Genomic DNA, 115,343 nt, shown 5'->3' on the forward strand with positions numbered 1-115,343 from the left:
CGGCCATCCCGCCGATCACCTGGTTGGTGACCGATCGTGTTACGTCCCGCGCAATGACCTGTCCGGCCGACAAGCGGCCCCGCTTGAGGTTGGTGCCGAAGATGGTGCCGACGATCGAGCCGATCTGGCCCAGGATACCGCCGCCGCTTGCGCCAGCAGGGCCGTCCGCTGTGGCCGCCGTGCCGGCGATGCGCTTCTGAATGATCTCGTAGGCGGACTCGGCATCGACCGCGGTGTCGTATTTTCCCTTCAGCGGGCTTGCAGCCATGATCGCCTTACGCTCATCCGGCGTGATCGGTCCGATGCGGGCTGATGGCGGCCGGATCATCACCCGCTCCACCATCGCGGGCGTGCCGTTGCCCTCCAGGAAGGACACCAGCGCCTCGCCCTTGCCGAGCTCCATGATCACCTTGGCCGTGTCGAGCTTCGGGTTGGGCCGGAAGGTCTGGGCCGCAGCGGCGACCGCCTTCTGGTCGCGCGGGGTGAAGGCGCGCAGCGCGTGCTGCACCCGGTTGCCCAGCTGTCCGAGCACGCGGTCGGGCACGTCGACCGGGTTTTGCGTCACGAAGTAGACGCCGACCCCCTTGGAACGGATCAGGCGGACCACCTGCTCGATCTTGTCCATCAGCGCCTTGGGCGCGTCGTTGAACAACAGATGCGCCTCGTCGAAGAAGAACACGAGCTTTGGCTTCGGCAGATCGCCGGCTTCGGGCAGCTCCTCGAACAGCTCCGACAACATCCACAGCAGGAATGTCGCGTAAAGCCTGGGGCTCTGAAGCAATTTGTCGGCAACCAGGATGTTGACCATTCCGCGGCCCTCGCGGTCGGTCTTCATGAAGTCCTTCAGCGTCAGCGCTGGCTCGCCGAAGAATTTGGTGCCGCCCTGGTTCTCCAGCACCAGCAGCTGGCGCTGGATGGTGCCGACCGTGGCCCTGGTGACGTTGCCGAACCCCTGCGCCGCCTTCTTGACGTCGGCCAGCGGGCTCTCTTGGGCATCCGCGCCCTTCTTGCCTGTATCCGGCACGATGGCGTCGAGCAGCGCGCGCAGGTCCTTCATATCGATCAGGGTGAGGCCGGCATCATCGGCGACACGGAAGGCAACGTTGAGCACGCCTTCCTGCACATCGTTGAGGTCCAGCATGCGCGCGAGCAGAAGCGGCCCCATTTCCGTGACAGTGGCGCGCACCGGGTGGCCCTGCTCGCCGAACACGTCCCAGAACACCGTCGAGAACTGGTCGGGCTGGAACGTCAATCCCATCTCGGAAGCGCGCTTGAGAATGAAGTCCGCGGGCACGCCGATCTCGCAGATGCCGGAGAGGTCGCCCTTGATGTCGGACGCGAAGACCGGAACGCCGGCACGCGCAAATCCTTCTGCCATCACTTGCAGCGTCACCGTCTTGCCGGTTCCGGTTGCACCCGTGACGAGACCATGGCGATTGGCGAGCGCCAGCGTCAGCCATGCCTGCTCGTCTCCCTTGCCGACGAAGATCTTGTCGTCGGTATCGCCGAGCTTGCTGTCCTGTGCGGTCATTATTCTCACTGATATCTCTGCCGGGTTTCGCGTATTGAAACTCAATGCGGCAGTTCCGTAGTTTAACGCATGTCGCACGTCGATTGAAGCCGTTCAACGCGCCCGAGATGCGACATTGTCGGATAGGTGGACGACATCAGCCGAAAGTAGGAACGAGGTGTTCGCAACGCGGCAATTTTTCGCCGATTCCATCTCCGCTCTTGCACCGCTGCAACACTTTCCGCGCGTTCGAAGATGAATCGCGACGACGGCTGCGTTCATCGCTTGTATTTCACATCACACCGGCTCAAGATCATTTTCGAAAGCAATACTCCGGCAAGCAAACCGGCTGAGGGGCGGGCCTTATGGACGAGCTGATCGGGCGGCTGGCGACAAACGCCAGCATAGATGGTGCTGTCGCTGAAAAGACCGTCGGTATCATCCTGGGCTTCCTCCGCAGCGAGGGTCCTTCCGATAGCGTGCAGGCCCTGATCGATCAGATCCCCGGAGCGGAAGCCGCGATCGAGGCGTCCAGGAGCGGCGGCGGACTGTCGCGGCTGATGGGTGGCGGCTTGATGGCAGTGGGCACGCGCCTGATGGGCCTCGGACTTGGCATGTCCGAGATTCAAAACGTCGCTCGTGAACTTTTCCGCTTCGGCCGAGACAAAATCGGAGCAGATCAGATGGGCAAGATCGTTGCGGGGACGCCGGGCCTCAGCCAGTTCGCCTGAAGCCTGGGCATTTCATATTTCATATCGAGTATCATGACATATCCGATCTCCGAGATTGAGGGCCTGTCGGTCTTTGCCGCCAACAAGTTAAAGGGGCAGGGCATCCGCACCACCGATGCGCTACTCGAGGCGGCCGGTACGGTGAAGGGCCGCAAGGCGCTTTCCGCCAAGACCGGCATCAGCGAGCAGCTGCTGCTGGAATGGGCCAACGTCGCCGACTACATGCGCATCCCCGGCATGGGCCGCGCCAAGGTCGGCCTGGTCCGCGCCGCCGGCGTCACCACCGTGCGTGAGCTCGCCTACCGAAATCCGGCAAGGCTCGCCCAGAGCATGCGCGACGCCAACGAGAAGAAGAAGCTGCTCCGCATCTTGCCTTCCGAGAAATCGGTCGGCGACATCATCGCCAAGGCGAAGAAGCTGCAGCCAAAGATTACGTATTAGGCTTCCTTCTCGGCGTACGACCTGCAGTGTCGGCGCTCGGCGTCATACCCGCGAAGGCGGTATCCGGTACGCCGCGCCCGCCTCCGTATCACGCCCACTGCATCGGGATGCTCGATTGCCCGCCTTCGCGAGCAATGACAGTGGAGGTGTTGGTCTTGACTCCCCCTCCCCGACCGCGCAAAGCCACGCGCATGAATGCCTCGCCTTCCCCATCCGTCCCGCCGGCCGGCTCGGCCGGGCCAGGTACGCTGCGGACCCTGCTGGAACGGCCTGTCCCGGCAGTGATGGGCGTGCTCAACATCACCCCGGACTCCTTCTCCGATGGCGGCGAGTTCATCGCGCCCGAGCAGGCGCTCGCGCGGGCGCGGGCGATGATCGTTGATGGCGTCGACATCATCGATATCGGCGCCGAGTCCACCCGGCCCTACAGGAGCGCGAAGGCAGTTACGGCGGATGACGAACTCGCCCGGCTGAAGCCGGTGCTGGCGGGCGTGGTTGCACTCGGCGTGCCGGTCTCGATCGACAGCATGAAGGCGGAGGTGGTGGCCTTCGCACTCGATCAGGGCGCGGCAATCGCCAACGACGTCTGGGGCTTGCAACGCGACGCCGCGATGGCGCCATTGGTGGCCGCGAAAGGCGTTCCCGTCATCGTCATGCACAACCGCGACGACGCCGATCCCGCCATCGACATCATCACGGACATGAAAATGTTCTTTCTGCGTTCGCTGGATATCGCCGCAAAGGCCGGCATCGCGCGCGACAAGATCGTGCTTGATCCCGGCATCGGTTTCGGCAAGACCGCCGAGCAGAGCATGACCGCGCTGGCGCGCTTACGCGAGCTCGAGATGTTCGGCCTGCCGATCCTGGTCGGCGCCTCGCGCAAGCGCTTCATCGCCTCGGTGTCGCCGTCCGAGCCGAAGGAGCGGCTCGCCGGCTCGATCGCAGCGCATCTGATCGCCGCGCAGCGCGGCGCAAAAATCATCCGGACCCATGACGTCGCCGAGACCTTGCAGGCCTTGCGGGTCGCGAACGCAATCGAGGGCAAGCAATGACCGATACGATCTTCGTCACCGGCCTGTCGATCCACGCCCGCCACGGCGTGATGGATCACGAGACCGAAGTCGGCCAGCGTTTCGTCATCGATCTCGAACTCTATACCGATCTGTCGGAGCCCTCGCGCAGTGACCGGCTCGCCGATACGGTATCCTACGCCGACGTCGTGGCGACCACGACGGCGGCATTCAAGAACACCAATTACAAGCTTTTGGAGCGCGCCGCCGGCGCGGTGGCCGACGCCATCCTGTCCAACTTCCCGCGCATCCGCGCCGTGAAGATCACCGTGCACAAGCCGCATGCGCCGATCGCCGCGATCTTCGACGACGTCGGCATCATGCTGACGCGCTCGCGGCATCCCTGATGGCCAGCGTACTGATCGCACTCGGCGGCAATGTCGGCGATGTCCGCGCGACATTCGCCAAGGCGATTGCGCATATCTGCGGCATGGCGCAAGCCGCGCTGATCGCGCGCTCGTCCGACTACGCGACGCCGCCCTGGGGCGACGAGGACCAGGCTCCCTTCATCAATGCCTGCGTCGAGATCGAGACCGGCCTCGATCCGCACGCGCTTTTGTTCGTGCTGCAGAAGGTCGAGCAGAAATTCGGCCGCACGCGGGACAAGGCGAGGCGGTGGGGTCCGCGCACGCTCGACCTCGACATGATCGCCTATGACGATGTGTCCTTGCAGAAGCCCGACCTGACCCTGCCGCATCCGCGCCTGTTCGAGCGCGCCTTCGTGCTGGTGCCGCTGGCCGAAATCGCGCCGGACCGCGTGATCTCAGGCATTCATGTCCGTGACGGCCTCGCCAGCGTCTCGACGCAAGGCATTGAGCGGCTTCCGGATACCGGTTAACCAAAAACAACCGTTTGCAGGGACCATCCGCCGTGGCAATTTCGCCTGCGAATAACCAGATTTTCGGGAGCCCCTCGCCGCATGACCTCCGTGACTGACGACCTGCCGCTGGCGGCGGATTTTCCCCAAGCAACCGTCGAAGACTGGCGCAAGCTGGTCGACGGCGTGCTGAAGGGCGCGCCGTTCGAAAAGCTGGTCGGCAAGACCTATGACGGAATCAAGATCGAGCCGCTCTATCCGCGCGCCAGAGGCGTTGAGCCCGTGGTGGGGCGGCCGGCCGCCGCGCCCTGGCAGATCATCCAGCGGATCGACCATCCCGATGCGGCGCTCGCCAATGCGCAGGCCCTCACCGATCTCGAGAACGGCGCGACCGGGCTCGCGCTGGTGTTCGCCGGCGGCAGCGGCGCTCATGGTTTCGGCCTGGAACCGTCGGCCGAGGCGGTCGCAAGAGTTTTGAAGGACATTCACCTCGATGCCGGCATCGGCCTCGAACTCCAGATCGGGCCGCAGTCGCGGATGGCCGCGATCCATGTCGCGGAATATGTGAAGAGCCGCGGCCTTGACCCCGCCGCCTGCGACATCCGCTTCGGGCTCGATCCGCTCGCAGCCGCCGCGGTGTGGGGCCATAGCCCCTATACGTGGGAGGAAATTATCCCGGCCGTCGCCGGCGCCATCAAGGGGCTCGCCGGGCTCGGCTTCAAGGGACCGTTTGCCTCGGCCGATGGACGCGTGATCCACGACGCCGGCGGCTCGGAGGTGCAGGAGCTCGCCTTTGTGCTCGCCTGCGGCGTCGCCTATTTGCGCGCCATCGAGGGCGCCGGCGTTCCGCTTGAGCAGGCGCAGGGCATGGTCTACGCGCGGCTTGCCGCGGATGCAGATCAGTTTCTCACCATGGCAAAATTCCGCGCATTGCGGCTGCTGTGGGCCCGCATCGAGACGGCGTGCGGGCTGACGCCAAAACCGCTGTTCATCGCCGCCGATACCGCCTGGCGCATGTTGACGCAGCGCGACCCCTACGTGAACATGCTGCGGGCGACCATCGCGACGTTCGCCGCCGGGCTCGCCGGCGCCAACGCGATCACCGTGCTGCCGCACACGCTGGCGCTTGGCCTGCCCGATCCCTTCGCGCGGCGCGTGGCGCGCAACACGCAAGCCCTGCTGCTGGAAGAGAGCAACCTTGCCAAGGTCAGCGATCCCGCGGCAGGCAGCGGCGGCATCGAGACGCTGACGGCGCAACTGTGCGAGGCGGCGTGGGCTCTATTTCAGGAGAGCGAGAGAGCCGGCGGCGCGTTTGCCGCGCTTCAGCAAGGCCTGTTCCAGAGCAAGGTCGCGGCCGCTCGCAAAGCGCGTGACGCCAACATCGCAAAACGCCGCGACGTGCTGACGGGCGCCAGCGAGTTTCCGAACCTGCACGAGAGCGAAACGAACGTGCTCAAAGCGACCCCGGTTGCGCTAGCACCGTACGGCGAGCAAAAATACAAGTTCGATGCGCTGCCGCCGATCCGGCTTGCGCAACCGTTCGAGGCGCTGCGCGACAAGTCCGATGCGGCGCTTAGGTTGCGCGGCGCGCGGCCGAAAGTATTTCTGGCCAATCTCGGCACGCCCGCCGATTTCACCGCGCGGGCGACCTTCGCGAAAAGCTTCTTCGAGGCCGGCGGCATCCAGACCGTCGACACCGAGGGCTTTGCCGATCCGGCCAAGCTGGCGGCCGCTTTCAAGGCGTCCGGCGCCGAGCTTGCTTGCCTCTGTTCGAGCGACAAGGTCTATGCCGGTCAGGCGGAACTCGCTGCCCGGGCCCTGCAAACGGCAGGCTGCAGACATATCTATCTGGCAGGCCGCCCGGCCGATGCCGAGGCGGCCTTGCGCGCGGCCGGCGTCACCGGTTTCGTCTTCGCCGGCGGCGATGCGCTTGCGACACTGCAAGACGCCTATCGACGGATGGAGCAGCCATGAACGACACCAGCAAACCCGTTCTCACCGGCGGCTGCCAATGCGGGGCGGTACGCTTCGGAGTCACGACGGCGCCGAACAGAGTCTCGATCTGTCACTGTCGGATGTGCCAGAAGGCGGCCGGTGCGCCGTTCGCCTCCTTTGCCGACATCACCAAGACCGATTTTGCGTGGACCAAGGGACAGCCGTCGTTCTTTCGCTCCTCCTCGATCGCCGAGCGCGGCTTTTGCGCGGCGTGCGGCACGCCGCTGAGCTTCGGCCGCATCGACGGCGACCGAATCGAGATCATGACCGGAGCCTTCGACCGCCCCGACCGGGTGATCCCGACGCGGCAGTTCGGCACCGAGTCCCGCCTCGGCTGGGTCGTCGGCATCGCCAATTTGCCGAGCCAGACCACGCAACAGAATTACGGACCGGAGAAGATGGCGACCATCGTCAGCCATCAGCATCCGGATCATGATTGATGATATGGTTGAAGCCATGAGCCGCATTCCCAATTTCGCCAACGTCGCCTTCGAGCGAGCCGCCACCGGCACGCCGACCGGCGACGCCGAGCCGTGGCTGACGCCCGAGGGCATTCTGGTGAAGCCTGCCTATGGCGAGGCTGATCTGGCCGGGCTCGATTTCCTCGAGACCTATCCGGGCATCGCGCCTTATCTGCGCGGCCCCTACCCGACCATGTATGTCAACCAGCCCTGGACGGTCAGGCAATATGCCGGCTTCTCCACGGCGGAGGATTCCAACGCGTTCTACCGTCGCAACCTGGCGGCCGGACAGAAGGGCCTTTCCGTCGCGTTCGACCTCGCCACCCACCGCGGCTATGACAGCGATCATCCGCGCGTCGGCGGCGACGTCGGCATGGCGGGCGTTGCCATCGATTCCATCTACGACATGCGCACGCTGTTCGCAGGGATTCCGCTCGACCAGATGAGCGTGTCCATGACCATGAACGGCGCGGTGCTACCGATCCTCGCGCTCTACGTCGCGGCCGCCGAGGAACAGGGCGTGCCGCCGGAGAAGCTGTCGGGCACCATTCAGAATGACATTCTGAAAGAGTTCATGGTGCGCAACACCTACATCTATCCGCCCACGCCTTCGATGCGGATCATCTCGGACATCTTCGCCTACACCTCGCAAAAGATGCCGAAATACAATTCGATCTCGATCTCCGGCTATCACATGCAGGAGGCCGGCGCGACGCAGGACCTTGAGCTCGCCTATACGCTCGCCGACGGCGTCGAATATCTGCGCGCCGGCCTTGCCGCCGGCCTCGATGTCGATCGCTTCGCACCGCGCCTGTCGTTCTTCTGGGCGATCGGCATGAACTTCTTCATGGAAGTCGCCAAGCTGCGCGCCGCGCGCCTGCTCTGGGCCAAGCTCTTGAAGCCCTTCAATCCGAAAGACCCGCGCTCGCTCTCGCTGCGCACGCATAGCCAGACCTCGGGCTGGTCGCTGACCGCGCAGGATGTCTTCAACAACGTGATGCGCACGACGGTGGAGGCGATGGCGGCGACGCAAGGCCACACCCAGTCGCTGCACACCAATGCGCTCGACGAAGCGCTGGCGCTGCCGACCGATTTCTCGGCGCGCATCGCCCGCAACACGCAACTGTTCCTGCAGCAGGAGAGCGGCACAACCCGCATCATCGACCCCTGGGGCGGCTCGTATTATGTCGAGCGGCTCACGCGCGACCTCGCGGCGAAGGCCTGGGCCCACATCCAGGAGGTCGAGGAGCTCGGCGGCATGGCCAAGGCGATCGAGGCCGGCCTGCCGAAGCTGCGTATCGAGGAGGCCTCGGCCAAGACGCAGGCCCGCATCGATGCCGGCAAGCAGGCGGTGATCGGCGTCAATAAGTACAAGCCGACCGACGAGGACAGAATCGACATTCTCAAGGTCGACAACTCCAATGTCCGCCGGCTGCAGATCGACAAGCTGACGCGGCTGAAGAGCGAACGCAACCAGAAGGACGTCGATGCTGCGCTCGCGGCGATCACGCGTTCGGCCGGCGAAGGCAACGGCAATCTGCTCGCGCTCGCCATCGACGCGGCGCGGGCGAAGGCGACGGTCGGCGAGATTTCGGACGCGATGGAGAAGGTGTTCGGCCGGCACCGCGCCGAGATCAAATCCATCACCGGCGTCTACAAGCGGGAGGCGTCCAGCATGGGCAATCAGGTCGAGAAGGTTCAGGCGCTGATCGACGCCTTCGAGGAGGCCGAAGGCCGCCGCCCGCGCATCCTGGTCGCCAAGATCGGCCAGGACGGCCACGACCGCGGCCAGAAGGTGATTGCGTCGGCCTTCGCCGACATCGGCTTCGACGTCGATATCGGGCCGCTGTTTGCGACCGCCGACGAAGCGGCCCGGCAGGCAGTCGAGAACGACGTCCACATCCTCGGCGTCTCCTCGCTCGCCGCGGCCCACCTCACCGCCGTGCCGGAGCTGAAGGCCGCGTTGAAGAAGCAGGGCCGCGACGACATCATGATCATCGTCGGCGGCGTGGTGCCGCCGCAGGATTACGACGCGCTCTATGCCGCGGGGGCCGAGGCGATCTTCCCGCCGGGCACGGTAATTGCGGATGCCGCCGAGGAGCTGATCCGCAAGCTGAATGCACGGCTGGGGCATAGCGAGGCGGCGGAGTAGCCGCCGCCTCGCTATTCCGACAAGAAGGACTTTGCGTGATGTGTCTCGCGCCAATGTTCATGCGCGCGCTCGTTATCGCCACGGTTTGCAGCGCGCATCTTCGGGGGCGCGCGGCCGACGGGCGACGCGGACGCGCCGTGAGCGACCACTAACTGGCCCGGGCCAGCGTCCGCGCCAGCGAATCCGTCCAACCGGGAATCCAGGACGCAAACAGGGCTTGCCAGCGATCGGCGTCCGCAGGTTCGGTATCGAGCGCGACCGACCATTCGATGAGAGTACGGTCGCCCTCGGTGATCGGGCGCAGATGCATGGTGCCTTGATAGCGCGTCGATGCCGGCATCTGGGGTCCGTCAGCTTGGGGATACGGCAGCGCTTCGAGTCCGGCATAGGTCAAGGTGTGCTGCCGGTCCGAGTGATCGACCAGGCGTTGGCGGATCCAGCTTCCGAGATAGCAGAAGCGTCTGATGGCACCGACTTCATCGCCGCGCTTGTCGTCTTCGATCACGCTCTCGCTCACGCCGTCGATATAAGCGGGATAGTTGTTGAAATCGCGGATCAGCGACCAGACTTCGTCGAGCGGGTGGTCCAGTACGGCGCTGTAATACGCTTGGGTCATCGATGGCTTTGCCTTTGGCTTCGTTACGCGCGCAGATTGACGGCGCGTGCGGGCAAAACCCACCCGATTTCCGACTGCCCATCCGACGGGCATGCAGTTTTCACACAACATGTCGATCTCGTTGGTAGCGCTACCTTGCGGCGTCGCTGCAAAGCCGACTAGAATGTCGTCATTGACAAGAGCGCCCGACGTCACGGGCGCCGCTGGGAGGCATTCAATGTCCAAGATTTCGCGCCGCACCTTTGCGGCTTCAACGGCCGCAGTCGCGGCATCCGCCGCTTTCGGATTCAAACCCGCACTCGCACAAGCCTATCCGGCCCGCCCGGTCACCGTGATCGTGCCCTGGGGCGCTGGCGGCGGAACCGATGCGACCGCGCGCATTGTCGCCGCGCTCCTGGAAAAGGACCTCGGCCAGCCCTTCAACGTGGTCAACCGCACCGGCGGCTCCGGCGTGGTCGGCCATAGCGCGATCGCGACTGCTCAGCCCGACGGCTACACCATCGGCATGCTGACCGTGGAAATCTCGATGATGCACTGGCAGGGCCTTACCGAGCTGACGCCGAAGAGCTACACGCCGCTGGCCCTGATGAACGAGGACCCCCCGGGCATCCAGGTCTCCTCCTCCTCGCCCTACAAGACGGTCAAGGAGCTTGCCGAGGCGATCAAGGCCGCTGCTCCCGGCAAGTTCAAGGCTTCGGGCACCGGCCAGGGCGGCATCTGGCATCTGGCGCTGGTCGGCTGGATGCAGGCGATGGGCCTGCCCGCCAACCAGGTCGCCTGGGTGCCGTCGAACGGCGCGGCGCCCGCGATGCAGGATCTGGCCGCCGGCGGCCTCGACCTCACCACCTGCTCGGTGCCGGAGGCGCGTGCGATCATCGAGGCAGGCAAGGCGAAGAGCCTCGCCATCATGGCACCCGCGCGCAATCCGGTCTTCAAGGACGTGCCGACGCTGAAGGAGGCGATGGGCATCGACTACGCAACCGGCGCCTGGCGCGGCATCGGTGCACCGAAGAACCTGCCGCCCGAGATCGCAACCAAGCTCACGGCCGCCCTGAAGAAAGTCTACGAATCCGCCGAGTTCAAGGACTTCATGAGCAATCGCGGCTTCGGCACCGTCTGGGGCGATGCAACCCAGTTCGCCGGCTTCATGGACAAGGGCGACGCCCAGATGGGCGAGGCGATGAAGGCGGCGGGACTGAGCAAGGCGTGATCGTTCACCTCTCCTCGCGTGCGGCGAGCTATCGCATAGGAAAAAGAAAGTGGCGAGTAGCTCGCTTGCAGCCCATCCTTCGAGACGCCCGCCTGCGGCGGGCCCTCAGGATGAGGTCGCGTTTTGCGGCGAGATATCAGACCGTCATGGTGAGGCGCCCGTGAAAGCGAGCGTCTCGAACCATGCAGGCCCAACACTTTCGGCATATGCGCTAGCCCAATCCACGCGGCTTCTCGCGGAATTCTGACAGGACTTTTCTCCATGCGTCTTCCCGACTCCGTCACGGGATCGTTTCTCGTCGCGCTCGGCGCGGCAGCCGCCTATGGCGGCTGGATCTTGCCGCCGGTGCCGGGGCAGCCGGTCGGCCCCAACGTGTTTCCGCTGGTGATCGGCAGCGGCCTGGCGCTGTGCGGGGTCGCGATCGTGTTCGGGATCGGCCACTCCTTCGAGGAGGAGGAAGAACTGATCCCGCTGGAGGACGGCCAAGCAGCCGCGCCGCCGCCGCAAGGAAGGCTCGAGAGCAAGCTCTACGGCCTGCGCGCCCTGCTGCCGCCGGCGCTGCTGCTGTTCTACGTGCTTGCAGCCGATCGTCTGGGCTTCATCATCACGGCGGCGATCATGGTCTACGTCACCTCGACCGCGTTAGGGGCCAAGTGGAAGCTGGCGCTGCCGCTCGCCGCGCTCTCGCCGTTCGCAATCCACCTCATCTTCGGCAAGCTGCTCCGCGTGCCGCTTCCCGCCGGCCTGTTGCCAACGCCCTGGTAATCTCATGCTGAAAACCCTGCTTGACGCATTCGCGCTGATCTCCACCTGGGAGGTCATCATCGCGATGTTCGCAGCCTCCGTGTACGGCCTCGTCATCGGCTCACTGCCGGGCCTGTCGGCAACCATGGCGACCGCGCTGCTGGTCCCCGTGACCTTCTATCTGTCGCCGATCGCGGCGATCGCCACCATCGTCGCGGCGTCCTCCATGGCGATCTTCTCCGGTGACATTCCGGGCGCATTGCTGCGCATTCCCGGCACGCCCGCCTCCGCAGCCTATGCCGACGAGGCCTATGCCATGACGCGCAAGGGGCAGGCCGAGCTCGCGCTCGGCGCCGGCGTGTGGTTCTCCGCGATCGGCGGCATCGCCGGCGTGCTATCGCTGATGATCTTGGCGCCGCCCCTTGCCGAGATCGCGTTGTCGTTCTCGACCTACGAATATTTCTGGCTGGCGCTGCTCGGCCTCATGTGCGCCACCCTGGTCGCGCGCTCCTCGCCCGTGAAGGCAATTGCCGGCATGTTCCTCGGCCTCCTGGTGTCCTGCATCGGCATCGAGAATCCCGGTGGTGTGCCGCGCTTCACCTTCGGCCTCACCGATCTGTTCGGCGGTATCGAGCCGATCCCGGCACTGGTCGGCGTGTTCGCGGTGGCTCAGGTGATGCGCGCGATGCTGACGCCCGAGCCGCCGCCGCTGCCGCGACGAAAATTCGGAAGCATCATGGCCGGCCAGTGGAAGCTGACCAAGCAGTATCACTGGCAGATGACGCGCGGGAACATCGTCGGCATCATCATCGGCGTGCTGCCGGGCGCCGGTGCCGATATGGCCGCCTGGGTTTCCTATGCGATGTCGAAACGCTTCTCCAAGGAGCCTGAAAAGTTCGGCACCGGCCATGTCGAGGGCCTGGTCGAGGCCGGTGCCAGCAACAACGCCAGCATCGCCTCGGGCTGGGTGCCCTCGTTGCTGTTCGGCATCCCCGGTGACACCATCGCCGCGATCGCGATCGGCGTGCTCTACATGAAGGGCCTCAATCCGGGTCCGACGCTATTCACCGAGAAGGCGTCGAGCATGTACGCGATCTACCTGATGTTCATCATCGCGAACATCATGATGATCCCGCTCGGCATCGTCATGATCCGCGTCGCAGCCTACATCCTGCTGGCGCCGCGCTCGACCGTGATGCCGATCATCATGCTGTGCTGCGCGGTCGGCTCGTTCGCGATCGGCAACAACATGTTCGGCGTCGTCACCGTCGCCGCTTTCGGCGTGATCGGCTACGTCATGGAGGCGAACGGCTATCCCGTCGCCGCCATGGTGCTCGGCATCGTCATGGGCACCATGGTCGAGCAGGCCTTTGTCACCTCGCTGATCAAGTCCGACGGCAGCATCCTGCCGTTCTTCGAACGTCCGGTGGCGGCCATCCTCGCCGCCATGGCCATCGGCGCCCTGCTTTGGCCGGTGATGGTGTGGGCGTGGCGCAAGGTGAAACCGGCGCAGACGGCGGCGGCAGCATCCCGGTGATATCGGGCGGGCGGCCCTCGCCTGCCCCGCCTCGGCGTTGTAAAGCAGGGCATGACCGAGAAGAAGGCCTCGCTGGACATCAAAACCCTCGCCAAGGAGCTTCGCGACGGTAGCCGCGCGGCGTTGGCGCGGGCCATCACACTGGTGGAGAGCCGGCGGGGTGACCACCAGGCGCTGGCGCGCGAGCTGGTGCAGATGCTGCTGCCTGACACCGGCAAGGCGTTTCGCGTCGGCATCACGGGATCGCCGGGCGTCGGCAAATCCACCACGATCGACGCGCTCGGCATGTACCTGATCGAGCAAGGCAACAAGGTCGCGGTGCTAGCGGTGGATCCGTCCTCGGCGCGCAGTGGCGGCTCGATCCTTGGCGACAAGACGCGGATGGCGCGGCTGTCGGCCTCCGACGATGCCTTCATCCGGCCCTCGCCGTCCTCGGGCACGCTCGGCGGGGTCGCGGCCAAGACGCGCGAGGCGATGCTGCTCTGCGAAGCCGCCGGCTTTGACGTCGTGCTGGTCGAGACCGTCGGCATTGGCCAGTCCGAGACCGCGGTCTGCGACATGACCGACTTCTTCCTTGCACTTATGCTGCCGGGCGGCGGCGACGAGCTGCAAGGCATCAAGAAGGGCCTGGTCGAGCTCGCCGACATGATCGCGATCAACAAGGCCGACGGCGACAACCTCAAGCGCGCCAAGATCACCGCGGCCGACTATCGCGGCGCGCTGCATATTCTCACCCCCCGGTCCGAGCATTGGCATCCGCCGGTCGAGACCTATTCGGCGCTCACCGGCGATGGCATCGCAAAAATCTGGCAGAAGGTTCTGGATCACCGCAAGGCAATGAACGCATCCGGCGACTTCGCCGCGCGCCGGCGCGAGCAGCAGGTGAAGTGGATGTGGTCGATGCTGGAGCAGCGCATGCTGGCGCGTTTACGCAGCGAGGCGTCGGTGCGAACGAAAGTCCGGAAGATCGAGGCTGAAGTCGCCGACGGTCATCTCACGCCGGCCCTCGCCGCCGAGCAGATGCTGGAGCTGCTGCAATGAGGGAAAAACTCCGCATTCTCCTCACCGGCTTCGGACCGTTTCCCGGCGCACCCCATAATCCGACGCAGCCGCTGGTGGCGCGGCTGGCGCAGCTGCGCCGTCCGGCGCTCGACGATGTCGCGATCTCCAGCCACATCTTCCCGGTCACCTATGCCGCGGTCGACCGGCAATTGCCTGATGTGCTCGCGAAAGTGAGGCCGGATGCACTTCTGATGTTCGGCCTCGCGGCACGTACGCCCTATCTGCGCATCGAGAGCCGCGCGCGCAATGCCGTCACCATGCTCTGGCCCGATGCTGCCAACACCCGATCGAGCAAGCGCGGCATCGCCGGCAATGCGGAGGCGATGAGTTTCGGCCCGCATACCGCAAGGCTGCTGCGCGCCGCGCGGCTCACCGGCATCGACGCACGGCCCTCGCGCGATGCCGGCGCCTATCTCTGCGACTATCTGAGCTGGCGCGCGATCGAGAATGTGAAGGCCGGCGGGCCGCGGCTTGCGGCGTTCATCCATATTCCCCTGCTCGCGCGCAGCGGCGCGGTGCGCCGCAAGGGGGCGCCGCGCATCACGCTGGAGGAGCTGGTGGATGCGGGGGAAGCGATGCTGATCGAGATGGTGGGGCTGGCAAGGAAGACGCGGAACACGCGGGTTTCGTAGTTTCGTTGGGTGGGCAAAGGCGCACTTGCGCCGTGCCCACCATCTCGTTCCATCAGTCTTCAAATCGTGGGCACGCTACGCTTTGCCCACCCTAGGCACCGCTCTCCTGCGTAAACATTTAACCCTACCGCGAACAATCCTCACGGTCCCAGCCGCCCTTGCGCTACCTAAATCCGCGCGGACGCCCGCGTCCGCCGGAGGACGCGTCATGGACCTCAATCGCCGTCATCTCATCGGAGCTTCGACCGCAGGCATCGCCGGCGCGCTCGCGATGCCCGCCGACGCCGCGCGTGCGGCGCCGCTGACCTCGCTGCTCGGCCGCGATGTCACGCAATATGGTGTGCGACCCGGCAGCAGCGAGGACCAAACCCGCGCGCTCCAGCGTGCGATCGACGAGGCCGCGCGGGCGCAGATGCCATTGGCGCTGCCACCCGGCATCTACCGCACTGGACTGTTGCGCTTGCCAAATGGCGCGCAATTGATCGGTGTGCGCGGGGCGACAAAATTCATCTTCACTGGCGGGGCCTCGGCGATCCAGAGCGATGGCTCTAATTCGATTGGCCTCACCGGCATCACCTTCGAAGGCGGCGGCATTCCGCTGCCGACGCGGCGGGGATTGATCCAAATCCTCGGCGGGCGCGACGTCCGCATCAGCGATTGCGAGATCACGCATTCGGGCGGCAGCGGCATCTGGCTCGAGCAGGTGTCCGGCGAGATCTCCGGCAATATCTTCACTGACATCGCGGTGACGGCGGTGGTGTCGTTCGATGCCAAGGGCCTTAACGTCTCCCGCAACACCATCCTTGGTACCAACGACAACGGCATCGAGATCCTGCGCACCGTGATCGGTGACGACGGCACGCTGGTGGCCGACAACCGCATCGAGAACATCAAGGCGGGCCCCGGCGGCTCCGGACAGTACGGCAACGCCATCAACGCTTTCCGTGCCGGCAACGTGATCGTGCGCGGCAACCGCATCAGGAACTGTGACTACTCCGCAGTGCGCGGCAACTCCGCTTCGAACATTCACATATCAGGCAATAGCGTCAGCGACGTGCGCGAGGTCGCGCTCTATTCGGAGTTCGCGTTCGAGGCCGCGGTGATCGCCAACAACATAGTGGATGGCGCCGCCGTCGGCGTCTCCGTCTGCAATTTCAACGAGGGCGGCCGCATCGCCGTGGTCCAGGGCAACATCATCCGCAATCTGATCCCGAAGCGGCCGATCGGCACCGCGCCGGACGACGATGCCGGGATCGGCATCTACATCGAGGCGGATTCATCGGTGACCGGCAACGTGGTCGAGAACGCGCCTTCCTATGGCATCGTCGCCGGCTGGGGCAAATATCTGCGCGATGTCGCGATCACCGGCAACGTGATCCGCAAGGCACTGGCGGGTATCGGCGTCTCCGTCGTTCCGGGCGCCGGCATCGCACTGGTCAACAACAACATGATCTCGGAGACCCAGCGCGGCGCCGTGGTCGGCCTCGATCATGCCCGTGCCGTGACCTCGGACCTGTCAGCGGACGGCGCGCAGCGGTTCGCGCAGGTGGTCCTCGGCGGGAATGCAGTGCGGCGGTAGGCGTGGCTGGCGCCTGAACGGCTCTTAGAACGCGTTCCTGAGCAGCGGGTACTTGGCTTCCAGACCGTCGAGGCTGAGAGTGAATTCGACCACGCGCTCGGGGGCTGCGACGATTTCGGCCGCGGGCGGGGCGAACTGCGGCAGGAGTGCTGCCATTGGCGCAGCGACCGGCGGCCTCACATCAGGCGCGGTGAGTGGCGCCATCGCGGCGGGTGCGGCGAGCGGCGACCTCACGGCAGGTGCAGTGAACGGCGCCCTCGCAGCGGGAGCCCTCAGCGGCGGGATCTCGGCGGGCGCCGTGAGCGGCGCAGGCGTGGCGAACGGCGCGATCGGGGCTTCGGTGATCTCCGCCAGAACGTCCGGCTTCGGATCGAACCTGACCGGCACGGCCGTCTCGGGGGCGATGTGGACGGCCTTCGGCTGCATGGTCTGCGCCTGCTCGCGCGGAAACACGCGGGGCATCGTCGCCGGCGACCAGCCGAACGCGGGCTTCACGCTCGCAGCCGCCTCGGCGACGTCCCCGCCGGTTGCAAGCGCGCGCCAGGTCTGAACGGCAAGCTTGGCTTCCTGGATGTTTTCGAGGAAGGCGATCTCGGAATGATAACGGCGCCAGCGGCCGGTCTCGAACATCTCGGAGAGATGTTGCAGCCGCTGCTCGGCGAGAGCGCACCAGCGTGCCGCGACGTCGCGGCCAACGGCCACGGCGCGAACAGGCGCGCAATCAGATTCTTGGCGATGTGTCATGAACCAGCCCGTCAGGGAAAAACACGGACGCGGGGACGCAACGCACACGAATCAATTTAGACGCGACATGAATATTTTGTGGAAAAGCTTTGTCTTGTCCAGCAACGACCCGGCTTTCGTCGTCAATCACCGTAGTCGTGCGGATATTTGCTTTGTTTTTGAGTCAAGCTTCGCACAAGCATAACCGGCTTGCGGCGTGCCGGGTGAGCGATCACAACGAGCGCGGCTGCGATCCTCAACTGCAAGCTGAACGAGCGCGAGGCTTCAAAGATGCCCACATCTTCGGTTCTAATTGAATCAGAGCGGAAGCTCTGGATTTTCGTTTTGACGCTTTCGTCGCGCGAACCGGCACCCACTTCGCTCAAAAACGCTCTGAAAAGAAAAGACCCGTCCGGGGGGACAACCGGACGGGTCGAGCCATATGGGCGCTTGGGGTGGATGGGCGCTCGCGCCTAATATGACTGATGGGGAGGGATGACCGCTCCCACATAATTTGGTCGTGGCAACTTGGCTGAACGTTCAACGCGGCGGTCGCTTTTTTGATCTTCGGTCCGCGCGCAACTTTGTCGCAGCCGCTATCGCGCCGCCGGCCTATCCGCCTGAGAAATCGTGGATTTCTCGTCAGCACTCGACAACGAGGGTTGTTCGATCGCGCGGCTGCCGGGCTGATCGCGACGTGTCCCGGCATCTTCACGTTTTGTTGTACCGGACGCAGCCGCAACCGGCGTCGCGCTGTCGGCGGGAACGGCCATGACCGCGGCGAACGCATCGGTCTGGCCATCGCCGAAAAGCTCGTCACGCCCGGGGGAGCCGAGATCGCGCGCGGTCTTCGCAAGCGTCATGCGCAGCGCCTCCGGCTTCAAGGCGTAGTTTCGCTCGAGCAGCAACGCCGCGACGCCGGAGACATAGGCGGCCGAGAACGAGGTCCCCGACGTCATCTGGTATTTGCCGTCCGTCGCCGGCAGGAAGATGTCGACCCCGGGCGCCGCGACCGCGATGTAGTTGCCGCGGTTGGACGCGGTGAACAGCCTGTCCTGCTGGTCGGTCGCGCTGACCGCGATCACGTTGGGATTGGCGGCCGGATAGAGCGGCGGCGATTTCGCGCCTGCATTGCCGGCGGCCGCGATCAGCACGAGGCCGCGCGCCGCGGTCGCCGCGATGGCGCGCTCGATCACCGCGTCCTTTGGGCCGGCAAAGCTCATATTGACGATCTGCGCGCCGTGCTCGGCGGCGTAATTCAGCGAGCGTAGGATGATGTAGGACGAGCTCTCGGCGCCGCCGTTGGTGCCGCCGAAGGCGCGGATCGCGATGATGCGCGCCTCGGGCGCGCTGCCCATGAGCCGGTCATGCGCCACGATGGCGCCGGCGACGCCGGTGCCGTGGACGTGCGGCCCCTCGGTGCTGCCGAGCGCATCGAAATTGTCGGCGACGGAATTGGCGAGTTCGGGATGTCTGACATCGATGCCGGAATCGATCACGGCAACCGTGACGTTCGCGCCGTGAGCCAGCGTATGCGCCTGCGGCAGGCGGAGTTTTGTCAGTGCATATTGCGCAGGATCGCCTTCGCTCGGCGGGGCCGATTTCTGGTCCTGGAGCACATAGCGGAAGTTGGCCTGGACCGAGCGCACGCTGCCGTCGGCCGCGAATTCGCGCCGCACCGTCTCGTAGGGCCGGCCGTCGGTGATGCGGAACAGACCGAACGTGGCTCCGATCAGCGGGAAGCTCTCCGAGGAGACCCGCGTCAAGCCGTGCCGGCGGGCAAGCTCGTCGGCATCGCCGGGCGACAGCGTGCCATCGATCTCCGCCACGAATTCGTTGGCGAAGCTGCGCGAGGCTGCAACCGACGTGTTGTTGCCACGCCCCTTGCCGGCACTTTTCTTGGCCGATTTTCCGGTGCCCTGCCCGCCTGCGTTCGGCTTTCCTGTGCACTCGCCGTCAGCATCAGGATAGGGCGCGGTGCAGGCCGCATAGAGGTTCGGCGAATAGCGCGCATAGGGCAGCACGGGCGTCGTCGGCCGGATGCGCAAAGTCGTGGTGTGGGGAATGGCCGCGATCGTCCGCGGGCCGCGATCGACCCTGACCGCGCGTGCGGCGATATTGGGGCTGACGCGCGGGGTGATGCTAGGAGAGATGGTCGGCGTTCGCGTCGGCACGCTGATCGTGGGCGTGCGCATGATCGCCTGCCCCTGCGCAACCTCGACGCCGAGGCAGGCGGCGATCAGAAGTGCAGCGCCGACCGACGAAGCGTAGACCCCGGCGCGCACCCTGCTATCGGACTTGCCTGTCATCGGCTTGGCGGCGCGGCTAGGGCGCTGCGACGGCGAGGTTGACGAACTTCTCGCGCTGCATCTTACCGAGCAGTGAAGCGAGCTCGTCCTGGCTCATGGCCTTGTCGAACTGGAGGCGAAACATGCCGCCCTTGGCCCCGTCGACGATCGAGGCGTGGTAGCTGTCGAGCAGCCCGGTGATGTCGGCGATGCGCGCCTCGGGCGTGAAGCGCACCAGCGCGCGCGCCGGCGCAGCCGTGCTGCCAAGCTCGCGTGTGATCGGCGCGCTGGTCGAGAGCGAAGCGGTCTGGAAAGTCGCCGGCTGGTTCTTCATCAGCACGGCGCCGATGACACCGGCCTGCAACACGAGCGCGACGGCACCAAGGCTCGCCGACCAGGCCAGCGTGCGCGGCGACAGGCTCGCGAAGAAGGTCGAGATGCGCGCCGACAGCGGCAGCGAGCCGCTCGCCCGCGCCGGCTCGGCGTCGATCGCGGCGAACAGCTTCTGCATCGCGCGCGTCGATGGAGCACCTAAGCTCTCGTTCAGATGGATGGTTTCTTCGTACTCGCCGCGGATCGCGGCATATTGCTTGGCAAGCTCCGGCTCGCGCGCCAGCGCTTCCTCGACACGGCGCGCATCGCGCGCGTTCAGCGTGCCGGCGGCGTGCCAGGGCAGCAGCAGTTCAATTTCACTGGGCTCTTGCTCCAGCATCTTCTTGCTCAAAGCCATCATGGCCAGCCTCGCTCAATGCCGGCTGCCTTCAGCAGTTCGGCCAGTTTCTTGCGCGCATAGAACAAGCGCGTCTTCACGGTGTTCTCCGGTATCCCGACGATTTCGGCCACCTCTTCCACGGACTTCTCGTGGTAGTAGACGAGATCGACGATTTCCCGATGGTCGGGCGAGAGGCCCGTCAGACACTCCCGCAACGCCTCACTGGTATCCTTTTTCTGCACCACCATTTCCGGATCGTCGGACGTATCCTCGATCGCGTTGGCGGCCTCATCGTCCAGCTCGAAATCCTTCCTGCGCCGGAGCGCAGATAGGGCCTTGAATCGGGTGATCGCCAGCAACCAGGTGGAAACGGCGGATCGACCCTCGAACTTCCCGGCTTGACGCCATACGTCGAGAAACACCTCGCTTATGAGGTCTTCCGCCGCCTGCTCGTCACGCACGAGCCTGAGACCGAACCTGTAAACCCGGACATGGTGCCGCCCGTACAGCACCTGCATGGCGAGCCGGTCACCTTGAGCGATCCTGGCGATGAGGACCTCGTCCGAAGCCGCCTGTGTCACGCTCAATGGCCGTCTCGCAAAGTTGGTCGGGTCGATACGGCGGACGGTTCGACGAGGGGGGCAAAATTGTTCAAGCTACCGCACTCGTACGGGTGCCTGTGTGATCCACCCCACATACGCGCATTTTTCTTGTCCCACCCGCGGCCATCAGCCGCCACGATCCAGATCGGTAACATAATACTGAGATACTTCCCTGCGGCAGGCCTGTCCGGCACAGGCGCCCGCCCTCACCCGATTCCATAGCAGCCCTGCACGACATATGTCTCGCCAAGCCCGCCTTTGGCTCGATCGCGTCGCAAGGGATGCCTGATCACCGGTAAAATTCCTTCCGCCCGCCTATGACCTTGTTCCGTGCTGCACGGTTCGGATTCGGTTCCCAAGGATACCAAACCTAAAGGCTTGCCACATAGATTTAAGCAGACATCCACCACTGGCGGGACCATGAGCACGGCCGCGACGTCCTTTCCCGAGAGGAATGCCGCTGAGGTCGCGGACATCGTCCTCACGTCCGAGGCAGCGGCCCCCGGCATCTTGGCGCGCCGGGTCCGCCAGCGCCGCCAGATGTATATCGGCCAGGCGGCGAGCTATTCGCTGGGCGCGTTGGTCCTGCTGATTTACGCCTATGGCGGGGCGGTCTCCATGGCGGTCCCGTCGCTGTTCTGGCTCGGCGGCCTCCTCATCATCGGCACCTTCACCGTTCTGTCGGAAGCCGGTTTCGGCTACCGCTTCGAGGATCATTATCTCACCGTCTTCCAGATCTCGGCGCATATGGCGCTGCAACTGATGTTTCTGCTCGCAGTCCCGACGGTCGGGGTCGCGTTCCTCTCCGTGCTGTTTCTGATTTTCGCGTTTGGCACGCTGCGGATGACTTCGAGGCAGGCGATGGTCACCTGGGGCCTTGCCACCTGCGGGCTTGGCTTGGTCTTCCTGGGCTCGGACCTGCCGATCGGACTGCCGGTTACGACCCGCCTGGAGCGAACCGCCTCGATGCTCTGCTTCGTGCTGGTGATCGGCCAGTGCGCCTTCCTCGGCCTGTTCGGCGCCACCTTGCGCAAGATTCTGTACCGTCGCAGCATCGAACTGAAGGCCGCCTATCAACGCATCGAGGAACTCGCCGAGCTCGACGAACTCACCGGCTCCTACAACCGTCGCTGCATCATGCGCCTTCTCGACCTCCAAATCGAAAAGTCGCGGCAGTCATCGACGCCTTGCGCGATCGCGCTGATCGATCTCGACTGGTTCAAGCGCATCAACGACGCCCACGGCCATCCCGTCGGCGACGAAGTGCTGCGCACCTTCGCGATCACCATTTTCGCCAACATCCGCCCGGCCGACTGCTTCGGCCGCTACGGCGGCGAGGAATTCCTGCTGCTGCTGCCGGACACGTCGGGTGATGCCGCACAGCGCACGCTCGAGCGCTTGCGCAGCATCGTCGCCGATCTCGACTGGAGCGCGTTCGCCGCGGGCATGCACGTGACCATTTCTGCGGGCGTCGTGACGCTGCGCGACCTTGATACTGCCGACACGTTCCTCGCGCGCGCCGACCGCGCGCTCTATTCCGCCAAAGAGCAAGGGCGCAACCGCATTGCAACGAGCTGACCAAACCATTTTTTCCCGGTGCGCCAGAAGTCGAGGCCGGACCGAACGCTCCAGGACAGGGCGATGAGATCCAAATCCGCGCGATCATCCGAGAATCTGCTCGAGGAGTTGCAGGCTGCGCTCTCGCACGGCACAGTCGCGCGCCGAGTCGAGACGCTGCGCCGCGTGACCGATCTCTTCGTGGGCAACGCGGTGGATTATTCCGACGACCACATCCGCATCTTCGACGACGTGTTCCAGTGCCTGATCGAGCAGATCGAGATTTCGGCCAAGGCGCTGCTCGCCGACCGCCTCGCACCGATCGCGGCCGCGCCGCCGAAAATCATCCGCACGCTCGCGCTCGACGAGGTCATCGAGGTCTCCGGCCCCGTGCTGTCGAAATCGGAACGGCTGGACGAGACGACCTTGATCGAGATCGCGCGCACGAGGGGCCAGGCGCATCTCAAGGCGATCTCGCTGCGGCGGGTACTGTCGGAGGCGCTGACCGACGTGCTGGTGACGCGCGGCAACGAGGACGTGGTGCAGTCGGCCGTCAGCAATCCGGGCGCACGGCTCTCCGAGGGAAGCCTCACCGATCTCGTCTCGCGTGCCGAACGCGACGACGACCTCGCCACCTGCATCGGCCTGCGGCTGGACCTGCCGCGTCATCACTATCTGAAGCTGGTCGCCAAGGCGTCCTCGAGCGTGCGGAAGAAGCTCGAGGCCGCGCATCCGGAGCTTGCGGACGAGGTGTCGAGCGTCGTCCAGGAAGTGGCCCAGCGGGTCCGCGCCGCCGCCATGACGAAAGACACCGAGACGGCCCGTGCGCTGGTGAAGTCGCTGCACGCAGACGGCCGCCTCAACGAATTCCAGGTCACCACATTCGCCGAGCAGGGCAAGTTCGACGAAACCAATGCGGGGCTCGCGGCGCTCGCGGGCCTCGCGGTCGAGACCGCCGAGACCATGATGATCGAAAGCCGCACCGAGGGCGTGATGATCCTCGCCAAGGTCGCGGGCATGTCATGGCCGAGCGTGCGCGCCATCATCGCCATGCGCGAGAAGCTTTCAGGCGGCTCGCAGACCGACATGCTGACGCTGCGCGACGCTTACGAGGCGCTCCGCAGCTCGACCGCACAGCAGGTGCTGCGTTTCCACCGCATGCAGCAGGGCACGACGCCGGCGGCCTGATGCCGGCTCGTTAGTAGCGCAGGACTTTGGATCCCACCGCTGCTCCGATCGCCGTCACCAGCGCGGTCGCGATCGTGTACCAGGTCGCGACGAACAGCGGGGAGTCGTCGGTGCAGTGCGAGGCATAGAGCGTCGCGGCGAGGCCGGCGGACACCAGGCCGGCGAGCGCACCGGCGAGCGCGGGGCGCGAGGGCGCGCCATGGCGCAGGCCGAACAGCGCGCCCGCGAGCAGCGGCAGCGACATTGCGGGAATCGCGACCAGGCACACCCTGGAATTCTTGCCCATCAGCCGCATCGTCATCGGCATGGCCGGCGCCATCATCGCCTCGCTGCCGATCCCAACCGCAAGCAGCCCGACCGGGAGCAGCAGCAGCCAGCCCCAGCCCCGCAGCAGGGCTTCGGGGCGCGACAGATGCAGGCTGACGATGATGGCGGGAATCGCAAGCGACAGCGTCACCGCGAACTTCATGTCGAAGAACGGGTTGCGCATCGCGCTCATCACGTCGTGACGCACGCCGAGGAAGGTCGTGAAAATCAGGATCGACAAGGGCGCGGCCACCAGCAGCGCCATGGTCAGCACGGCGCCAACGCGCGGCACGCGATGGGCGTTGTCGGCCGTGAGCGAGCGAATGAGTTGATCGGTATCCATAACTAGTGGTCCCGCAGTTTGGCAGTCAGTGCCGCAAGTCCGCGATGCAGTGCGACCCGCACCGCGCCTTCGCTCATCGAAAACTTCGTCGCCGTGTCCTTGATCGAGGCGCTCTCGACCGCGATCGACTGCAGCACGTCGCGCTGGCGCTGCGGCAGCGCGTCGAGCTGGGCTGCGACCTCCCCCGCCGAGGCCGTCTCCTGCGGTGCCTCGCCCGGCAGCGTCTCGGCGAAATCGTCAATGTTGACGAAGATACGTCTGCCGCGCCGCCTCAGCGCATCGATCAGCTTGTTGCGCCCGATCGCAAACAGCCAGGGCGCGAAGGGGGCCTCGCTGTCCCAAGTGTGCCGCTTCAGGTGCACCGCCAACAATATCTCCTGCACGATATCCTCGGCTTGGTCCGGAGGTTGCCCGGCCCTCGCCAAGCCACGCCTCGCCGCGGCGCGCAGCACCGGCGTGACCGCCCTCAACAGGCGATGATACGCCGCATCATCGCCCGCCATGGCCGACCGCATCAGGCCGGTCCATTCGTCCTCACGTCCGCGCACGCGCGCCCCTCACCATGCAATTCGGCCGTACGTTCAATTTGTTACGCGGGCGCCTTCTGATCACGAATTCGTGATCCATACCGGAACTCGCGGCCGACACGGCCGGAAACATCTGCGACGGCTCATAACACCGATCGGGTCGCCCCGCACCCGGCGGCCGGCTGCATCGACCCGCTTTGCCCCGTTTTCGCCCGGTGTAGCGCGAAGATTCCCATTTTTTGCCCCGCTGCCGTCACGCCCCAGGGTCTCTGTTCGTTCCCGGGACGGGCGGAATTGGGGAGATCGTCAACATGATGAAAGCCAGCGGGCGCGCGGCATTGATTCTTCTTGCCGGCCTTTTGGTGCTCGGAGGCGTTGCACAGGCCGCGCCGGACCAGCCCACAAGCGGCAAATCGGACAGTGCGAGCAAACAGGCTGACGTGGCCAAGCCGAGCAAGCACCGGCGCCACGAGTCGAGCCGCACCAACAGCAGCAAGACGGCACAGAAATCCGACGACAAGACCGACAAGAACGACGCCCCGGCAAAGGCCGAGCAGCCGAAGACCGACAACAAGGCCGACAATGACACGCCGGCCTCGAGCCAGATGCCGCCGGCTGTCGCCAATGCAAATGCGCAGCTCGCCGCGGATGCCCCGACTGCGGCTGCCGCCTCAGCCATGACGGACCGCGCCAACGGCAACGTCCAGGCCGCGGCCGATAATACCAACGCCGCGGCTGCCGACGGTCAAGTTGTCGCGCCCGATCAGCTCAACGACATCGACCGCGCCTTGCAGGAGGACAGCCCGCCGCCGCAGAAGGTGGTGATTGCCGCAACCGAGGCGCAGCCCCGGCCCGCACCGGTGATGGCAAGCAGCCAGCAGAGCTCCGCTTGGGACCAGAGCTCCCTGATCGGCAAGATCTTCATCGGCGTCGGCACGCTGCTGACGCTCGCCTCGGCCGCGCGCATGTTCATGGCCTGATTGCCGGTTCCGCCAGGACGCGCGGCCCGCGCGTCCTGTGCTCGCCGCCCCCTTGAAGCCCACCGCGCCAGCGGGCACATTGCCCGCCAAATCAAAGCATGGGTGGAGCATGAGCACGTTCGAACACATCATCGTCGAAAGCATAGGCGCGGTCGGCATCATCAAGCTGAACCGGCCGAAGATGCTCAACGCGCTCTCCTTCGGCGTCTTCCGCGAGATCGCAGCTGCCGTCGACGATCTCGAGGCCGATGACGCCATCGGCTGCATCGTCGTGACCGGCAGCGAGAAGGCCTTTGCCGCCGGCGCCGACATCAAGGAGATGCAGCCGAAGGGCTTCATCGACATGTTCTCCGAAGATTTTGCCGCGATCGGCGGCGACCGCATCGCACGTTGCCGCAAGCCGACGGTTGCGGCGGTTGCCGGCTACGCGCTCGGCGGCGGCTGCGAGCTCGCCATGATGTGCGATTTCATCATCGCCGCCGACACCGCGAAGTTCGGCCAGCCCGAGATCACGCTCGGCACCATTCCCGGCATCGGCGGCACCCAGCGCCTGACGCGCGCGATCGGCAAGTCCAAGGCAATGGATCTGTGCCTCACCGGCCGCATGATGGATGCGGCGGAAGCCGAGCGTTCAGGCCTCGTCAGCCGCATCGTGCCAGCTGACAAGCTGATGGACGAAGTGATGGCGGCAGCCGAGAAGATCGCGTCGATGTCGCGCCCCGCGGTCGCGATGGCCAAGGAAGCGGTGAACCGCGCCTTCGAGACCACGCTGGCCGAGGGCATGAGCGCCGAGCGCAACCTGTTCCACTCGACCTTCGCGCTGGAGGACCGCTCCGAGGGAATGGCGGCGTTCATCGAGAAGCGCAAGCCGGTGAATAAGAACCGGTAATTTCGGCAAACGGTCAGGCTGGTGTAAGGCTCTGCCGCGTTCGTGCGCGCCCCCTGTGACGAAGCTGCAACAAGCACGGATTACATGGGGGTTTTCCCCGCGGCAGTTTGCCTGCGGGACCTCGGCTGGTTAAACAGTTAAGAGGCCACCGTCGGCGGGGGCGGACAGCCGGGTTAAGCGGGATTACATGATTGGACGTACCGCCAGAGCTGGTCGCGTGATGACGCGGCATCGATCAGGCGTGGGTCCCGTGCTTGCGACATGGACCACGCTGGCGCTCTGTTGGGCCCTGCCCTCCGCCGCCTGGGCCGAAGCCCTGCCGGAGGCGCTGGCCAAAGCCTACCAGACCAATCCGCAGCTCAATGCCGAACGCGCGCGACAACGTGCCACGGACGAGAACGTGCCGCAGGCCCTCGCCGGCTATCGGCCGCAGATCGTGGCGAGCCTCAGCGCCGGCCTGCAATCGGTGCGCAATCTACTGCCCGACAACACGATCCAGACCGGCAACCTGAAGCCATGGATCATCGGCGTTACCGTGACGCAGACCCTGTTCAACGGCTTCCGCACCGCTAACAACGTGCGAGCCGCCGAACTGCAAGTGCAGTCGGGCCGCGAGGCACTGCGCAATGTCGGCCAGGGCGTCCTGCTCGACGCGGTCACCGCCTACACTAACGTGCTCGCCAACCAGTCGCTGGTCGAGGCGCAGCGTTCCAACGTCGCCTTCCTGCGCGAAACGCTCTCGGTCACCCAGCGCCGCCTCAACGCCGGTGATGTCACGCCGACCGACAGCGCGCAGGCCGAGGCGCGCCTCAACCGCGGGCTTGCCGATCTCAACGCCGCCGAAGTGGCGCTTGCCGTCAGCCAGGCGATCTATGCGCAAGTGATCGGCAATTCACCGTCGCAGCTTCGGCCCGCCGAGGTGGTCGACCGTTATCTGCCAAAGAGCCGCGAAGACGCCATGGCGATGGCCATCCGCCAGCATCCGGCGGTGATGGCCGCCAGCTTCGACGTCGATGTCGCCTCCACCAACATCCGCATCGCGGAAGGCGCGCTGCTGCCGAGCGCCACCATCCAGGGCAGCGCCAGCAAGAGCCGCAACAACGACCCGACGCTCGGCACCTTCGCCGAAGACCAGGCCTCGATCGTCGCCAGCGTCACCGCGCCGATCTACGACGGCGGCCAGGCCGCCGCGCAGACCCGGCAAGCCAAGGAGATCACGGCGCAGAGCCGGCTCGTGCTCGACCAGGTGCGCAACCAGGCGCGCACGGCGTCGGTCAGCGCCTGGGTTGCCAATGAGGGCGCCAAGATCACGGTCTCGGCCTCGGAGTCCGAGGTGAAAGCCGCGACAGTCGCGCTGCAGGGCGTGCAGCGCGAGGCCGCGGGCGGACAGCGCACGACGGTGGACGTGCTGAACTCGCAGGCCGATTTGATCCAGGCCAAGGCCCGCCTGATCGGCGCGATGCGCGACCGCGTCATCGCCTCCTACACGCTGCTCAGCGCCATCGGCCATCTCGACGTCAAGACACTGAGCCTGAACACGCCGGACTACTTGCCCGAGGTGCATTACCACCAGGTCCGCGACGCCTGGCACGGCCTGCGCACGCCGTCGGGGCAGTAGGCGTCGGCGTCGCACCGCCTGCGAGCTCCATCCAGCACCCGCCAAACGTCGCAATCGCTGTTGCCGGTCGCCCAGCCGGTTCAGCCGGTCTCAGGATGTGAACATGGAAAGACGCCGCATCCATCTGATGGGGGCCTCCGGCTCCGGGGTGACGACGCTCGGTCGCGCGCTCGCGGGCCGGCTTGCGCTGCCGCATCACGACAGCGACGACTATTTCTGGCTGCCGACCGTGCCGCCCTATCAGACGACGCGGCCCGCTTCCGATCGCCTGCGCCTGATCCGCGAGATGTTTCTGCCACGTCTCGATTGGGTGCTGAGCGGAACCGTCACCGGCTGGGGCGACGAGCTGGTCCCGTTCTTCGACCTTGTCGTCTTTGTAACGACGCCACGCGAACTTCGGCTGCAGCGCCTGCGTGGCCGGGAGGCCGCGCATTTCGGAGCTGACGCCATCGCACGGGGCGGCTGGCGGCATGACGAGACGGAAGCGTTCGTCGAATGGGCCTCGCACTACGAAGCCGGAGATCGCGAGGGCCGCAGTCTCGCAAAAGATGAAGCGTGGCTGGCGGGCCTGCCCTGCCCGGTGGTGCGCGTCGACGGCTCAGGCCTGCTTGCCGACCTTGTCGAGCAAGCTATGCAAGGAGGCACAGCGGCTGCCGGGCTGATGTGATATTGTCCGGCTCCACTGCCAACAACAAAAACGGGGAGAGAAATCGTGCTCAACCGACGTAGCGTCCTGCTTGCCTCCCTCGCCGCCGGAGTAGCCATGACCAACAGAGCCCACGCCCGGGCCGCGCAGCCCGCGACGCCGGTCAATTTCGACGTCCCGCCGCACGCCTGCGACTGCCACACCCATATCCATGGCGATCCCCAAAAGTTTCCGTTCTTCGCCGGGCGCGTCTACACGCCCGAGCCGGCGTCTCCAGAGGAGATGGCCGCGCTGCACAAGGCGCTGCATATCGAACGCGTGGTGATCGTCACCCCGAGCGTCTACGGCACCGACAATTCGTCGACCCTGTTCGGCATGAAAGCCCGCGGCGAGACCGCACGCGGCGTCGCCGTGATCGACGACAAGACGCCGGAGAGCGCGCTCGACACGATGCATCAGGACGGTTTCCGCGGCATCCGTCTCAATCTGGCGACCGGCGGCGTCAACGATCCCAATGTCGGACGCCCGCGCTTCACCGCCGCGGTCGAGCGCATGAAGGCGCGCGGCTGGCACGTGCAGCTCTACACGACACTTGCCATGATCTCGGCGATCAAGGACCTGGTCGAGACGGCGCCGGTGCCCGTCGTATTCGACCATTTCGGCGGCCTTGAAGCTTCAAAGGGCCTGGAGCAGCCAGGCTTTTCCGATCTCGTCGCGCTGGTGAAGTCCGGCAAGGCCTACGTCAAGATTTCGGGCGCCTACCGGTCGTCGAAGCTTGCGCCGGACTATCAGGACATGGTGCCGTTCGCGCAGGCCCTGATGGCGGCCAACCCGGATCGCATCCTCTGGGGCACCGACTGGCCGCATCCGGATTCAAGCCGCGTCGAGGGTCGCAAGGCAACCGACATCGCGCCACTCTACCAGATCGACGACGGGCGCCTGCTCAATCAGCTTCCGGTATGGGCGCCGGATGCGAGCGTGCGCAAGAAGATCCTCGTCGACAACCCGGCGCGGGTTTACGGCTTCTGACGATCACCGCGCGCGGCGGGAGAAGAAGGAGATCAAGACCGGCAAGGTCACGAGGATCACGATCGGCGCCAGCATCATGCCGGTAACGACGACCACTGCGAGCGGCTTCTGCACCTGCGAGCCGATACCTTCGGACAGCGCCGCCGGCAGCAGGCCGACGCCGGCGACGACGCAAGTCATCAGCACCGGCCGGAGCTGAAGCTCGCCGGTGCGGATCACCGCGCTCATGCGGTCCATGCCCTCTTCGATGAGCTGGTTGAACTGCGACAGGATGATGATGCCGTCCATCACGGCGATGCCGAACAGCGCGATGAAGCCGATCGCCGCGGAGACGCTGAATGCGGTGCCTGTGATCAACAGACCAAGCACGCCGCCGAAGATCGCCATCGGGATCACGCTCATAGCCAGCAACGTGTCGGTCATCGAGCCGAAATTGAACCAGAGCAGCACGCCGATCAGCGCAAGCGAGATCGGCACCACGAGCGACAGTCGCCGGATCGCGTCCTGGAGATTGCCGAACTCGCCGACCCACTCCATACGCGAGCCGGGCGGCAGCTGCACCTGCTCGGCGATTTTCTGCTGCGCCTCGCGGATCGCACTGCCGAGGTCGCGCTCGCGTACCGAGAACTTGATCGGCAGATAGCGTTCCTGTTGCTCACGATAGATATAGGCGGCGCCGGAGACGAGGCTGATGTTGGCGACCTCGCTCAGGGGAATTTGCGTGACGCTGCCGTTCGGCCCGGGCGCGCCGATCCGCAAGTTCTGGATCGCCTCCGCGCTCCTGCGGTATTCCGGCGCGAGGCGGACGATGATCGGGAAGTGACGGTCGCTGCCAGACTCATAGAGATCGCCGGCGGTGTCGCCACCGATCGCGACCTTGATCGTGGCGTTGATATCACCCGGCGCAAGGCCATAGCGCGCGGCCTTGGCGCGGTCGATGTCGATCTGAACGGTCGGCTGCCCGAGCGAGGTGAACACTGCAAGGTCGGTGACGCCCTGCACGGTGGCCAGCACCGATTTGATCTTGTTGGCGGTGTCGGTCAGCGCCTGCAGGTCGCTGCCGAATAGCTTGATCGAGTTCTCGCCCTTCACGCCGGAAACAGCCTCGGAGACGTTGTCCTGGAGATATTGCGAGAAGTTGAACTCGACGCCGGGGAAGCGGTCGTCGAGCTGCTTCAGCAGCTCCGCGGTCAGCTCTTCCTTGTCGCGGGTGCCGGGCCACTGGCTCGCGGGCTTGAGCGGGGCGAAGAACTCGGCGTTGAAGAAGCCGGCGGCGTCGGTACCGTCGTCGGGACGGCCGTGCTGCGACACCACGGACTCAACCTCCGGCCGGGCGCGGATCACCTTGCGCATCTCGTTGACATAGGAATTGCCTTCCTGGAGCGAGATGGTCGGGGGCAGCGTGGCGCGAATCCAGAGATTGCCCTCCTCCAGCTTCGGCAGGAATTCGAGGCCGAGCAGCCGGCTGAGCGCGACCGTCATCAGCACGAGGCCGACCGCGGCACCAAGGACGATGCTGCGGTTGGCCACTGCCCAATTCAGCACAGGCATGTAGAGCCGGTGCAGGATCAGCATCACCTTGGTCTCAGTCTCATGGACATGCGCCGGCAGAATGATCGCGGACAGCGCCGGCGTGACGGTGAACGTCGCAAGGAGCCCGCCGGCCAGCGCGTAGGCATAGGTGCGGGCCATCGGCCCGAAGATGTTGCCCTCGACACCCGATAGCGTGAACAGCGGCAGGAAGGCCGCGATGATGATCGCCGCGGCGAAGAAGATCGAGCGCGATACGTCGGCCGCCGCGCTGAGGATGGCGTGGCTCTTCATGCCGAACATCGTCTCGGGCGACATATGCTCGGATTCCGACATCGACGTCGTCTGCGTCAAACGACGGAAGATCGCTTCCACCATGATGACGGTGGCATCGACGATCAGGCCGAAATCGATCGCGCCGACCGACAGCAGGTTGGCCGATTCCCCACGCAGCACCAGGATAATGACCGCAAAGAACAGCGCGAACGGGATGGTGGCGCCGACGATCAGCGCACTGCGCAGGTCGCCGAGGAATATCCACTGCAGCAGCACGATCAGCAGAATGCCGACCACCATGTTGTGCAGCACCGTGTGGGTGGTGAGCTCGATCAGGTCCCCGCGGTCGTAAATGCGCTCGATGCGCACGCCCGGCGGCAGAATGCTGGAGTTGTTGATGGTTTGAACGAGCTGGTGGACCCGCTTGATGGTCGGCGAGCTCTGCTCGCCACGGCGCATCAGGACGATGCCCTGCACGATGTCGTCGGCCTCGTCGAGGCCGGCAATGCCGAGCCGTGGCTTCTGGCCCACGGTGACGGTGGCGACGTCCTTGACCAGCACCGGATTGCCGCCTGTCTGCGCCACCATGGTGTTGGCGAGATCGTCGATCGACCGGATCAGGCCGACGCCGCGCACGACAGCCGATTGCTGGCCGATATTGACGGTATTGCCGCCGACATTGACGTTGGAATTGCCGACCGCCTGGAGCAATTGCGGCAGCGTCAGACCGTTGGCAATCAGCTTGTTGAAGTCGACCTGGAGCTCATATGTCTTGCTCTTGCCACCCCAACCGGTGACGTCGATGACCCCCGGCACGGCGCGAAAGCGGCGCTGGAGGATCCAGTCCTGAATGGTCTTGAGATCGAGCACGCTGTAGTTCGGCGGACCGACGAGACGGTACCGGAAGATCTCGCCGATCGGGCTGAGCGGCGAGATCTGCGGCTGCACGTTGCCCGGCAGCGGCGCAAGCTGCGCCAGGCGGTTCAACACCTGCTGCAACGCCTCGTCGTAGGTGTAGGCGAAGGAGAACTGAATTTTGACGTCGGAAAGACCGTAGAGCGAGATGGTGCGGATGGTCGTGACGTTCTTCAGGCCTGCGACCTGGGTCTCGATCGGGATCGTGATGTAGCGCTCGATCTCCTCCGCCGACAACCCCGGGCTCTGCGTCACGATGTCGACCATCGGCGGGGTCGGATCGGGATAGGCCTCGATGTTGAGCTGGTTGAACGCGATCAGGCCGCCGATCAAGACAGCGACGAACATGCCAACCATCAGGAAGCGCCGGTTGACGGCAAGAGCGACGAGACGATCCATTCAGGTCTTCAATTTTCTTGGGTCGTCGATCAGCTGCCGGACGCTGCGCGGTCGATGAACAGGCTGCCTTTGGTGACGATCTGCTCGCCGGGTTTCAGATTGCTGGTGACCTCGACGAGATTGCCGTTGATGAGACCGATCTTGATCTGGCGCAGCTCGACCGATTTGTCCTCGCGCGCGACCCAGATACGGACCTTGTCGGCTTCATAGATCAACGCCTGCTTCGGCACCGCCGGCGCGGCGCGGTCGCCTGCCGAGTAGATCGTGACGTTGGCGAACATCTCCGGCTTGAGCACGCCGTCCTTGTTGTCGATCGTGGCGCGGACCAGCAGGCGGCGGGTGCTCGGGTCGATCGCGGCGGCGACGTAGTTGATCCTGGCCGTCAGCGGCCGACCCGGCAGCGCCATCACATTGACGGTGATGTCCTGGCCGATGCACACCGCAGCCGCATCGCTCTCGCGCACGAAGGCGGTGAGCCAGACGGTGGAGAGGTCGCCGATCACGAAGACCGGATCGCTGGCGCCGGAATTGACGTATTGGCCGGGGCCGATCTTGCGCTGCACGACCGTGCCCGATATCGGCGAATAAATCGTGACTTCCGGATTGATGGCGCCCTTGTCCTGGAACACCTTGATGGTCTCGTCGGTAAAGCCGAGGATGCGCAGCTTGTTGCGCGCGGCTTCCAGCGCGGTCCCCGAAGAGCGCATGTCGTTCCGCGCCTGAACCTGGGTCGCTTCCGCCTGCTGATAATCCTTGAGCGGAATGGCATGACCCTCATAGAGGTCCTTGGCGCGCTTGAACTGGATGTCGGAGAGCTCGAGCGCCGACTTCGCCTTGTTCTGCGAAGTCATGGCCGCGATGAAATCATTCTGGGCCTGCACCGTGTCGGCGGCCTCGATCGTGAACAGCGGTTGACCCTGCTTCAGCGTCTCGCCCGGCTTGGCCAGCAGCTTGGTGACGCGTCCGGCATAGGGCGAGAACACCGGCGTCGAACGGTCTTCGTCGACGGCAACCTTGCCCTCGGTGACATACTCGGCCCGGAAGCTCCTGGCGTTGACCGGCTCGATCGTCAGTGTTGCCCATTCGGAGGGCGTCGGCGTGAAGTTCTGCGCATTCCTGCGCGACTGGCTGGAGATCTCGGAGTGCTTCTTTTCCTTCGGCCCCGAAGAGAGGAAGCCGTACGCACCCGCGCCAACACCGGCAAGAGCCAGTAAAACTACGGATGTTGTCACCCGTTGTTTTGTAAACACCTGCGATCGCTTGGTATTTTCAACTACCATGGAGCCCGGTCGTGTCTGCGACGATCTTGGCAGACGCCTGCCTTATCAGTTGCGCTAATAGTGCCGAATTGGGATTTCAAACAACCTAAAAAACGCTGTGCGCCTTTCGGTTTGCGTTAAAAATCTGCGACGTGTCAGCTTCCTGTCAGCTTCGCGCCGGCCACTGTGCCGGATGACTGCCGAGCGGCATCGCCGGACGAGTCCATTGCGCCGGCGTCGCCGACAGCAGCGCCGAATGGCGCACCGCCTTCAACATGCCGAATCCAGATGGCATGCTCTCGATGAACGCAGCATGTACGGCCTCGCCCGTAAGATCCGGGGTATTCAATCCGCCTTCGAGTCGGCCGAGATTCCAAAGCCAACGCCCGGTCTGCGCCAGCGACACACGCACGTGCCAGCTGCCGCCGTCGCGGGCCTGACGCGCCCTGGCCATCATCGCGCCAAAGGCCATCAGATAGCCTGTGGCGTGGTCGAGCATCTGCGCCGGCAATTCCTTGGGACCATCGAGGCCGGCAGCGCGCCCCTCGGCGTGATTAAACCCGGTCGTGGTCTGCACGAGGGAATCGAAGCCGCGCCGCTCGGCCCAGGGGCCGGTGTGGCCATAGGCCGACAGCGTCACATAGACGATGCCGGGATTGATCTTCGCTGCATCCTCCGGCGAAAAGCCGAGCGCGGCAAGCGCACGCGGGCGATAGCCTTGCGAGAAGATGTCGGCATCCTCTAGCAGTTCGCGCAATTGTGCCCTGCCCGTCTCGCTCTTCAGCTCGATGAAGGTGGTGAGCTTGCCGCGGCCGGTGTCGATGGTGAGCCAGTCAATGGCGGGCAGCTCCGGCCCTGATACCAGCAGCACATCGGCGCCATGGGCTGCAAGCGTGCGGCCGGCGACAGGACCTGCGATGACGCGGGAGAGATCGAGCACCCGAAGCCCCGAGAGCGGACGATCGTTGTTCGATGTTGCTTGCGGCCACGGCTTTGGCGGCGCTTCGCCGATCTTCTCGATCGAGATCAGCGGCAATTGCGCGAGCGCACGCGCCTGCGGCAACGCGGGCCATTCGTCGGAGCTGCGCATCAGCGCAACGACGCCGCCCGCCGCGTAAGCCGCAGTCTCGAAATCCTCGCCCTTCCATTGCATCAGCGCAGCCTGCACCTTGTCGCGCTCGGCCTTGCAGCCGAGCACCTTGCAGACGGCGTCGCGGTGATGCGGAAAGTTGGTGTGGCAGCGCACGAAGCGGTTGTCGCCGGTCCTGTAGACGCCGGCAATGGCGTCCCAGGCAGGCGGAGGCGGCTTGTCGTCCAGGCGCAAATAACGCTCCGAGCGGCATTCGGCGACCGCGTGTTGGATCTCGACATGGACGTCCTGCGTCTCGCCGCTGCGCAGCCGCCAGATTTCGGCAGCCGCAAGCCCGGCGGCTGCGATCGTGGTTTGTCCGGCGACGGCGGCGCGAAACGAGGACGGGATTTGCGGCTCCTCGCCCGTTAGCCGCACGCGCGCGAGTGCAGCGGCGTCGCCGCCGGCGGAGGTCCAGATATCGCTGAGAATGCTGGCAGGGCTTTGCATGGCCGCTTCTCTCCCCTAGTTTTTCCGCAACCATCCATTGGCACATAAGGAAATGCAATGGCCGCCATCGACCCCCTTACCGCAGGCGCCGTGTTCATCGCGACGGCGGCCACAGACGCGGTCTATGTCATGTTCACCTCGGCCGTGATCGCGCGAAAGCGCGTGCCGGCCGCGAACTGGAGCGCGGTCTGGTACATGCTCTCCTCCTATGCCGTGATCAGCTACACCGAGAACGCCTTTTACGTTGCCTTCGCCGCGATCGGCTCCTGGGCCGGCGCCTACGCCTCGCTGACCTTCCTGCACCGGCCACCCGGCGGCCCGCCGGTGGGGGCGGCGCCGGAGTGAGGGCCGCTGTTTCCACACCGTCATTGCGAGCGAAGCGAAGCAATCCAGAATCTTTCCGCGGTGGCAGCCTGGATTGCTTCGTCGCAAGAGCTCCTCGCAATGACGATGTGGAGGCTTTTGGGCGTCCCTCGAAACAGCTACACTCGCTGCGACCAACAAAAAAGGAAAACCAGACAATGGATCTCGGTCTCAAAGGCAAGAACGCGATCGTGCTCGGCGGCACCCGCGGCATCGGGCGGGCGATTGCGGCAACGCTGGCCGGCGAAGGTAGCAATGTTGCGGTGTGCGCGCGCAATGCCGATCAGGTTGCGGCCACCGTCACGGAGCTGAAGGCGAGCGGAATCCGTGCCACTGGCAGCCCGGTCGACGTCACCGACGGCACGGCGTTGAAATCCTGGATCGAGGCCGCGGCAAAGGAGTTCGGTGGCGTCGACTTGCTGTTCTCCAATGCCGGCGCGATGGCGCAAGGCCACGACGCCGCGTCCTGGCAACAGAATTTCCAGCTCGACCTGCTCGGCGCGGTGCATGCGTTCGATGCCGCCCGTCCGTTCCTCGAAGCCAGCGGCGAGAGAAGCGGCGATGCCGCCTTTGTCATCATCTCGTCGATCTCGGCAGCGCAGGCGGACACCGCCAGCTCCTATGGTCCAATCAAGGCGGCGCTGATCCACATGGCCAAGGGCCTGGCGCGGCAATATGCGAAGAAGAAGATCCGCGTGAATGTCGTGTCGCCCGGCACCGTCTATTTCAAGGGCGGCGTCTGGGAGATGATCGAGAAGAACATGCCCGAGCGCTACAACGACGCGATGAAGCGCAATCCGACGGGGCGCATGGCAACGCCGCAGGAGATCGCGAGCGCGGCGGTGTTTTTGGCAAGTCCGGTGTCGGGGTTCACGACCGGCTCCAATCTCGTCGTGGACGGCGCGATCTCGAACCGGGTGAATTTTTGAGGGCACGCGGCATCGTCATCGCAGAACTCGTAGGGTGGCAAAGCGAAGCGTGCCCACCGTTTTCGCGACTAACCGCGGGATGGTGGGCACGGCGCTTAAGCGCCTTTGCCCACCGTACGGCAGCTGAGCGTTCGGCAGCACCCCGCGCCACACTCTCAATGGAAATCTCGCGACGGCGGCAGGATGCGGACGTTGCGGGGGTGGCGGACTTTTTGTGCCGGCATGTCCGATAGCGCACGAGGGTCTTCGTTGAGGGGCTCGACCACGGTGGCGCCTGCCGATACCGGATGCTTGCGGCTTAAGGCGTCGTTGGCGAGGCCGACCAGATCGTGTGAGCGATCGACCATGCGCTGGGCGATGAGATGCGTCACCTTCTCGGGGCTGCTCTGGATATAGCCCTCGACCAGGATGAGGCGCGCGCCCATCACCTCCTTGCGGTACTGCTCCATGATCTTGGGCCACACCACGACATTGGCGATGCCGGTTTCGTCCTCCAGCGTCATGAATACGACGCCGCTGGCGCTGCCTGGCCGTTGCCGCACCAGAACCACACCGGCGCAGCGGACGCGGCGCCGCTCGTTGTCATGATTGATGGCCTTGCAGGCCACCACCCGCTCGCGCGAAAACATCTCGCGCAAGAACTCCATCGGATGGCCCTTCAGCGACAGGCGGATGGTCTGGTAGTCCGCGACCACCTGCTCGGCGCGCGGCATCAGCGGCAGCGGTTTTGCATGCTCATCCGGCTGCTCGCGGGCGGTCGCCGCCTCGAACAGCGGCAGCGGCACATCGTCGGGCAGCCGCCGCACCTGCCACAGCGCTTCGCGGCGGTCGAGCCCGAGCGAGCGGAACGCGTCGGCATCCGCCAGCAGGATCAGCGCACGCTTGGGCAGGCCAGTATCGCGAGCAAAGTCTTCGAGCGAGGTGAAGGGCCACCGGCTGCGCGCGGCGACGATGCGGTCGGCCCAGTCTTCGGCTCCCTCCATGCTGTCATTCCGGGGCACGCGAAGCGTGAACCCGGAATCTCGAGATTCCGGGTCTGGTGCTAACGCACCATCCCGGAATGACAGCCGATCCCTCTTCAGTCTCTCCTCATCTTCATCCAACCAGTGGAAACCGTCGATCTGGCGGAAGCCCAGGCGCACGGCGCAGTATTTACCGCTCCCCTCCTCCAGCGTGTTTTGCGCAAAGCTGTAGGACACGTCGATGTCGCGAATCTCGACGCCGTTCTTGCGGGCATCGCCGACGATTTGTGCCGGGGCGTAAAAGCCCATCGGCTGCGAGTTCAAAAGGCCGCAGCAGAACGCATCCGGGTGATAATGCTTCAGCCATGACGAGATGTAGACGAGCTGCGCAAAGCTCGCGGCATGGCTCTCCGGAAAGCCATAGGAGCCAAATCCCTTGATCTGATCAAAGCAGCTTCTGGCGAAGTTGGCATCGTAGCCGCGCGCCACCATGTTGCCGATCAGCTTTTCCTCGTATTGGCCGATGGTGCCGACATTGCGGAAGGTCGCCATCGAGCGGCGCAGGCCGTTCGCCTGTTCGGAGGTGAATTTTGCCGCCTCGATCGCGATGCGCATTGCCTGCTCTTGGAATAGGGGCACGCCTTTCGTCTTGTGCAGTACCTTGTAGAGCTCGTCCGCGGGGCCATGCTCGGGCGATGGCGAGGGATAACGCACCTCCTCCACCCCGTTTCGCCGCCGCAAGTAAGGATGCACCATGTCGCCCTGGATCGGCCCGGGCCGCACGATCGCGACCTCGATGACGAGATCGTAGAAGGTCCGCGGCTTCAGGCGCGGCAGCATGTTCATCTGGGCCCGGCTCTCGACCTGGAACACGCCGAGCGATTCCCCGCGGCACAGCATGTCGTAGACATTTTCATCGTCCTGCGGAACGCTCGCCAGCACCCAGCGCTTGCCCTTGTGCTGATCGATCAAATCAAAGCACTTCCTGATACAGGTCAGCATGCCCAGCGCGAGCACGTCGACCTTCATCATGCTAAGTGCATCGACATCGTCCTTGTCCCATTCGATGAAGGTGCGGTCGTCCATCGCGGCGTTGCCGATCGGCACATAGGTGTCGAGCCGGTCCTGTGTCAGCACATAGCCACCGACATGCTGGGAGAGATGGCGGGGGAATTCGATCAGCTCGGTCGCAAGCTCGACCGCGAGGTTGATCATGGGATTGTTAGGATCGAGGCCGGCCTGCCTGACCTGCATGTCGTTGAGGCCCTTGCCCCAGCTTCCCCAGACGGTGTCGGCGAGCGCGGCGGTGACGTCCTCGGTCAGGCCCAGCGCCTTGCCGACGTCGCGGATGGCGCTGCGCGGGCGATAATGGATGACTGTTGCGATGATCGCGGCACGGTGACGGCCGTAGCGGCGATAGACATATTGCATCACCTCCTCGCGCCGCGAATGCTCGAAATCGACGTCGATATCGGGCGGCTCCAGCCGCTCCTTGGAGATGAAGCGCTCGAACAACAAATCGACCTTGGTCGGATCGACCGAGGTGATGCCGAGCACGTAGCACACGGCCGAATTCGCCGCCGATCCCCGCCCCTGGCACAGAATGTTCTGGCTGCGCGCGTAATGCACGATGTCGTGCACGGTAAGGAAATAATGCGCATATTTCAGCTCGGCGATTAGCGCGAGCTCTTTCTTGAGTGTCGCGCGCAATTTGTCGTCGATCTTGCCGTCGAAATATTTGTCGACGCCCGCCCAGGTCAGATCCTCCAGATGCCCCTGCGCGGTCTTGCCCGGCGGCACCGGCTCGTCCGGATATTGGTATTTGAGCTGGTCGAGCGAGAAATCGATCTTGTCCGCAAAGCGCCTGGTCTCCGCGATCGCCTCGGGGAAATCGCGGAACAGCCGGGCCATCTCCCGTGGCGTCTTCAAGAACCGTTCGGCATTGGCTTCCAGCTTTCGTCCGACCGCCTCGATCGTGGTCTTTTCCCGGATACAGGTCAGCACGTCCTGAAGCGGCCGGCGGCCGGTATCGTGATACAGCACCTCGTTGGTCGCGAGCAGCGGCACCTTGGCCTTCATCGCGAGATCATCGAGCCCCGCCAGACGGCGCCGGTCATCGCCGCGATAGATCAGGCTCGCCGCCAGCCATACGCCTTCGGCGCTGCTAGCCCTGAGCTTGGCAAGGACATCCAGCGCCTGCGCCGGCTCGAAGCGATGCGGCAGCGTCAGGATCAGGAGCTGGCCTTCGGAAAACTCCAGGAGATCGGCGAAGGTGAGACGGCACCCGCCCTTCTCGATCCGCGTGATGTCGTCGCCGCGCTTGCCCCTGGTGAGGAGCTGACAGAGCCGGCCATAGGCCGCACGGTCGCGCGGATAGACAAAAATGTCGGGAGTGCCGTCGACGAAGACGATGCGCGCGCCGATCAGGAGCTTCGGCTTGTGCAGCACCTCGTCGTTGTCGAGCTCCTTGTAGGCCCGCACCACGCCGGCCAGCGTGTTGTGATCGGCGATGCCGATCACAGGAATCCCCAAAGCGCTCGCCTGATGCACATAGGCGCGCGGATCCGAGCCGCCGCGCAGGAAAGAGAAATTGGTGGTGATGCCGATCTCGGCATAAGCGGGGGTGTTCATGCGAAGAGACCGTGCACATACCAGCCCGGAGGCGTGGGCTTGCCCTCGGCATCGAAGCACTCCCCCTCGTAAAGACCGTCGCGAAAAATCCAGAAGCGCAGGCCTTCGGCATCCTCGATGCGGAAATAATCCCGGGTCAGCTGCTTGCCGTCCTGCTGCCACCATTCCATCGCGATGCGCTCGGGCCCTTCCACCCGCACCACGGCATGCAGCGCGCGGCGCCAGGTGAATTGATGCGGCGGACCGTCCGGCACGGCGGCGAACGGCACCTTGATCGGCTCCGGCTTGTCGAACAGCCGCAAGGGACGCAGCGGCGGCTCGCTCTCGGCACGTGCGGGCCATTCGGCCTGCATGGCGGCAGCAAGATGATGCTGCGCCGGCGCGGCCATCGCCGCACATTCGGGGATGTGCGTATTCTGCGGCAGGTGCACGACGACGCGCTTTCCGCCGATGCGGGCGGCGATGCGATCGACCAACGCGGCAAGCTCGTCATTGTCGTGGACATGGGCGTCGAGATCGCGCTGCTCCTGCACCACGATCTCGGTGCGGCTTGCCGACAGGCGCACCATGTCGAAACCGAAGCCGGGATCGAGCGGATCGGCTAGCGCATCGAGACGCTCGCGGAACAGCCGGTCGATCACCGCGCTTCGCGTCACAGGACGTCCGGTCTCGACCATGATCGCGCGCACCACGCCGTCGGTACGGAAGAACGCCGCCTCGAGCCGGCGCGCGCCTTTGCCCTGTTTCTCCATGGAGGCGATCAACGTGTCGGCGAGCCGCGACAGCGTCATCGCAATCATGGTGTCGGTCGCGATCGGCTCGGCAAAGCGCTTCTCCACGATGTAATCGGGCAGCGGTTTGCGCGGGCTGATCGGCGCATCGCCCTGGCCCAGCGCATGCGCGAGCAGCGTGGCGAACCGCGCGCCGAACCGCGCCGTGATTTCACCTGGCGTGCGCGCGGCCACGTCGCCGATGGTCTTCAGGCCGGCGCGACGCAGGCCTGTGGTGATGGCTTCGGCCGCACCGAGCGCGGACACCGGAAATCGCTCGATCGCCGCCGCCTCTCCGCCATCGGGAACGATGCTACCCGAGGCCTGCCGCGTCAGCGTACGCGCACAGACCGACGTGCCGGCGATCGCCGCACCGACGGCAAAGCCCTGACGGGCAAGCGCACGAACCAGCGTCGTTAGCAGCGCCGCCTCGCCGCCGAACAGATGTGCGCAGCCGGTGATATCGAGGAATAACCCGTGCGGCGGATCGAGCGCCACCAGCGGCGTGAAGCGGTCGCACCAGTCGGCGATATCACTGAGCGTCTTCGCATCGGCCACGACATCGGCGTCGAACACTTTTAGATCCGGACACATCGCCCGCGCATTGGCCAAGGGCTGGCCGATGTACAGACCGAGGCGCTCGGCGGCCTCGTCCAGCGCATGGATCACCAGCGCATTGTTGTCCTTGATGACGACGATGCTCGGTTCATCTTTTTGTTTGGACGCGTTTTCTTCACGCGAACCGGTCCCCACTTCGCTTGAAAACGCCCTGCTCTTAGCCAACCCGCCGTTGAAGAACCGCTGGATCCGGTCGATGGGCAGGCGTGGCAGCCATAGGCTGAGAATACGTCGACGGCTCACTGAACTGGCACTCATCACATTTCCATTCCATGATCCACCGGCCGCACGGGCCATGACGATTGCGCAACAGCTCGGCATCGAAGCACGGCGCGCCCCAGACGCTCCACGCCTGCCCCGGCGGCGAATGTGCCGCGCGCAGCATCCATCGGGTCTCCGCGGTCGACGGCAAGGGCTGCGCGGCCATGCGCAGCATCAGGCCGGTGACGCCGGAGCCTTGCGCGGCCAGCGTCAGCTTGCGGCTCGCCACCAGATCGAACTGTCTGGTCTCGCCCCAGAGCTCGAGCACGACGGCGCCCAGCGCATCGCAGGCAAGCGCGTCGGCCGAGGTTCGCAGCGCGCTCTCGACATCGGCGGCGCGGACCATCACCACGCGGCGCGGATCGAGGCCGAGCTCGGCGAGCCCGCTCATCGACAGCGCGCCTGTTTCGATTTCCGAAAAATCCTGCCGCACCCACAGCAGCGGCCGCTGCACCGAGACGCGGCCCGCGAGGCCCATGACAAATCCCGTTGCGGCCGTCCCCTGCCGCCCGTCGCAAAACACCTCGTGGATCGCCGCGCGCGCGAGCCCGCCCTTCAGCGCGGTATCGACCTCGCTGTGGCCGAGTGCGACGCGATCGTACTGATGTACGACCTCCGCCGTCTCGATGCGCTCGATCTGGCCGCGCAAGGTCGCAAGCGCGCTCATACGTGCGGTGGCGCATGATCCGCCAAAGTGTGAGCGGTTTGGCGACAAGATCATGCGTCCTCTTAAAAAGAAGAGCGCGATCGGACGCAAAACCGGCGACCACTTTTGCTGATCGCGCTCTGCATGCTCGCCGCTCCTCAGGAATTGGTGCCGTGGTCTTCAAAAGAAGAACCAGCGGCTGGCTCATTTGTTCATGATATGTTCTAATATAAAGCTACGGCGCCAGAAGAGTCAATCGAATTGGCGCGCCTAGGGATTCATGAGCCGAATCAAAGGGATTCAAACATGGACGTACAACGCAAGCTGGAAATCCTGGCGGACGCCGCCAAGTACGACGCGTCCTGTGCCTCCAGCGGCACCGAAAAGCGGGATTCCAGCGACGGCAAGGGCATGGGCTCGACTGCGCCCGGCATGGGCATCTGCCATTCCTACGCGCCGGACGGACGCTGCATCTCCCTGCTCAAGGTGCTGCTGACCAACGCCTGCAATTACGATTGCCTCTATTGCGTCAACCGCGCCTCCTCGAACGTGCCGCGCGCCCGCTTCACCATCGACGAATTGGTCAAGCTGACGCTGGACTTCTATCGGCGCAATTACATCGAGGGGCTGTTCCTCTCCTCCGGCATCATCCGCAGCCCCGACTACACGATGGAGCAAGTGGTGAGTGTCGCGCGCAAATTGCGCGAGGAGCATCACTTCCGCGGCTACATCCACCTGAAGACCATTCCCGAGGCCGACGACGCGCTGATCGCAGAAGCCGGCAAATATGCCGACCGTCTCTCGATCAACATCGAGATGCCGGAGGAAACGAGCCTGCAGCAATTCGCGCCGGAAAAGGACGTGCGCGCGATCCGCCGCACCATGGGCCGGCTGCGGCTGAAGCTCGACGAAGCCGAGGAAGACCGCAGCGCGAAAACGAAAGCAAAACCGCAGCGCTTCGCGCCGGCCGGACAAAGCACGCAGATGATCGTCGGCGCAGATAGCGCCTCCGACCACACCATTCTCCACACCAGCTCTAATCTTTACGGGTCATACAAACTGCGGCGCGTCTATTATTCCGCGTTCAGCCCGATCCCCGACGCCAGCCGCGCGTTGCCTCTGGTACAGCCGCCCTTGCTGCGCGAGCACCGGCTCTACCAGGCCGACTGGCTGATGCGGTTCTACGGCTTCGACGTTGCGGAGATCGTCGACGACGGCGCAATGCTGCCGCTCGACATCGATCCCAAGCTGGCCTGGGCGCTGCGTCACCGCGACCGCTTCCCGCTCGACGTCAACCGCGCCAGCCGCGAGGAGCTGCTGCGCGTGCCGGGCTTCGGTACCCGGACGGTTGAACGCATCATCGCGACACGCCGCACCACCACGATCCGCCTCTCTGATCTGGCGCGGCTGCACGTGCCCAAGCACAAAGCGCTGCCGTTCATCGTTCTCAGCGATCATCGCCCCTCGCCGCATCGCCTCGACGAGGCGCGGCTGGTCGAGCGGTTCAAGCCGAAGGCAACACAACTGGGGTTCGGCTTCTGATGCAGTACATCACGCTCGACACCGAAACCGATTTCGACGGCTGGCGCAAAGCCGCGCGGACACTCGTGCTTCATCATGTGAAGCCCACCGATGTCACCTGGACCGTGCAGGGCGGCGAAGCCGAGTTGTTCGCGCCGCCCGCGTCCTCTCCGATCCTCGAGGTGAATGACGGCACCTTCAGCGTCTCAGCAAAATTCGTCGAGCTCGCCCAGGCCGCAATCCTGCACCGCGAGCGCCAGCGCTTTGCCATCCTATATCGCCTGCTCTGGCGGCTGAAGGACAACCACGATCTCATCGAGGTCGCGACCGACCCTGATGTCGCGCAGGTCACCGCCATGGCGAAAGCGGTCTATCGCGACGAGCACAAGATGCACGCCTTCGTGCGCTTCCGCGAGATCGGCCGGGAACGTGAGGCGCACTACGTTGCCTGGTTCGAGCCGGAGCATCACATCGTCGAGCTCGCCGCGCCGTTCTTCGCCAGGCGCTTTGCCGACATGCCCTGGTCGATCCTGACGCCCGATCTGTGCGCGCATTGGGACGGCCACGCGCTCTCGTTCACCTCAGGCGTCAGCAAGAGCGAAGCGCCGGGCGAAGACCGGCTGGAGGAAACCTGGCGGCGTTACTACGCCAGCATCTTCAATCCGGCCCGGCTCAAGGTGAAGGCGATGCAGGCCGAGATGCCGAAGAAGTACTGGAGGAACCTGCCCGAGGCTTCGATCATTAAGCCTCTGATCGAGGACGCCGAGCGCATGACCGGCACTATGATCGGCAATCCCGCGACCGATCCGCACAAGCCTCAGAAGCGGCCGGAGGCTCCGATGAAACGCAAGACCACAGTCGACAATCTCGAAGCCCTCCGCGAGGAAGCCGCGCATTGCCGCGCCTGCCATCTCTACAAGGACGCGACCCAGACCGTATTCGGCGAAGGCCCAAAGTCGGCGAACATCATGCTGGTCGGCGAGCAGCCCGGCGACAAGGAAGACCTCGCGGGCCATCCCTTCGTCGGCCCGGCCGGCCAGATGCTCGACCGTGCGCTCGCGGAGGCCGGTGTCGACCGCAAGAAGGTCTATGTCACCAACGCGGTCAAACACTTCAAATTCGTGCCGCGTGGAAAGATCCGCCTGCACCAGAAGCCGAATACGACTGAGATCCGGGCCTGCCGGCAATGGTATGAGCGGGAGGTTTCGGCAATTCAGCCCGATCTGATCGTGGCAATGGGGGCCACCGCGGCGCAAAGCGTGTTCGGCAAGATCACCCCGATCGGCAAGACCCGCGGCCGCCTCATAGAGCTTCCCGACGGACGCAAGGCTCTGGTGACGGTGCACCCGTCCTATCTGCTGCGGCTGCCCGATCCGGAGGCCAAGGTGCTGGAATATCGGCGCTTCGTCGAAGACTTGAAGATCGCCGCGTCTTTGCAGAAGAAGTCGGCACGCGCTGCCTAAATACGGGGGGACAAGGGTTTTCACGCGGCGGTTGTCATCTGGCCTCAAAATCCATCGCGGACAAGATCCTTACTTTGAAATTAAGGGCGATTTGCTGATGGCCCGCGTGGTGACGCTGCCCTGCGCGATCGTGCTGTCGGCGACGCCGTACGTGATCTTCTCGAACATCTTCTGAGGCCGATCAGATCCCGCCAAGAACAAAGGGCCTGTGCGATGCACAGGCCCTTTTTCATTCGTGTGTCCAGCGCGGCGTCACGACGCGGCGAGCGACTCCTCGACCAGCTTGACCCAATAGGAGGTGCCAAACACGATCGCTTCGTCGTTGAAATTGTAGGCGGGGTGATGCAGGCCGGCGCTGTCGCCATTGCCGCAGAAGATGAAGGCGCCGGGACGTGCTTCCAGCATATAGGCGAAATCTTCGCCGCCCATCAGCGGCGGCATCTCGTGCACGTTGGCTTCGCCCGCGACCCGGCTGGCGATGCGGCGTGCAATCTCGGTCTCCGCAGCGTGGTTGTTCACGACGGGATAATTGCGCTTGTAGTGCAGGTCGATCTTCGCACCCGTGATCTGCGCCACGCCCGCCACCACCTCGTGCACGCGCTTCTCGATCAGCTTGCGCACCTCCGGTGACAGGGTGCGGATGGTGCCCCTCAGCGTCGCCGTTTGCGGAATGACGTTGCGGGCATTGCCGGCGTGGAATTCGCAGATCGAGATCACCGCCGATTCCAGGGGATCGACGCTGCGCGCGACGATCGACTGCAAGGCGGTGATTACCTGGGCGCCGACCAGCACGGAATCGATGCATTTGTGCGGACGCGCGGCATGGCCGCCGAGACCCTCGATCATGATGTCGACTTCGTCGGTCGCGGCCATGATCGGACCGGGCCGGATCGCGAACGAGCCGATCGGGATGCCGGGGCCGTTGTGCATGCCGTAGACCTGCTCGATCCCGAAGCGCTCCATCAGGCCGTCCTTGACCATGGCCGCCCCGCCGGCGCCACCCTCTTCGGCGGGCTGGAAGATCACCACCGCGTCGCCGGCGAAGTTGCGGGTCTCGGCGAGGTAGCGGGCGGCGCCGAGCAGCATCGCGGTGTGGCCGTCATGACCGCAGGCGTGCATCTTGCCGGGCGCCTTAGAGGCGTAAGGCAGGTTGGTCTGCTCGTCGATGGGCAGCGCGTCCATGTCCGCGCGCATGCCGATCACCTTGAGCCCCTCGCCCGCCGGCTTGCTGCCCTTGATGACGCCGACCACGCCGGTCTGGCCGAGCCCGGTTACGACCTCATCGCAGCCGAACTCGCGCAGGCGGTCCGCCACGAATGCTGCAGTGCGATGAACATCGTACAGCAGTTCGGGATGCTCGTGGATGTCCCGGCGCCAGGCCTGAATATCGGGTTGGAGGTCGGCGACGCGATTCACGATGGGCATGGAGGGTCTCAAGGTTTGTTGGGAATGCAGGACTGTCTAGCATGCAAGCGTCGGTCCACCTAACCGACGGGGCCGGGGTCGTCCCGCTCTCTGGCATGGCGGACTTGTCCCGGTCCGCCGCGTCTGCCTATTAGGACAGAACGTTAAGTGACCATCCGGGTGGAAGCAGAATGCCAAGACGGCTCGAAGGTGAGTTTGACTACATTGTTGTCGGAGCCGGCACCGCCGGCTGTATCGTCGCCAACCGGCTGTCAGCCGTCCCAAACAATCGCGTCCTCATCCTCGAAGCCGGCGGCGACGACAACTGGATCTGGTTCCACATCCCGGTCGGCTATCTCTTCGCCATCGGCAATCCGCGCTCGGACTGGATGTTCAAGACCGAGGCCGAGCCGGGCCTGAACGGTCGTTCGCTCGCCTATCCCCGCGGCAAGGTGATCGGCGGCTGCTCGGCGATCAATGCCATGATCTCGATGCGCGGACAGGCCGCCGACTACGATCACTGGCGCCAACTCGGCATGACCGGTTGGGGCTATGACGACGTGCTGCCGCTATTCAAGCGGCTGGAAGATCACTTCCTGGGCGCGAGCGAGCATCACGGTGCCGGCGGTGGCTGGCGCATCGAGGCGCCGCGGCTGTCGTGGGACGTTCTCGACGCCATCGGCGACGCCGCCGAGGAGATGGGCATCAAGCGCATCCCGGATTTCAACACCGGCGACAACGAAGGCACCAGCTATTTCCACGTCAACCAGAAGCGCGGCCGGCGCTGGTCGTCGGCGCGCGGCTTCCTGAAGCCGGCGCTGAACCGGGCCAACCTGCGGCTCGAGAAGCACGTGCTGGTCGACCGCCTCATCATCGAGCAAGGCCGCGCCGTCGGCGTGCGCTTCATCCAGAACGGCGAGATCATCGAGGCGCGTGCCAAACGCGAGGTGATCCTCTCGGCCGGCTCGATCGGCTCAGTGCAGGTGCTGCATCGCTCGGGCATCGGACCGGCCGACTGGCTGTCGCCGCTCGGCATCGACATCGTCATGGACAGGCCCGGTGTGGGGCGCAATCTGCAGGACCATCTCCAGCAGCGCGCGATCTACAAGGTCGAGGGCGTGCGCACGCTGAACGAGACCTATTACAACCTGTTCCGCCGCGGCCTGATGGGGCTCGATTACGCCTTCCGCCGTCGCGGGCCGCTGACCATGGCGCCGTCGCAGCTCGGCATCTTCACCCGCTCCGATGCGACGCGCGCACGCGCCAACATCCAGTTTCACGTGCAGCCATTGTCGCTCGACAAGTTCGGCGATCCCCTGCACCGCTTCCCGGCCATCACGGTGAGCGCCTGCAACCTCCAGCCGACTTCGCGCGGCACCGTGCGGCTGCGTTCAGCGAGCCCGGACGAGAAGCCGATCATCGCGCCGAATTATCTGTCGACCGACGAGGACCGCCAGGTCGGCGCCGGCGCCATCCGCACCACGCGCCGACTGATGCAGCAGAAGGCGCTCGCCAGGTATCGTCCGAGCGAATATCTGCCCGGCCCCACTGTCGGCGACGACGATGCCTCGCTCGCCAAAGCCGCCGGCGATATTGGTACGACCATCTTCCATCCAGTGGGCACCGCGAAGATGGGCGCGGCAAGCGATCCGATGGCGGTGGTCGACGAGCGCCTGTGCTTCTACGGCCTCGAAGGCTTGCGCATCGTCGATGCCTCGATCATGCCGACGATCACCTCGGGCAACACCAACACGCCGACCGCGATGATCGCCGAGAAGGGCGCTGCGATGATCTTGGAGGATGCGAAGTAGAGACCCCTTACACGCTTCCCTGTCCTGCCCCGGACGCAGCGCACCGAGGTCGAGATTGTCGACTATCACTAGGAGACGCGACGATGGTCAAAAAACTAAAGCCCATGCATCCTGGTGAGGTTCTTCGGGAGGAATTTCTGGTTCCGCTAGACATTTCGGCTGGTGCCCTTGCGAAGACATGCAACCTTCCTCGCACGCGAATCGAGCGGATCGCGAGCGAACAGACTGGGATCACCGCCGACACAGCACTTCGACTCGCCAAGGCCCTCGGCACGACGGCCGAGCTTTGGCTCAATCTTCAGAACGATTACGACATCCAGATCGCCAAACGCGATCTCGGCAAAGCGCTTGACCGCATCGAGACTGTGAACAAGCCCAAGGCGGCCTGAGCGATCGGCCTTACGCCGATCGTCGCACCGCGTTGTCCACCAGCGTCTTGCCGAGCGACCAGATCGCGCCGGGGACCTTGTGGCTGCCGGCGATGACGTCGTCGAAGGCGCGCTCGATCCACGTGCAGTCTTCCTCGGTGATGGTGAGCGGCGGCAGCAGCTTGATGGTGTGGCTGCCGTGGCCGGCGACCTGAGTCAGGATCTTGTGATCCTTGAACAGCGGCACGGTGATGAGCTGGCAGAACAGGCCCTTGTTGGCGGCTTCCAGCACGTTCCAGGAAGCCCGCAGCCGCAGCGACTTCGGCGGACCGAACTCGACACCGATCATCAGGCCCTTGCCGCGCACTTCCTTCAACAGCTCGTAGCCGGGCACCATGCGCGTGAGCGCGAGGCGCAGCTCGGCACCGCGCTTGGCGGCGGATTCGATCAGCTTCTCGGACTCCATGATGTCGAGCGTGGCGATGCCAGCGGCCATCGCGAGGTCATTCTTGGAGAAGGTGGAGCCGTGCACCACAGCGCGGTCCATCTGGTTGAAGATCTTGTCGAAGATGCTTTTGCGCGTCAGCACCGCGCCGACCGGCACGTGGCCGCCGGATAGCGACTTCGACAGCAGCACCATGTCGGGCTCGACGTTCCAGTGCTCGACCGCGAGGAAGCGGCCGGTGCGGCCCATGCCGGTCTGGATCTCGTCGGCGACGAACAGCGTGCCGTATTTCCTGCAGAGCGCAGCGGCGCCGGGCAGGAACTCGTCCGTGGGCATATTGACGCCCTTGCCCTGAATCGGCTCGACGACAAAGGCTGCGACCTCACGCGAGGCCAGAGCCTTTTCGAGCGCGGCCAGATCGTTGAACGGGATCGGGGTACAGCCCGGCAGCAGCGGCTCGAAGCCGGTGCGGAAGTTCGAATCACCCGTCAGCGACAGCGCGCCATAGGTCAGGCCGTGATAGCCATGGGCGCAATAGACGATGCCCGGGCGGCCGGTGGCGCCGCGGGCGAATTTGATGGCGGCTTCGACACATTCGGCGCCGGAATTGGCGAAGAACACCTTGTCGAGATAGGGAACGTATTTCAGCAGCCGCTCGGCAAGCACGCCGGCGAGGACGGAGACGTCGAACTGGACGAGATTGGGCAGGTCGGCGTCGAGCACGCTCTTGAGCGCCTCGCGCATGACCGGATGGTTGCGCCCGATTGCAAACACGCCAAAGCCGGACAACAGGTCGAGATAGCGCGCGCCCTCGCGGTCGAAGAGGTACTGCCCCTGCCCCTTCTGGAAGCCGACATCGTAGCCGATGGTCTTGAGGACCCGAACGAACTGCTCGTTCAGATACCGGTTATGCATGGCGCTGCGCTGGGCCTGACGGTCCGCGAATAGCTCAGACATGTCTGGATTTGGACTGTGCATCCGCTACATACTTCGCTTGAGGGCCGTTTCGTCAACTGAAAACGGACCGTTACTGAAAACGGTTTGTGCGGCCTTTTGCCCTTTTTCGGACCATCTTCGCAAGCACAGCTTTAGACCATGTTGCACTGCCGAGGAACTAACATGCGTTTGGCCCTTTACACCGGAATAATACTGGCTGGTGGCTACACCTGCCTGACCCCCGCGCTCGCTGCCGATCCCACCGGCGACTGGCGGGTTGCCGATGGCGTCGCCAACATTCGTGTCGCCCAATGCAATGGCAGCATGTGGGGCGCGGTTTCCTGGGAAAAACAGCCCGGCGGCCGCGACGAGAACAACCCGGATGCCTCGAAAAAGACCCGGCCGACGCTGGGCATGGCGACGCTGATCGACATGAAGAAGAAGCCCGGCGCCGATCAGTGGGAAGGGCAGGTCTACAACGCCAAGGACGGCCAGCTTTACAGCGCGACCATCACGCCTGTCGGCGCCGACCAGCTCGAAATCAAGGGCTGCGTGATGGGCTTCCTCTGCGGTGGCGAAACCTGGACCCGGGTTGGCCCGCCGATCCCCCTGAGCCCAGCCAACGCGATGGCCAAGGGTGCACCGAAGTCTGCCGGCGCGGCGCCAAAAGCCACAGGAGCGACGGTCGCAGCTGCGCCTGCACCAGCAGCTGCACCCACGGCCCCGAAGTCGGCGGGCGTAGCCAAGCCCGGTCAGAAGGGCGCCGCCGACCCGGTCGGCGACATCTGCCTACTCCCTGAGATTGCGGGGTTTGCCCATTAGGGCCGGCTGGAACAGCAGCACGGCCGCGAGCGTCGTCACCAGCGAAAGGGCCAGCAGCTTGCCCATGCTGGACGTGCCGGGATGGCTCGACAGCCACAGGCTGCCGAACGCGGTCGCTGTCGTCAGCGCACTGAAAAAGATCGCGCGTGTCAGGCTGGTCTGGAGCAGGTTTGTCCTGCCCGAGCGCCAGGCCACGACATAATAGATCTTGAAGGCGACGCCGACGCCGAGCAGCAGCGGGAACGCGACGATGTTGGCGAAGTTGAGCGGCAGACCGATCAACACGCAGATCTCGAGCGTCACCGCACCGGCAACCAGGAGCGGCACCAGCGTCATCAGCACGTCGACGAACCGGCGCAGTGTGATCCACAGCAAGAGGCCGATCACCAGCAGCGCATAGATGCCGGCGTGGATGAACGCCCTCACCACGGTATCGCCGGATTTGAGGATCGAGACCGGCCCGCCGATCGCGGTCGGCTCGGCGGCGAGCACCGCCGCCGCGAATTTGCGCAGCGTGTCGTTGTCGTTGGGATCGCCCTTGGGCAGCGCCTCGACACGGATGACGCCGTCCTTGCTCTTCCAGGCGCTGACGAGATCGGGCGGCAGTGACTTCAGGGTGACAGGCTCGGCCTGCATCGCGTTTCTGAGCTGGTCGAAAACGACCTTCATCGGTGTGACGAACACGTCCTGCGCCTTGTTGCGCGTGGCCTCGTCGCCATTGGCGAGCTTTTCGAGCGCGTCTGCCAGACGGCGCGATGCGACCGCACCCGGGCCCTTCGCTTCGCCCGCGGTCCGGCGCAGATTGTCGACCGAGGACTTGAGCGACCCCACGTTTTCCTGATCCGACGGCGCCGCGTCGATCTGCTCGGGATTGAGTGCGGGATTCAGTACCTTGGCGCCCTGCGCGAGCAGCTTCAGCTTCGGCGGCTGGTCCTGCGGCACAAAGCTGTCGAGCGACATCACCCTGAGCACCTCAGGCACCTTCTCCAGCTTCGCCTCGACCGCCCTCGCCTGCTCTTCCGACGTGGTCATCACGTTGATGGCGTTGGCGCCGGTGTTAGGGTCCTTGCGCAAATCGAGGAAGGTCGCGATCGATTCGGCGTGCGGATTGCGCAGGTTCATCGGATTGAAGTCGAACTTCATGAAGTAGAGCAGCGGCAGGCCGGCGAGCGCGATTAGCAACGTGCCGCCCACGACCAGCACGCGGTGCTTCTCCAGGAAGTGATCGAGCGGCGCCAGGAAGGCATAGCCGACCGGTTCCTTCTCGCCAGGCGGGTTCAGCAGCTTCAGCATGGCCGGCAGAACGGTGATCGAGGAAAGGAACGCCACCAGCATGCCGACGCCGGCGATCTGGCCGAGCTCGGCGATGCCCTTGTAGTCGGTTGGCATGAAGCAGAGAAAGCCGGCGGCCGTCGCCATCGCCGCAAGCGACAGCGGCACCGCCGAGCGCTTGGCCGCCAGCACCAACGCGCCCGAGAGATCGTTGTGCTTGAAGCGCTCCGAGCGATAGCGGACGCTGTACTGGATGCCGAAATCGACGCCGAGGCCGACGAACAGCACCGCGAACGCGATCGACAGCAGATTGAACGATCCGACCATCATCAGGCCGGCCGCAGTCGTCAGCGCGAGGCCGACGAAGAGGTTGATGAACACCGCGAAGATGATCTTCGCCGAATGCAACGCGAGCCACAGGATGACCAGCACGACCAGAACCGTGCCGATGCCGTTGATGACCGCCCCCTCCTGGACTGTGGCGTATTCCTCGTTGGCGATCGGCACCGGGCCGGTCAGCCGCACCCGCGCCTGGAATTTGGTCGGAAAATCCAGATCCGCAGCGGCCTTGCGGATCGCGTCGGTGGCGCCCTTGCCGGGCTCCAGCGCGTTGTAGTCGAGGATCGGCTTGAACTCGATGAAGGTGCGCTTGTCGGAATCCGACAGCGGCTCGTCACTCACGAGCTCGCGCCACGAGAAGCTTGCCTGGCCCTTGTTCAGCACGGTCTCGACCGTCTGCGCGATCAGGTTGAAAGGCCGCGCGGTGTTGTCGAGCTTGACCTGGCCGCGCTTGACGCCGGCAAGGCCCGTCTCCAGCGCACCGGTCAGGCCGCGGATCGACGGATCACCGGCCATGATCTCGATCAGGGGTGCGGCGGATTCGAACTGGGCGGTGATCTTGCCGACCTCCTCGGTCGGCAGGAACAACAAGCCGTTCTTCTCGAAGAACTCGCCGCTGCCGAGCTGCTGCATGGACTGGAAGTTGGTCTTGTCGTCCTTCAGCTTGGCAAAGAGGGCGTCCGACGCCGCGCTCGCCATTTCGGGGGTCTTGGCCTCGACGACCGCCGTGATCGTCGCATCGCGGTCGAAGGCCCGGTCGAATTGCTGGTCGCGCTGGCGCCAGTCCAGATTCTGGGCAATCAGCGAGTTGATGTCGGTGTTGATGGCGAAGTGCTGGGACGCGTAATAGCCCGCGGCCACTGCCAGCAGGAGCCCGAGAACGACGACGAGGGAGGCAAACCGGGTGCAGGCCCTGACGATGGCAACGACTACGCTTTGCAGCACTTCTTTTCTTTCTGCGGTTAACAGCTTGCCGGAAACGCCCGCTCTTTAACGGAGTTCCCGGGCGAAACCTATTGCTGTTTTTGGCGGTTATCGACGCACAAGGTTTGAGGTAAACGGCGGGAGACCGGGCAAAACCATGCGGGGGCGCGTCGGTATAGCCGGGCAGTTGAGGCGGGAAAGTGACGAAGGGCTGGGCCAGATGTTGCCGATCTTGCTGGCAACGGTTACTTACTATATTACCTGAACTTGCCGAGCCGGGGGCGTCCAGGTTTCATTCGACCTTTCCTTTTTGCCGATTTTTTGACACAAAGTCTTGCGCCTCCATGCGCCGGAGCCCCCACGAGGGTGGGTGGCTACCGCGTGCGCGAACCAATGGTGCGGATATTGCAGCTCATTGGTTAGTACCGGAGTGACGCCGAGGACTTACAAAGCGGATTGGTGCAACTTGCGTGATGGGCGTCCAATGGAAGTTTATCTGGCGCAACCGCGCGGCTTCTGCGCGGGCGTGGTGCGTGCAATCGAGATCGTGGAACGGGCGCTGGAGAAGTACGGCCGGCCCGTCTACGTGCGCCATGAGATCGTGCACAACAAATACGTCGTCGAGAGTCTGAAGAACAAAGGGGCAATCTTCGTCGAGGAACTGTCCGAAGTCCCGCCGAAGGCGGTCACGGTCTTTAGCGCCCATGGCGTCGCCCGCAGCGTTGAGGAAGAGGCTGCCGCGCGCGACCTTCCGGTGCTCAATGCCACCTGCCCGCTGGTCACGAAAGTTCACAATCAGGGGAAGCGCTACATCAGCAAGGCCAGAACGCTGATCCTAATCGGCCATGCCGGGCACCCCGAGGTCGAAGGCACGATGGGCCAGATTCCCGGCCCGGTGCTGCTTGTCCAAAGTGTTCAAGAGGTTAAGGCACTGACGCTGCCGGCAGATACGCCATTGGCCTACATCACCCAGACCACCCTGTCGGTCGACGACACCAGGGACGTGATCGCGGCCCTTCAAGCCCGCTTTACAGACATTCAAGGCCCGGATATCCGGGATATCTGCTATGCGACACAGAACCGCCAATCTGCGGTAAGGGACTTGAGCAAGCTGGTCGACGTGATCTTGGTGGTGGGCGCTGCCAACAGCTCGAACTCGAACCGGCTTCGCGAAATCGGCACCGAGGCCGGCGTTGCGAGTTATTTGATTGCCGACGGCAGCGAGCTCAATCCGGAGTGGTTGAAGAATGCCAGAACCGTCGGCATCACCGCCGGCGCTTCGGCACCTGAGGTGCTCGTGGATGACGTGATCGAAGCGATGCGGCGGATCGGACCAGTCAAGATCCAGGTGTTGCCCGGCCGCGAGGAAAACATCGAATTCCGGCTTCCGGCCCAACTGGCTGCGAGCTGACCCACCCGAATTGAAAAGCCCAGAAAGAAACTTGTAATGGCCATCCCCTTCTTCAAGGAAATGCGTATCGGCGGCTATTTGCTCAAGCAGAAACTGCTTGGCCGCAAACGCTATCCGCTCGTGCTGATGCTGGAGCCGCTGTTTCGCTGCAATCTCGCGTGCGTCGGCTGCGGCAAGATCGATTATCCGGATGCGATCCTCAACCGTCGCATGACCGCGCAGGAGTGCTGGGACGCCGCCGACGAGTGCGGCGCGCCGATGGTCGCCATTCCGGGCGGCGAGCCGCTGATTCACAAGGAGATCGGCGAGATCGTGCGCGGCCTCGTTGCGCGCAAGAAGTTCGTCTCGCTCTGCACCAACGCGCTGCTGCTCGAGAAGAAGCTCGATTTGTTCGAGCCCTCCCCGTATTTGTTCTTCTCGGTGCATCTCGACGGCCTGAAGGACCATCACGACAAGGCCGTGTCGCAGAAGGGCGTGTTCGATCGCGCGGTCTCCGCGATCAAGGCCGCCAAGGCGCGCGGCTTCACCGTCAACGTCAACGCCACCATCTTCGACGGCCATCCGGCCGAGGAGATCGCGAAGTTCCTCGACCTCACCGTCGAGCTCGGCGTCGGCGTCTCGATGTCGCCGGGCTACGCCTATGAGCGCGCGCCGGACCAGGAGCACTTCCTCAACCGCACCAAGACCAAGAAGCTGTTCCGCGACGTCTTTGCGATGGGCAAGGGCAAGAAGTGGAACTTCATGCATTCCGGCCTGTTCCTGGACTTCCTCGCCGGCAACCAGGAATACGAGTGCACGCCTTGGGGCATGCCCGCGCGCAACATCTTCGGCTGGCAGAAGCCCTGCTATCTGCTCGGTGAAGGCTACGCAAAAACCTTCAAGGAGCTGATGGACACCACCGACTGGGAAACCTACGGCACCGGCAAGTACGAGAAGTGCGCCGACTGTATGGCCCATTGCGGCTACGAGCCGACCGCGGCGACCGCTGCCCTCAACAACCCGCTGAAGGCGATGTGGGTGTCGCTGCGCGGCATCAGGACCACCGGCCCAATGGCGCCGGAGATCGACATGTCCAAGCAGCGCCCGGCGCAGTACATCTTCTCGGCGGAAGTGCAGAAGCGCCTGTCGGAGATCCGCAAGGACGAAGCCGCCGCAGCGCAGGAGAAGGCGGCGCGGAAGGCTTCGACCGCCGCGTAAGCGGACGCGATCAACTCTCACGACGAAGGCCCGGCCGCGATCGCGACCGGGCTTTTTCTTTCGAGCAAGTCTCGTGGAGCTTGGAGGCACGCTGTCTAACCCAGCGTCATTGCGAGCGCAGCGAAGCAATCCAGAGTCCCTCCGCGGCGGCAGTCTGGATTGCTTCGTCGCAAGGGCTCCTCGCAATGACGGAGCAAGTTGAATAGTCGGCCTCCGCCAACTCTCAGCTTAACTGGCAGGCGCGCATTCGCATTCTCGCGGCTTCTTTCGCCCGAGTTTTGCTGTTCGGTTTCGCCCTCGAAAGACCAGAGGATGCAGGGAAGGCCGGGCGCCGGCGGCACCCGCAATCCGTGCGCAACAAAATGCACACGGGGTGGATCACAGGTGTTGCCGGTCGCCCGGCCTTCCCTGCGCGGATGGTTTTAACGGTGTCCTTCGTGCTCTCCTCGGGGAGCGTTGCACTATTGCCCCCGTCGCCTCACTGCTGATCGATGCGCGTGCCGGTCGGTCGCCACATCACCGCGAGGTTTGACGCCAGAACCCCGGGCGTCGGGACCACACGACTTCTCCGTCCGCGGACGGTTCGACCTGATCGCCGGGAGCTCGCGTGTGCTCACCTCCGGCGACGACCGAAACCGCTGTGACCACGCCGTGTCGTAGCGCGCCGCGCCTGACTCACGGTTGCCCGCCCTGTCATCGCTTTCCGCGCCGGCGCTACCGCGTCCACCGCACCCCGACCCGCATCTCGTGACGATCGCGAAGCGCCCCTCTGGCAGGCCGGGATGAACGCTCTTTGCCACAAATCCGAAATTCGGGAAAGTGAAATATTTTGCGAAAGGGGTTGACGGGTCCGCAGGTGTTTTGCCCGACGGCTGCCGCTGGCAACTGCAAACCCTTCCCTATGAACAGGTGCGGCATCTACCGGAGGCAGCCCTGCCCTACATCGCCAAGGTGTTCAAGTCCGGCGACGCCCAGTCCGTCCAGTTGCCGAAGGAGTTTCATGTCTCACTCAACGAGGTCGAGGTGACGCGGCAAGGTGACGCCATCATTCTGCGTCCAAAGCCGCCGAACCTTGGGAATCACTTCGGCCGGCCGTCGCACCGCGTGCCCGACTTCGCGATGGGAAAACGAGCGAATGGTCCGTGATCCGGCGATGGACACTGGCCGCGTGTGCCAACACCGCAACGGATTATCGCGTCTCGCTTGAGGGGTGCAGCACTGTTACCGTCAGTAGGACCTAAAGAAGCCGCCACTTCGGCCACTCGAAAATAGCCCATGCGAGTAGCAATAGACCGATCGGGATATAAACAACGGTGATCCACGACGGAATTGGAGGGACGGAGAACACAGCCCCGATCCACAAGCAGTGTAGAAAATGGTCCGGCCACACCGATCTATTAGCGCGCCGTGCTTCGCTCTCTCGATGACGGAATAAGCTTCCTTCGGAGCCATGGTCGATACTCTACCGCCGGTGGAAACTAGCAAAATTCTCGCACAAATCCAATGACTCTGGCATCGCGCGAGCCGGCGAGCCCTATGCCCGCCGCTCACGATTACGCGCGCCGAACTCGACCAGGCTTCGATATCTTCCAAGCAGCGATGTCGGCCTTGTGAGCGGGACGCAACGCGCACGCTTTCGCGCTAGCGCGGTAGCATCCGCACGATGGACACCAAACAAAAAGGCCCGGTCGCATCAGGAACCGGGCCTATTGTTTTGCCAGTTCAGCGAACCCCGCTCAGGCCGCCTTGGAGACCAAAGCCTCGCTCTCGATCAGCTCCGTCCCGATCAGATGATCGCGGCAACCACGCAGGCTGCGCAGCGCGCGGTTGAAGTCGAGGCCGGTCGAGACCAGTCCGTGCAGCGCTGCCGGGTTGCGCACGATGCCACGCAGCACGGCGCCAAGGTCGATCTGGCCGTTCGGCTTGATCGCGGAGCGGGCTAGTGCCGGCAGCGCGCGATGGGCGGGGTCGCTGATGACGCGAACCGCGGCAAAGGGCAGCCCGGCTTCACTGGCGTAGGCCGCCGCGATATGGCTTTCCATGTCGACGGCAGAGGCCCCCGTCTCCGAATGCAGCGCCGCCTTGCAGGAGCGCCCGGTGACCACTTGCTCGGCACCGGCGAGGCTGCCGCGCACCACGCGGCGGCGGCCCGAGGTCAGGCGCTCGATCAGGTCGTCGCCGAGCGACAGCCCGGCGGCCCAGCGGGTGTCGCCGGACAGCACTTCGGTTGCCAGCACGACGTCGCCGGAGCGCAGCGTCGGGTCGAGCCCGCCGGCCACGCCGAAGGAGATCACGCCGCGAATCGTATCAGGGTCCACCACCGTCAGCAGCGCCCGCAACTGGGCCGGGCTGCTCGACGAACAGATGACCGCCATTCCCGGTCCGGCCGCGATTCGGGCCTCCTGAACCAATCCGGTCACGATCAATATCGGCCGCGGGTCGATGGTATTACCCGCGGTAAGATAGTCCCCCATCCCCAAAGTCACATTCCGACCCCTACCACCCTGCTGTTGGTGTTCCGCAAGTTCCGATACCGCGCCAATGCCCACAGCGGAAAGAACTTTGGGTAACCATGATACCGCAGATAGAACACGCGGGGGAAGCCTGTGGCGGTGTACCGCTGCTCGTCCCACAGTCCTTTTTCGTTCTGTGTTGCAATCAGGTACTCCACCCCGCGGGCAACGGCGGGGTGATCAACCTCGCCTGCCGCCATCAGGGCAAGCAAGGCCCATGCCGTTTGCGAGGCCGTCGAGGGGGCGGCCTCCCACCCCCGGTAATCCAGGCGATAGCTGACGGCATCTTCGCCCCAGCCGCCGTCCTGGTTCTGGATCGAGGCCAGCCAACCGGCGGCCTTCCGAATCATGGGATCGTCATGGCGGACGCCGGCCATGTTCAGGGCGCAGAGCACCGACCAGGTCCCATAGATGAAGTTCATGCCCCAGCGGCCGTACCAGGACCCTTCGGGGTGCTGGGTCTTCCGGAGGTAAGCGACCCCGTCAGCGACATGCTTGCTGGTCTTCTCGGTCTCGCCGAGCTGGGCCAGCATCGAGATGCAGCGCGCCGTGACGTCCTCGGTCGGCGGATCGAGCAGCGCGCCGTGGTCGGAGAACGGGATGTTGTTCAAATAAAATTCGAGATTGTTGACGTCGAAGGCAGCCCAGCCGCCGTCGTCGCTCTGCATGCCCTCAATCCACTCCCGCCCGCGGGCGATCGCGGCGTCGTAGCCGGTGGCGCCGTGCTCCCGGCGCATGCGGTCCATCGACATCACCACCACGGCGGTGTCGTCGAGGTCGGGATAGTGCGCGTTGTTGTACTGGAACGCCCAGCCGCCCGGACGCACGTCGGGCCGCTTCACCGCCCAGTCGCCCTTCACCTCGAGCTCCTGCCGCGGGATCAGCCAGTCGAGGCCATGCTTGGCCGCCGGCACCGCCTTGTCGCCGCCGGCTTCCAGCAGCGCATGGGCGGTCAGTGTCGTGTCCCACACCGGCGAGACGCAGGGCTGGCAATAGGCCTCGTCGTCATGGATCACGAGCAGCTTGTCGATGCCACGGCGGGTGATCGCTCGCGGCGGGAAGTTCTCGTCCTTGCCGAGCGCGTCGTACATCATGACGATGTTGGCCATGGGCGGATAGATCGCGCCCATGCCGTCCTCGCCGTTGAGCCGCTCCTCGGTGAAGGCGAGCGCCGCATCGATGGCGCGCTTGCGCAGGCTCTTGGGAAACATCGGCTCGACCACGCGCAAGATGCCGTCGAGCGCGCGGAACAGCACGAACCAGGCCATGCTCTGGTGCGGCGCCTTGGCGGTCATGCCGATCGAGCGCGGATCCTGCAGGAACAGTTCGTCGATGCCGACCCCTTTCGGATTCTTCGCGCGCGGCTTCAGCGCCGCGAGCACCATCAACGGCACCATGGTGGTGCGCGCCCAATAAGAGATCTTGTTGAGGTGGAACGGCGACCAGAACGGCAGCAGCACGATCTCGATCGGCAACACCGGCACGGCGCGCCAGGTCACCACGCCGTACATCGCAAGCAGGAACCGCGTGAAGACGTTACTGTTGACGGCGCCGCCGCGCGCATGGATCGCCTCGCGCGCACGCACCATGTGCGGGGCGTCGACGGAATCGCCGATCATCTTCAACGCGAAGTAGGCCTTCACGCTCGCGCTCATGTCGAACTCGCCGTCATGCACCAGCGGCCAGCCGCCATGGGCGCCCTGGATGCGGCGAAGGTAATTGGCGATCTTCGCCTCGATCACGGTGTCGACCGGCTCGGCGAGATAATGGCGCAGCAGGACGTATTCGGCCGGGATCGTGCAGTCGGCCTCGAGCTCGAAGACCCAATGGCCGTCGGCTTGCTGGAGGCCAAGCACGCCTTGCGTCGCTGACGCAATGCTCGATTCCAAAACCTTCGATTCCAAGGCCTTCGATTCCAAGATAATCGATTCCTGGCCTTCGGGGCTGGTCGCGTTCACGGAATCCATCTCGCTCGATTGCTCCGATAGTCGATTGAAATTGGCCGGGGATTTTTGCCCGTCAGGGCCGCTTTGCGGCCAGAACCAGATCGGCAGCGCGATCACCGGACCGGACCGATCCCTCGATGGTTGCAGGCAATCCCGTAGCAGTCCAATCACCGGCAAGAAACAGGTTTTTCAGCGCGGTGACCGGCCCCGGACGCAGGGCATTCTGGGCCGGCGTCGCCGCAAATGTGGCGCGGCGCTCGCGCACGATCTGCCACGGAGGCAACTCGCCGGAGACACCGCCCGCCTTGCAGACATCGTTCCAGATCGCCTGCGCGAGTTCCTCGCGCGGCATGTCGACCAGACGGTCGCCGTTGCTGATGGTGACGGAAAGCCGGTTCGGGAACGCAAACAGCCACTCGACAACGCCGCCGATCACGCCGAGGATCGGCGCCGAACCTGACGGCGGTGTGATGCGGAAATGCGCATTCACGATGGCGCGGAACTCGGTCGGCGTCTTCAGCCCAGGCAGCAGGCCCGCTGCGGCGCGCGGCGGCACCGCCATTACGACGACATCGCCCTCATTGAGCTGGATCAAATCCTCGCCGCCGAAACTCAGCGCATTGGCCTTGCCGTCGCTGGTTGCAAACGAACGCAGCTCATGGCCGAGCTGAACGGAATGGCCGCGATCAGCCAGGAATTTCACGGCCGGCTCGATCAGCACGGCGCTGAGGCCGTCGCGCGCGATCAGGGGACGGCAAGCCTGTCCGCCGGCAAGCAGCGTCTCGCGCAGGATCGCGCCGGCAAGCCCGGCGGAGCCCTCGGGCGGATCGACGTTCAGCGCGGCAAGCAGCAGCGGCTGTACCAAGCGCTGATAGAGTACGCCTTCGCAAGGAATGGACTTGCCAACCAACGTCTCTTCCGACGCCCAGATCAGCGGCGCCAGCTTCAAATAATCGGTGAGCCCGGTGTCGGGCACGCGGCGGCTCTCGTCGAGCACCCAGGTCGGCAGCCGGCCGGCGCCGAGATCGATCTGCCAACGCTGCCCGGTCTTGATGTCGACGAAGGGAAACTGTGCGCTTTCAGGGCCGACCAGACCGGCCTCGGTGCCGATCGCACGCGCATAGGCACGCGCATGACTGTTGCCCGACAGCAGCAGATGATTGCCGTTGTCGATGGTGAGATTGGTGGCGCCGTCGAAATAGGACCGGCAACGGCCGCCGGCCTGCTGCGTCGCCTCGTGCACGGCGACCTTGAAGCCGGCATTGGCAAGCCGCACGGCGGCGGAGAGGCCGGAAATTCCAGCACCGATGATGTGAGCTGTGTTTTGCATCAGATGAAAGCGTAGCGAAGCAGGATCAGGATACGTGTGACCTTCGACACACGCACCGGCTGGCGCGGTGCGTTGAAACCGCGCGCAATCAGAAGATCCAGAATGGCATGATAGTATTTCGACATCATCCGCGGCGCGCGCACCGTGCGGCGCTTGTTGCGGCTCATGATCTCGTCCGACTTCTCGAAATACATCTTCGCACGCTGCGCCAGCGGCAGACACACCTTGGGCAGCGCGCGCTCGACGATCACGCGGTTCGGATCGTTGGAGGTGATGCCAGCATGCAGCAGCGCTTCGCGCGGGAGATAGAGCCGGCCGAGGCCGGCGTCCTCGTCGATGTCGCGCAGGATGTTGGTGAGCTGGAGCGCGCGGCCGAGATGATGGGCGAGCTCGATGCCGTCTTCTTCCGGCAGGCCGAATACCCGGACCGACAGCCGCCCCACGGCGCTGGCGACGCGATCGCAATAGAGATCCAGCGTCGCCATGTCGGGCGCGCGGATGTCCTGCGGCACGTCCATCTCCATGCCGTCGACGATCGCCTGGAAATCCTCGCGCTTGAGGCCGAAGGTCTTCACCGAGGCGACGTAGTCCTTCAACCGCGGCGGCGGATTGCCCTGATAGAGTGCGTCGATGTCGTTGCGCCACGCCTGAAGCGCGGCGAGCCGCTCCTCGCGCGGACCGTCGGAATCGGCGATGTCGTCGACCTGGCGGCAGAAGCTGTAGATCTGGAACATCGCTTCGCGCTGATCGTGCGGCAGGATGCGCATCGCGGCGTAGAACGAACTGCCGGATGCGGTCGAGCCATAATTGGCGCCGGGCGAGGTCGCCTCAAGCGTCATGTGCGGTCCCCGGTCTGGAAACGCCCTTGCGTCCGATCGCGCGACGGCCGACTTCGCCGATCATCCCGGCGAGGCTGAAAGTAAGCAGCTCGAATTTGTTCAGGTGCACGCGCTCGCGCAGGGGATCGCGCACCTTCAAGAGGCGCACGATGCGGTCGGCATAGGCCTGGATCACCGAAACGTCGAGGCCGAGGCGGAAATCCCGGATCTCCGCAGCAAGCGACCTGCCCTCGTCGAGCAGCGCCTCGTTGCGGACGGCGAGCGCCTGCAGGCAGGCCAGCATCGCCGGCGGCGACTGTGAAAGCCCGAGTTGCTCGACGGAGGCGCCGCTGGCCGCCAGCGCATCGCGCGGCAGATAGACGCGGTTGAGCTCGCGGAAATCCTTGCCGCAATCCTGCAGGTGATTGTTGATCTGGAGGCCCGCGCAGAGCGCATCCGATGCGGCCCAGGTCGAGGTGCTCTCGCCGTGGACGTCGAGCATGAAACGGCCGACCGGCATCGCCGAATAGCGGCAATAGTGAATAACCTCGTCCCAATTCTCGTAGCGCAGCTTGGTCACGTCCATGCGGAACGCGACCAGCACGTCGAGCGCATGGCGCGGCGCCATGCCGCGTTCGGCGAGCGCGCGGCGCAGAGTCACGGCTTCTGCCTGGGTGTCGCCGTTGCCGAGCAGTTCCGCCTCGAGCAGGTCGAGATAAGCGAGCTTCTGGTCGGGCAGCAGCGTCGCGTGGTCGGCGATGTCGTCGGCGGTGCGGACGAAATTGTAGTACGCCAGGATCAGGGCGCGATGACGCGGATGAATGATCCAGGACGCGACGGGAAAATTCTCGTCGCGGTCACCTTTGCCGGATCGCAATTCGCTCGCAGAGGTCATCGAGGGCTGGTTTACAATCGTTTGGACAGAAAGGGCTTCTTCGCTCGCGGGCTGATGCCGGCGATCCGCCGCGGCCCCCATATAGGGGAATACGGCCGCAAAACCAATCCTGTCTGTCGATGGCTGCCCTTTGTGGATCGGCCCCGAAAAGGCGGCCCTGGGGCCGCCTGTCGTGGGCCAGTGGCCGAGCTTACTGGTTATGGGTCTTCAGGACCTGGTCGCAGGCCTGCGAGATCTTGGCCCGGTTCTCCTTGAGGCAGGCCAGGATGGTGAAATCGCCCTGGTCGATGACGGGACGGCAGAACTTCTGCACGTCACGCGTGCAGGCCTTCTGCTCGGCGTCCGTGCCACGCCCTTGCTGGGCGAACGCCGCCGTCGACACAGAGGCCGACAGCAGGGTGAGAGCGACGAGAAGCTTACGCATTGTATTCCTTCATTCTGACGGCAGAACGGCACCGGACCCGGACTGCACAGGGCGGACGACCGGAACGGATTGTTCTGATGGCAAGTCGCCGCGGGAGGTGCGGCCTCAGAGAAGGCACAAGCGCTGGCAAATGCGGCCAAATTGGCGCCGCGCCCACCAAATCAGGTCTTCCCTGAACCCTCATTGGCAAATGTAAGAGATTGATACTACGTCATAATTAAGGGACGCTGCGTTTTACTGCATACCTGTTGCAGAGCTGCATCTCTCGGCCCCCGCCTTTCCCGCCAGAAACATACGGAAAGAGGGCAAATTGGCGGATCCAGGCTTGGTGCGAGACGTTGTGAACCGCCATCTCTCGCAGCCTGGCTTTGAACCTCACACTGGCTCGGAGCACTAAACTTTCGATGTGGCGAGACGTTCTCAGGTGTAAGCGGGCGTCGTTCCAAAACGGGGATATTGAGATGACATTCTTTGGGCGATCTGGACTGGCAATCAAGGCGGCTGGCATCGGGGCGGCGCTGCTCTTCTCGGCTTCGACAAGCCACGCTCAGTCCTCCGGCCCATTTGCCGGTTTCGACGGCGCGTGGACCGGCACCGGCACGGTATCGCTGTCCGACGGCTCCACCGAGCGCATTCGCTGCAGGGCCGACTACAAGGTCGCCGGCACCGGCCTCAATCTCAAGCAGGCGCTGCACTGCGCGTCCGACAGCTATAAGTTTGACCTCACCAGCGACGTGACGAGCCAGGGCGAGCGCATCTCCGGCAACTGGAGCGAGACCAACCGCAACATCTTCGGCAATCTGCAAGGCACCGCCGGCGGCGGCCAGATAGAGGTGTTCGTCGAGGCCAACGGCTTCGCCGCCAATCTGTCGCTGCGCACCAACGGCACCAAGCAGACGGTGCAGATCTCTTCCAAGGGCGAGATCCGCGGCGTCAACATCACGTTGACGAAGGGCTGATCCCCTCCCCGCGTCGAGAAGGAATAGGGCCCCCGGTTCTCGCGCGCCGGGGGCTTTTTGCTGACATGGACGATTTTCGCGGGCATCTTCCGACGTGCGCGTTCGATCTTAAGTTCATCGTCAGGGTCGACGCGTGAGGGGGGAGGCAATCGCAAGGACCCCGAGCAGTCCGAATGTGGCCGTCAACACCTGTATCAGACCGAGGTCGCCGGCATGGTCGATGGCGGCGCCGGTGAGCGGTCCGCCCAGCATGCCGCCGATGCCGCTGCTGAATGTAAAGGCCGCACTGCCTGCCAACACGGTCGAGCCGCTGAAGCGATGGCCCAGTTCGGCAAGAGCAACCGTCGTGACGCCATAGGCGCATGCGCCCCAGACGAACAGCAACACAAAAAGCGCGAGCGCTCCGTGCTGGACCGCAACGCTCAGCAAGACGGCGCCGCCTGCAGTCGCCATTGCACACCCCAAGAGCACGAGCCGTCGTGGAAACCGGTCCGCAAGCCAGCCGATCGGGACCTGCAAGACCACGTTGCCGCCATTGAGGACGGCAAGGCCGATGGCCATCGTTTGCTCGGAATATCCGTTCCTCACCCCGAATGCCGGAAGAAAAGCGAGCGTGGCTTGATCGAATAAGCCGAAGGCCCCAACGGCGGCAAGAAGAACCGGCGCGAGCGGAAGGAAGCTCGCGATCGAAGCACGCTGTTCGACTGCGAAGCCTGGAAGCCGGCGCGCGAAGATTGCCGTGATCAGCGCAGCGGTCAGCAACGCCGAAATCCCTACTGCGAAAGGCAGCCACCCTGAAGAGCCGGTGAGCGCGAGCGCGAACGGGCCTAGCGAAAAACCCGCAGCCAGGACGGCGGCATAAATTCCGACGATGCGGCCGCGATAGGCTGGCGCGGCGATCTCGTTCAGCCACGCCTTGTTGACGATGTAGAAGCCTCCGATGGCGAGACCGAGCACAAACCGCGCCGGAAACCAGACCCACAGCATCGGAAACATCGCCATCAGGACAAGAGCGGCGGCTGCCGTCAGCGCGAAACCGACGACGGCCCTGCCGCCGCCGACGCGCTGTGCAAAGCGCGGCACGCAGAGCGCCGAGCTCAACAGCCCAATTGGCGTCATCGCCGCATTGGCCCCGATCAGAAGATCGCTGAATAGTTCTTTCTTGAGGACCAACGCGAGCAGCGGCGAAGACAGTCCGGCGGCAACTGCGAAGACGCCGACGGTCGCCGTCACGAGCACGACGTTCTCCCAGTTCGCGGCAGGTTCACCGGCCCTGGAGATTGGAGCTACACCGGAAAAGACTCGATCCCGCGAGTCGATGCGATCGCCGGCAGGATTTGGCGCAAACTGGTGCTCCGGCTTGACGCGCATGCAACCCTCCTGGAGCTGCGGCTGTCACCCAAGGCGTTTAGTCTGTCCGCAGCCAAACGACGTTCTCGCAGCCCTTGGTTGAACAAGGTCGCGCAGCAAAGGTTCGCAGCCGTGAAAAAGATCGGCAGTCCCAAGCGCGTCTCTTGCACTTGAGAGCCCGAAGGGCGCTCCATGTGAGAGCGCGACGACGACTAGATCGCCGGCTTGTCGGTGCCCTGCAGCTTGGCGTGCAGGTTGATCAGCCACATCGCCGTCGGCCGCAGGATGAAGAGGTCGGCGACCAGCGCCATGACCATCGAGAAGGCGCTGAGCCAGCCGAACAGCCGCAGCGACGGCAGGTCGGAGAACACAGTGACGATGAGGCCGCAGGCCAGCACCACCGTGGTCAGAATCAGCGCCGGTCCGACCAGCACGGTCGCCCGCTCCACCGCGAGCGCCGAGCCGACGCCAGGTTTGTTCTCGAGCCTGAGGCGGTTGAGGAAGTGGATGGTGGCACTCAAGCCCAGACCGAACGAAACGGTGAGCGCGACGACGCTGGCGAATTGCAGCCCCTCGCCCATTGCCCACAGCACCGTTCCCGACATCACGACGGGGAAGATGCCCGGCAGGATGCAGGCGAACATCACCACCCAGGAGCGGAAGGCAAGGCCGATGAAGATCGCGACCAGCGCGAATTCCACGGTGAGCCCGCGGTTCAGCTTCTCGATCATGCTGGCCGAATTGCGCGCGGCGATCGCGGCAAGACCGGTTACGGCGACCTCATAGCCGGGATGCTTCTTGCGGACGGCGTCGAGCTCCGAATCGAGCTTGTCCACGATCGGCAGGAGCTGGCTGGAATCCTTGTCCGGCACGCGGCCGGCGACCACGACCGCGTCCTGCTCGGCATCGATGAAACGACGCACCAGATGCTCGGGGATGACGCTGACATATTCCTTCAGTGTCGCGACGTCGGCGCTGCCGGCCTTTTCCGCAAGCCAGCGGCGCAGGGTCTCGACCGACCAGACATTGCCGACACCGGCCGCCTTCTCCACAGTCGCATGCACGTCCGCGATGGTCTGGAGCGTCTCCGGCGAATAGAGCGATTCACCCTTCGGGAACTGGATCAGCACGTTGACCGGATTGGCACCGGTGAGCTTGGCATCAAGCCGATCGCTGGCGGCGACCGCCTGCCGCTTGTCCGGCACCTGGTCGGCGAGCCGGTAGCGCGGCTCCAGATTGGCGTAGATGACACCGAGGCCGCCGACGAACAGCACCGCGATCAGGCTGAACAGGCCGGGGCGACCGACCATGCGCACCGCGATCCAGTAGCAGAAATTGCGCAGCGCCTGGACGCCGGCATCGGCGCTCTCGAACTTGGCCGCGAACGTCTTCTCGTTGCGAACGAGCAGCACGCCGAAGACCGGCACCAGCGAGAGCACCGCGACCAGCGCGATGATGGTGGCGGCGAGGCCCGCCTCGCCGAACTTGCGGATCAGGTCGGAGTTGGAGAACTGCAGCGCGATGAAGGAAATGCCGGCGGTGCCGTGCGTCAGCACACAGGCCGGTCCCACCACCAGCACGGCGTTCTTGAACGCGGTGAACTTGTCCTGGCCCGCGATCAGCCGGTCGCGCGCGGCGAAGGTGAGCTGCATCGAGTCCGAGAAACTGATGACCATGATGAGCGGCGTCATCACGTTCAGGAACATGTTGAGATTGAAATTGGCCCAGCCGAGCGCGCCGAGGGCCAGCAGGATCGCGATCATCGGCGGGAATGCCGCCGCCACCATGAAGGAGATCTTGCGGAAGAAGATGATGGCGATGACGCAGCCGGCGAGGATGCCGAGGATGTTGTAGGTGAGGCCGTCGCGCTCGACCGCGTTGCGGATTTCGAGCTGCATCACGGGCACGCCGGAAAGCTGCACGTTGAGCCCGGTATCGCTGAGATCCTCCTTCATCAGCGCGCGGATGTCGGCGACGGTCTTGGTCAGCTTGCTGGAGGCGACCACCTCCGGATCGAGCGACAGCACGATCAGCGCCAGCGTGCCGTCTTCCGACAACAGCTTGCCGCGGATGATCTCGTTGTTTTTGACCGTCTCGATGAACTTGTCGTAGTCGGCGCCCTCGGGCAGCTCGGCCGGGAACAGTGCCGCCGGCAGCTTGCCCGGTGCCGGCGCCTGGCGCGCGGAGAACAGCGAGACCAGCCCGCGCGTGCCTTCGACCAGCTGCATGTCGGTGACGAAGTCGCGCAGCTTCTCGAGATTATTCCGCGCCAGGAGGTTCTTGCCTTCGACCACGACGAGGACGTCGAATTCCTCGGCCGGGAACTTCTTCGTCACCTCTTCATACTGGTGAAATTCGCGGCTGTCGGAGCGGAAGAGCTGCGACAGCGAATCGTCGATCTTGATCCGGTGGATGCCGAACACGGCGCCAACGATCAGGACGAGCAGGACGATGCAGGAAACGATCGGCGCCCGGACCGCGATCAGCCCGATACGCTCCAGCCCGAAGGCGATCGAGGACGCAGGTCCCTGCTCGACCTTGTCGACATGAACCTCATTCTCGCTGTGCTTTTCGAGCATGCCTTATCCAGTTCCTAAATCAGCTCGGTCTTGAGAGCTTATCGCGCCCCGCGAACGGCTTAAAAATGCCATACCAATGGGAGGCTTGCCCGTTGAAAATGCGCGGAAAATCGCCGCGAGGGGTTTAGCAGGTCAATTGGTCTTTTCGCAAGCAGGCGAAGTGTGGCCAAATCGATCAAGAAGTGGCGATCTGGGTCGCAGATAGCGGTCATCCGGGCGGAAATGTGCCAATTCGACGCGGCGCGCGGTCCGCGCTCTCGTCCTTGAGCGCCACGCCGCTGGCCTGCCGCGCCAGCCCCTCGCGGACCAGCCAGGCGATCTTGAAGGCGGCCTCGTCATAGCCGAGCCCGGCGCGGTGGATGTTGGACACGCAATTGCGCTCGGCATCGGTGCGGCCCGGCTTCGGCGCGAAAGTGAGATAGGCGCCAAGACTATCGGGTGCCGACAGGCCCGGCCGCTCGCCGATCAGCGTCGCCACCATGCTCGCGCCGAGAATGGCGCCGATCTCGTCGCCGAGCGCAACGCGCGCGCCTGAGGCGACCACGACATGGCCGACCACGACGTCATCCCCCTCCACGAGCAACGGCAGCAGGCGCCTCACCAAGGCTACCGCATGGGCATGGACCGCGGCCGCGGACAGGCCATCGCCGATGACGAGCGCAAGCTGGCACGGCCTCGATGCCGCTTGTGCCAGAGCCTCGGCCGAGCCGGGTTCAAGCCGTCGTCCCAGATCCGGCCGCCGCAGATAGTCCCTGCGGTCGACCGCTTGGCTCCTGACCCCGGTGACGGCAAGTCCAAGCGCGCCGAGATCGGCGAGCAGACGCGGCGCATCGAAGGCGGCGTGCACGGCATCGCGGGCGCGGGCATGATCGAGCGTGAAATCGAGCAGCGCCTTGGTCGGCATGCTCGCGCCGCTGCGCCCGAGCGCGACGCGCGCGGGCGTGAACGACCGCAGGTCGATGGTTGGGCGAGCCGGAACGGACTTGTCACTCATTCGGCGGGAACGGCGGCCTCGCGCAGCCGGATCGAGTAGTTCGAGGCGTTCTGCCTGCCGCTGGAGGCCGCGCGCGCAAAGGTGATGAGATGGTGGGCGATCAGGGTGCATCCGATCAGGCCTTCGAGATCGCCGCGCTTGATGCGCCCCAGCGCGAACTTCCAGAACACGCGCTTGTAGTCGCCGAGCACACCGACCTTCCAGAAGATGTTACGCAGCATGATGAGAGCGCGCCGGATGTTGGGCCAGGTCTTCATTTCGCTGGATACCGGCACCTTGAGGCGGCGCGTGTAAACATCATCGCACTGATGCTGGTAGCGCGCGTAGACCTTCTCTGGCGCGTAAGCGACCGCCATGGCGTGCTTCCAGGAGGCGACGACCTCGTCATAGGGCAACAGGAACTCGACGTTGGAATCGCGACCGTCGTCGTGGATCAGGCGGCCCTCGCGTTCCAGCCGGTCCCACAAGGGAGTCTTCGGCAGCGCCTGAAGCAGATTGATCGTGAGCAGCGGAATCCGGGACTCCTCGACGAACGCGAGCAGGGCCTCAGACGTATTCGGCTTGTCGGTGTCGAGCCCCATGATGATGCCCGAGACGACCTCCATGCCGTAGGAGTTGATGGTGCGCACGCCCTCCAGGATCGGGACCATCATGTTGTGGTCCTTCTGCATCGCCTTTAGCGCCTCGGGATCCGGCGTCTCGATGCCGCAGAAAATGGTGACGAAATAGGCCTCGCGCATCTTCTCGAGGATCTCGGGCCGCTTGGCGATGTTGAGCGTCGCCTCGCAAGCGAGCCGAACCACGTAGCCGGTCCGCTTCTGCCATTCGATCAGATGCGGCAACAGGTCGAGCGCCGCCTTGCGGTTGCCGATGAAATTGTCGTCGACGAAATAGACCGTGTCGGTCATGCCGCATTCGCGCAGGCGGTCGAGCTCGGCGATGATCTGCTGCGGCGACTTGATGCGCGGATTGCGGCCGTACAGGCCGGGGATGTCGCAGAACTCGCACTGATAGGGACAGCCGCTGGAATACTGGATGCTGCCGAGGAAATATTTCTTCACGTCGGCAAGCTCGTAGGCCGGGATCGGAAACTCCGTCATCGGCACCCGATCCTTGGTGGTCAATACCACCTGGCCCTCGGGGCGAGAGGTGTCGCGCGACAAGATCTCGATCAGCTGGTTGGTGGCATCGCCGAGCTCGCCGACATGGAGATAGTCGAACGACGGGTAATAGTCGGGACAGGCGCTGACGGAGGGGCCGCCGAGCACGACCGGCAGATCGAACTCATGCGCGCGGCGGCAGATGTCGTTCATCTGCTGGCGCTGGATGTGCATGCCGCTGACGAAAACCGCCTCGGCCCACTCGAACTCTTCCCTGGTGGTACGCCGGAGGTTCTCGTCGACGAATTTGACCTGCCAGTCTGCCGGAAGATAGGCGGAGATCAGCAGTAGCCCCTGCGGCGGCATGAAGGCACGGACACCATCGGTCAGGGGATAGGAATGCTCGAACGTACCGAACGAGGAGGTGTAGCGCGGAAACACACAGAGAATCCGCCGGCACGTTCCGTTACTTTCAGCTCGCATCAAAGCTCCCCCGCCACGCTCGACTTAAGGTGCGGAAATCGCCGGCCAGACACACAACGTAATGCTGCCGCCGGAATTTCTCAATATTGTGGCATAAGCATAAATTCCGGCAGGCGCCGATGGTTTCCTCGAGGCGTGAGTTTGGCGCGTCGCACTGCCTCACGCGATCAGCCGCGAGGCAAAATCGGGCAGCAGGCCTGCATCGCCGGCAATCCGGAAATCGGCGCCCGTAATGCCCGACCGCGCCAGCCAGTCGTCGAATTCCGGCGCGCGGCGCAAACCGAACACTTCACGGACATAAAGCGCGTCGTGAAAAGACGTCGACTGGTAGTTCAGCATGACGTCGTCGGCACCGGGGACGCCCATGATGAAGGTGACGCCGGCGGCCGCGAGTAGCGTCAGCAGATTATCCATGTCGTCCTGGTCCGCCTCGGCGTGGTTGGTGTAGCAGATGTCGATTCCGAGCGGCAGGCCGAGCAGCTTGCCGCAAAAATGATCCTCCAGTCCCGCCCTGATGATTTCCTTGCCGTCATAGAGATATTCCGGGCCGATAAAGCCGACCACGCTGTTGACCAAGAGCGGGGCAAAGGCACGGGCGACCGCATAGGCCCGCGCCTCGCAGGTCTGCTGGTCGACGCCATGATGGGTGCCCGCCGACAGCGCCGAGCCCTGCCCGGTTTCGAAATACATCACGTTCTGCCCGACGGTGCCTCGCTTCTGCGACAGGCCGGCCTCCTGCGCCTCCTTCAAAAGCGCAAGGTCGATTCCGAAGCTGCGGTTGGCGGCCTCGGTGCCGGCGACCGACTGGAAGACCAGATCGACCGGCACGCCCTGCCCGATCAGCGACAGCGTCGTCGTGACATGGGTCAGCACGCAACCTTGCGTCGGGATCTTCAGCCGCGCGATGATCTCGTCGAGCAGCCGCAGCAATTGCGCGATGACGGCCGGATCGTCGCTCGCGGGATTGACGCCGATGCAGGCATCCCCGGCCCCGAGCAGGATGCCGTCCAGGATCGAGGCGGTGATGCCCCTGGCATCGTCGAACGGATGATTGGGCTGCAGCCGCGTGCTCATCCGTCCCCCCAGACCGATGGTGTTGCGGAAGGCGGTGGTGACCTCGCATTTCCGCGCCGCCAGGATCAGATCCTGGTTGCGCATCAGCTTCGACACTGCCGCCGCCATTTCCGGCGTGATGCCGCCGGCCAGCTTGCGCAGGACGTCTGGCGTTGCGGCATCCGACAACAGCCAGTCGCGGAAGTCGCCGACCGTCAGGGATGCCACCGGTGCGAAGGCCTTTGCGTCATGGCTGTCGATGACGAGGCGGGTGACCTCGTCGGCCTCATAGGGGATGACGGCTTCCTGCAGGAATTGGGCGAGCGGAACGTCGGCGAGGGCCATCCGCGCCGCGATCATCTGCTCGGCAGTGTCGGCGGCAATCCCGGCCAGCCGATCACCAGAGCGCGGCGGCGTCGCCTTGGCAAGGAGATCGCGCAGGCCAGCGAACGTATGGGTCGTGGCGTCGATGGTGTGGCGGTAGACCAAGGGCCTCTCCGGGGTTGGTTCGGCCAACGGCCGAGTCCAGCGCGATCCCAAGACTATAGCTTCAGATCAAGACGCTGAAATATCTTACCTTTCTTTCGGCTCGCGCGAAGGGCCAAACCGTGCCCGTTAACGCCGCATCCATCTTCGTGCTGCATAGTTTTGCGTCAAATCCAAACGATCGTGCTCACCGGCCGCTCCAGCCATCTCGCGCCCCCTGAAAGCCATGACATCAGACCGATCTGGGAATGCCGCTGGCCTCGCCGGCCGCTTCACGCTTGCCACCAAGCTCTATGCGATCTTCGCGCTGTTCGCCCTGCTCACGGCGGCGATCGCGATGCTGTCCGACTACAACAGCCGCCGCGGCGCCGACCTGGCCAATGCGATCGAGACGGCGAACGCCGCCGCGCTGAACGTCGAGCGGGTCAATTCGCTGGTCTATGCGGTCGTCATGGAGTCGCGCGGCGTCTACATGTCGACCGAGCCCGCCGTCGTGAAGAAATACGGCGAGGGCCTGCTCAAATTCAACGCGCAGATCCTCGACGTCGTGAAGCGCTGGGAGACCATCGTCAAGGCCGACGATGCCGAGCAGTTTGCGACCTTCAAGAAGCGCATCGAGCAGTTCGTCGAGTTCCGCAAGGAGCTGGTGCGCCGTGGCGTCGAGATCAATGCGGCCGCGGGCCGCGAATGGGGCGACAACGACGCCAACCGCGCCGTGCGCTCGGCGCTGAACAAGGATCTCGAGGCGCTGTCCAAGGTCTATGCCGAGCGCGGCAAGCAGATCGCGCAGCAGACCGAGACCAATCGCCAATTGTCCTTCGTGCTCACCTGCCTTGGAGGCATGGCTCTAGCTTTGGTTGTGATCGGCGTCATCATCATCGCCCGATCGGTCGCCCGGCCTCTTGCCGCGATCACCGCCACCATCAAGCGGGTCGCCGACGGGACCGAGAACGTCGTAGTGCCGCACTCCGACCGCGCCGACGAGATCGGCGCCCTCGCCCGCGCGATCCAGGTTTTCCAGGACGCCATGGGCCGCAACCGCAACCTCGCCTCTCAGGTCTCGCAGGACGCCGCCGCACGCGAGGAGCGCGCCCGTCACATCGAACGATCCGTCGAGGGGTTTGGCGAGGCGATCGGCGCAATCATGCGCGGCCTCAGCGACAACGCCACCGTCATGCGCGAAACCGCACAGACCATCACCCGCGTCACCGCGGACGCCTCTAGCCGCGCCGGCACGGCGGCGAACGCCACCGAGCAGGCTTCGCACAACGTCACGGCGGTGGCGGGCGCGGCCGAGGAGCTGTCGGCCTCGGTGGTCGAAATCGGCCGCCAGGTGCGCCAGAGCGCCGGCGCGGTCGAGCAGACCGGCCAGCGCACCGAGAAGTCGATCTCCGAGATCGAGAGCCTTGCTGCGGCGACGCAACGCATCGACGGCGTGCTCAGCCTGATCCAGGCGATCGCCGAGCAGACCAACCTGCTGGCGCTCAACGCCACCATCGAGGCCGCGCGGGCCGGCGATGCCGGCCGCGGCTTTGCCGTCGTCGCCCATGAAGTGAAGGCGCTGGCGGGACAGACCGCGAAGGCGACCGCCGACATCGGCGAGAACGTCGCGATGATCCAGGCTTCCACCCGCAACGCGGTCGACGCCGTCCGCGAGATCGGCGGCGCGGTGCGTGAGATCAACGAGGTCACATCGGCGATCGCCGGCGCCATCAGTCAGCAGGACCAGGCTACGCGCGAGATCTCGTCCAACGCGCAGTCAGCCGCGCAGGGCAACGAGACGCTCGTGGCCAACATCACCTCGCTCCGCGACGCCATCGGCGAGACCGACACTGCGGCCGCTTCGGTGCTGACCGCCGCAAGCAGCCTGACCGAGACGGCGGACACGCTGTCGCGCGAGGTGGAGAAGTTCTTCCAGAACCTGCGCGCGGGGTCGGGGGACGGCCGCATCGCCAAGGCGGGCTGACGGCGCACGCACCGTTCACGACGATGGCGGCGGGCATGTCAAACGAAAAACTGAAAAACAACCCCATGCACAGTAGCCGGGGCTAACGAGATCAATGACTTGGCGGACGGACCGACGAGACGCGGATATCCTGGATTTGGTTTGAGGCGTCGGGCAAAACACCGGTGTGATGTCATCAGGGCTATGACCTGACGGCGCATGGTAAGATCAACGAACTGATCAGGCTGCTGATCACAAGCCTGCAATTCACGCCCTGGCGTGGACGACGATCTTGGGATCGTCGTCCGTTTCGCAGAGATATCGCCGGATCGGTAGACGAGGCTAGCGTTCAATCAAACACCGTCAGGGACGGACGCCTCACAAAGCCGGGCTCGCCGAGACGCAAGCAGCGCATCGCGCGTCGGCTCTCGCCTTGCGCCGAAGCGCTCCGACCAAAATGACACAAGATGAGAGAGCGAGGATGACGGCGCTAAACAGAAAAGTGCTTTGATAGCCGCTGTAGTCGAAGAGAACGCCGCCGCCGGCCGCTCCGGTGGTGATGGCCAGTTGCACCACCGCCACCATCAGGCCGCCGCCTGCCTCCGCATCATCGGGCAACGCCTTGCTGACCCACGTCCACCAACCCACAGGCGCCGCCGTCCCGATGAAGCCCCACAGGAACATCAGCGGGGCAATTGCAACCGATGAGGAGCCGAATGCCGTCACTGCGACGGCTATCAAAGCCATCACGAAGGGCATGACAATGAGAGACGCGTAGAGGCGTTCGCGGATGACGAACCCGATGATCGACGTGCCGATGAGACCCGCAACCCCCATGAGAAGAAGGAGCGCCGAGATCGTCGTGACATCGACGCGCGTCACCGTTTCGAGGAACGGCCGCAAATACGTGAACAGTGAGAACTGTCCGAGGAAGAACAGCGCTGCTGCGAGCGTGCCGTACGGCACTTGCGGGCGGCGCAAGACCTTGAATGCTGCCGCCGCACTGGCGCGCTCCTGGCTCGGCATCGTGGGCAGCGTGAGGAACTGCCAGGCAAAGGTCAGAGCGGCGACGGGAACGACACTCGCGCGCGATGATCGACGCTGCCATCAAGGGCTTCGGCATCGCCTATCTCCCTGAAGACATGGTGGCGCAGCATGTCCGCTCCGGCGAGCTCGTCATCGTGCTGGACGACTGGTCGCCGAAATTCGACGGCTACTACATCTATTATCCGACGTCGCGGCAGAACTCGGCTGCGTTCAAGGTGATCATCGATGCGCTGCGGCACCACGACGCGCGAAGGAAGCGTGGCTAAAGCATGATCCGGAAAAGTGCGCAGCGGTTTTCCGAAAACATCATGCTTAAACAACAACCTGAAGCGCAATGGCGATTCATCCTGATCGCATCGCGCTTTAGGGCCCACACGTTTGCTCGATCGGGCAACGCGTCCTCCTCGGCACGGCGTTCAGCCGACCGGCCCAGTGGTCCAATCGTCGCCGGACAGCGGCTTGACCGTGACGTCAGGAATGACCCCGCGCTCCAGGCTCGGATCGAAATGGCGCATCGTGCGCTCATTGAAGTCGATGATGCGGCCGGGCCTTAGCGGTCCCACGTCATTTATCTTGACGATGACCTTCTTGCCGACGGCCTCGACGAGGGCGTATTTCGGCTTCGCGCCAAATTGGACCCCACCAAATTTCTTACGCAAATTCGTCTTGATGGCAGCCGACCAGACCGAGGGATCATAGCGCTCGCCGGAGGCCGTCTTCGGGCCGCCCTCCTCTTTGCCCGGCTTGAACGGATTGTACGTGGACGCCGCGCCGACGATCGCTTCCCCGGAAGCGACATCGACGACAGCGGTTGAGTGAACTCCAGCAGCTTCGCATCGAGCAACAGTAACGGAAACGGCAAGCGCAACCACGGCGCCGCAAATTGCGGCGCTGGATCGGAACACCATCATATCTCCTGTGATTTTCGATTGTCTGGTTCCGATGCCTCAAAACATCATCAACCGACCGCGGAAGCGTTCGGGTTCGCGATGTTTTACAGGTCGAGCCAACCCCGGCTGCGGAACCATTGCAGGAACCAGAATGGTTCCAAACGGTGTTTTTAGTTGCCGCCGTCTAAGACGGACATTGCGTCAACAGCGTGACAAGAAGCACAGCAGCGAGATTGCGCGGCCAGATGCGTCTCGCGGCGCTCACAATCACATTGATTGTTCTACTGCGTGCCTGACCTCGTTTTCCTTCTCATCGACCGTCGTTTCCGTAGTAGCGATCAACGCAGATCCGCGGCTGCACAGGCGTGCACCTCTCGACGGAAGAGGCGACCGCCTCTACTCCACCACCCCGCCACGCTTGGTCAGCTCCTTCCGTGCACGCCTTGCGGAGGCGCTACCGGGCGCTGGAGCGAGAAGCGACCGATCCGCTTGCGCCTTTCTGCTCCACGACGTCATCCACAATCTCGGAGCTGATCTCCAGAGAGACCGCGCGTGGCCATGTCCGGATCCCGTCGTCCAGATCATGATCGCCGATCATGACCAATCTTTCCTTCGCAGCCGCTGCAGGCTCTGCAAACAAATCGCGGCTGCTGACGATGGTCTCCTCAGACATGGAACCATTAGGTTCCCAGTCTGTTGCCTCACTGACACATCACCTTTGGAGAATCGCCATGAAGTTTTTCACAGCTGCCCTGGCCGCCGCAGCAAGTACGCTTGTCGTGACCGCCGCTTCCGCTGCGCCGCTGTCCGCCAACCTATCCGTCGCCCCGGACAGCAACGTTCAAAACGTCCGCATGGTCTGCAACGAAGACGGTCGTTGCTGGCGCGAGCGTAGCGAACGGCGTGTTATCATCCGCGATGGTCGCGATTCATACGGATATGCACCTCGCGAGCGCTACATCGAGCGGCGCGGCTATCAAGAGCGCAGCGGCATCGGCTTCAGCGCTCCCGGCGTGAGCGTCGGGATCGGCACCGACCGCTACTGAGATACGAAGCTTGTGAATGCAAAGCCGCGGAGCAATCCGCGGCTTTTTTTGTCGCTACCATCGGCTTGATCGGACAGAATTGTAACCGTCGGCGGAAGCGATGCACGAGGCGATGATCCTCGAGAACGCCGCCGAAATGCTCAGGCTTTTCGGCGGACAGCGTGCTGGAAAGACGACGAGCTGAGTCGAGGCAATCGCGAGCTCAAGTTGGACACCAAGCGCGCTCCTAGAGCATGTGCGCGGAACGAAAGCCAGCGTGGATTGTTCATTCTTGGCTGCACCTTGGCTGGCGCTCCTGATTTATACGCTCCGTCGCGCACATCGTCTCCCTCTAAAGATGCTCACGGCAGGAATTGCGTACCCGTCACGGTCGTACCGCGAGTCTATCATCGCCTTAGTCGATCGAGTTAGGTCAGCGTGACCGGCCTCGGTAAACCGACCTGAAAGCTGCTGAAAGCTCCTGCAACGACTTCGACGAGCTGCGTCATGTTAGGACATCAACAAACTCGCCGCTTGTCCCGGCCTAGCGAGGAGCTGTGACAAGGCAGCCATTCAAAGCACGAACACCGGAAGAACTGATTGCCCTGTTGAGCGCCGTGGCGATGGCCATTCTCGCGGCGATCATTGTCATGGTACTGTATTTTGGTCGAGAGATCATCATACCCATAGCGCTGGCTATCTTGCTCAGCTTCGTGCTGGCGCCGCTGGTTCGACTGGTTCAACGTCTGCGCATTCCCCGCAGTCTGGCTGTGGTGAGCGTGGTCGTGATCGCCTTCGCATTCATATTTGCGATGGGCAGTCTACTCGCTACCCAGCTCGCGCAGTTGGCCGGCGATTTGCCGCGCTATCAATCCACAATAAGCGAGAAGATCCAGTCCTTCCGTGAGACCACCGCCGGCCGAGGCACGCTCGAGCGGGCTTCCAGCATGTTGAAGGACCTCGGCAAAGAACTGGACAAGCCCAAGGAGGCCGCGAACTCATTGGGAACCATCGTCGCTCCGAAAACGGCCCCGCCGAGGCCAGTTCCTGTGGAAGTGCTTCAGCCCGATCCCGGTGCTCTGGAGAGCTTGCAAACGCTGATTTCACCGTTGCTTCATCCGCTCGCAACGACCGGGATCATCGTGATATTCGTGATCTTCATTTTGCTCCAGCGCGAGGACCTTCGCAATCGTCTGATCCGGCTGGCCGGTTCGGATGACCTGCAGCGTACGACGGCTGCCCTTGACGACGCTGCGAGCCGCCTCAGCCGGCTTTTTCTTATCCAGCTTCTCCTAAACGGTAGTTTCGGCATCATCATCGGAATGGGTCTCTGGCTGATCGGCGTTCCAAGCGCGATCCTGTGGGGCATTCTGGCGGCAGTGCTGCGCTTCGTGCCTTACATCGGGGCGGTCATCGCCGCCGCCTTTCCTCTCGCGCTTGCGGTCGCGGTTGATCCAACCTGGACGATGCTGCTTTGGACGATTGCGCTGTTTGTGGTGGTGGAGCCCGTCGTGGGCCATGTGCTGGAGCCCATGGTCTATGGACACAGCACGGGACTGTCGCCAGTCGCCGTTGTCGCATCTGCAACGTTTTGGACGGCGCTTTGGGGTCCGATCGGCCTCGTTCTAGCGACGCCCCTTACGGTGTGCCTGGTCGTACTGGGACGCCATGTCGAACGCCTGGAATTCCTCGACGTCATGTTTGGAGACCGACCAGCGCTCGCTCCGCCCGAGATATTCTATCAGCGGATGCTCGCCGGCGATCCGACCGAAGCATCTGCAAAAGCCGAGGAGTTCTTGAAAGAGCGATCTCTTAGCTCCTACTATGACGAGGTCGCGCTGAGAGGACTGCAGCTGGCCCAAACGGATGCCGAGCGCGGCGCTCTGGATCCCGACCGGCTGACCAAGATCAGGGATGCGGTCCAGGAATTTGCCAATAACATTTCGGACCAGGATGAGCGTCCATCGCCGAAGATCAACCCGACCACTGATGCTGAAGCCACGTCTGCCATAGAGGGCGTCGCTGAAGACGCGCCTTATGAGAGTCTGCGGGTTCTGCGCAAGGAGGACTTGCCCGCTGAATGGCAAGGCGAACATCCCGTGCTCTGCTTGGCTGGACGAAATCCGATCGACGAAGCCGCTGCGATCTTGCTGGCTCAATTAACGGGCGCGCATGGCTTGTCGGCCAGAGTCGAGGCGGCGGAAGCGCTGTCGACGGCAAATATCTTCCGGCTGGAGACCGCGGGGGTCGCCATTGTCTGCCTTGTCTACATGGATGCGAGCAGCCCTGCCCACATGCGTTACTCGGTGCGACGGCTTCGCCGTAAATTGCCGACGGCTACAATCATGCTGGGTTGCTGGATGAAGGAGATCGACCCAGTGGCGCTAGAAAGCCTTCGGGAAGGCGCCAAAGCCGATTTGGCAGCTGCAACCCTGGGCGGGGCGCTTAAACTGTGCATAGAGGCGACAGGTGTCGAATCCGTTTGCAGAGTAGCTGAAGTCGAGATTTCGAAGACCACGGCCGCTTAGGACTATGCAGGCGTAGACATAGCTGCGAGCGCGCAGCTAACCTTGGCTCTCGGAGAACAGCCCGCTGAGCGCCTTGATGTTAATTGGCTTTTCGACACGTGGCACGGCTGCGTAAGCGTCCGGAATTGCCCAAGCGTCATAACCGGTGGCGAACACGAACCGCACGCCGCGCGTCCGAAGTGCGTCGGCGACCGGGTAGGAGCGTTCGCCGCGAAGATTGATGTCGAGCACCGCGCCATCGATCTGCTGTTCGGCGGTAACCAAATTCAGGGCGTCCTCGACCGAACCCGCCGGCCCAATGACGTGAGCGCCGCGGTCTTCCAGCGCACGCGCGAGGTCGGCGGCGATCATGTACTCGTCTTCGACGACGAGGAGCCGCCGGCCTCGTAGTGATTGCGACTCAGTCATCCCGCTTCTCCTCACTCGCGAGCGGCACAGCGATTTCGCAATGCACGCCGTCAGGTTCGAAACGAAGCTTCGTTTTGGCGCCGAGCTGATAAGGAAGTGCTCTCTCGATCAATTCGCTTCCGTAGCCTTTTCTCGCCGGCCCGCCCTCAGGCATGGCAACCCCGCTTTCGGACCATACCACGATTGCTTGCCGCCTGGACTGATCGTTCTTGACCTCCCAGCGCACCATCAGCCGGCCTGAGGGTTGGCCCAGGGCGCCGTATTTTACCGCATTCGTAGCGAGCTCATGCAGGGCGAGAGCCACCGATTGCGCCGACATCGCCGGCAACGGTGCCGCGGGTCCCTGGGTGGTCACCTTCTCCACGTCGGCACTGGCGTGCGCCTCCAATTCGGCCCTGACCAGATCACCCAGTTCGATCGGCCGGTTGTCGCTTTGCGCGAGCAACCCCTGAGCCCTGGAGAGGGCGCCCAACCTGCTTTCAAAGTGGTCCGCAAAGTCGTCCAGGGACGGGCTCGATCTGATCGTCTGGCGGGCAAGCGATTGGACGACACCGAGCAGATTGCGCCTGCGGTGCTGCAGTTCGGCCAACAGAACCTTCTGCCGATCTTGAAGCATGCGCAGTTCGTGGATGTCCGTCATCGTGCCGACCCATTCGACAGCGTCCGCATCCGAACTGACTTTCATCGGTACTGCGCGGGTCTGATGCCACCTGAACTCTCCGTCGGCGGAACGCCTGACGCGGTGCTCGACGTAATACTCGCCCTTGGCGCGCGCTTCCAGCCAGGCGGCCCGGGTCTGTTCGCGATCATCCGGATGGATCGCGTCAAGCCAACCGAAACCGATGCTATCAGCGAAGCTCAGACCGCTGAAGATGGTCCATTGCGGGCTGGCCCAAGTGCGTTCACCATCACTTTTCGAGCGGAAAACCAGCTGGGGTATATTGGTGGCGAGAACGCGGAACAGCTCCTCGCTTTGCGCGAGCTGCTCCGCAGCACGGTGCTGGCTTGTGCGATCGCGCAGGATCTTCACGAAACCCGCGTCGCGGTCCGCCAGCGGCATCAACAGGCCCGAGGCCCAGAGCCGCGTGCCGTCCTTGCGCATCTGCCAGCGTTCGTCTTCGGCTCGGCCCAGGGCTAACGCGCTACGCCGTTCTTCGGCTGCCGCCTCAAAACCACCCTCCTCGGCAGGAAAGATCACGTCCGCCGATTTTCCGATGATTTCGTCGGTCTTGTACCCGAGTAACCGCTCGGCGCCCGAGTTCCAGCTGGTGGTTATGCCGTTCGGGTCTATTGTGTAGATAGCAAAATCCGTCGCGCTCTCGAATAGGAGACGCAACAGTTCATTGTCCGGGGGGACGGCCGAACGTTTTGTCGGATGATTGCTCTCCTGCACGCGGACGATCTCCAGCACTCGCGCTGAGCAGCGCGCTAGCTTGCCAGCGACAATCGCGAGAGTCCAAGGACGTTCCTAAGCTGGTTCACCACTCAGGTTCCCGCAGGAACGGGTGACGACCGGTAACAGTGTTACCCGGCCATCACTCCGCCCCGCTTGATCAGCTCCTTGCCCACTTCCGCAAGATGCACCTGGTCCGGCCCGTCGCCAATGCGGATGAAGCGGGCGTAAACATAGGCACGCGCCAGGAAAGTGTCCTGCGAGAGCCCGGCGGCGCATGTCGCGCACGATGCGCACGCCGGGTGTCGCCTTCGGCACCACGATCATGGATTGCTGGCGATGGCGATCGGGATGGTCGGGCGCGGTCTTGCCCATCACGATCAGAATCGCGCAATCCTCGTTCATCGCGCCCGAGGTGAACCATCTGCGACCGTTGATGACGTAGTCGTTGCCACCGCGTTTGATCTCGCACTGGATGTTGGTGGCGTCGCTGGAGGCGACCTGCGGTTCGGTCATCGAGAAGCCGGAGCGGATGCGCCCTTTCAGCAGTAGCGGCGCCTCTTGACCGCGATGGCTTCTCAGCCCCCTCACGTCCCCTTCAGCAATTCGCTCGCCACCACCCAGTCGTTGCCGTCGAACTGCAGCATATAGCCATCCTTGATCGGGCGGAAATCCTGCGGCGTGGTGTTGAGGGTGATGCCGGGCATCAGCAGCGACAGCGGCACGTTCTTCAGGTTCGCGGCCTGCGCCATGATGTTCTCGCGTGTCAGATTGTCCTTGCACTGCTTCAGCAGCACCACCAATGCCTCGGCGACGGTGTAGCCGTAGAGGCCGGCGACGTTGTTGATGTCGGCGTTGGGCAGGCGCTTCTTCATGAAGTCGATATAGGCCGTCATCGCCGGATCGTTTTTCGGGGCCTCGACGAACGGCTTGAGCGAACCGAGCGAGAGCACGCCCTTGCCGGCATCGAGCCCGGCCGGCACCATCACGGACGCCTTGTTGGCGCAGCCGCTCGCGAGGAAGCGTGTCGGCTGCCAGCCGGATTCATGAGCCTTGCGGATCGCCTGCGCGCAGGCGCGCGGCGTCACCGAATAGATCATGAAGACGTCGGCCTTGGTGCTTGCCAGCGTCAGCACCTGGGAATCGACAGTGGGGTCGGCGACCTCGAAGCTCGTGGCCATCGCGATCGCCTTGTCGGCGTCGGGGCCGAGCGCTTCCCTGACGCCGCGTAAGTATTCCTTGCCGGCGTCGTCGTTCTGATAGAGCACCGCGAAGCGTGCATTCGGGTTCTTGGCGCGGGCATAGGCGACGTCGATGGCGGCCTCGCTGGTGTAGTTCGGTGCCCAGGGCAGCGCCATCGACCAGGGCATGTTGGCGGGATCGTTCCACTTCGAGGCCGAGCTGATCAGGAACAGCTGCGGCACCTTGTTGCTGTTGAGATATTTTGCGATCGCCGAGCTCGGCGCCGTGCCCATGGTCGCGAAGATGAACGCGACGCCGTCGCCCTCGACCAGCCGGCGCGCCGCCTCCATGGTCTTGGGTGGCGAAAACGCGTCGTCCAGCGAGATCAGATTGAGCTTGCGGCCGCCAACCCCGCCTTTCTCGTTGACCTCGTCGAAATAGGCGGCAATCACCCTGCCTGTGATGCTGAGCGGCGAGGCCGGCCCGCTATAGGGCATGGTGTTGCCGATCTTGATCTCGGTGTCGCTGACGCCGGGACCATAGGATTTTTGCGCGGCGGCTGATGTCGACAGGCAAGCGGTCGCCAGTGCTGCGGCCAGGACCAAAGCGGCTTTCATGGTTTCTCCCCGATGATCATTGCCGCGCGAGGGGTCAGACGGCACGCTGCTTTTTGCCAGCGTGTCAGATCAGCGGAGTTCCGCAAGACGGTCTTGCGTCGAGTTGCTGGTCGTTTGCGGCCGTTCAACCGGACCGCTGCGCCGCCCTATGCACGTCGATCACGGCCTGCGCCCATTCGGCCGGCCGCTCCTGCGGCAGATTGTGGCCGGCATCGGTGAAGACGCGCCGCTCGAACGAGCCCTCGAACTTGCGTGCATGATGGGCGGTGCCGGGATTGACGCCGTCGCTGTCGCCGTCGATCGCGATGGTCGGAATGCGGATCGGCGGCTGCGCGGCGAGCTTCGCCTCGATCGCGGCATAGGCAGGATCACCCGCGATCAGAGCATAGCGGTGCCGGTAGGAATGGATCACGACATCGACGAAATCAGGGTTGTCGAAGGACACCGCGCTGCGCTCGAAAATCGCGTCGTCGAACGCCCATTTCGGCGACCACATCGACCAGAGCTGGCGGGCAAAGCCGCGGCGGTTGCGCTCCAGCGCGCGGCGGCCGCGCTCGTTGTGGAACAGATATTGATACCAGAGCGCGGCCTCCTCCGGCGGCGAGGCCGGCTCCATCGCCCGGGCGATGTTCTGGATGTTGTAGGAATTGCCGGAGACCAGGCCGACCACGCGCTCCGGATAAAGCGCCGATACCACGCAGGCCGCGCGCCCACCCCAGTCATAGCCCCCGACGACCGCGCGCGCGATGCCGAGCGCATCCATGAAGGCCAGCAGATCGGCGCCGAGCGCCGCCTGCTCGCCGGAACGCAGCGTCTCGGGGGAACGAAACCGCGTCGGCCCATAGCCGCGCAACCAGGGCACCAGCACCCGTGCGCCTCCTAGCGCGATCAGGGGCGCAGCCTCGGCATAGGCGTTCACGTCGTAAGGAAAACCGTGGCCCATGATGCAGGGCCAGCCATCCGGCGCGCCGTATTCGCGATAGGCGATGTCGATGATATCCGTGGCGATCGATTTTTGTTGCATGGTTGCTCACGGGCGTCGGCAGACCGCGGAGCCCAATTTATCTCTGCGGGCCGGACAGCGAGATGTCGCGCTCGGCGCGGAACACGTTGCTGTAGAGATTGGCGATCCATTGCCGGCCGATCTCGGTCTTGTTGAGATAGCCGATCTCGGTCTGAATGTGGGGAGCGACGCTGTTCCAGTAGAATTGTGGATAGCGGTTCACGATGTCGGCGGGCGAATCGTAGCCGAGCTGGCGATTCATGCCGACCTCCTCGAACTCGTAATAGAGCGCGTTGGCCTTGCGCAGATAGTTGGGATCGCCGAGCTGGCCGATAAAGTCGGCCGCGCGCAAAATGGAGGCATCGCCATCATATTCCTGCCCTTGGCGGGCCGGAAAGCGCGTGCCCTCGATGGCACGGGCGACGCGTTCGGGATCGACTCCGGGAATGTGCCGCAGCCGACGGGTGACATACAGCTTCGAGCGATCGACGTGATACATCATCAGGCTCGCATCCGATGCACCGCGCGGCAATGAGATCTTGGTGTCGGCCGCGTCGATCACGAAGCCGTCGGCATCGTCCTCCTCGAACAGCCCCCGCACATAGCCGATGTCGTGGGCGAGGCAGGCGATCAGGACATGGACGTAATCGTCAGCCGACAGGTGGGTATGAAGACTACGGCCGCCAAGGATGGCCTGAGCTGCCAGCGTCACCAGCATCGTATGCTCGATATTGTGATAGAGCGCATCGCTGTTGCCGATGCATTCCATCGCGGTGCGGGTCGCGCTCTCGATGATGTTGGCAGAACTCTCATCGTACCGGCGACGCATGAACTTACCGAGGAAGTCCTCGAGGGATTCAGCCGCCAGTCGCGGTAAGGTTATCATGGATGCAGCCCCGTCCGCCGCTGGTGTCCCACGCTCTCTCCCGACGTCTCTCTCGTCTCGACGAACGACCAGCATAGCCCATCTTGGGCCGGCTGACCAAACCCTTGGGAACGCGATCAGGGAAATATGTTACCGTTGTGCTATGCGACATCGCGGTTGCGGCAACGGCCCGATACACCCTCGGGGCCGGCGGCGGCGCGGCAGCCCGCTACTCCACCAGCAGCACGTCGACGGCGACGCCAAGCTTCTGCTTGGGTGAGCCGACGATGATGCCATCGACGGGCGAGACGTCAGAGAAATCGCGCCCGACCGCGAGCACGATATGGTCGTCGCCAATCAGCAGATCGTTGGTCGGATCGAAATCGACCCAGCCGAGTTCGGCTCCGCACCACAGCGACACCCAGGCGTGGGTGGCATCGGCGCCTTGCAGGCGCGCCTGGCCCGGCGGCGGGATGGTGCGCAGATATCCACTGACATAGGCCGCCGGCAGACCGAGCCCGCGCAGCCCCGCGATCATCACATGGGCAAAGTCCTGGCAGACGCCGTGACGCTTGTCGAAGACTTCGCCAAGCGGCGTCGAGATCACCGTCGCCTTGGGGTCGTAGCGAAACTCGGTGCGAACGCGGTGCATGAGATCGACGGCACCGGCGAGGATGCCCGCGCCGGGCGCAAAACTCATCCCGGCGTAGGCGCTGAGCGGAGGCAGCACCGGCACCAGCGGACTGGCAAAGACATAGCCGACCGGCGAGGACGGCCCGAGGCTCGTCGCCTCGAGGGCGATATCGCGAATGCTCTCCCAGGACGGGCTCGAGGCATCGCGCGCCGGCGGCCGGCGCGACACCGCCACACGCGAGCGCGAGTCGATCCGCAGATTGCCATGCGCGGCTTCGATCACGACGCTCTCGGTGAGCGTGCCGAAGAAATCGCGCCGGACGTTGCGCTCGGAGGGACGTGGGCGGATCTCGACGCGGTGCGAGATCAGCTCCTGACCGTTGCCGGTTCTCGGCTCCAGCCGCAATGTGCAGCGCGCGACGCTGACCGGACTTCCATATTCGTAGGTGGTGACGTGACGGATGTCGTAGATCACGCCAGCCCCGTCAGCTTTTCCGGCCGGCTGGCATTGGGGCCGTGCGGGAAGTAGTGCTGCCCGATGGCGTCGGCGAGGCTGAGCAGATCCTGTTCCAGCGCGAAGAGCGTCTTGACCTCGAGCTTCTCGGCCTCTGCCGTTGCAAGCATCGCCTGCATCGCCACCGCAAGCCGTTGCGGCTTCTCGATCAGGCCGTGCTCCTTCAGGCTCGGCAGCGCGGCAATGTGCTCGTTCAGCGCCGCCACCTGGAACGCCACCGAACGCGGATTGTAGGGATCGAGCACGGCAAGGTCGCGCACCGGAGCCAGGATCGGCGCCAGCAGATAACGCGAGCGGTAGGTGATCTGGCAATCCACCAGCGTCAGCAGGATGTCGAGATCCTCGTCGCCGGCCTCGTCATAGGCGAACTGGCGCGTGAAGCGCGTGGTGTTGATCGCGCGCTCGGTGCGGCGGCCGATGTCGAGAAAACGCCAGCCGGCGGCGCGGTTCATGTTCTCCTGTGCAAGTCCCGCGAAGCTTGCAAGCTCCTGCAAGGTCAGCTCGGCGGCGCTCAGCACGCTGTCGTCGCCCTCGACCTCATAGGCGAGGCGCTCGGCCATCTCGGTGATGACCTGCCAGGCATCTGGCGACAGCCGCTCGCGCAAGGAGGTCGCCGTGCGCTGCGCCGCACGCACCAGCGACAGTGCCGAGCCGGAACGCGCCTCGCTCTGCAAGGCTTCGGCCACGATGCGCCCCGCGGCCATGCGCGAGGTTTGCGAGGTCGCGCCCCAGGCCACCAGCAGGCGCTGGATCCGTTCGGCCGATTGCAGCGAGGCCGCGGTGCCCTTGTTCGGCCCGCTCGGCGAGCCCAAAGCGCGCACCAGCCGCAGCGTCGCCTCGGCGCGTTCGAGATAGCGGCCGAGCCAGAACAGATTGTCGGCGGCGCGGCTCGGCAGCACGCCGGCGATGCGGCGGATCCGCACCTTGTCGGTCGCCGGCAGCAGCGTCGCGGCCGTCGCGACCTGCTTGTCGGAGACCACCCAGACGTCGGCGGCACGGGCGCCATCGCCCATCGACACCGCGCGGGCATCCGGCTGATCGGCGATCCGGCAGAAGCCGCCGGGCATGATGGCCCAGCCGTCGGGCGTCGCCGCCGCGAACACGCGCAGCACGAAGGGGCGCGGCGTGATCTGGCCGCGCTCCCACACCGGCATGGTCGAGAGCCGCACCACCTCCTGGCCGACATAGTCCATGCCGCGCGTGGTGATGGCGTCGACCAGGCGTTTGCGGTCGCTCGCATCGAGCTCGCTCGCGAGCACCGGACCGCTGGAGCCGAAGCCGGGCACGCCGCCGCGGTAGGCGCCTTCGATCGCGACCTCGTCGAGCCGCGACAGCACCTCCTCGCGCGCGACGCGCTGGCCGCACCACCAGGTCGCGATGTGCGGCATCTTCAGCTCCTCGCCGAGCATGCGGCGGCTGAGCGCCGGCAGGAAGCCGAGCAGCGCCCGCGCCTCAAGGACCCCGGAGCCCGGCATGTTGGCGACGACGACGCCGTCCTTGCGAAGCACGTCGATCAGGCCGGGTACGCCGAGATGCGAGGAGGCGTCGAGCTCGAGCGGGTCGAGCGAATTGGAGTCGACGCGGCGCAAGAGCACGTCGAGGCGCTTGAGCCCGGCGACGGTGCGGATGTGGATACGGTTGTCGCTGACGGCGAGATCGTCGCCCTCGACCAGGAGGAAGCCGAGATACCGCGCCAGCGTCGCGTGCTCGAAATAGGTCTCGCTGAAGCTGCCGGGGGTCAGCACGCCGATCCGCGGCTCGTCGCGGTCGGCGCGGGCGCGCAACGAGTCGCGAAAGGCCTCGAAGAACGGCGCGACGCGCGGCACGTTCATCGATTTGTAGAGGTCGGAAAAGGCGCGCGAGAGCACCAGGCGGTTCTCCAGCGCGTAGCCCGCACCCGAAGGCGCCTGGGTGCGGTCGCCGAGCACCCACCAGCGACCGTCGGGCCCGCGGCCGACATCGGCGGCATAGAGCGAGAGATAGCGCCCGCCCGGCGGCGGCACGCCGCAGACGGGCCGGAGATATTCGGGGCTGCCGGCGATCGCGGCCGCAGGCAGCGCGCCTTCCGCGACCAGTCGGCCCTCGCCATAGATGTCGCCCAGCACGCGCTCGAGCAAATCGGCGCGCTGGGTGATCCCGGCGCAAAGCTGCTTCCAGTCGGCCTCGTCGATCAAAAGCGGCAGATGGCTGATCGACCAGGGCCGGTCGGCGCTGTCGCCGGGGGCGCGATACGTGACGCCGGCTTCGCGGAGGTGGCGGTCGGCCATGCCGAATCGCCGCTCGATCTCGTCGGGCGCGAGCGCGCCGAAGGCATCGAAGAAGCGGCTCCAGACCGCGCGCGGGACGCCGTCCGGACCCAGGAACTCGTCAGGAATGCCGGGCAGGCGGCTATAGTCGCGGACCCATTGCGCGAAGCGACGCTGGCCTTCGCGCTGGCCCTGCGTTCTACCGGCCTTGTCGTCCTGTTCGGCCGCGCCCTCGCCCATGCGCCTCTCCCTGCCCCACCATCCTACTCATTGCAGGAGCGGGGTCCGCAAGTCGAGGGTCAGCGGAAACTCATTTGTGCGTTCCTCGGGCGGCGGCTGCATCGGACCGGGCGTATGGCCGTGGTCCTGGAAGCGCGCCAGCCGCCGCGCCTCGGCCTCGTAGGTGTTGACCGGCTTGGTGTCGTAGCTGCGGCCGCCGGGATGGGCGACGTGATAGACGCAGCCGCCGAGCGAGCGGCCGTTCCAGCTGTCGATGAGGTCGAAGGTCAGGGGCGCGTGAACGGGAATGGTCGGGTGCAGGCCCGAGGCGGGCTGCCAGGCCTTGAAGCGGACGCCGGCCACCGCCTCGCCCGAGCGGCCGGTGGAGGTCATCGGCAGGCGGCGACCGTTGCAGCTGACGATATGGCGGCCTTCGACGAAGCCTTCCGCCTTGACCTGGAGTCGCTCGACCGATGAGTCGACATAGCGCACGGTGCCGCCGGCCGCGCCCTCCTCGCCGAGCACGTGCCAGGGCTCGAGCGCCTGCCGCAGCTCCAGCGTCACGCCGCCATGATGGATGCGGCCGAACGCGGGGAAGCGGAATTCGAGCTGGGCCAGATACCATTCAGGCTCGAACGGATAGCCAAACTGCTTCAAATCGGAGAGCACATCGAGGAAATCTTCCCAGATGAAGTGCGGCAGCATGAAGCGATCGTGCAGCGCAGTGCCCCAGCGCACGAACTTGCCTTGTTGCGGCTCGCGCCAGAATTTTGCGATCAGCGCGCGGATGAGCAGCTGCTGCGCCAGTGACATGCGCGGATCCGGCGGCATTTCGAGCGCGCGGAATTCGACAAGGCCGAGCCGGCCGGTTGAGCCATCCGGTGAATAGAGCTTGTCGATGCAGATCTCGGCGCGATGGGTATTGCCGGTGATGTCGACGAGGAGATGCCGGAACAAGCGATCCACCAGCCATAGCGGCGCCTGAGTGCCCGGCGGCGGCACGTGCGACAGCGCGACCTCGAGCTCGTAGATGCTGTCGTGGCGCGCTTCGTCGATGCGCGGTGCCTGGCTGGTCGGGCCAATGAACAGGCCGGAGAAGAAATAGGACAGCGAGGGATGACGCTGCCAATACAGCACCAGGCTCTTCAACAGATCGGGCCGGCGCAGGAACGGCGAGTCCTGCGGCGAGGCGCCGCCGACCACGACGTGATTGCCGCCGCCGGTCCCAGTGTGGCGGCCGTCGACCAGGAAGCGATTGGCCCCGAGGCGTGTCTTGCCGGCATCCTCATAGAGCCCGGTGGTGATGTCGACCGCCTCGCGCCAGTTCTTCGCCGGCTGGACATTGACCTCGATCACACCAGGGTCGGGCGTAACCTTGATCATATCGACGCGCGGATCGAACGGCGGCGGATAACCCTCGATATGGACCTGGAGCTGCATCTCCTCGGCGGTCGCTTCGAGCGCCGCGATCATCTCGAGATAATCCTCGATCTGCTCGACCGGCGGCATGAAGGCGCAGAGCACGCCGTCGCGGACCTCGACCGACATCGCGGTGCGAACCGGGACGGAGGTGTTGAGCTCTTCGGGCTCGAGCCGCTCCGGCGATTCTGGACGCGCCGGGAGGCTGAACACCGGCAGCTTGCCGCGGGCCTCCGTCGGATCCCGCTCGACGATGTAGGGATATTGATCGGGCGGGACATAGCCGAGAGAGTCCAGCGGCAGGCGCAAGCCGAGCGGCGAATCTCCCGGCATCAGGAACAGATGACTGCGCCGGAGTTGCCAGCGCTCGCTGCGCCAGCGTGGCGGCGCATTCCACCGCTGCACTGGCAGCACGAAACCGCGAGGGTTGTTGAGCCCCTGCTCGAACACCCGCGCCATCCGCGCGCGGGCCTCCGGATCGGACAATTTGGAATCGGACGGGTCGACGTTGACGGGAAGCTCGGATTCCTTCTGCAGCCAGTACGCAGTGTCCTCATAGGCCGGCATGATGTAGCCGGGATCGACCCCGAGCCGCAACGCCGTGCCCTCCACGAACGCCTTGACGTCCGTGGCCTGGGCCGGTCGCGGATTTTCGATGCTGGCGATGAGGTCGGCATTCTTCCAGATCGGCACGCCATCCTTGCGCCAGTACAGGCCAAAGGCCCAGCGCGGCAGGCTTTCGCCGGGATACCATTTGCCCTGACCGAAGTGCAGCAGGCCCCCGGGTCCGAAACGCGCGCGCAGGCGGCGGATCAAATCGTCGGCGAGCCCGCGCTTGGTCGGACCGACGGCGTCCGTGTTCCACTCGGCGCCTTCGAGATCATCGACAGAGACGAAGGTCGGCTCGCCGCCCATGGTCAGACGCACGTCCTGCGCGGCGAGATCGGCGTCGACCTGCGCGCCGAGATCGTTGAGCCGTATCCAGGATTCGTCCGAGAACGGTTTTGTGATGCGCGGCGCCTCGCGAATGCGCTTGACGCTCATGTCGAAGGCGAATTCGACCTCGGCGAAGCCGGCGCCGCCGGAGATCGGCGCGGCCGAGCGGTAGTGCGGCGTCGCGGCGACGGGGATGTGGCCCTCGCCCGCGAGCATGCCCGAGGTTGCGTCGAAGCCGATCCAGCCTGCACCCGGCAAGTAGACCTCGGCCCAGGCGTGCAGATCGGTGAAATCATGCTCGACCTCCGGCGGCCCCTCGACCGGATCGATGTCGGGACGGACCTGGATCAGATAGCCGGAGACGAAACGGGCGGCGAGACCGAGGTGACGGAAGGTCTGGATCAGAAGCCAGGCGGAGTCGCGGCATGAGCCGGCCGCGGAGGAGAGCGTCTCCTCCGGCGTCTGCACGCCCGCCTCCATGCGGATGACGTAGCCGATCCTTTTCTGCAACTCCCTGTTCAGATCGACCAGGAAGTTGACGGTGTTCGGGGCTTCGTGCGGGATCGTGTCGAGATATTTCGCGAACAGCCGGTCCGGCTTGACGGTCTCGAGATAAGGCGCGAGTTCCGTCTTGAGATCTTGCGGATATTCGAACGGAAAGCTGTCGGCATAGGGCTCGACGAAGAAGTCGAACGGATTGACCGTGGTCATCTGCGCCGTGAAATCGACCTCGATTTTGAGCTCGGTCGTCTTCTCCGGGAAGACGTAGCGCGCGATCCAGTTGCCCAGCGGATCCTGCTGCCAGTTCACGAAATGATTGGCCGGCGTAACCTTCAGCGAATAGCTCAGGATCGGCGTGCGGGTATGCGGCGCCGGCCGCAGACGGATGGTCTGCGGGCCGAGATCGATCGGGCGGTCGTATTTGTAGTGCGTGACATGGTGTAATGCGACGTAGATCGACACGGGATGCGGTACTCCAGCAGCTTTTTTGAGCAGAACACCGCTGGTGACCTCGATCAAGCACTAACAACGGGCAGACCGTGCCTACGGCACGGGCTCCGCCTTTGCTACATCGTCGCGCCCAGCACCCATGGTGCGAACTCGGCGCCGCCGAAATCGAAGCTCTCGCTCTTGGTCGGCTGTCCGGACGCGGTCTTGAGGATGAGCTCGAAGATGCGCTGGCCGCACTGCTGGACGCTCTCCTCGCCTTCGAGGATGGTGCCGCAATTGACGTCCATGTCCTCTTCCATGCGCTTGTACATGGGCGTGTTGGTCGCGAGCTTGATCGAGGGCGCCGGCTTGCAGCCGAACACGCTGCCGCGGCCGGTGGTGAAGCAGATCAGATTGGCGCCGCCCGCGACCTGCCCGGTCGCTGCGACCGGATCGTAGCCGGGCGTGTCCATGAAGACGAAGCCCTTCTTGGTGATGGGTTCGGCGTAGCGCAGTACCTCGACGAGGTTAGTGGTGCCGGCCTTCGCCATCGCGCCGAGCGATTTCTCGAGAATGGTGGTGAGACCGCCGGCCTTGTTGCCGGGGCTTGGATTGGCGTTCATCTCGGCGCCTTCGCGCGTCGTGTATTCATCCCACCAACGCATGAGGTCGACCAGCTTCTCGCCGACCTCGCGGCTGACGGCGCGGCGCGTCAACAGATGTTCGGCGCCATAAGTCTCCGGCGTCTCCGACAGGATGACGGTGCCGCCGTGACGCACGATGAGATCGCTGGCCGCACCCAGGGCGGGATTGGCTGATACGCCGGAATAGCCGTCCGAGCCGCCGCATTGCAGGGCTACAGTCAGTTCGCTTGCCGGCACCGTCTCGCGCTTGACCTTGTTGGAATCCGCAAGCGCCTCGCGCACGAAGGCGATGCCGGCTTCCACCGTCTTGCGGGTGCCGCCGACCTCCTGGATATCCATCGCGCGCAGGCGGCCGGCGAGCTTCTGCTCCTCCATCAGGCCGCCGATCTGGTTCACCTCGCAGCCGAGGCCGAGCACGATGACGTGGGAGAAGTTGACGTGCCGTGCATAACCGCCGAGCGTGCGGCGGAGCAGCGCCAGCGGCTCGTTCTGCGTCATGCCGCAGCCGGTCTTGTGGGTCAGCGCGACAACGCCGTCGACATTGGGGAAGTCGGCCAGCGGATTGGCGCCGGTGAACGGATTCTTCTTGAAGACGTCGGCGACGAGGCTCGCGACATGCGCGCTGCAATTCACCGAAGTCAGGATGCCGATATAGTTGCGCGTGGCGACGCGGCCGTCCGGCCGGCGGATGCCCTCGAAGGTCGCCGGCAGGTCGAAATTCGGCGTCGGCTTGACGTCGGCGCAATAGGCGTAGTCCTTGGCGAAATCGCCCATGCCGCAATTCTGCACGTGCACGTGCTGGCCCGGCGCGATCGGCACCGTGGCAAAGCCGATGATCTGGCCGTAGCGTATCACGGGATCGCCGACTGCGATCGGCTTGATCGCGACCTTGTGGCCGGAGGGAATGCGCTCGACCGTGGTCACACCATCGGCAACCACCGTCCCCGGCGGCAGGCTGGCGCGCGCGATCAGCACGCCATCATCGGGATGCAGGCGGATGACGGGGCTGATGGTCATGGAGATCTCCTGTATTGAAACTATCGTGCCCCGGACAGAGCGCAACGTGAAACGGTGCGCTGCTGATCCGGGGTCCAGTTGTCACGTCACGTACTTTGTCAGCGACTGGTCCCGGCTCTGCGGAGCGGCACTGCGCGCCGCACCGCGTCCGGGACACAGAGAGATCAAGCCTTGCCGCCCGAATCCTTGCGGGTCGCATTGACCTGCATCTTGGCGTAGGTCGTCATCAAGCCGACCTCGTTCGACAGCGTCACCAGCTTGAAGCCCATGTTGATGGCGCGCGCGGCACCTTCGGCGCCGCTGCAATGGATGCCCGGATTGAGGCCGCGCTTGCCGCACTCCTTGATGATCTTCTCGTAGATCGCGAGGATTTCGGGCTCGCTGCGGTCGAGCTTGGGCTCGAGGCCGTAGGAGAAGCCGAGATCGGAGGGACCGATATAGACGCCGTCGATGCCTTCGACGTCGAAGATCGCTTCCATGTTCTCGACGGCGGTTTTGGTCTCCATCATCGGCAGCAGCACGATGTCGTCGTTGGCCGTCTTCTGGTAGGAGCCGGCGGTGCCGTACATTCCGGCGCGGATCGGGCCGTTGGAGCGGACGCCCTTCGGCGGATATTTGGCATAGGAAACCAGGTTCCTGGCTTCCTGCGGCGTGTTGACCATGGGGCAAATCACGCCATAGGCGCCGCCATCGAGCACCTTGCCGATGATGCCGGGCTCGTTCCAGGGCACGCGGACCATCGGCGTGATCGGGTGCTTGTCCATGGCCTGGAAGCACTGCACCATCGAGAGATAATCCTGCACGCCATGCTGCATGTCGACGGTAACGCTGTCGAAGCCGCATTGCGCGATCATCTCGGCCGAGAAGCCGGAGGGAATCGCGAGCCACGCGTTGACCACGGCCTTGCCCGACTTCCAGATATCCTTGACCTTGTTCGCCACGTTGCCTTCCTTCTTTGTTGTTTGGACCGTGTTCTTTGGACATCGTCACCATGACGAGCGCCGCGACAGCACAATCCCGCTGTTACCGCGAACCGGGCCGCCGCGCTACGCTCGCAATGGCGCAAGACCTATGCGGCCGCCCTCTGGATGCTGACTTCGCTGACGCCGACCTCGCGGGCCGTGTTCACTATCGCCGCCCAGGTGTCATCCGGCAAGGGGATGCCGTTCTGGGTCCGCTCAGCGCGGGTTTTCCGCTCCGGATCGCCGGGAATCAGCACCTGATCCACCCCGGCCGCCGGCTTGGTGGCGCGGATGAAATCGACATAGCGCGACACTTCGCCGTCGAAAAGGCTGGAAGTGTCGACCACCTTCGGATCGACATAGAACGCCAGCATTCCATTGGCAAAGCGCCGCCCGCCGGAGGTGGCCCCGGTTCCGGTCAGCGCGCCGCCCAGGAGTTCGCACATGAAGGCAAGGCCCGATCCCTTGTGCTCGCCAAAGGCACGGATGGCCCCGGTGCCCGCGGTATGATCGCGCGGCCCCTCCGGCGTAAACGGTCCGTACAGCACGACCGGATCCTCGCTCAAAGTCCCGTCGGCATCGACCAGCGCGCCCTTCGGCAGCTTCTTGCCTCCGCGGCTTGCGACCAGCACCTTGCCCTCGGCGACGACCGAGGTCGCAAAGTCCAGCACGATCGGATCCCGGCCCTCGCGGGGAATGCCGACGCAATAAGGCGCGGTGGAGAGCCGCTTCTCGACGCCGCCGAACGGCGCCACCAGCAGCGAGCCCGCGGCATTGACGAAATGCACGGAGATAAGACCTTCGGCCGCGGCCATCTCGGCCCAATCGCCGACGCGGCCGATGTGGCCGGCATTGCGTAGCGCGACCGCGGCAAGCCCCGCCTTCCGGCACTTCTCGATGCCGATCCTGACCGCCTGCGGCGTCACGGTCTGGCCGTAGCCGAACTTGCCATCGACCACCGCGAGCGAAGGCGTGTCCAGCACCAATTCGGCGGTCTGGTTGGGCACGACCGAGCCGGTCTTCTGCCAGCGGATATAGACGGGAACGCGGATCACGCCGTGGCTGTCATGGCCGGTCAGGTTCGCGGTGGTCAGATAGGTGGCGATGCGCCGGGCTTCCTCGGGCGAGGACTGCGCATGCGTGAAGACTTCGGTGACGAAGTCGATCAGCTTCTGGACCTGAATGGTGACCATAAGGGTCTGCTTGCCTCCACGCGGCGCCGATGTTCAGCGATCGGCTTGGGCCGCAGTTTGAGCGAACAAATCAGCGGATGTCCATGGCCGTTGCCGCACGCTCGCGCATATCAGCTTTCACTCCTCGGCACTTGCCTCCTCGGCGCTGCCGAGCTCTGCGAGACTCTGTTCGAGCGCACCGAGCATGTCCTGCAATTCGGCGAGCTTGCGTGCGCCAAAGCGTCGCGTGATCTCGGCATAGATCGCCTCCGAATTCGGCGCCACCGAAGCCATCAGCTTGACCCCCTCTTTCGAGATCGAGACCATGCTGCGGCGCTGGTCCGCTTTCGCGGTCTTGCGCTCGATCAGATTGCGCGCTTCGAGATCGCGCAGGATGCGTGACAGACTCGGCCCGAGCAGGAACGCGGTGCGCGCAAGTTCCGTGACCTCGACCGCTTCGATCGCCGCCAGCGCACGCAGGATGCGCCATTGCTGCTCAGTCAAGCCGTGCTCGCGTAGCGATGGCCGAAACTGCCGCATCACCGCTTCGCGCGCCCGCAGCAGCGACATCGGCAGCGAACGCGAGAAATCGCGCATCGGCACCTGACGCGCGGCGGGCGCGCTTCCGTTCGCTGGATCAGCCGGTCTCTTCACCATAACGCCCCTTCAAGCCGCAAAACGTTTGCAATGCAGCAAGCCGAATTTGTGTTTGACGCATTCACTTAACATGTTAAGTATCTCCCGTCGCCCCGAATTTGTAAGATCAGAAATGGCGCTTTCCAACGACGATATTCAAGCTTGCGCGAGGCGTCTGCACCAGGCGGAGAAGAGCCGCACGCAGATTCGCCAGCTGTCGCAGGACTTTCCCGGCATCACCATCGCTGATGCCTACGCGATTCAGAAGGCCTGGGTCGACGTCAAGATCGCGGAGGGACGCAGCGTCAAAGGCCACAAGATCGGCCTGACCTCGAAGGCGATGCAGAGCGCGCTCAATATCGACGAGCCGGATTCCGGCGTGCTGCTCGACGACATGTTCTTCGCCGATGGTGGGATCATTCCGACCGAGCGCTTCATCGCGACGCGGGTCGAGGCCGAGCTCGCCTTCGTCATGAGCAAGCGCCTTTCAGGCCCCGACTGCACGCTGTTCAACGTGCTCAACGCCACCGACTTCGTCGTGCCAGCGCTGGAAATTCTGGATACGCGAATCGAACGCATCGATCCCAAGACCAAAGCAACGCGCAAGATTTTCGACACCGTCGCCGACAATGCGGCCAATGCGGGCATCGTGCTCGGCGGACGGCCGATCCGTCCGCTGGATGCTGACCTGCGCTGGATCGGCGCGCTCTGCTTCCGGAATGGCCAATTGGAAGAGACCGGCCTTGCCGCCGGCGTGCTCAATCATCCCGCAACTGCGGTCGCCTGGCTTGCCAATAAGATCGCGCCGCTTGGGCTAGCGCTGGAGCCCGGCCAGGTCGTGCTTGCGGGCTCCTTCATCCGTCCGATCGAGACCCGCAAGGGCGACACAATTCAGGCCGATTATGGCGTCTACGGCTCGGTCAGCTGCTACTTCGCCTGACGAACAAGAAGACAGGGAGTGAAACCGCGATGCCGCATTTCACGATTGAATATTCGGCCAATCTCGATGGTCGTCTTGACATGAGCCTGGTCTGCGAAGTCGTGCGCAAGGCGGCGATCGAGACTGGCATCTTCCCGCTCGGCGGCATCCGCGTGCGCGCCATCCGCTGCGAGCATTATGCGATTGCCGACAGCAGGCAGGACTACGGTTTTCTCGACATGGTGCTGCGCATCGGCGAAGGCCGCGACCTCAGGACGCGCCAGCAAGCCGGCGAGCACGTCTTCCAGGCACTTTCAAAGCATCTCGACCCCGTCTTCTCCGCCAGCAAGTTCGCTTTGTCGTTCGACATGCAGATCAACGACAAGGACACGAGCTGGAAGCGCAACAACATTCACGACGCTCTGAAAGCGGAAGCCGCAAATGGATAAGCCCACCCCGAAAGCCGATGTGTTCCAGGCCAACAGCGAGCGCGTCGCAACACTGCTGAAGAAGCTGCGTGCCGACGGCATCGGTCACATGATCGACGGCAAGACCGTTGCCTCGATCTCCGGCGAGACGTTCGAGACGAAGTCGCCGGTCGATGGCACGACGCTCGCGAGCGTCGCGCGCGGCACCGCCGAGGACATCGATCGCGCCGCCACGGCCGCTGCGCTTGCGTTCAAATCCTGGCGCGACATGGGTCCGGCGATGCGCAAGAAACTGCTGCATCGTGTGGCCGACGCCATCGAGGACAATGCCGAGGACATCGCGGTGCTCGAATGCGTCGACACCGGACAGGCCTATCGCTTCATGGCGAAAGCCGCGATCCGCGCCGCCGAGAATTTCCGCTTCTTCGCCGACAAATGCGCGGAGGCGCGCGACGGCCTCAACACGCCGAGCGACGAGCACTGGAATATCTCGACGCGCGTGCCGATCGGCCCGGTCGGCGTGATCACGCCCTGGAACACGCCGTTCATGCTCTCGACCTGGAAGATCGCGCCTGCTCTGGCCGCCGGCTGCACCGTCGTACATAAGCCGGCCGAATGGTCGCCGGTCACCGCGGATATCCTGTCGAAGCTGGCCAAGCAGGCCGGCATTCCCGACGGCGTGCTCAATACCGTCCACGGCTTCGGCGAGGAGGCCGGCAAGGCGCTGACCGAGCACCCGGCCATCAAGGCGATCGGCTTCGTCGGCGAGAGCGCGACCGGCTCGGCGATCATGGTGCAGGGCGCACCGACCCTGAAGCGCGTGCATTTCGAGCTCGGCGGCAAGAACCCGGTGATCGTGTTCGACGACGCCGATCTCGACCGCGCGCTCGATGCGGTCGTGTTCATGATCTACTCGCTCAACGGTGAACGCTGCACGTCATCGAGCCGACTCCTGGTCCAAGCCAGCATTGCGGACAAGTTCACCGAGAAGCTGACCGCGCGCGTGAAGGCGCTGAAGGTCGGCCATCCCCTCGATCCCGCGACCGAGATCGGGCCGCTGATCCACGAGCGGCATCTGGCGAAGGTCTGCTCCTATTTCGACGTCGCGCGGCAGGACGGCGCGACCATTGCGGTCGGTGGCAAGGCCCATGACGGCCCTGGCGGCGGACATTATGTCGAGCCCACCCTGGTCACCGGCGCGCACGGCAAGATGCGCATTGCGCAGGAGGAGGTGTTCGGCCCGTTCCTCACGGTGCTGCCGTTCAAGGACGAGGCCGACGCGATCGAGATCGCCAACGACATCCGCTATGGCCTGACCGGCTATGTCTGGACCAACGATGTCGGCCGCGCCCTGCGCGTTGCCGATGCGCTGGAGGCCGGCATGATCTGGCTGAACTCTGAAAACGTCCGCCATCTGCCGACGCCGTTCGGCGGCATGAAGGCGAGCGGCATTGGCCGCGACGGCGGCGATTATTCGTTCGACTTCTACATGGAAACCAAGCACGTCTCGCTGGCGCGGGGCACGCACAAGATTCAGAAGCTGGGAACTTAGAACCACCGTCGTTCCGGGGCGGCGGGACCGCGCAAGCGCGGCCCGGAGAACCCGGAGCCTCGAGATTCTCAGGTGCGCAATTGCGCACCATAGTTTGGTCCTACGGACCGCCCCGGAATGACAGGCCTAACGAGGGGAAACGCCAATGCCCGTACCGCAACACATCTTCGAGCCGCCGTTCAACATCATCCGTTCCAGCCACGTCGTGCTCGACGTGACCGATTTGAAGCTGAGCCGCGAGTTTTACGAGACCATTGTCGGCCTGCATGTCGAGGATACCGACGACAAAGCCGTGTACTTGCGCGCTGCGGAAGAGCATCAGCATCACTCGCTCGTGCTGCGGAAAGCCTCGGCGCCGGCTTGCGCCCGGCTCGGCTTCAAGGTCGGCAGCGAGGGGGACCTCGACAAGGCCGCCGCGTTCCTGTCCGAGCACGGCCTCGGATACGCCTTCGTCGATCAGCCGTTCCAGGGCCGCACGCTGCAATTCACCGACCCATTCGGCTTCCAGATCGAGCTCTACGCATCGATGGACCGCCGGCCGCATCTCTTGCGTCGCTACGACCTCTATCGGGGCTGCCATCCGCAGCGGCTCGATCATTTCAACGTGTTCGCCGCCGAAGTGCAGGACACGGTCGAGTTCTATGCGCGGCTCGGCTTCCGTCTCACCGAATACGCCGAGGAGGACGGACCCAGCGGCCGCATTGCCGCAGCCTGGATGCATCGCAAGGGCAATGTCCACGACTTCGCCATCACCAATGGCAAGGGCCCTCGCCTGCACCATTTCGCCTATTGGACGCCGACGGCGATGAACATCATCCATCTCTGCGACGTCATGGCCTCGCAAGGCTTCGTCAAGAACATCGAGCGCGGCCCGGGGCGCCACGGCATCTCGAACGCATTCTTCCTCTATGTCCGCGACCCCGACGGGCACCGGCTCGAGCTCTACACCAGCGACTATTTCACGGGGGATCACGACCACGAGCCGCTGCGCTGGTCGTTGCGCGATCCGCGCCGCCAGACGCTGTGGGGCGCACCGGCGCCGCGCTCCTGGTTCGAGCAGGGCTCGCCCTTCTCAGGCCAAGCCATGCGCGAGCCGAAATTCGTGGCCGACGTGCTGGTGGCGGATTGAGCCATGAAGCTTCCTCGCCTCGCCACCTATTCCGTAAAGGGTGATGTCAGCTACGGCGCCGTCATGGAGGGCGGCATGGTCGATCTCTCCAAGCGCCATGCAAAGGACTATCCAACGCTGCGGGAAGTGATCGCGGCCGGAAAGCTCGTAAGCTTTGCCGAGGAAGCGGCCAGCCGCAAGCCGGATCACGCGCTCGGCGACATCACCTGGTTGCCGCCGGTGCCCGCGCCGGAAAAGATCATCTGCATCGGCGTCAACTATCCCGACCGCAATGCCGAGTACAAGGACGGGCAGGACGCGCCGAAATATCCGAGCATGTTCATGCGTTCGCCACGTTCGTTCGTCGGTCACGACTCGCCGCTGGTGCGCCCGCGCGCATCCGCTCAGCTCGATTATGAGGGCGAGATCGTGCTGGTGATCGGCAAGCAAGGCCGGCACATCCCGGAGAGCACAGCGCTCGATCACATCGCCGCGCTCACGCTCTGCAACGAAGGTTCGGTGCGCGACTGGCTCCGCCACGCCAAGTTCAATGTGACGCAGGGCAAGAACTTTGATTCCAGCGGCAGCATCGGCCCATCGCTGGTACCCTACACGCAGGAATCACAGATCGCCGACGTCAGGCTCACCACGCATGTCAACGGCGAGCTCAGGCAGGACGATCGCACCAGCCGGCTGATGTTCTCCTTCCGCTACCTCATCAACTATATCTCCACCTTCGCAACCCTCGTCCCCGGGGATATCATTGTCACGGGCACGCCGATCGGCGCCGGTGCGCGGTTCGATCCGCCGCGCTATTTGAAACCCGGGGACACCGTCGAGATCGCGGCCGAGGGCATCGGGTGCCTGCGCAACGGTGTCGTCGACGAAGCCTGACCAACCATCGAAGTGGAATAGCCAGATGACCACCCTCACCGGCGGCGAAGCGATCGTAAGCGGCCTGGTCGCCCAAGGCGTCGACACCGTGTTCGGCCTGCCCGGTGCGCAGGTCTACGGCCTGTTCGACGCCTTTCACCAGGCCCAGCTCAAGGTGATCGGGGCACGGCACGAGCAGGCCTGCGGCTACATGGCGTTCGGCTATGCGCGCTCCAGCGGCAGGCCCGGCGTGTTCAGCGTGGTGCCCGGCCCCGGCGTGCTCAATGCAAGCGCGGCGCTGCTCACCGCGTTCGGCTGCAACGAGCCTGTGCTGTGCGTCACGGGCCAGGTGCCGACGACGTTCCTGGGCAAGGGCCGCGGTCATCTGCATGAGATGCCGGACCAGCTCGCGACCTTGCGCACCTATGTGAAATGGGCCGACCGGATCGAATATCCCGGAAATGCGCCGACGGTCGTCGCGCGCGCCTTCCAGGAAATGATGTCGGGCCGGCGTGGCCCTGCCTCGGTCGAGATGCCCTGGGACGTGTTCACTCAGCGCGCGGACACCGCGGCGGCGCTGGTGCTGGAGCCCTTGCCCGCGCCGCAACCCGATCCTGATCTCGTGAAGCAGGCCGCCGCGCTGATCAAGAACAGCAAGGCGCCGATGATTTTCGTCGGCAGCGGCGCGATCGAGGCAGGCGAGGAGATTCTGGAACTTGCCGAGATGATCGATGCACCCGTGGTCGCCTTCCGCAGCGGCCGCGGCATCGTCTCCAACGCGCACGAGCTCGGCCTCACCATGGCCGCGGCCTACAGACTGTGGCCGAACACCGATGTGATGATCGCGATCGGCACCCGCGCGGAACTGCCGGCTTCGGGCTTCCGCTGGCCCTATCAGCCGAAGGGGCTGAAATCCGTTCGGATCGACATCGATCCGGTCGAGATGCGCCGGGTCGTTGTCGATGCAGGCATCGTCGCTGATGCCAAAGCCGGAACGGCCGATCTCGTCGCGGCCGTGAAGAAGGCTGGCTATGCGCGGACCCGTGGCCGTCGGGAGGAGATCCGCGACGCCACTGCGACGGCGCAAGCGGAGATCCAGCGCATCCAGCCGCAGATGGCCTATCTCAACATCCTGCGCGAGGTGCTGCCGGCGAACGCGATCGTCACTGATGAATTGTCGCAGTTCGGCTTCGCCTCCTGGTACGGCTTTCCGATCTATGAGCCGCGCACCTTCATCACCTCGGGCTACCAGGGCACGCTCGGCTCGGGCTTCCCGACCGCGCTCGGAGCCAAAGTCGCCAATCCCGACAAGCCGGTGGTGGCGATCACCGGCGACGGCGGCTTCATGTTCGGCGTGCAGGAGCTTGCCACCGCCGTGCAGTTCAACATCGGCGTGGTGACGCTGGTGTTCAACAACAACGCCTACGGCAATGTCCGCCGCGACCAACGCGAACGCTTCGACGGCCGCGTGGTGGCGTCAGATCTCGTCAATCCTGATTTCGTCAAGCTCGCGGAGTCCTTTGGCGTCGCGGCCGCACGTGTCACTGCGCCGGATCAGTTCAAGGCGGCGATGGAGAAGGCGCTGGCTCATGGCGGGCCGTATCTGATTTCGGTCGAAGTGACGCGGGATTCGGAAGTCAGCCCTTGGGCGTTCATCCATCCGCCAAAGCCTTGATGTCGTTCCGGGGCGGCTCGCAGAGCCGAACCCGGAACCTCGAGATCCCGGGTTCGCGCTTGCGCGCGCCCCCGAATGACTTCTCTCATCGCGTCCTGCGGAACGTCAGGTTGATCCGCTTCCGCCCGAGCAGCGCGTGCTCACCCTCTGCGAGCGGCGCGACGCCGTGATAGGCGAGCCTGCTCGCCCCGCCCCAGACCACGACGTCGCCATGGACCAGCCGGAAGCGGCGCGGCTTGTCGCCGCGCGCGAGGCCGCCAAACAGGAAGGTCGCGGGCAGGCCGAGCGAGACCGAGACGATCGGCGCGGAATAATCCAGCTCGTCCTTGTCCTGGTGCAGCGACAGCCGCGTGCCGGGTTCGTAGCGGTTGACGAGGCATGCATCCGGCGCGAAGTCTTTGAAGCCGCCCTGCTCCGCCGCGCGGCGGGCGAGATCGCGCAGCACCGGCGGCATTTCGGGCCATGGCGCACCGGTTCGGGGATCTATGGGGTCATAGCGATAGCCGGTGTGATCGGTGATCCAGCCGCGCTCGCCGCAATTGGTCATCGCTACCGACATCAGGTGGCCGCCGGGCGTGGTCATCCGGCGGAACGGCGATTGCGCCACGATCGCACGCACTGCTGCGATCAGCTCGCCCTCGATCGGCTTGACGAAGCCGCGCAGCAGCACCGCGCCATCGGCGATCTCTTCGCGCGACGGCTGCGCCTCGGCGACGTTGTCGAACAGATCAGCCGTCAACGCCTGCGCTCATTTGGCATCATGGAAGATCACACCCAGCGTGTGGCGCTGGCCGGACCTGATCCGGCTGACGCCATGACGCATGTTAACGCGATAGGTGCCGCGTGTCCCCTGCACCGGACGGTGATGCACGGCGAAGGCGACCGCATCGCCTTGCGCGAGCGGAACCACTTCGGCGCGGGACTGCATGCGCGGGCGCTGCTCGGTCAGCACGAACTCGCCGCCGGTGAAATCGCGCCCCGGTTCGGACAGCAGGATAGCGACCTGAAGCGGGAACACGTGCTCGCCATAGAGGTCCTGATGCAGGCAGTTGAAGTCGCCGGCTTCATATTGCAGCAGCAGCGGCGTCGGCCGCGCCTGCCCCGCCTCGTGGCAGCGCTTCAGGAAGGCTGCATGCGCAGTGGGATAGCGGATGTCGATCCCCATCGCCTCGTTCCAGCGATTGGCCACGGCTTGAAGATGCGCGTACAGCGCCGGGCGGAGCTGCGCGATCAGACCGGACAGTGGATACGCGAAATATTTGTATTCGCCGCGGCCAAAGCCGTGACGGCCCATGACGATACGGCTGCGGAAGTGCGCATCGTCCGAGTAGAGCGCGGCGATGGCACCACACTGGTCAGGCGTCAGCAGGCCCTTGAGGACGGCGCAGCCCTGGGAGTCAAGCTCGCTGGTAATTTGAGCCCAAGGGAGCGCATCGACGCGGCTGGTGATCTCGGTCGGGAGCGAATGAGCTGGTTTTCGTGCTGTTGCTGTCATGGCACTCATCCTCGCAGCCAGTCGCCGCCGCCGCCACCCGATTTCCGTCTCTCTCCGTCATTGCGAGCGGAGCGAAGCAATCCAGTCTTTCCGCGGAGGGATGCTGGATTGCTTCGTCGCAAGGGCTCCTCGCAATGACGGCGGAGAGAGCTTCGCTGGCGATAACGATCGGGAAGGAAGGCCTCAGCCGCGCACCGGCAGCGTCAACACGTCATACCCGTGCTTGATCGTGCGCTTCAGCACGGGATCCTCCAGCTCGAACTCGAAGCGGTCGGCGGGGCGGATGCCGCCCTTGGCGGCGAAGGTGCCGCCGAACATGGCGCAGCCGTCGGGCAGCTTGCCGCCATCAAAGCCGCGCGCGATGAGATCTTTCACCGGCAGCATCGCATCCAGCGTGCCTTCCTGGTAGAGCACGCGCTCGCTCCTGATCGTGGCCCAGGAGCGCAGGATCATCTTGTCCCAGTGGCCGATGACGTCTTCCAGCTCCCACAGCGTCGAGGCGATCGGCTTGTCGCACATCTGCTTGGACACCGTGACGCTGTAGGCCTCGACCTTGCGATCGGTGTGGTCGGAGCCGCAGCCGACGAAGATGCGGCCCTGCCAGCCGATCAGCACGAATTCGACCTCGCCGGAGGAATCGGTACCGGTGCATTCGATGCTGTCCTCCTGCGTGAGCCGCCGCGCCGACGCACGGTAGTAGATCGGCGTCGATGCCGGCGGGGCAATGCCCATCTCCTGCAGCTCTTTGATGTGGTTGTCGCGCGCGACCGGATCGCGGCCGGTCCAGCCGGCGATCACCATCTGATCGATCGCCAGCGTCAGCGGCGTGGTGGTACCCTGGGCGTCGACGGTGAAGGTGAGATCAAACACGAATGACGGCCTCCATGCCGGCAGCAAGTTCGAAAATGCGGCGGTCCGACCCGCCCGCGCCCGCCAGCATCAGGCCGACGGGGACGTCGCCCTGGCGATGTGCCGGCAGCGAGATGGCGCAGCCGTCGATCAAGTTGATCAGGCTGCAATTACGCAGTGCGCGGATGTTCTCGCGCGTGAATGCCTTGTCCTCGGCAAGGTCGGCGATCTTCGGCGGCGTGTTGGGCGTGGTCGGCAGCACAAGGGCATCATAGGCCGCTATGCGCGCGTTGACGCGGGCGATCAGCGAGCGGCGCTCGTTGAGCAGATCGATGTAATCGGCTGCGCTCTGCGCCTCGCCGCGCATGATCCGCACGGAAACCCGGGGATCGTAGACTTCGCCCTTCGCGTTGATGAGATAGCGATGCCAGGCGTAGCTCTCGGAAGCGGCAAAGCCGCCCTTGGCGTTCATCGGGCCGATATCGTGGAATTCGGCCATCTCGATGCGCTCGATGATGGCGCCGTGATCCGACAGCGACTTCAGAGCGCGCTCGAAGGTTTCGGCCACCTCTGGGTCGAGCTCGTCGAGCGCGATCGTGGTTGGCACCGCGAGCCTCATGCCCTGGACCGGCCGCGGCTTCAACGGCGCGATGGGCTCGTTCGCGAGCACCGCGTCGAGTATGGCACAGCAACTGACCGATCGTGCCAGAGGCCCGATGCTGTCGAGCGAGAACGACAACGGCACGGAGCCATCGAGCGGCACGCGCCGCTGCGTCGGCTTGTAGCCGACGATGCCGTTGAAGGCCGCCGGAATCCGGCAGGAGCCGCCCGTGTCCGTGCCGAGCGCGCCATGCGCCATACCGTCGAGCACGGAGACCGCAGCACCCGAGGAGGAGCCGCCGGGAACGTGCCCCGCGGCCCGGTTCCAGGCTCCCTTGGGTGTGCCGTAATGCGGATTGATGCCGATGCCGGAATAGGCGAACTCGGTCATGTTGGTGCGCCCGATCACGACGAAGCCGGCCCTGCGCAGCCGCGCGACCGTCACGGCATCCTGCTCGGCCGGCGGGGAATCGTCGAGCGCGCGCGAGCCGGCGCACGTCACCTGTCCCTTGATGTCGAACAGATCCTTGATCGAGATGGGGATACCGGCATAGCGCGATGGCGCCGCCTTGGCCTTGCGTAAGCCGTCCATCGCGTCGGCCGCCGCGAGCGCGGCGTCCTTGTCGACGTGGAGGAAGGCGCGCTGGCCCTCGCCGGCGGGATCGGCGATCCTGGCGATGCAGGCCTCGACCAGCTTGCGGGCGGTGGTGCGGCCGCTTTCGAGGTCCTCGGCGAGCTTCGCCAGTGTCGGAAATTCGGGCATGTCTGTCTCACGGAATATTGTCGCGCGCAATCTATAGCGCTGCCTCAGTTCGACACAAGCATTGTGCGCATGATGGCATGCATGCGTATTGCTGGACCGTTGACGCACCATGGTCGATTGTCCCATCAAGATTGAACAGGCGGGCGTGAGGCCTGATTTCTGGGAGGGCGTTCCGACATGGCCGAACCGCAGCGCGCGCGACCGAAACCGACGCCGGAGACCCAGCATTTCTGGGACGGCACCAAGGCGGGGGAATTGCGCCTGCAGCGCTGCGACGCCTGCGCCCATATCTACTTCCCGCCGCGCCCGTTCTGCCCGTCCTGCGCCTCGCGCAAGGTGAGCATTTTCAAGGCGAGCGGCAAGGGCTTCCTCTACAGCTACGTGATCAACCACCGTCCTGCCGCGCCCGGCTTCACGCCGCCTTATGCGATCGCGGTGGTCGAGCTCGACGAGGGGCCGCGCATGATGAGCAACATCATCGACTGCCCGCAGACGCCCGAGGCGCTCGAGCTCGACATGAAGCTCGAGGTCACCTTCCAGGCGCTCGACGACAAGATCACCCTCCCCGTCTTCCGTCCGGCGAAGGAGTAGGTCATGCGCAGCAACCAGGTTGCCGTCGTCGGCGCGGCCGAGACCACTGAGCTTGGCGTCATTCCCAACGCCTCGCAGCTCCAGCTTCACGCGGATGCCGCGCTCAACGCTATCGCTGATGCCGGGCTGAAGCTGTCCGACATCGACGGCTTCGCCACCGCGGTCGAGACGCCGCAGCAGGTCTGCCACTATCTCGGCATCAAGCCGACCTGGGTGGACGGCACCTCCGTCGGCGGCTGCTCCTTCATGCTGCACGTCCGCCATGCCGCCGCGGCGATCGAGGCCGGCCTGTGCAAGACGGTGCTGATCACCCATGCTGAGAGCGGCAAGTCGATGATCGGCAAGGCGCCGCGCTCGATCCCCGCCGACAGCCTGCAAGGCCAGTTCGAGGCGCCCTATGGCGTTTACGGTCCGCCCAGCATGTTTCCGATTCCCGTGCTGCGCTTCATGAAGACCTACGGCATCACGCACGAGCAGCTGGCCTCGGTCGCGGTGGTGCAGCGGGAATGGGCGGCGAAGAATCCGCGCGCGATGATGAAGGACCCGATCACGGTCGCGGACGTGCTCAACTCGCGCATGATCGCCTATCCGTTTCGCCTGTTGCAGTGCTGCCTCGTCACCGACGGCGGCGGCGCGCTGATCCTGACCTCGGCCGACCGCGCCAAGGATTTTCCGCGCAAGCCCGTCTACATCATGGGCACCGGCGAGAGCGCGGAGACGCCGATGGTCAGCCAGATGGAGACCTTCAATTCCTCGCGCGCCTTCAAGACGGCGGGGCCGCTGGCCTTCAGGGAGGCCGGCATCGCGCACGAGGACGTCGATCATCTCATGATCTACGATGCATTTGCGCATCTGCCGCTGTTCGGACTCGGCGACCTCGGCTTCATGCCGCATGAGGAGACCGGAAAGTTCATCGCGGACGGCAACACGCGGCCCGGCGGGAAGCTGCCGCTCAACACCAATGGCGGCGGCCTCTCCTACATGCATTCGGGCATGTACGGCATGTACGCGCTGCAGGAGAGCGTGCGGCAAATGCGCGGCATCGCGCCGGCCCAGGTCGCCAACGCGAAGATTTCAGTGTGCCACGGCGTCGGCGGCATGTTCGCCGCGTCGGGCACGATCGTGTTTACGAACGAGAGGTAATCCACATGACAAAATCACTGCAAGACAAGGTCATCATCGTCACCGGCGCAGGCCGCGGCATCGGGCGCGAGATCGCGCTGCTTTGCGCGGCGGAAGGCGCCAAGGTCGTGGTCAACGATCCCGGCGTCGCTGCTGACGGTGCCGGCACGAGCGCGGCGCCCGCCGAGGAAGTCGTCGAGGAGATCAAGAAGCGCGGCGGCACTGCCGTCGCCAATTTCGAGTCGGTGGCCGAAGCCATCCCCGCCAGCAAGATCGTGAAGACCGCGACCGATCATTTCGGCCGGCTCGACGGCGTCGTCAACAATGCCGGCATCCTGCGCGACATGATCTTCCACAAGATGAGCGTGGAAGCGTTCGAAGCCGTCATCAAGGTCCATCTGATGGGCTCCTTCTACGTCAGCCATGCCGCGGCGCGGATCTTCCGCGAACAGGAGAGCGGCTCCTTCGTGCACTTCACCTCGACCTCGGGACTGATCGGCAATTTCGGCCAAGCCAACTACGCCGCCGCCAAGCTCGGCATCGTCGGGCTGTCGAAGTCGATCGCGCTCGACATGGGGCGCTTCAACGTCCGCTCCAACTGCGTCTCGCCGTTCGCCTGGACCCGCATGATCGGCACCATCCCGACCGAGACCGAAGCCGAGAAGGCGCGCGTCGAGAAGATCAAGCAGATGGGACCGGAGAAGATCGCGCCGATCTGCGCCTATCTGCTGTCCGATGCAGCCAAGGACGTCTCCGGGCAGATTTTTGGCGCGCGCATGAACGAGCTGTTCCTGTTCAGCCAAAACCGCCCGCTGCGCTCGGTGCATCGGAGCGAAGGATGGACCCCGCAATCAATCGCCGAACACGGCATGCCGGCGCTGAAGGGCTCGTTCTACAAGCTCGACCGCTCCGCCGACATCTTCCCCTGGGATCCAGTCTAGCCGCATTGCCGTCGATTGCTGCATTGCGATCTCCGGTTGTCCGACCGGAGATCGCCCGCATTACGCCCGATTGCGGGCGGATGGTTGGCTCCCAACCAAAAAAATCGGGAGGCGACCATGACGACACGACTTCCTTTCACCACCGATGCCAGTGAGCCCGTTCTGGCCCGCCGCACCCTGCTGAAGGGCGCTGCCGCAGCCGCGGCGACGGGCATGACCATCAGCGCCGCGCACGCCGCTTCCGTCACGCCCTTGGGCCAGACCGGCGCGCCCACGATGTCGACGGCGCCACTGCCCTTGGGGCCGTTGCCGGGCAGCCGCTACCCCGACGCTCACCTGGAATCTGCCAAGAAGGGGCCGCCGTCGTTCGGCCCCTCCGGTTTTCCCGCCTTTGCCGGCACCATGGCGGTCGAGCGGGTTGCGACCGGCTTCCGCTGGGCCGAGGGGCCGGTCTATTTCGCCGCGGGGCGCTACCTGCTTTTCAGCGACATTCCAAACAACCGCATCATGCGCTTCTCGGAGGACGACGGCCATCTGAGCGTCTATCGGCAGCCGTCGATGAACTCGAACGGCAACACCATCGACCGCGAAGGGCGCCTGATCACCTGCGAACACAGCGGCCGGCGTGTGACGCGGACCGAACTCGACGGCTCGATCACCGTCATCGCCGACAAGTTCAACGGCAAGCGCCTGAACTCGCCGAACGATGCGGTCGTCACTGCCGACGGCGCGATCTGGTTCACGGATCCCGCCTACGGCATCGGCGGCTTCTACGAGGGGATCAAGGCCGAGCCCGAGCAGGAGAAGAAGAACGTCTACCGGGTCGACCCGAAGTCCGGCGAGGTCAAGGTCGTGGTCGACGACTTTGTCGAGCCGAACGGGCTCGCGATCTCGCCCGACGAGAAGAAGCTCTACATCTGCGACACCGGCTTCACGGACGGACCGGACAACCCGTCGCATATCCGCGTCTTTGACCTCGACGTCGCCGGCGGCAAGGTCTCCAACAGTAAGGTCTTCGCAGACATGCCAAAACCGAGCATTACCGACGGCGTCCGCTGTGACACCGAAGGTCGGGTCTGGTGCTCGGTCGGCTGGGGCGATCCGAACGAGGACAGCGTGCGCTGCTATACGCCGTCAGGCGAATTGCTCGGCAAGATTCACATTCCGGAAACGGTCGCCAATTTGTGCTTCGGCGGTCAGCAGCGAAACCGGCTCTATATTTGCGGCTCGACATCGCTCTACGCGGTCTACACCAGTGTGCAGGGCGCGATGAAGCCGTGATCCAATAGCGTGTAGGGTAGCGAAGAAGGGCGGGCGCGCCTTCTCTTCGCTATCCCTACCCTGTATTCCGCAACCCTGCCGAAATCCCGTTGATCGTCAGCTGAATCCCGCGCAGCACCTGCTCGTCCGGGTTCTGGGCGCGATGCTCCTTGAGCAGTTCGACCTGCACGTGGTTGAGCGGATCGAGATAGGGGAAGCGGTGACGGACCGAGCGTTCCAGCAGCGGATTGCCCTGCAGCAGCCGGTCCTGGCCCATGATGTCGAGCAGAGTCTCGATGCAGGAATGCCATTCGCGGCGGATGCGGCCGAATATCTTTTCGCGCAGCGCTTCATCGGGCACGAGTTCGGCATAGCGCGAGGCAATCGCGATCGAACTCTTCGCCAGCACCATGTCCATGTTCGACAGCAGCATGCGGAAGAACGGCCATTCCTGGTAGAGCTCTTTCAGGAACGGCATGCCTTTGTCGGGATGATCGGCGATCCACTGCTCGACCGCGCTGCCGAAACCGTACCAGCCCGGCAGCATCAGGCGGCATTGCGCCCAGGAGAATACCCAGGGAATCGCCCGCAGATCCTCGATCGCGCGGGTCTTCTTGCGTGAGGCCGGACGGCTGCCGATGTTCAGCGTCGCGATCTCATTGATCACGGTCGATGACCAGAAATAATCGACGAAGCCGTCGGTCTCGTAGACGAGGCCGCGATAAGCCCTGAATGCGAGGTTCGACAATTCGTCCATCGCGGTCAGATACTCCCGTCGGGGCGCGCTCTGGCGCGGATGCAAGAGGCTCGCTTCAAGCGTGGCAGCCGCGAGGATCTCCAGATTGTTGCGGCCGACCTCGGCGTTGGAATATTTCGAGGAGATGATCTCGCCCTGCTCGGTGATCCGGATCTGGCCGTTCACCGCGCCGCCGGGCTGCGCGATGATGGCGTCATAGCTCGGACCGCCGCCGCGGCCAACCGAACCGCCGCGGCCATGAAACAGGCGCAACCGCACGCCGTGCCGCTCGAACACCTCCACGAGACCAATCTCGGCCTTGTAGAGCTCCCAGCCCGAAGTGACGAAGCCGCCATCCTTGTTCGAGTCGGAATAGCCGAGCATGACCTCCTGCACGCTGCCGCGGCTGTCGACCAGACGCCGATAATCGTGCAACGACAGCATGCGGTCCATGATGGCGCTTGACGCCTGCAAATCCTCGATGGTCTCGAACAGCGGCACGACGTTGATGGCACTGCGGCCGGAGGGATGAACGAGGCCGACCTCTTTCAGCAGCACCGCGACCTCGAGCATGTCGGACATGCCCTTGCACATCGAGATGATGCACTGGGGAATGGCCTCCGAGCCGAACTTCGCATGCGCTTCAGCTGCGGCATGGAACACGTTGAGCTCGCCCATGGTCTCGTCACTGTATTTGACGAAGGGCGAGACCAGCGCGCGCGTCGAGCGCAATTCGTTGGTAAGCAGCGAGATGCGGGCATCCTCGCCGAGCGCGAGATAGGACATGCCGGGGTTGGCGGCGTCCATCAGCTCGGCAATGGTGCGTTCGTGCACCGCCGAGTTCTGGCGGATGTCGAGCCGCGCCAGATGGAAGCCGAAACAATCCACTGCGCGCCGGAGCAGCCGCAGGCGACCGCGGGCGATGACGCGCGCGTTGTTGGAGATCAGCGAGCGGTGCAGCACGTCGAGATCGGCCTGCAGCTCCCTGACGCTCTCGTAAGGCTTTCCCTTGCCGACCGGCCGGCGCGTGATCTCGACCTCGAGCTTTTCGGCCGTTGCGGTCAGGCGCGCATAGATGCCGGAGACCGCGAGGCGATAAGGCTCGCCGCTTCGATGCGGCGAGGTGTCCGGCGAGCGTTCCGCCAGGTTACGCAGCTCCTCGGAGACGTCGGCCAGATGCGCTGCGATCGACAATTCCGAGCCGAGCACGTGCAGCTCTTCCAGATAGAACTGCATCACCCGGCTCGACTGCAGCCGCAGCGTGCCGCGCATGACGTCGGCGGTGACGAAGGGATTGCCGTCGCGGTCGCCGCCGATCCAGCTGCCCATGCGCAGGAACGAGGCGAGCTCGCCGGCGGCCTGCTCGCCGCCCTCCTCCAGCCGGTCCTCCAGTGCGTTGACCAGGCGCGGCACTTCGCGCAGGAAGGTGTAATCGTAGAACGACAGGCCGTTGGCGACCTCATCTAACACCGTGAGCTTGGTCCGGCGCAACAGATTGGTCTGCCACAGCGTCAGCACCTCGCGGCGAAGCTGCTCGTCGCTGGCATCTATCTCTTCCGCGGTCAGCGCCACCCGCTCGCGGCGGTCGAGCAGGCTGGCGACCTCCATCTCGCGGTCCATGGTGCTCTTGCGGCGGACCTCGGTCGGGTGCGCGGTCAGCACCGGGCTGACCAGCGCGGACTTGAAGAAGCTGCGCAGCGCGTCGGGACCGATCCCCGCCGCCTTGGCGTGGGCGAGCGTTTCGGCCAGCACGCCGGAGCCGCCGTTCTTGCCCGCGCTGCGGGCGCGCATCTGGCGGATGTTGTTCTGGTCCTCGGCGATGTTGGCGAGGTGGGAGAAATAGCTGAAGGCGCGGACGATGCGCACCGTCTCGGAGGTCAACATGCTGTCGAGGATCTGCTCGAGCTCGCGGCGGGCGAGCCGGTCCTCGTCGCGGTGGAACCGGATCGAGGTCTGGCGGATGCGCTCGACAAGGTCGAACACATCGGCGCCCTCCTGGTCACGCACGGTGTCGCCAAGGATGCGCCCGAGCAGGCGGATATCGTCCCGCAGCGGCATCTCCGCTTCCGTGGCCTGGACGTCCTCGGGACGGTTGGGGCGCGGCTCACCCGTATCGGACGGTACAGTCTGGAGGGACATGGCTCGCTCCTTGGTTCGAGCTCGCTTGGATGCCCGCACGACGAGTGTGCGATATTTTTCTACCGCAGCGCAAGGTGAACTTGGGAGCGGTGCACACTGCCGCCGCTCGTATCCC

At 64.5% G+C, this 115,343-nt stretch carries 94 protein-coding genes and 2 pseudogenes (1 of these 96 only partly in view); 46 read left to right on the plus strand and 50 right to left on the minus strand.

The window, feature by feature from the left end:
• A protein-coding gene (locus IVB28_RS22775) for a helicase HerA-like domain-containing protein (protein ID WP_247529190.1) crosses the window boundary here: on the minus strand, positions 1–1,531 show its 5' portion. It extends 92 nt beyond the left edge of the window; 1,531 of the gene's 1,623 nt are visible here — the first part of the coding sequence; it begins with the start codon at positions 1,529–1,531; its stop codon lies off the left edge, out of view.
• 344 nt (positions 1,532–1,875) lie between these two features.
• On the opposite strand from IVB28_RS22775, the gene IVB28_RS22780 reads away from it, so the two are divergent.
• The 8 genes from IVB28_RS22780 (at position 1,876) to scpA (ending at position 9,177) form a co-directional block, all read left to right on the plus strand.
• Positions 1,876–2,241 carry a DUF2267 domain-containing protein gene (locus IVB28_RS22780; RefSeq protein WP_247313707.1) on the plus strand — a complete coding sequence of 122 codons (366 nt, stop codon included), beginning with the start codon at positions 1,876–1,878 and terminating at the stop codon, positions 2,239–2,241.
• A gap of 33 nt (positions 2,242–2,274) precedes the next feature.
• Entirely contained in the window at positions 2,275–2,682 is a 408-nt protein-coding gene (locus IVB28_RS22785; RefSeq protein WP_247529191.1) for a DUF4332 domain-containing protein, read from the plus strand.
• 191 nt (positions 2,683–2,873) lie between these two features.
• Positions 2,874–3,734, plus strand: a complete 861-nt coding sequence (gene folP, locus IVB28_RS22790; protein WP_247529192.1) for a dihydropteroate synthase — start codon at positions 2,874–2,876, stop codon at positions 3,732–3,734.
• The gene (gene folB / locus IVB28_RS22795) at positions 3,731–4,099 is read left to right on the plus strand and encodes a dihydroneopterin aldolase (protein WP_247316710.1); all 369 of its coding nucleotides are present in this window, start codon (positions 3,731–3,733) and stop codon (positions 4,097–4,099) included. The genes folP and folB overlap by 4 nt, the downstream gene beginning before the upstream one ends.
• The gene (gene folK / locus IVB28_RS22800; RefSeq protein ID WP_247529193.1) at positions 4,099–4,590 is read left to right on the plus strand and encodes a 2-amino-4-hydroxy-6-hydroxymethyldihydropteridine diphosphokinase; all 492 of its coding nucleotides are present in this window, start codon (positions 4,099–4,101) and stop codon (positions 4,588–4,590) included. Before folB ends, folK begins: the two co-directional genes overlap by 1 nt.
• A gap of 81 nt (positions 4,591–4,671) precedes the next feature.
• Positions 4,672–6,543, plus strand: coding sequence for a methylmalonyl-CoA mutase family protein (locus IVB28_RS22805; RefSeq protein WP_247529194.1), 1,872 nt, complete (start codon positions 4,672–4,674; stop codon positions 6,541–6,543).
• The gene (locus IVB28_RS22810) at positions 6,540–7,004 is read left to right on the plus strand and encodes a GFA family protein (RefSeq protein ID WP_247529195.1); all 465 of its coding nucleotides are present in this window, start codon (positions 6,540–6,542) and stop codon (positions 7,002–7,004) included. Before IVB28_RS22805 ends, IVB28_RS22810 begins: the two co-directional genes overlap by 4 nt.
• A gap of 16 nt (positions 7,005–7,020) precedes the next feature.
• Positions 7,021–9,177: a methylmalonyl-CoA mutase gene (scpA, locus tag IVB28_RS22815; RefSeq protein ID WP_247530139.1), complete on the plus strand. Its 2,157-nt coding sequence runs from the start codon at positions 7,021–7,023 to the stop codon at positions 9,175–9,177.
• A 148-nt stretch (positions 9,178–9,325) separates the two neighbouring features.
• Here the strand turns inward: scpA and IVB28_RS22820 are convergent, their stop codons facing one another.
• On the minus strand, positions 9,326–9,988 hold the full coding sequence (locus IVB28_RS22820; RefSeq protein ID WP_247529196.1) for an SRPBCC family protein: 663 nt from the start codon (positions 9,986–9,988) through the stop codon (positions 9,326–9,328).
• A 22-nt stretch (positions 9,989–10,010) separates the two neighbouring features.
• Between IVB28_RS22820 and IVB28_RS22825 the strand changes: the two genes are divergently transcribed.
• The 6 genes from IVB28_RS22825 (at position 10,011) to IVB28_RS22850 (ending at position 16,557) form a co-directional block, all read left to right on the plus strand.
• Positions 10,011–11,003: a tripartite tricarboxylate transporter substrate binding protein gene (locus tag IVB28_RS22825; protein ID WP_247529197.1), complete on the plus strand. Its 993-nt coding sequence runs from the start codon at positions 10,011–10,013 to the stop codon at positions 11,001–11,003.
• A gap of 261 nt (positions 11,004–11,264) precedes the next feature.
• Positions 11,265–11,768, plus strand: a complete 504-nt coding sequence (locus IVB28_RS22830) for a tripartite tricarboxylate transporter TctB family protein (protein WP_247529198.1) — start codon at positions 11,265–11,267, stop codon at positions 11,766–11,768.
• 4 nt (positions 11,769–11,772) lie between these two features.
• The gene (locus IVB28_RS22835; protein WP_247529200.1) at positions 11,773–13,284 is read left to right on the plus strand and encodes a tripartite tricarboxylate transporter permease; all 1,512 of its coding nucleotides are present in this window, start codon (positions 11,773–11,775) and stop codon (positions 13,282–13,284) included.
• Positions 13,285–13,335: 51 nt separating this feature from the next.
• Positions 13,336–14,325, plus strand: coding sequence for a methylmalonyl Co-A mutase-associated GTPase MeaB (meaB, locus tag IVB28_RS22840; RefSeq protein WP_247529202.1), 990 nt, complete (start codon positions 13,336–13,338; stop codon positions 14,323–14,325).
• Complete coding sequence (locus IVB28_RS22845; protein ID WP_247529205.1) at positions 14,322–14,978, plus strand: pyroglutamyl-peptidase I; 657 nt, start codon at positions 14,322–14,324, stop codon at positions 14,976–14,978. The genes meaB and IVB28_RS22845 overlap by 4 nt, the downstream gene beginning before the upstream one ends.
• 208 nt (positions 14,979–15,186) lie before the next feature.
• The gene (locus IVB28_RS22850; RefSeq protein ID WP_247529207.1) at positions 15,187–16,557 is read left to right on the plus strand and encodes a TIGR03808 family TAT-translocated repetitive protein; all 1,371 of its coding nucleotides are present in this window, start codon (positions 15,187–15,189) and stop codon (positions 16,555–16,557) included.
• 24 nt (positions 16,558–16,581) lie between these two features.
• On the opposite strand, the gene IVB28_RS22855 is transcribed toward IVB28_RS22850, so the two are convergent.
• From IVB28_RS22855 to IVB28_RS22875, 5 genes are all read right to left on the minus strand, one after another.
• On the minus strand, positions 16,582–17,259 hold the full coding sequence (locus IVB28_RS22855; RefSeq protein WP_247530140.1) for a TIGR03809 family protein: 678 nt from the start codon (positions 17,257–17,259) through the stop codon (positions 16,582–16,584).
• Between the two features lie 164 nt (positions 17,260–17,423).
• The gene (locus IVB28_RS22860) at positions 17,424–17,666 is read right to left on the minus strand and encodes a hypothetical protein (protein WP_247529209.1); all 243 of its coding nucleotides are present in this window, start codon (positions 17,664–17,666) and stop codon (positions 17,424–17,426) included.
• Between the two features lie 210 nt (positions 17,667–17,876).
• Positions 17,877–19,589 carry a S8 family serine peptidase gene (locus tag IVB28_RS22865; protein WP_247529211.1) on the minus strand — a complete coding sequence of 571 codons (1,713 nt, stop codon included), beginning with the start codon at positions 19,587–19,589 and terminating at the stop codon, positions 17,877–17,879.
• Between the two features lie 16 nt (positions 19,590–19,605).
• Positions 19,606–20,301: a hypothetical protein gene (locus tag IVB28_RS22870; protein WP_247529213.1), complete on the minus strand. Its 696-nt coding sequence runs from the start codon at positions 20,299–20,301 to the stop codon at positions 19,606–19,608.
• Positions 20,298–20,867, minus strand: a complete 570-nt coding sequence (locus IVB28_RS22875) for a sigma-70 family RNA polymerase sigma factor (protein ID WP_247529215.1) — start codon at positions 20,865–20,867, stop codon at positions 20,298–20,300. The genes IVB28_RS22870 and IVB28_RS22875 overlap by 4 nt, the downstream gene beginning before the upstream one ends.
• 435 nt (positions 20,868–21,302) lie before the next feature.
• Here IVB28_RS22875 and IVB28_RS22880 point away from each other — a divergent pair, with 435 nt between their 5' ends.
• Together IVB28_RS22880 and IVB28_RS22885 are read left to right on the plus strand one after the other, a co-directional pair.
• Positions 21,303–22,460, plus strand: a complete 1,158-nt coding sequence (locus IVB28_RS22880) for a sensor domain-containing diguanylate cyclase (RefSeq protein ID WP_247529217.1) — start codon at positions 21,303–21,305, stop codon at positions 22,458–22,460.
• Positions 22,461–22,523: 63 nt separating this feature from the next.
• On the plus strand, positions 22,524–23,627 hold the full coding sequence (locus IVB28_RS22885) for a DUF2336 domain-containing protein (protein ID WP_247529218.1): 1,104 nt from the start codon (positions 22,524–22,526) through the stop codon (positions 23,625–23,627).
• 10 nt (positions 23,628–23,637) lie between these two features.
• Here the strand turns inward: IVB28_RS22885 and IVB28_RS22890 are convergent, their stop codons facing one another.
• Together IVB28_RS22890 and IVB28_RS22895 are read right to left on the minus strand one after the other, a co-directional pair.
• Positions 23,638–24,276, minus strand: a complete 639-nt coding sequence (locus IVB28_RS22890; protein WP_247529221.1) for a DUF1109 domain-containing protein — start codon at positions 24,274–24,276, stop codon at positions 23,638–23,640.
• A 2-nt stretch (positions 24,277–24,278) separates the two neighbouring features.
• Positions 24,279–24,824, minus strand: a complete 546-nt coding sequence (locus IVB28_RS22895) for a sigma-70 family RNA polymerase sigma factor (protein ID WP_247529223.1) — start codon at positions 24,822–24,824, stop codon at positions 24,279–24,281.
• A 290-nt stretch (positions 24,825–25,114) separates the two neighbouring features.
• Here IVB28_RS22895 and IVB28_RS22900 point away from each other — a divergent pair, with 290 nt between their 5' ends.
• The 5 genes from IVB28_RS22900 (at position 25,115) to IVB28_RS22920 (ending at position 29,965) form a co-directional block, all read left to right on the plus strand.
• Positions 25,115–25,783: a hypothetical protein gene (locus IVB28_RS22900; protein WP_247529225.1), complete on the plus strand. Its 669-nt coding sequence runs from the start codon at positions 25,115–25,117 to the stop codon at positions 25,781–25,783.
• A gap of 109 nt (positions 25,784–25,892) precedes the next feature.
• Positions 25,893–26,672 carry an enoyl-CoA hydratase gene (locus IVB28_RS22905; protein ID WP_247529226.1) on the plus strand — a complete coding sequence of 260 codons (780 nt, stop codon included), beginning with the start codon at positions 25,893–25,895 and terminating at the stop codon, positions 26,670–26,672.
• Positions 26,673–26,892: 220 nt separating this feature from the next.
• Positions 26,893–28,290 carry a TolC family outer membrane protein gene (locus tag IVB28_RS22910; protein WP_247529228.1) on the plus strand — a complete coding sequence of 466 codons (1,398 nt, stop codon included), beginning with the start codon at positions 26,893–26,895 and terminating at the stop codon, positions 28,288–28,290.
• A gap of 103 nt (positions 28,291–28,393) precedes the next feature.
• The gene (locus IVB28_RS22915; RefSeq protein ID WP_247529230.1) at positions 28,394–28,957 is read left to right on the plus strand and encodes a hypothetical protein; all 564 of its coding nucleotides are present in this window, start codon (positions 28,394–28,396) and stop codon (positions 28,955–28,957) included.
• A gap of 45 nt (positions 28,958–29,002) precedes the next feature.
• Positions 29,003–29,965, plus strand: a complete 963-nt coding sequence (locus IVB28_RS22920; RefSeq protein WP_247529231.1) for an amidohydrolase family protein — start codon at positions 29,003–29,005, stop codon at positions 29,963–29,965.
• A 3-nt stretch (positions 29,966–29,968) separates the two neighbouring features.
• Here the strand turns inward: IVB28_RS22920 and IVB28_RS22925 are convergent, their stop codons facing one another.
• The 3 genes from IVB28_RS22925 to IVB28_RS22935 form a co-directional block, all read right to left on the minus strand.
• Positions 29,969–33,085, minus strand: a complete 3,117-nt coding sequence (locus IVB28_RS22925; protein ID WP_247529233.1) for a CusA/CzcA family heavy metal efflux RND transporter — start codon at positions 33,083–33,085, stop codon at positions 29,969–29,971.
• 29 nt (positions 33,086–33,114) lie between these two features.
• The gene (locus IVB28_RS22930; RefSeq protein ID WP_247529235.1) at positions 33,115–34,365 is read right to left on the minus strand and encodes an efflux RND transporter periplasmic adaptor subunit; all 1,251 of its coding nucleotides are present in this window, start codon (positions 34,363–34,365) and stop codon (positions 33,115–33,117) included.
• 145 nt (positions 34,366–34,510) lie between these two features.
• Positions 34,511–35,923, minus strand: coding sequence for a CoA transferase (locus IVB28_RS22935; RefSeq protein ID WP_247529237.1), 1,413 nt, complete (start codon positions 35,921–35,923; stop codon positions 34,511–34,513).
• A gap of 57 nt (positions 35,924–35,980) precedes the next feature.
• On the opposite strand from IVB28_RS22935, the gene IVB28_RS22940 reads away from it, so the two are divergent.
• Positions 35,981–36,268: a hypothetical protein gene (locus IVB28_RS22940; RefSeq protein ID WP_092024185.1), complete on the plus strand. Its 288-nt coding sequence runs from the start codon at positions 35,981–35,983 to the stop codon at positions 36,266–36,268.
• 176 nt (positions 36,269–36,444) lie between these two features.
• Positions 36,445–37,215, plus strand: a complete 771-nt coding sequence (locus tag IVB28_RS22945) for an SDR family oxidoreductase (protein ID WP_247529238.1) — start codon at positions 36,445–36,447, stop codon at positions 37,213–37,215.
• A gap of 155 nt (positions 37,216–37,370) precedes the next feature.
• Here IVB28_RS22945 and IVB28_RS22950 read toward each other — a convergent pair whose 3' ends face one another.
• The 3 genes from IVB28_RS22950 to IVB28_RS22960 are packed head-to-tail and all read right to left on the minus strand — an operon-like array spanning position 37,371 to position 43,124.
• Positions 37,371–40,808, minus strand: coding sequence for an error-prone DNA polymerase (locus IVB28_RS22950; RefSeq protein WP_247529239.1), 3,438 nt, complete (start codon positions 40,806–40,808; stop codon positions 37,371–37,373).
• Complete coding sequence (locus tag IVB28_RS22955) at positions 40,805–42,454, minus strand: DNA polymerase Y family protein (protein ID WP_247529240.1); 1,650 nt, start codon at positions 42,452–42,454, stop codon at positions 40,805–40,807. Before IVB28_RS22955 ends, IVB28_RS22950 begins: the two co-directional genes overlap by 4 nt.
• A complete protein-coding gene (locus IVB28_RS22960; protein ID WP_247529241.1) occupies positions 42,354–43,124 on the minus strand; it encodes a DNA repair protein in 771 nt (256 codons plus the stop codon). Before IVB28_RS22960 ends, IVB28_RS22955 begins: the two co-directional genes overlap by 101 nt.
• Before the next feature lie 285 nt (positions 43,125–43,409).
• Here IVB28_RS22960 and IVB28_RS22965 point away from each other — a divergent pair, with 285 nt between their 5' ends.
• On the plus strand, positions 43,410–44,645 hold the full coding sequence (locus IVB28_RS22965; protein WP_247529242.1) for a putative DNA modification/repair radical SAM protein: 1,236 nt from the start codon (positions 43,410–43,412) through the stop codon (positions 44,643–44,645).
• Positions 44,645–46,087: a UdgX family uracil-DNA binding protein gene (locus IVB28_RS22970; RefSeq protein ID WP_247529243.1), complete on the plus strand. Its 1,443-nt coding sequence runs from the start codon at positions 44,645–44,647 to the stop codon at positions 46,085–46,087. The genes IVB28_RS22965 and IVB28_RS22970 overlap by 1 nt, the downstream gene beginning before the upstream one ends.
• Positions 46,088–46,339: 252 nt before the next feature.
• Here IVB28_RS22970 and IVB28_RS22975 read toward each other — a convergent pair whose 3' ends face one another.
• Positions 46,340–47,512, minus strand: a complete 1,173-nt coding sequence (locus tag IVB28_RS22975) for a M20 aminoacylase family protein (protein ID WP_247529244.1) — start codon at positions 47,510–47,512, stop codon at positions 46,340–46,342.
• A gap of 170 nt (positions 47,513–47,682) precedes the next feature.
• On the opposite strand from IVB28_RS22975, the gene IVB28_RS22980 reads away from it, so the two are divergent.
• Both IVB28_RS22980 and IVB28_RS22985 read left to right on the plus strand, forming a co-directional pair.
• Complete coding sequence (locus IVB28_RS22980; RefSeq protein ID WP_247529245.1) at positions 47,683–49,302, plus strand: GMC family oxidoreductase N-terminal domain-containing protein; 1,620 nt, start codon at positions 47,683–47,685, stop codon at positions 49,300–49,302.
• A gap of 83 nt (positions 49,303–49,385) precedes the next feature.
• Complete coding sequence (locus IVB28_RS22985; RefSeq protein ID WP_247529247.1) at positions 49,386–49,691, plus strand: HigA family addiction module antitoxin; 306 nt, start codon at positions 49,386–49,388, stop codon at positions 49,689–49,691.
• Positions 49,692–49,701: 10 nt separating this feature from the next.
• Here IVB28_RS22985 and hpnO read toward each other — a convergent pair whose 3' ends face one another.
• Complete coding sequence (gene hpnO / locus IVB28_RS22990) at positions 49,702–51,093, minus strand: aminobacteriohopanetriol synthase HpnO (protein ID WP_247529248.1); 1,392 nt, start codon at positions 51,091–51,093, stop codon at positions 49,702–49,704.
• A gap of 141 nt (positions 51,094–51,234) precedes the next feature.
• Here hpnO and IVB28_RS22995 point away from each other — a divergent pair, with 141 nt between their 5' ends.
• Complete coding sequence (locus IVB28_RS22995; RefSeq protein ID WP_247529251.1) at positions 51,235–51,873, plus strand: DUF2147 domain-containing protein; 639 nt, start codon at positions 51,235–51,237, stop codon at positions 51,871–51,873.
• On the opposite strand, the gene IVB28_RS23000 is transcribed toward IVB28_RS22995, so the two are convergent.
• On the minus strand, positions 51,841–54,429 hold the full coding sequence (locus IVB28_RS23000; protein ID WP_247529253.1) for an MMPL family transporter: 2,589 nt from the start codon (positions 54,427–54,429) through the stop codon (positions 51,841–51,843). The genes IVB28_RS22995 and IVB28_RS23000 overlap by 33 nt on opposite strands.
• A gap of 463 nt (positions 54,430–54,892) precedes the next feature.
• Between IVB28_RS23000 and ispH the strand changes: the two genes are divergently transcribed.
• From ispH to IVB28_RS23015, 3 genes are all read left to right on the plus strand, one after another.
• Positions 54,893–55,819 carry a 4-hydroxy-3-methylbut-2-enyl diphosphate reductase gene (gene ispH / locus IVB28_RS23005; RefSeq protein ID WP_247529255.1) on the plus strand — a complete coding sequence of 309 codons (927 nt, stop codon included), beginning with the start codon at positions 54,893–54,895 and terminating at the stop codon, positions 55,817–55,819.
• 36 nt (positions 55,820–55,855) lie between these two features.
• Positions 55,856–57,016 carry an adenosyl-hopene transferase HpnH gene (hpnH, locus tag IVB28_RS23010; protein ID WP_247529257.1) on the plus strand — a complete coding sequence of 387 codons (1,161 nt, stop codon included), beginning with the start codon at positions 55,856–55,858 and terminating at the stop codon, positions 57,014–57,016.
• A gap of 819 nt (positions 57,017–57,835) precedes the next feature.
• Positions 57,836–58,162 (plus strand): hypothetical protein, encoded by a 327-nt coding sequence (locus IVB28_RS23015; RefSeq protein WP_247529259.1) that lies wholly within the window; start codon positions 57,836–57,838, stop codon positions 58,160–58,162.
• 590 nt (positions 58,163–58,752) lie between these two features.
• On the opposite strand, the gene IVB28_RS23020 is transcribed toward IVB28_RS23015, so the two are convergent.
• From IVB28_RS23020 to IVB28_RS23045, 6 genes are all read right to left on the minus strand, one after another.
• Positions 58,753–59,502 carry a phosphorylase gene (locus tag IVB28_RS23020; protein ID WP_247529261.1) on the minus strand — a complete coding sequence of 250 codons (750 nt, stop codon included), beginning with the start codon at positions 59,500–59,502 and terminating at the stop codon, positions 58,753–58,755.
• Positions 59,499–61,496 carry a squalene--hopene cyclase gene (gene shc, locus IVB28_RS23025; RefSeq protein ID WP_247529263.1) on the minus strand — a complete coding sequence of 666 codons (1,998 nt, stop codon included), beginning with the start codon at positions 61,494–61,496 and terminating at the stop codon, positions 59,499–59,501. Before shc ends, IVB28_RS23020 begins: the two co-directional genes overlap by 4 nt.
• A 52-nt stretch (positions 61,497–61,548) precedes the next feature.
• Positions 61,549–62,805 (minus strand): hydroxysqualene dehydroxylase HpnE, encoded by a 1,257-nt coding sequence (gene hpnE / locus IVB28_RS23030; RefSeq protein WP_247529264.1) that lies wholly within the window; start codon positions 62,803–62,805, stop codon positions 61,549–61,551.
• A complete protein-coding gene (hpnD, locus tag IVB28_RS23035) occupies positions 62,805–63,644 on the minus strand; it encodes a presqualene diphosphate synthase HpnD (protein ID WP_247529266.1) in 840 nt (279 codons plus the stop codon). The genes hpnE and hpnD overlap by 1 nt, the downstream gene beginning before the upstream one ends.
• Positions 63,634–64,518 carry a squalene synthase HpnC gene (hpnC, locus tag IVB28_RS23040; RefSeq protein WP_247529268.1) on the minus strand — a complete coding sequence of 295 codons (885 nt, stop codon included), beginning with the start codon at positions 64,516–64,518 and terminating at the stop codon, positions 63,634–63,636. Before hpnC ends, hpnD begins: the two co-directional genes overlap by 11 nt.
• Positions 64,519–64,708: 190 nt before the next feature.
• Entirely contained in the window at positions 64,709–64,942 is a 234-nt protein-coding gene (locus tag IVB28_RS23045; protein ID WP_018315694.1) for a hypothetical protein, read from the minus strand.
• A 461-nt stretch (positions 64,943–65,403) separates the two neighbouring features.
• On the opposite strand from IVB28_RS23045, the gene IVB28_RS23050 reads away from it, so the two are divergent.
• Positions 65,404–65,901, plus strand: a complete 498-nt coding sequence (locus IVB28_RS23050) for a hypothetical protein (RefSeq protein ID WP_247529270.1) — start codon at positions 65,404–65,406, stop codon at positions 65,899–65,901.
• A 120-nt stretch (positions 65,902–66,021) separates the two neighbouring features.
• Here the strand turns inward: IVB28_RS23050 and IVB28_RS23055 are convergent, their stop codons facing one another.
• The 5 genes from IVB28_RS23055 to IVB28_RS23075 all read right to left on the minus strand — a co-directional run bounded on the left by IVB28_RS23055 (position 66,022) and on the right by IVB28_RS23075 (position 73,949).
• On the minus strand, positions 66,022–67,272 hold the full coding sequence (locus IVB28_RS23055) for an MFS transporter (protein WP_247529272.1): 1,251 nt from the start codon (positions 67,270–67,272) through the stop codon (positions 66,022–66,024).
• Between the two features lie 191 nt (positions 67,273–67,463).
• Positions 67,464–69,830, minus strand: coding sequence for an MMPL family transporter (locus tag IVB28_RS23060; RefSeq protein WP_247529274.1), 2,367 nt, complete (start codon positions 69,828–69,830; stop codon positions 67,464–67,466).
• 208 nt (positions 69,831–70,038) lie between these two features.
• Complete coding sequence (gene eutC, locus IVB28_RS23065) at positions 70,039–70,824, minus strand: ethanolamine ammonia-lyase subunit EutC (protein WP_247529275.1); 786 nt, start codon at positions 70,822–70,824, stop codon at positions 70,039–70,041.
• Complete coding sequence (locus tag IVB28_RS23070; RefSeq protein ID WP_247529276.1) at positions 70,821–72,407, minus strand: B12-binding domain-containing radical SAM protein; 1,587 nt, start codon at positions 72,405–72,407, stop codon at positions 70,821–70,823. Before IVB28_RS23070 ends, eutC begins: the two co-directional genes overlap by 4 nt.
• Before the next feature lie 159 nt (positions 72,408–72,566).
• Positions 72,567–73,949 carry an ethanolamine ammonia-lyase subunit EutB gene (locus IVB28_RS23075; protein WP_247529277.1) on the minus strand — a complete coding sequence of 461 codons (1,383 nt, stop codon included), beginning with the start codon at positions 73,947–73,949 and terminating at the stop codon, positions 72,567–72,569.
• Between the two features lie 223 nt (positions 73,950–74,172).
• Between IVB28_RS23075 and IVB28_RS23080 the strand changes: the two genes are divergently transcribed.
• The gene (locus IVB28_RS23080) at positions 74,173–75,912 is read left to right on the plus strand and encodes a HAMP domain-containing methyl-accepting chemotaxis protein (protein WP_247529278.1); all 1,740 of its coding nucleotides are present in this window, start codon (positions 74,173–74,175) and stop codon (positions 75,910–75,912) included.
• 357 nt (positions 75,913–76,269) lie between these two features.
• On the opposite strand, the gene IVB28_RS23085 is transcribed toward IVB28_RS23080, so the two are convergent.
• Complete coding sequence (locus IVB28_RS23085; RefSeq protein ID WP_346730768.1) at positions 76,270–76,953, minus strand: MFS transporter; 684 nt, start codon at positions 76,951–76,953, stop codon at positions 76,270–76,272.
• A 29-nt stretch (positions 76,954–76,982) separates the two neighbouring features.
• Here IVB28_RS23085 and IVB28_RS23090 point away from each other — a divergent pair.
• Positions 76,983–77,204, plus strand: a pseudogene (locus IVB28_RS23090) (LysR substrate-binding domain-containing protein); the annotation flags it as partial.
• A 150-nt stretch (positions 77,205–77,354) separates the two neighbouring features.
• Here the strand turns inward: IVB28_RS23090 and IVB28_RS23095 are convergent.
• Both IVB28_RS23095 and IVB28_RS23100 read right to left on the minus strand, forming a co-directional pair.
• Entirely contained in the window at positions 77,355–77,846 is a 492-nt protein-coding gene (locus IVB28_RS23095) for a septal ring lytic transglycosylase RlpA family protein (protein ID WP_346730759.1), read from the minus strand.
• A gap of 436 nt (positions 77,847–78,282) precedes the next feature.
• Entirely contained in the window at positions 78,283–78,501 is a 219-nt protein-coding gene (locus tag IVB28_RS23100) for a hypothetical protein (protein WP_247529281.1), read from the minus strand.
• A 58-nt stretch (positions 78,502–78,559) separates the two neighbouring features.
• On the opposite strand from IVB28_RS23100, the gene IVB28_RS23105 reads away from it, so the two are divergent.
• Together IVB28_RS23105 and IVB28_RS23110 are read left to right on the plus strand one after the other, a co-directional pair.
• On the plus strand, positions 78,560–78,874 hold the full coding sequence (locus IVB28_RS23105) for a hypothetical protein (RefSeq protein ID WP_247529282.1): 315 nt from the start codon (positions 78,560–78,562) through the stop codon (positions 78,872–78,874).
• A gap of 602 nt (positions 78,875–79,476) precedes the next feature.
• On the plus strand, positions 79,477–81,381 hold the full coding sequence (locus tag IVB28_RS23110) for an AI-2E family transporter (RefSeq protein WP_247530141.1): 1,905 nt from the start codon (positions 79,477–79,479) through the stop codon (positions 81,379–81,381).
• Between the two features lie 36 nt (positions 81,382–81,417).
• Here the strand turns inward: IVB28_RS23110 and IVB28_RS23115 are convergent, their stop codons facing one another.
• The 13 genes and pseudogenes from IVB28_RS23115 to hpaR form a co-directional block, all read right to left on the minus strand.
• Positions 81,418–81,789 carry a response regulator gene (locus tag IVB28_RS23115; protein WP_247529283.1) on the minus strand — a complete coding sequence of 124 codons (372 nt, stop codon included), beginning with the start codon at positions 81,787–81,789 and terminating at the stop codon, positions 81,418–81,420.
• Positions 81,782–83,200, minus strand: coding sequence for a PAS domain S-box protein (locus IVB28_RS23120; protein ID WP_247529285.1), 1,419 nt, complete (start codon positions 83,198–83,200; stop codon positions 81,782–81,784). The genes IVB28_RS23115 and IVB28_RS23120 overlap by 8 nt, the downstream gene beginning before the upstream one ends.
• Before the next feature lie 113 nt (positions 83,201–83,313).
• Positions 83,314–83,731: pseudogene (locus IVB28_RS23125) on the minus strand (acyl-CoA dehydrogenase family protein); the annotation flags it as partial.
• Between the two features lie 38 nt (positions 83,732–83,769).
• Positions 83,770–84,981: an ABC transporter substrate-binding protein gene (locus IVB28_RS23130; RefSeq protein ID WP_247529287.1), complete on the minus strand. Its 1,212-nt coding sequence runs from the start codon at positions 84,979–84,981 to the stop codon at positions 83,770–83,772.
• A gap of 124 nt (positions 84,982–85,105) precedes the next feature.
• Positions 85,106–86,005 (minus strand): alpha/beta hydrolase, encoded by a 900-nt coding sequence (locus tag IVB28_RS23135; RefSeq protein ID WP_247529288.1) that lies wholly within the window; start codon positions 86,003–86,005, stop codon positions 85,106–85,108.
• A 37-nt stretch (positions 86,006–86,042) separates the two neighbouring features.
• Positions 86,043–86,870 (minus strand): HD domain-containing protein, encoded by an 828-nt coding sequence (locus tag IVB28_RS23140; RefSeq protein ID WP_247529289.1) that lies wholly within the window; start codon positions 86,868–86,870, stop codon positions 86,043–86,045.
• Positions 86,871–87,078: 208 nt separating this feature from the next.
• The gene (locus tag IVB28_RS23145) at positions 87,079–87,957 is read right to left on the minus strand and encodes a transglutaminase family protein (RefSeq protein WP_247529290.1); all 879 of its coding nucleotides are present in this window, start codon (positions 87,955–87,957) and stop codon (positions 87,079–87,081) included.
• Positions 87,954–90,482, minus strand: a complete 2,529-nt coding sequence (locus tag IVB28_RS23150) for a circularly permuted type 2 ATP-grasp protein (protein WP_247529291.1) — start codon at positions 90,480–90,482, stop codon at positions 87,954–87,956. Before IVB28_RS23150 ends, IVB28_RS23145 begins: the two co-directional genes overlap by 4 nt.
• Before the next feature lie 27 nt (positions 90,483–90,509).
• Positions 90,510–93,779: a transglutaminase family protein gene (locus IVB28_RS23155; RefSeq protein ID WP_247529292.1), complete on the minus strand. Its 3,270-nt coding sequence runs from the start codon at positions 93,777–93,779 to the stop codon at positions 90,510–90,512.
• Between the two features lie 104 nt (positions 93,780–93,883).
• Positions 93,884–95,407: an altronate dehydratase family protein gene (locus tag IVB28_RS23160; protein ID WP_247529294.1), complete on the minus strand. Its 1,524-nt coding sequence runs from the start codon at positions 95,405–95,407 to the stop codon at positions 93,884–93,886.
• 164 nt (positions 95,408–95,571) lie between these two features.
• Positions 95,572–96,348: an aldolase/citrate lyase family protein gene (locus IVB28_RS23165; RefSeq protein ID WP_247529295.1), complete on the minus strand. Its 777-nt coding sequence runs from the start codon at positions 96,346–96,348 to the stop codon at positions 95,572–95,574.
• Positions 96,349–96,476: 128 nt separating this feature from the next.
• Complete coding sequence (locus IVB28_RS23170) at positions 96,477–97,562, minus strand: malate/lactate/ureidoglycolate dehydrogenase (protein ID WP_247529296.1); 1,086 nt, start codon at positions 97,560–97,562, stop codon at positions 96,477–96,479.
• 117 nt (positions 97,563–97,679) lie between these two features.
• Positions 97,680–98,198 (minus strand): homoprotocatechuate degradation operon regulator HpaR, encoded by a 519-nt coding sequence (hpaR, locus tag IVB28_RS23175; protein WP_247529297.1) that lies wholly within the window; start codon positions 98,196–98,198, stop codon positions 97,680–97,682.
• Between the two features lie 112 nt (positions 98,199–98,310).
• Between hpaR and hpaH the strand changes: the two genes are divergently transcribed.
• The 6 genes from hpaH (at position 98,311) to IVB28_RS23205 (ending at position 104,732) form a co-directional block, all read left to right on the plus strand.
• Entirely contained in the window at positions 98,311–99,117 is an 807-nt protein-coding gene (gene hpaH, locus IVB28_RS23180) for a 2-oxo-hept-4-ene-1,7-dioate hydratase (RefSeq protein WP_247529298.1), read from the plus strand.
• 29 nt (positions 99,118–99,146) lie between these two features.
• Complete coding sequence (locus IVB28_RS23185; RefSeq protein ID WP_247529299.1) at positions 99,147–99,545, plus strand: 5-carboxymethyl-2-hydroxymuconate Delta-isomerase; 399 nt, start codon at positions 99,147–99,149, stop codon at positions 99,543–99,545.
• On the plus strand, positions 99,538–101,076 hold the full coding sequence (gene hpaE / locus IVB28_RS23190; protein ID WP_247529300.1) for a 5-carboxymethyl-2-hydroxymuconate semialdehyde dehydrogenase: 1,539 nt from the start codon (positions 99,538–99,540) through the stop codon (positions 101,074–101,076). The genes IVB28_RS23185 and hpaE overlap by 8 nt, the downstream gene beginning before the upstream one ends.
• Before the next feature lie 145 nt (positions 101,077–101,221).
• A complete protein-coding gene (hpaD, locus tag IVB28_RS23195) occupies positions 101,222–102,205 on the plus strand; it encodes a 3,4-dihydroxyphenylacetate 2,3-dioxygenase (RefSeq protein ID WP_247529301.1) in 984 nt (327 codons plus the stop codon).
• 3 nt (positions 102,206–102,208) lie between these two features.
• Positions 102,209–103,078, plus strand: a complete 870-nt coding sequence (locus IVB28_RS23200; RefSeq protein ID WP_247529302.1) for a fumarylacetoacetate hydrolase family protein — start codon at positions 102,209–102,211, stop codon at positions 103,076–103,078.
• A 25-nt stretch (positions 103,079–103,103) separates the two neighbouring features.
• Positions 103,104–104,732: a thiamine pyrophosphate-dependent enzyme gene (locus tag IVB28_RS23205; protein ID WP_247529304.1), complete on the plus strand. Its 1,629-nt coding sequence runs from the start codon at positions 103,104–103,106 to the stop codon at positions 104,730–104,732.
• Between the two features lie 85 nt (positions 104,733–104,817).
• Here the strand turns inward: IVB28_RS23205 and alkB are convergent, their stop codons facing one another.
• The 4 genes from alkB to IVB28_RS23225 form a co-directional block, all read right to left on the minus strand.
• Positions 104,818–105,471 (minus strand): DNA oxidative demethylase AlkB, encoded by a 654-nt coding sequence (gene alkB, locus IVB28_RS23210; protein WP_247529306.1) that lies wholly within the window; start codon positions 105,469–105,471, stop codon positions 104,818–104,820.
• A gap of 9 nt (positions 105,472–105,480) precedes the next feature.
• Positions 105,481–106,227, minus strand: coding sequence for a 2OG-Fe(II) oxygenase (locus IVB28_RS23215; protein ID WP_247529308.1), 747 nt, complete (start codon positions 106,225–106,227; stop codon positions 105,481–105,483).
• A 183-nt stretch (positions 106,228–106,410) separates the two neighbouring features.
• Positions 106,411–107,097, minus strand: coding sequence for a DUF2848 domain-containing protein (locus tag IVB28_RS23220; RefSeq protein WP_247529310.1), 687 nt, complete (start codon positions 107,095–107,097; stop codon positions 106,411–106,413).
• Positions 107,090–108,439 (minus strand): amidase, encoded by a 1,350-nt coding sequence (locus tag IVB28_RS23225; RefSeq protein WP_247529311.1) that lies wholly within the window; start codon positions 108,437–108,439, stop codon positions 107,090–107,092. Before IVB28_RS23225 ends, IVB28_RS23220 begins: the two co-directional genes overlap by 8 nt.
• Before the next feature lie 177 nt (positions 108,440–108,616).
• Between IVB28_RS23225 and IVB28_RS23230 the strand changes: the two genes are divergently transcribed.
• The 4 genes from IVB28_RS23230 to IVB28_RS23245 all read left to right on the plus strand — a co-directional run bounded on the left by IVB28_RS23230 (position 108,617) and on the right by IVB28_RS23245 (position 112,374).
• Complete coding sequence (locus IVB28_RS23230) at positions 108,617–109,030, plus strand: Zn-ribbon domain-containing OB-fold protein (RefSeq protein WP_247529312.1); 414 nt, start codon at positions 108,617–108,619, stop codon at positions 109,028–109,030.
• Positions 109,031–109,033: 3 nt separating this feature from the next.
• Positions 109,034–110,173, plus strand: coding sequence for a thiolase (locus tag IVB28_RS23235; protein WP_247529313.1), 1,140 nt, complete (start codon positions 109,034–109,036; stop codon positions 110,171–110,173).
• Positions 110,174–110,178: 5 nt separating this feature from the next.
• Positions 110,179–111,093 (plus strand): SDR family oxidoreductase, encoded by a 915-nt coding sequence (locus IVB28_RS23240; RefSeq protein WP_247529314.1) that lies wholly within the window; start codon positions 110,179–110,181, stop codon positions 111,091–111,093.
• A gap of 117 nt (positions 111,094–111,210) precedes the next feature.
• On the plus strand, positions 111,211–112,374 hold the full coding sequence (locus tag IVB28_RS23245; RefSeq protein ID WP_247529315.1) for an SMP-30/gluconolactonase/LRE family protein: 1,164 nt from the start codon (positions 111,211–111,213) through the stop codon (positions 112,372–112,374).
• Between the two features lie 55 nt (positions 112,375–112,429).
• Here IVB28_RS23245 and ppc read toward each other — a convergent pair whose 3' ends face one another.
• Positions 112,430–115,228, minus strand: coding sequence for a phosphoenolpyruvate carboxylase (ppc, locus tag IVB28_RS23250; protein ID WP_247529316.1), 2,799 nt, complete (start codon positions 115,226–115,228; stop codon positions 112,430–112,432).
• Positions 115,229–115,343 lie beyond the last annotated feature (115 nt).

Origin of the sequence: Bradyrhizobium sp. 199 (assembly GCF_023073355.1) — a bacterium.
Classification (GTDB): Bacteria; Pseudomonadota; Alphaproteobacteria; order Rhizobiales; family Xanthobacteraceae; genus Bradyrhizobium.

What these genes read in the sequence shown, in the direction of transcription:
- IVB28_RS22905 (WP_247529226.1), top strand. Translation starts at nt 25,893, where the DNA reads ATGAGCACGTTCGAACACATCATCGTCGAAAGCATAGGCGCGGTCGGC.
- IVB28_RS22935 (WP_247529237.1), bottom strand. Translation starts at nt 35,923, where the DNA reads ATGCAAAGCCCTGCCAGCATTCTCAGCGATATCTGGACCTCCGCCGGC.
- IVB28_RS23170 (WP_247529296.1), bottom strand. Translation starts at nt 97,562, where the DNA reads ATGGTCACCATTCAGGTCCAGAAGCTGATCGACTTCGTCACCGAAGTC.
- IVB28_RS22805 (WP_247529194.1), top strand. Translation starts at nt 4,672, where the DNA reads ATGACCTCCGTGACTGACGACCTGCCGCTGGCGGCGGATTTTCCCCAA.
- IVB28_RS22950 (WP_247529239.1), bottom strand. Translation starts at nt 40,808, where the DNA reads ATGAACACCCCCGCTTATGCCGAGATCGGCATCACCACCAATTTCTCT.
- IVB28_RS22880 (WP_247529217.1), top strand. Translation starts at nt 21,303, where the DNA reads ATGAGCACGGCCGCGACGTCCTTTCCCGAGAGGAATGCCGCTGAGGTC.
- IVB28_RS22900 (WP_247529225.1), top strand. Translation starts at nt 25,115, where the DNA reads ATGATGAAAGCCAGCGGGCGCGCGGCATTGATTCTTCTTGCCGGCCTT.
- IVB28_RS23140 (WP_247529289.1), bottom strand. Translation starts at nt 86,870, where the DNA reads ATGATAACCTTACCGCGACTGGCGGCTGAATCCCTCGAGGACTTCCTC.
- IVB28_RS22985 (WP_247529247.1), top strand. Translation starts at nt 49,386, where the DNA reads ATGGTCAAAAAACTAAAGCCCATGCATCCTGGTGAGGTTCTTCGGGAG.
- IVB28_RS22850 (WP_247529207.1), top strand. Translation starts at nt 15,187, where the DNA reads ATGGACCTCAATCGCCGTCATCTCATCGGAGCTTCGACCGCAGGCATC.
- hpaE (WP_247529300.1), top strand. Translation starts at nt 99,538, where the DNA reads ATGGATAAGCCCACCCCGAAAGCCGATGTGTTCCAGGCCAACAGCGAG.
- folK (WP_247529193.1), top strand. Translation starts at nt 4,099, where the DNA reads ATGGCCAGCGTACTGATCGCACTCGGCGGCAATGTCGGCGATGTCCGC.
- IVB28_RS22825 (WP_247529197.1), top strand. Translation starts at nt 10,011, where the DNA reads ATGTCCAAGATTTCGCGCCGCACCTTTGCGGCTTCAACGGCCGCAGTC.
- IVB28_RS22925 (WP_247529233.1), bottom strand. Translation starts at nt 33,085, where the DNA reads ATGGATCGTCTCGTCGCTCTTGCCGTCAACCGGCGCTTCCTGATGGTT.
- IVB28_RS23200 (WP_247529302.1), top strand. Translation starts at nt 102,209, where the DNA reads ATGAAGCTTCCTCGCCTCGCCACCTATTCCGTAAAGGGTGATGTCAGC.
- IVB28_RS22965 (WP_247529242.1), top strand. Translation starts at nt 43,410, where the DNA reads ATGGACGTACAACGCAAGCTGGAAATCCTGGCGGACGCCGCCAAGTAC.
- IVB28_RS22930 (WP_247529235.1), bottom strand. Translation starts at nt 34,365, where the DNA reads ATGGTAGTTGAAAATACCAAGCGATCGCAGGTGTTTACAAAACAACGG.
- hpnD (WP_247529266.1), bottom strand. Translation starts at nt 63,644, where the DNA reads ATGACGCTTGAGGCGACCTCGCCCGGCGCCAATTATGGCTCGACCGCA.
- eutC (WP_247529275.1), bottom strand. Translation starts at nt 70,824, where the DNA reads ATGAGTGACAAGTCCGTTCCGGCTCGCCCAACCATCGACCTGCGGTCG.
- IVB28_RS22865 (WP_247529211.1), bottom strand. Translation starts at nt 19,589, where the DNA reads ATGACAGGCAAGTCCGATAGCAGGGTGCGCGCCGGGGTCTACGCTTCG.
- folB (WP_247316710.1), top strand. Translation starts at nt 3,731, where the DNA reads ATGACCGATACGATCTTCGTCACCGGCCTGTCGATCCACGCCCGCCAC.
- IVB28_RS22830 (WP_247529198.1), top strand. Translation starts at nt 11,265, where the DNA reads ATGCGTCTTCCCGACTCCGTCACGGGATCGTTTCTCGTCGCGCTCGGC.
- IVB28_RS23115 (WP_247529283.1), bottom strand. Translation starts at nt 81,789, where the DNA reads ATGACTGAGTCGCAATCACTACGAGGCCGGCGGCTCCTCGTCGTCGAA.
- IVB28_RS22995 (WP_247529251.1), top strand. Translation starts at nt 51,235, where the DNA reads ATGCGTTTGGCCCTTTACACCGGAATAATACTGGCTGGTGGCTACACC.
- IVB28_RS22980 (WP_247529245.1), top strand. Translation starts at nt 47,683, where the DNA reads ATGCCAAGACGGCTCGAAGGTGAGTTTGACTACATTGTTGTCGGAGCC.
- IVB28_RS23045 (WP_018315694.1), bottom strand. Translation starts at nt 64,942, where the DNA reads ATGCGTAAGCTTCTCGTCGCTCTCACCCTGCTGTCGGCCTCTGTGTCG.
- IVB28_RS23245 (WP_247529315.1), top strand. Translation starts at nt 111,211, where the DNA reads ATGACGACACGACTTCCTTTCACCACCGATGCCAGTGAGCCCGTTCTG.
- IVB28_RS23060 (WP_247529274.1), bottom strand. Translation starts at nt 69,830, where the DNA reads ATGCTCGAAAAGCACAGCGAGAATGAGGTTCATGTCGACAAGGTCGAG.
- IVB28_RS22915 (WP_247529230.1), top strand. Translation starts at nt 28,394, where the DNA reads ATGGAAAGACGCCGCATCCATCTGATGGGGGCCTCCGGCTCCGGGGTG.
- IVB28_RS23130 (WP_247529287.1), bottom strand. Translation starts at nt 84,981, where the DNA reads ATGAAAGCCGCTTTGGTCCTGGCCGCAGCACTGGCGACCGCTTGCCTG.
- IVB28_RS22975 (WP_247529244.1), bottom strand. Translation starts at nt 47,512, where the DNA reads ATGCCCATCGTGAATCGCGTCGCCGACCTCCAACCCGATATTCAGGCC.
- IVB28_RS23080 (WP_247529278.1), top strand. Translation starts at nt 74,173, where the DNA reads ATGACATCAGACCGATCTGGGAATGCCGCTGGCCTCGCCGGCCGCTTC.
- ppc (WP_247529316.1), bottom strand. Translation starts at nt 115,228, where the DNA reads ATGTCCCTCCAGACTGTACCGTCCGATACGGGTGAGCCGCGCCCCAAC.
- hpaH (WP_247529298.1), top strand. Translation starts at nt 98,311, where the DNA reads ATGGCGCTTTCCAACGACGATATTCAAGCTTGCGCGAGGCGTCTGCAC.
- IVB28_RS23095 (WP_346730759.1), bottom strand. Translation starts at nt 77,846, where the DNA reads ATGGTGTTCCGATCCAGCGCCGCAATTTGCGGCGCCGTGGTTGCGCTT.
- hpnO (WP_247529248.1), bottom strand. Translation starts at nt 51,093, where the DNA reads ATGCACAGTCCAAATCCAGACATGTCTGAGCTATTCGCGGACCGTCAG.
- shc (WP_247529263.1), bottom strand. Translation starts at nt 61,496, where the DNA reads ATGGATTCCGTGAACGCGACCAGCCCCGAAGGCCAGGAATCGATTATC.
- hpnE (WP_247529264.1), bottom strand. Translation starts at nt 62,805, where the DNA reads ATGCAAAACACAGCTCACATCATCGGTGCTGGAATTTCCGGCCTCTCC.
- IVB28_RS23050 (WP_247529270.1), top strand. Translation starts at nt 65,404, where the DNA reads ATGACATTCTTTGGGCGATCTGGACTGGCAATCAAGGCGGCTGGCATC.
- folP (WP_247529192.1), top strand. Translation starts at nt 2,874, where the DNA reads ATGAATGCCTCGCCTTCCCCATCCGTCCCGCCGGCCGGCTCGGCCGGG.
- IVB28_RS23185 (WP_247529299.1), top strand. Translation starts at nt 99,147, where the DNA reads ATGCCGCATTTCACGATTGAATATTCGGCCAATCTCGATGGTCGTCTT.
- IVB28_RS23055 (WP_247529272.1), bottom strand. Translation starts at nt 67,272, where the DNA reads ATGCGCGTCAAGCCGGAGCACCAGTTTGCGCCAAATCCTGCCGGCGAT.
- IVB28_RS23225 (WP_247529311.1), bottom strand. Translation starts at nt 108,439, where the DNA reads ATGCCCGAATTTCCGACACTGGCGAAGCTCGCCGAGGACCTCGAAAGC.
- IVB28_RS23150 (WP_247529291.1), bottom strand. Translation starts at nt 90,482, where the DNA reads ATGGGCGAGGGCGCGGCCGAACAGGACGACAAGGCCGGTAGAACGCAG.
- IVB28_RS22870 (WP_247529213.1), bottom strand. Translation starts at nt 20,301, where the DNA reads ATGATGGCTTTGAGCAAGAAGATGCTGGAGCAAGAGCCCAGTGAAATT.
- IVB28_RS22955 (WP_247529240.1), bottom strand. Translation starts at nt 42,454, where the DNA reads ATGAGTGCCAGTTCAGTGAGCCGTCGACGTATTCTCAGCCTATGGCTG.
- IVB28_RS22780 (WP_247313707.1), top strand. Translation starts at nt 1,876, where the DNA reads ATGGACGAGCTGATCGGGCGGCTGGCGACAAACGCCAGCATAGATGGT.
- ispH (WP_247529255.1), top strand. Translation starts at nt 54,893, where the DNA reads ATGGAAGTTTATCTGGCGCAACCGCGCGGCTTCTGCGCGGGCGTGGTG.
- IVB28_RS23105 (WP_247529282.1), top strand. Translation starts at nt 78,560, where the DNA reads ATGAAGTTTTTCACAGCTGCCCTGGCCGCCGCAGCAAGTACGCTTGTC.
- IVB28_RS22970 (WP_247529243.1), top strand. Translation starts at nt 44,645, where the DNA reads ATGCAGTACATCACGCTCGACACCGAAACCGATTTCGACGGCTGGCGC.
- IVB28_RS22910 (WP_247529228.1), top strand. Translation starts at nt 26,893, where the DNA reads ATGACGCGGCATCGATCAGGCGTGGGTCCCGTGCTTGCGACATGGACC.
- IVB28_RS23110 (WP_247530141.1), top strand. Translation starts at nt 79,477, where the DNA reads ATGGCCATTCTCGCGGCGATCATTGTCATGGTACTGTATTTTGGTCGA.
- IVB28_RS22810 (WP_247529195.1), top strand. Translation starts at nt 6,540, where the DNA reads ATGAACGACACCAGCAAACCCGTTCTCACCGGCGGCTGCCAATGCGGG.
- hpaD (WP_247529301.1), top strand. Translation starts at nt 101,222, where the DNA reads ATGCCCGTACCGCAACACATCTTCGAGCCGCCGTTCAACATCATCCGT.
- IVB28_RS22940 (WP_092024185.1), top strand. Translation starts at nt 35,981, where the DNA reads ATGGCCGCCATCGACCCCCTTACCGCAGGCGCCGTGTTCATCGCGACG.
- IVB28_RS23240 (WP_247529314.1), top strand. Translation starts at nt 110,179, where the DNA reads ATGACAAAATCACTGCAAGACAAGGTCATCATCGTCACCGGCGCAGGC.
- hpaR (WP_247529297.1), bottom strand. Translation starts at nt 98,198, where the DNA reads ATGGTGAAGAGACCGGCTGATCCAGCGAACGGAAGCGCGCCCGCCGCG.
- IVB28_RS22945 (WP_247529238.1), top strand. Translation starts at nt 36,445, where the DNA reads ATGGATCTCGGTCTCAAAGGCAAGAACGCGATCGTGCTCGGCGGCACC.
- scpA (WP_247530139.1), top strand. Translation starts at nt 7,021, where the DNA reads ATGAGCCGCATTCCCAATTTCGCCAACGTCGCCTTCGAGCGAGCCGCC.
- hpnC (WP_247529268.1), bottom strand. Translation starts at nt 64,518, where the DNA reads ATGACCTCTGCGAGCGAATTGCGATCCGGCAAAGGTGACCGCGACGAG.
- IVB28_RS23160 (WP_247529294.1), bottom strand. Translation starts at nt 95,407, where the DNA reads ATGACCATCAGCCCCGTCATCCGCCTGCATCCCGATGATGGCGTGCTG.
- IVB28_RS23100 (WP_247529281.1), bottom strand. Translation starts at nt 78,501, where the DNA reads ATGTCTGAGGAGACCATCGTCAGCAGCCGCGATTTGTTTGCAGAGCCT.
- meaB (WP_247529202.1), top strand. Translation starts at nt 13,336, where the DNA reads ATGACCGAGAAGAAGGCCTCGCTGGACATCAAAACCCTCGCCAAGGAG.
- hpnH (WP_247529257.1), top strand. Translation starts at nt 55,856, where the DNA reads ATGGCCATCCCCTTCTTCAAGGAAATGCGTATCGGCGGCTATTTGCTC.
- IVB28_RS23205 (WP_247529304.1), top strand. Translation starts at nt 103,104, where the DNA reads ATGACCACCCTCACCGGCGGCGAAGCGATCGTAAGCGGCCTGGTCGCC.
- IVB28_RS22960 (WP_247529241.1), bottom strand. Translation starts at nt 43,124, where the DNA reads ATGAGCGCGCTTGCGACCTTGCGCGGCCAGATCGAGCGCATCGAGACG.
- IVB28_RS22785 (WP_247529191.1), top strand. Translation starts at nt 2,275, where the DNA reads ATGACATATCCGATCTCCGAGATTGAGGGCCTGTCGGTCTTTGCCGCC.
- IVB28_RS23230 (WP_247529312.1), top strand. Translation starts at nt 108,617, where the DNA reads ATGGCCGAACCGCAGCGCGCGCGACCGAAACCGACGCCGGAGACCCAG.
- IVB28_RS22885 (WP_247529218.1), top strand. Translation starts at nt 22,524, where the DNA reads ATGAGATCCAAATCCGCGCGATCATCCGAGAATCTGCTCGAGGAGTTG.
- IVB28_RS23135 (WP_247529288.1), bottom strand. Translation starts at nt 86,005, where the DNA reads ATGCAACAAAAATCGATCGCCACGGATATCATCGACATCGCCTATCGC.
- IVB28_RS23215 (WP_247529308.1), bottom strand. Translation starts at nt 106,227, where the DNA reads ATGACAGCAACAGCACGAAAACCAGCTCATTCGCTCCCGACCGAGATC.
- IVB28_RS22845 (WP_247529205.1), top strand. Translation starts at nt 14,322, where the DNA reads ATGAGGGAAAAACTCCGCATTCTCCTCACCGGCTTCGGACCGTTTCCC.
- IVB28_RS22835 (WP_247529200.1), top strand. Translation starts at nt 11,773, where the DNA reads ATGCTGAAAACCCTGCTTGACGCATTCGCGCTGATCTCCACCTGGGAG.
- IVB28_RS22890 (WP_247529221.1), bottom strand. Translation starts at nt 24,276, where the DNA reads ATGGATACCGATCAACTCATTCGCTCGCTCACGGCCGACAACGCCCAT.
- IVB28_RS23235 (WP_247529313.1), top strand. Translation starts at nt 109,034, where the DNA reads ATGCGCAGCAACCAGGTTGCCGTCGTCGGCGCGGCCGAGACCACTGAG.
- IVB28_RS23070 (WP_247529276.1), bottom strand. Translation starts at nt 72,407, where the DNA reads ATGCGAGCTGAAAGTAACGGAACGTGCCGGCGGATTCTCTGTGTGTTT.